The organism is Microbacterium sp. LMX7-1.2 (assembly GCF_040675935.1).
Lineage (GTDB): Bacteria > Actinomycetota > Actinomycetes > Actinomycetales > Microbacteriaceae > Microbacterium.
This window is the reverse complement of the sequence record NZ_JBEGIL010000001.1, coordinates 3,629,539-3,741,593: the sequence shown is the minus strand read 5'-3', so window position 1 is coordinate 3,741,593 and position 112,055 is coordinate 3,629,539. Positions and strand designations below refer to the sequence as shown.

Annotated in this window: 114 protein-coding genes and 2 tRNA genes (2 of these 116 only partly in view); 50 read left to right on the top strand and 66 right to left on the bottom strand. The window is 68.9% G+C overall.

Translation table 11 applies throughout. From position 1 onward, the window contains the following. From MRBLMX7_RS18405 to MRBLMX7_RS18350, 12 genes are all read right to left on the bottom strand, one after another. A protein-coding gene (locus MRBLMX7_RS18405; RefSeq protein ID WP_363370707.1) for a hypothetical protein crosses the window boundary here: on the bottom strand, window positions 1-16 show its start. 371 nt of this gene lie to the left of the window's left edge; only the first 16 of its 387 coding nucleotides appear in the window; it begins with the start codon at window positions 14-16; its stop codon lies off the left edge, out of view. Then, window positions 16-363, bottom strand: coding sequence for a hypothetical protein (locus MRBLMX7_RS18400; protein ID WP_363370706.1), 348 nt, complete (start codon window positions 361-363; stop codon window positions 16-18). Before MRBLMX7_RS18400 ends, MRBLMX7_RS18405 begins: the two co-directional genes overlap by 1 nt. An 84-nt stretch (window positions 364-447) precedes the next feature. Then, the gene (locus tag MRBLMX7_RS18395) at window positions 448-2,043 is read right to left on the bottom strand and encodes a hypothetical protein (RefSeq protein ID WP_363370704.1); all 1,596 of its coding nucleotides are present in this window, start codon (window positions 2,041-2,043) and stop codon (window positions 448-450) included. Between the two features lie 3 nt (window positions 2,044-2,046). Further along, the gene (locus MRBLMX7_RS18390) at window positions 2,047-3,111 is read right to left on the bottom strand and encodes a hypothetical protein (RefSeq protein WP_363370702.1); all 1,065 of its coding nucleotides are present in this window, start codon (window positions 3,109-3,111) and stop codon (window positions 2,047-2,049) included. Window positions 3,112-3,262: 151 nt separating this feature from the next. Then, window positions 3,263-3,496 (bottom strand): hypothetical protein, encoded by a 234-nt coding sequence (locus MRBLMX7_RS18385; protein ID WP_363370700.1) that lies wholly within the window; start codon window positions 3,494-3,496, stop codon window positions 3,263-3,265. A 184-nt stretch (window positions 3,497-3,680) separates the two neighbouring features. Continuing rightward, complete coding sequence (locus MRBLMX7_RS18380; protein WP_363370698.1) at window positions 3,681-5,306, bottom strand: hypothetical protein; 1,626 nt, start codon at window positions 5,304-5,306, stop codon at window positions 3,681-3,683. Between the two features lie 71 nt (window positions 5,307-5,377). Continuing rightward, complete coding sequence (locus tag MRBLMX7_RS18375; RefSeq protein ID WP_363370696.1) at window positions 5,378-5,629, bottom strand: hypothetical protein; 252 nt, start codon at window positions 5,627-5,629, stop codon at window positions 5,378-5,380. Continuing rightward, window positions 5,623-5,919 (bottom strand): HNH endonuclease signature motif containing protein, encoded by a 297-nt coding sequence (locus MRBLMX7_RS18370; RefSeq protein ID WP_363370694.1) that lies wholly within the window; start codon window positions 5,917-5,919, stop codon window positions 5,623-5,625. Before MRBLMX7_RS18370 ends, MRBLMX7_RS18375 begins: the two co-directional genes overlap by 7 nt. 95 nt (window positions 5,920-6,014) lie before the next feature. Further along, window positions 6,015-6,317 carry a hypothetical protein gene (locus MRBLMX7_RS18365; protein WP_363370693.1) on the bottom strand — a complete coding sequence of 101 codons (303 nt, stop codon included), beginning with the start codon at window positions 6,315-6,317 and terminating at the stop codon, window positions 6,015-6,017. Next, window positions 6,314-6,880 carry a helix-turn-helix domain-containing protein gene (locus MRBLMX7_RS18360; protein WP_363370691.1) on the bottom strand — a complete coding sequence of 189 codons (567 nt, stop codon included), beginning with the start codon at window positions 6,878-6,880 and terminating at the stop codon, window positions 6,314-6,316. Before MRBLMX7_RS18360 ends, MRBLMX7_RS18365 begins: the two co-directional genes overlap by 4 nt. Next, the gene (locus MRBLMX7_RS18355; RefSeq protein ID WP_363370689.1) at window positions 6,877-7,089 is read right to left on the bottom strand and encodes a hypothetical protein; all 213 of its coding nucleotides are present in this window, start codon (window positions 7,087-7,089) and stop codon (window positions 6,877-6,879) included. Before MRBLMX7_RS18355 ends, MRBLMX7_RS18360 begins: the two co-directional genes overlap by 4 nt. Continuing rightward, window positions 7,082-7,261, bottom strand: coding sequence for a type IV toxin-antitoxin system AbiEi family antitoxin domain-containing protein (locus MRBLMX7_RS18350; RefSeq protein WP_363370687.1), 180 nt, complete (start codon window positions 7,259-7,261; stop codon window positions 7,082-7,084). The genes MRBLMX7_RS18355 and MRBLMX7_RS18350 overlap by 8 nt, the downstream gene beginning before the upstream one ends. A gap of 84 nt (window positions 7,262-7,345) precedes the next feature. Between MRBLMX7_RS18350 and MRBLMX7_RS18345 the strand changes: the two genes are divergently transcribed. After that, complete coding sequence (locus MRBLMX7_RS18345; RefSeq protein WP_363370993.1) at window positions 7,346-7,633, top strand: helix-turn-helix domain-containing protein; 288 nt, start codon at window positions 7,346-7,348, stop codon at window positions 7,631-7,633. On the opposite strand, the gene MRBLMX7_RS18340 is transcribed toward MRBLMX7_RS18345, so the two are convergent. After that, window positions 7,593-7,665: transfer RNA gene (locus tag MRBLMX7_RS18340), tRNA-Val, on the bottom strand. The genes MRBLMX7_RS18345 and MRBLMX7_RS18340 overlap by 41 nt on opposite strands. 153 nt (window positions 7,666-7,818) lie before the next feature. Here MRBLMX7_RS18340 and aceE point away from each other — a divergent pair. From aceE to MRBLMX7_RS18310, 6 genes are all read left to right on the top strand, one after another. Then, window positions 7,819-10,545, top strand: coding sequence for a pyruvate dehydrogenase (acetyl-transferring), homodimeric type (aceE, locus tag MRBLMX7_RS18335; protein WP_363370685.1), 2,727 nt, complete (start codon window positions 7,819-7,821; stop codon window positions 10,543-10,545). A 31-nt stretch (window positions 10,546-10,576) separates the two neighbouring features. After that, complete coding sequence (locus MRBLMX7_RS18330) at window positions 10,577-11,773, top strand: PucR family transcriptional regulator (RefSeq protein WP_050720775.1); 1,197 nt, start codon at window positions 10,577-10,579, stop codon at window positions 11,771-11,773. Between the two features lie 102 nt (window positions 11,774-11,875). Beyond that, window positions 11,876-12,796 (top strand): ACP S-malonyltransferase, encoded by a 921-nt coding sequence (locus MRBLMX7_RS18325; RefSeq protein WP_363370683.1) that lies wholly within the window; start codon window positions 11,876-11,878, stop codon window positions 12,794-12,796. Further along, window positions 12,793-13,794, top strand: a complete 1,002-nt coding sequence (locus MRBLMX7_RS18320) for a beta-ketoacyl-ACP synthase III (RefSeq protein ID WP_363370681.1) — start codon at window positions 12,793-12,795, stop codon at window positions 13,792-13,794. Before MRBLMX7_RS18325 ends, MRBLMX7_RS18320 begins: the two co-directional genes overlap by 4 nt. 69 nt (window positions 13,795-13,863) lie before the next feature. Further along, window positions 13,864-14,112, top strand: coding sequence for an acyl carrier protein (locus MRBLMX7_RS18315; protein WP_363370679.1), 249 nt, complete (start codon window positions 13,864-13,866; stop codon window positions 14,110-14,112). A 90-nt stretch (window positions 14,113-14,202) separates the two neighbouring features. After that, window positions 14,203-15,441 (top strand): beta-ketoacyl-[acyl-carrier-protein] synthase family protein, encoded by a 1,239-nt coding sequence (locus MRBLMX7_RS18310; RefSeq protein WP_363370677.1) that lies wholly within the window; start codon window positions 14,203-14,205, stop codon window positions 15,439-15,441. Between the two features lie 67 nt (window positions 15,442-15,508). Here MRBLMX7_RS18310 and MRBLMX7_RS18305 read toward each other — a convergent pair whose 3' ends face one another. Next, window positions 15,509-16,174, bottom strand: coding sequence for a YczE/YyaS/YitT family protein (locus MRBLMX7_RS18305; RefSeq protein ID WP_363370675.1), 666 nt, complete (start codon window positions 16,172-16,174; stop codon window positions 15,509-15,511). 95 nt (window positions 16,175-16,269) lie between these two features. On the opposite strand from MRBLMX7_RS18305, the gene MRBLMX7_RS18300 reads away from it, so the two are divergent. After that, on the top strand, window positions 16,270-17,673 hold the full coding sequence (locus MRBLMX7_RS18300; RefSeq protein WP_363370673.1) for a PLP-dependent aminotransferase family protein: 1,404 nt from the start codon (window positions 16,270-16,272) through the stop codon (window positions 17,671-17,673). A 139-nt stretch (window positions 17,674-17,812) separates the two neighbouring features. On the opposite strand, the gene MRBLMX7_RS18295 is transcribed toward MRBLMX7_RS18300, so the two are convergent. Further along, on the bottom strand, window positions 17,813-18,316 hold the full coding sequence (locus tag MRBLMX7_RS18295) for a DUF3145 domain-containing protein (protein WP_050720768.1): 504 nt from the start codon (window positions 18,314-18,316) through the stop codon (window positions 17,813-17,815). Between the two features lie 174 nt (window positions 18,317-18,490). After that, a complete protein-coding gene (locus MRBLMX7_RS18290; RefSeq protein ID WP_050721962.1) occupies window positions 18,491-19,264 on the bottom strand; it encodes a hypothetical protein in 774 nt (257 codons plus the stop codon). 177 nt (window positions 19,265-19,441) lie between these two features. Between MRBLMX7_RS18290 and MRBLMX7_RS18285 the strand changes: the two genes are divergently transcribed. Genes MRBLMX7_RS18285 through MRBLMX7_RS18275 form a run of 3 tightly spaced genes read left to right on the top strand, consistent with a single transcriptional unit; the run spans window position 19,442 to window position 23,036 of the window. Beyond that, window positions 19,442-21,445: a DUF262 domain-containing protein gene (locus MRBLMX7_RS18285; RefSeq protein ID WP_363370671.1), complete on the top strand. Its 2,004-nt coding sequence runs from the start codon at window positions 19,442-19,444 to the stop codon at window positions 21,443-21,445. A 1-nt stretch (window position 21,446) separates the two neighbouring features. Beyond that, window positions 21,447-22,700 carry an alpha/beta fold hydrolase gene (locus MRBLMX7_RS18280; protein ID WP_363370669.1) on the top strand — a complete coding sequence of 418 codons (1,254 nt, stop codon included), beginning with the start codon at window positions 21,447-21,449 and terminating at the stop codon, window positions 22,698-22,700. Between the two features lie 54 nt (window positions 22,701-22,754). After that, entirely contained in the window at window positions 22,755-23,036 is a 282-nt protein-coding gene (locus tag MRBLMX7_RS18275; protein WP_050720765.1) for a hypothetical protein, read from the top strand. Window positions 23,037-23,209: 173 nt separating this feature from the next. Here the strand turns inward: MRBLMX7_RS18275 and MRBLMX7_RS18270 are convergent, their stop codons facing one another. The 3 genes from MRBLMX7_RS18270 to glgA all read right to left on the bottom strand — a co-directional run bounded on the left by MRBLMX7_RS18270 (window position 23,210) and on the right by glgA (window position 25,566). Further along, window positions 23,210-23,467 (bottom strand): type B 50S ribosomal protein L31, encoded by a 258-nt coding sequence (locus tag MRBLMX7_RS18270; protein ID WP_363370666.1) that lies wholly within the window; start codon window positions 23,465-23,467, stop codon window positions 23,210-23,212. Between the two features lie 110 nt (window positions 23,468-23,577). After that, on the bottom strand, window positions 23,578-24,363 hold the full coding sequence (locus MRBLMX7_RS18265; RefSeq protein ID WP_050720764.1) for an ABC transporter ATP-binding protein: 786 nt from the start codon (window positions 24,361-24,363) through the stop codon (window positions 23,578-23,580). An 18-nt stretch (window positions 24,364-24,381) separates the two neighbouring features. After that, window positions 24,382-25,566 (bottom strand): glycogen synthase, encoded by a 1,185-nt coding sequence (gene glgA / locus MRBLMX7_RS18260; RefSeq protein ID WP_363370664.1) that lies wholly within the window; start codon window positions 25,564-25,566, stop codon window positions 24,382-24,384. Window positions 25,567-25,635: 69 nt separating this feature from the next. On the opposite strand from glgA, the gene MRBLMX7_RS18255 reads away from it, so the two are divergent. From MRBLMX7_RS18255 to MRBLMX7_RS18245, 3 genes are all read left to right on the top strand, one after another. Continuing rightward, window positions 25,636-26,877, top strand: coding sequence for a glucose-1-phosphate adenylyltransferase (locus MRBLMX7_RS18255; protein WP_363370662.1), 1,242 nt, complete (start codon window positions 25,636-25,638; stop codon window positions 26,875-26,877). Window positions 26,878-26,941: 64 nt separating this feature from the next. Continuing rightward, window positions 26,942-27,577: a phosphoserine phosphatase SerB gene (gene serB, locus MRBLMX7_RS18250; protein ID WP_363370660.1), complete on the top strand. Its 636-nt coding sequence runs from the start codon at window positions 26,942-26,944 to the stop codon at window positions 27,575-27,577. 32 nt (window positions 27,578-27,609) lie between these two features. Then, a complete protein-coding gene (locus MRBLMX7_RS18245) occupies window positions 27,610-28,308 on the top strand; it encodes an alpha/beta fold hydrolase (RefSeq protein ID WP_363370658.1) in 699 nt (232 codons plus the stop codon). A 55-nt stretch (window positions 28,309-28,363) separates the two neighbouring features. Here the strand turns inward: MRBLMX7_RS18245 and MRBLMX7_RS18240 are convergent, their stop codons facing one another. Next, on the bottom strand, window positions 28,364-29,074 hold the full coding sequence (locus MRBLMX7_RS18240) for a beta-ketoacyl-ACP reductase (RefSeq protein ID WP_363370656.1): 711 nt from the start codon (window positions 29,072-29,074) through the stop codon (window positions 28,364-28,366). A gap of 138 nt (window positions 29,075-29,212) precedes the next feature. Here MRBLMX7_RS18240 and MRBLMX7_RS18235 point away from each other — a divergent pair, with 138 nt between their 5' ends. From MRBLMX7_RS18235 to MRBLMX7_RS18220, 4 genes are all read left to right on the top strand, one after another. Further along, entirely contained in the window at window positions 29,213-29,848 is a 636-nt protein-coding gene (locus MRBLMX7_RS18235) for a DUF4190 domain-containing protein (protein WP_363370654.1), read from the top strand. An 87-nt stretch (window positions 29,849-29,935) separates the two neighbouring features. Further along, window positions 29,936-30,298: a DUF3099 domain-containing protein gene (locus MRBLMX7_RS18230; RefSeq protein WP_363370652.1), complete on the top strand. Its 363-nt coding sequence runs from the start codon at window positions 29,936-29,938 to the stop codon at window positions 30,296-30,298. Further along, window positions 30,295-30,510, top strand: a complete 216-nt coding sequence (locus MRBLMX7_RS18225; RefSeq protein WP_363370650.1) for a hypothetical protein — start codon at window positions 30,295-30,297, stop codon at window positions 30,508-30,510. The genes MRBLMX7_RS18230 and MRBLMX7_RS18225 overlap by 4 nt, the downstream gene beginning before the upstream one ends. Beyond that, window positions 30,507-31,319, top strand: coding sequence for an SURF1 family protein (locus MRBLMX7_RS18220; RefSeq protein WP_363370648.1), 813 nt, complete (start codon window positions 30,507-30,509; stop codon window positions 31,317-31,319). The genes MRBLMX7_RS18225 and MRBLMX7_RS18220 overlap by 4 nt, the downstream gene beginning before the upstream one ends. A 25-nt stretch (window positions 31,320-31,344) precedes the next feature. Here the strand turns inward: MRBLMX7_RS18220 and MRBLMX7_RS18215 are convergent, their stop codons facing one another. From MRBLMX7_RS18215 to MRBLMX7_RS18205, 3 genes are all read right to left on the bottom strand, one after another. Further along, entirely contained in the window at window positions 31,345-31,926 is a 582-nt protein-coding gene (locus tag MRBLMX7_RS18215; RefSeq protein WP_363370646.1) for a pyridoxamine 5'-phosphate oxidase family protein, read from the bottom strand. A gap of 42 nt (window positions 31,927-31,968) precedes the next feature. Then, on the bottom strand, window positions 31,969-33,567 hold the full coding sequence (locus MRBLMX7_RS18210) for an ABC-F family ATP-binding cassette domain-containing protein (protein WP_050720754.1): 1,599 nt from the start codon (window positions 33,565-33,567) through the stop codon (window positions 31,969-31,971). Window positions 33,568-33,642: 75 nt separating this feature from the next. Further along, window positions 33,643-33,984 (bottom strand): CHY zinc finger protein, encoded by a 342-nt coding sequence (locus tag MRBLMX7_RS18205; RefSeq protein ID WP_363370643.1) that lies wholly within the window; start codon window positions 33,982-33,984, stop codon window positions 33,643-33,645. A gap of 69 nt (window positions 33,985-34,053) precedes the next feature. Between MRBLMX7_RS18205 and MRBLMX7_RS18200 the strand changes: the two genes are divergently transcribed. The 4 genes from MRBLMX7_RS18200 (at window position 34,054) to MRBLMX7_RS18185 (ending at window position 38,024) form a co-directional block, all read left to right on the top strand. Next, window positions 34,054-34,674 (top strand): DedA family protein, encoded by a 621-nt coding sequence (locus MRBLMX7_RS18200; protein ID WP_363370641.1) that lies wholly within the window; start codon window positions 34,054-34,056, stop codon window positions 34,672-34,674. A gap of 5 nt (window positions 34,675-34,679) precedes the next feature. Further along, a complete protein-coding gene (locus MRBLMX7_RS18195) occupies window positions 34,680-35,942 on the top strand; it encodes a sensor histidine kinase (protein ID WP_363370639.1) in 1,263 nt (420 codons plus the stop codon). Then, entirely contained in the window at window positions 35,939-36,610 is a 672-nt protein-coding gene (locus MRBLMX7_RS18190) for a response regulator transcription factor (RefSeq protein ID WP_363370637.1), read from the top strand. The genes MRBLMX7_RS18195 and MRBLMX7_RS18190 overlap by 4 nt, the downstream gene beginning before the upstream one ends. Before the next feature lie 97 nt (window positions 36,611-36,707). Continuing rightward, window positions 36,708-38,024 (top strand): acyltransferase family protein, encoded by a 1,317-nt coding sequence (locus MRBLMX7_RS18185; RefSeq protein ID WP_363370636.1) that lies wholly within the window; start codon window positions 36,708-36,710, stop codon window positions 38,022-38,024. Here the strand turns inward: MRBLMX7_RS18185 and MRBLMX7_RS18180 are convergent. From MRBLMX7_RS18180 to MRBLMX7_RS18170, 3 genes are read right to left on the bottom strand one after another with little or no spacing between them, the layout of a single operon-like run. Continuing rightward, entirely contained in the window at window positions 37,971-38,561 is a 591-nt protein-coding gene (locus MRBLMX7_RS18180; RefSeq protein WP_363370634.1) for an energy-coupling factor transporter transmembrane component T family protein, read from the bottom strand. The two genes, MRBLMX7_RS18185 and MRBLMX7_RS18180, sit on opposite strands and share 54 nt — an antisense overlap. Beyond that, on the bottom strand, window positions 38,558-39,250 hold the full coding sequence (locus MRBLMX7_RS18175) for an energy-coupling factor ABC transporter ATP-binding protein (protein WP_363370632.1): 693 nt from the start codon (window positions 39,248-39,250) through the stop codon (window positions 38,558-38,560). The genes MRBLMX7_RS18180 and MRBLMX7_RS18175 overlap by 4 nt, the downstream gene beginning before the upstream one ends. Next, window positions 39,240-39,824 (bottom strand): biotin transporter BioY, encoded by a 585-nt coding sequence (locus MRBLMX7_RS18170; protein ID WP_363370631.1) that lies wholly within the window; start codon window positions 39,822-39,824, stop codon window positions 39,240-39,242. The genes MRBLMX7_RS18175 and MRBLMX7_RS18170 overlap by 11 nt, the downstream gene beginning before the upstream one ends. Window positions 39,825-39,878: 54 nt before the next feature. On the opposite strand from MRBLMX7_RS18170, the gene MRBLMX7_RS18165 reads away from it, so the two are divergent. After that, window positions 39,879-40,451 carry a TetR family transcriptional regulator gene (locus tag MRBLMX7_RS18165; protein WP_363370629.1) on the top strand — a complete coding sequence of 191 codons (573 nt, stop codon included), beginning with the start codon at window positions 39,879-39,881 and terminating at the stop codon, window positions 40,449-40,451. 53 nt (window positions 40,452-40,504) lie between these two features. Here MRBLMX7_RS18165 and MRBLMX7_RS18160 read toward each other — a convergent pair whose 3' ends face one another. Genes MRBLMX7_RS18160 through sufB form a run of 7 tightly spaced genes read right to left on the bottom strand, consistent with a single transcriptional unit; the run spans window position 40,505 to window position 47,081 of the window. Then, entirely contained in the window at window positions 40,505-41,875 is a 1,371-nt protein-coding gene (locus MRBLMX7_RS18160) for an MFS transporter (protein WP_363370627.1), read from the bottom strand. Beyond that, entirely contained in the window at window positions 41,872-43,026 is a 1,155-nt protein-coding gene (locus tag MRBLMX7_RS18155) for a MalY/PatB family protein (RefSeq protein WP_363370625.1), read from the bottom strand. The genes MRBLMX7_RS18160 and MRBLMX7_RS18155 overlap by 4 nt, the downstream gene beginning before the upstream one ends. Window positions 43,027-43,028: 2 nt before the next feature. Next, on the bottom strand, window positions 43,029-43,358 hold the full coding sequence (locus MRBLMX7_RS18150; protein WP_363370624.1) for a metal-sulfur cluster assembly factor: 330 nt from the start codon (window positions 43,356-43,358) through the stop codon (window positions 43,029-43,031). Between the two features lie 9 nt (window positions 43,359-43,367). Continuing rightward, window positions 43,368-44,138 (bottom strand): Fe-S cluster assembly ATPase SufC, encoded by a 771-nt coding sequence (sufC, locus tag MRBLMX7_RS18145; RefSeq protein ID WP_050720743.1) that lies wholly within the window; start codon window positions 44,136-44,138, stop codon window positions 43,368-43,370. Then, complete coding sequence (locus MRBLMX7_RS18140; RefSeq protein WP_050720742.1) at window positions 44,139-44,465, bottom strand: non-heme iron oxygenase ferredoxin subunit; 327 nt, start codon at window positions 44,463-44,465, stop codon at window positions 44,139-44,141. Next, window positions 44,462-45,661: a Fe-S cluster assembly protein SufD gene (gene sufD, locus MRBLMX7_RS18135; protein WP_363370622.1), complete on the bottom strand. Its 1,200-nt coding sequence runs from the start codon at window positions 45,659-45,661 to the stop codon at window positions 44,462-44,464. Before sufD ends, MRBLMX7_RS18140 begins: the two co-directional genes overlap by 4 nt. Before the next feature lies 1 nt (window position 45,662). Further along, window positions 45,663-47,081, bottom strand: coding sequence for a Fe-S cluster assembly protein SufB (gene sufB, locus MRBLMX7_RS18130; protein WP_363370620.1), 1,419 nt, complete (start codon window positions 47,079-47,081; stop codon window positions 45,663-45,665). Window positions 47,082-47,313: 232 nt separating this feature from the next. Between sufB and MRBLMX7_RS18125 the strand changes: the two genes are divergently transcribed. Both MRBLMX7_RS18125 and MRBLMX7_RS18120 read left to right on the top strand, forming a co-directional pair. Continuing rightward, window positions 47,314-48,435, top strand: a complete 1,122-nt coding sequence (locus MRBLMX7_RS18125; protein ID WP_363370618.1) for a COX15/CtaA family protein — start codon at window positions 47,314-47,316, stop codon at window positions 48,433-48,435. A gap of 150 nt (window positions 48,436-48,585) precedes the next feature. Continuing rightward, entirely contained in the window at window positions 48,586-49,050 is a 465-nt protein-coding gene (locus MRBLMX7_RS18120) for a hypothetical protein (RefSeq protein WP_363370616.1), read from the top strand. Here the strand turns inward: MRBLMX7_RS18120 and MRBLMX7_RS18115 are convergent. Further along, window positions 48,996-49,910 carry a heme o synthase gene (locus tag MRBLMX7_RS18115; RefSeq protein WP_414685154.1) on the bottom strand — a complete coding sequence of 305 codons (915 nt, stop codon included), beginning with the start codon at window positions 49,908-49,910 and terminating at the stop codon, window positions 48,996-48,998. The two genes, MRBLMX7_RS18120 and MRBLMX7_RS18115, sit on opposite strands and share 55 nt — an antisense overlap. 150 nt (window positions 49,911-50,060) lie before the next feature. On the opposite strand from MRBLMX7_RS18115, the gene MRBLMX7_RS18110 reads away from it, so the two are divergent. From MRBLMX7_RS18110 to pgl, 8 genes are all read left to right on the top strand, one after another. After that, on the top strand, window positions 50,061-50,597 hold the full coding sequence (locus MRBLMX7_RS18110; protein WP_363370614.1) for a hypothetical protein: 537 nt from the start codon (window positions 50,061-50,063) through the stop codon (window positions 50,595-50,597). A 221-nt stretch (window positions 50,598-50,818) separates the two neighbouring features. Then, window positions 50,819-51,391, top strand: a complete 573-nt coding sequence (locus MRBLMX7_RS18105) for a hypothetical protein (protein ID WP_363370612.1) — start codon at window positions 50,819-50,821, stop codon at window positions 51,389-51,391. A 228-nt stretch (window positions 51,392-51,619) separates the two neighbouring features. Beyond that, entirely contained in the window at window positions 51,620-53,719 is a 2,100-nt protein-coding gene (gene tkt / locus MRBLMX7_RS18100) for a transketolase (protein WP_363370610.1), read from the top strand. A gap of 13 nt (window positions 53,720-53,732) precedes the next feature. Next, on the top strand, window positions 53,733-54,845 hold the full coding sequence (gene tal / locus MRBLMX7_RS18095) for a transaldolase (protein ID WP_363370608.1): 1,113 nt from the start codon (window positions 53,733-53,735) through the stop codon (window positions 54,843-54,845). After that, complete coding sequence (locus MRBLMX7_RS18090) at window positions 54,842-56,449, top strand: glucose-6-phosphate isomerase (protein WP_363370606.1); 1,608 nt, start codon at window positions 54,842-54,844, stop codon at window positions 56,447-56,449. The genes tal and MRBLMX7_RS18090 overlap by 4 nt, the downstream gene beginning before the upstream one ends. A 22-nt stretch (window positions 56,450-56,471) precedes the next feature. Beyond that, the gene (zwf, locus tag MRBLMX7_RS18085; protein WP_050720736.1) at window positions 56,472-58,022 is read left to right on the top strand and encodes a glucose-6-phosphate dehydrogenase; all 1,551 of its coding nucleotides are present in this window, start codon (window positions 56,472-56,474) and stop codon (window positions 58,020-58,022) included. Next, entirely contained in the window at window positions 58,019-58,954 is a 936-nt protein-coding gene (locus tag MRBLMX7_RS18080) for a glucose-6-phosphate dehydrogenase assembly protein OpcA (protein ID WP_050720735.1), read from the top strand. Before zwf ends, MRBLMX7_RS18080 begins: the two co-directional genes overlap by 4 nt. Further along, window positions 58,954-59,739 carry a 6-phosphogluconolactonase gene (pgl, locus tag MRBLMX7_RS18075; protein ID WP_363370603.1) on the top strand — a complete coding sequence of 262 codons (786 nt, stop codon included), beginning with the start codon at window positions 58,954-58,956 and terminating at the stop codon, window positions 59,737-59,739. Before MRBLMX7_RS18080 ends, pgl begins: the two co-directional genes overlap by 1 nt. A 70-nt stretch (window positions 59,740-59,809) precedes the next feature. On the opposite strand, the gene MRBLMX7_RS18070 is transcribed toward pgl, so the two are convergent. Further along, a complete protein-coding gene (locus MRBLMX7_RS18070) occupies window positions 59,810-60,814 on the bottom strand; it encodes a DMT family transporter (protein WP_363370601.1) in 1,005 nt (334 codons plus the stop codon). Between the two features lie 61 nt (window positions 60,815-60,875). Between MRBLMX7_RS18070 and def the strand changes: the two genes are divergently transcribed. Further along, window positions 60,876-61,442, top strand: coding sequence for a peptide deformylase (def, locus tag MRBLMX7_RS18065; RefSeq protein WP_363370599.1), 567 nt, complete (start codon window positions 60,876-60,878; stop codon window positions 61,440-61,442). A 140-nt stretch (window positions 61,443-61,582) separates the two neighbouring features. Further along, window positions 61,583-62,098 carry a hypothetical protein gene (locus MRBLMX7_RS18060; RefSeq protein WP_363370597.1) on the top strand — a complete coding sequence of 172 codons (516 nt, stop codon included), beginning with the start codon at window positions 61,583-61,585 and terminating at the stop codon, window positions 62,096-62,098. A 124-nt stretch (window positions 62,099-62,222) separates the two neighbouring features. Here the strand turns inward: MRBLMX7_RS18060 and MRBLMX7_RS18055 are convergent. The 5 genes from MRBLMX7_RS18055 to dusB all read right to left on the bottom strand — a co-directional run bounded on the left by MRBLMX7_RS18055 (window position 62,223) and on the right by dusB (window position 67,602). Then, window positions 62,223-62,298, bottom strand: a tRNA-Asn gene (locus MRBLMX7_RS18055). Between the two features lie 96 nt (window positions 62,299-62,394). Continuing rightward, complete coding sequence (locus tag MRBLMX7_RS18050) at window positions 62,395-63,168, bottom strand: ATP-binding cassette domain-containing protein (protein WP_363370595.1); 774 nt, start codon at window positions 63,166-63,168, stop codon at window positions 62,395-62,397. A gap of 36 nt (window positions 63,169-63,204) precedes the next feature. After that, window positions 63,205-65,073 (bottom strand): DNA primase, encoded by a 1,869-nt coding sequence (dnaG, locus tag MRBLMX7_RS18045; protein WP_363370593.1) that lies wholly within the window; start codon window positions 65,071-65,073, stop codon window positions 63,205-63,207. After that, the gene (locus tag MRBLMX7_RS18040; RefSeq protein WP_363370591.1) at window positions 65,073-66,458 is read right to left on the bottom strand and encodes a deoxyguanosinetriphosphate triphosphohydrolase; all 1,386 of its coding nucleotides are present in this window, start codon (window positions 66,456-66,458) and stop codon (window positions 65,073-65,075) included. Before MRBLMX7_RS18040 ends, dnaG begins: the two co-directional genes overlap by 1 nt. Beyond that, window positions 66,448-67,602 carry a tRNA dihydrouridine synthase DusB gene (dusB, locus tag MRBLMX7_RS18035; RefSeq protein ID WP_363370589.1) on the bottom strand — a complete coding sequence of 385 codons (1,155 nt, stop codon included), beginning with the start codon at window positions 67,600-67,602 and terminating at the stop codon, window positions 66,448-66,450. The genes MRBLMX7_RS18040 and dusB overlap by 11 nt, the downstream gene beginning before the upstream one ends. A 59-nt stretch (window positions 67,603-67,661) precedes the next feature. Between dusB and MRBLMX7_RS18030 the strand changes: the two genes are divergently transcribed. Continuing rightward, a complete protein-coding gene (locus MRBLMX7_RS18030) occupies window positions 67,662-68,153 on the top strand; it encodes a glutathione peroxidase (protein WP_363370587.1) in 492 nt (163 codons plus the stop codon). Between the two features lie 157 nt (window positions 68,154-68,310). Then, window positions 68,311-69,525, top strand: a complete 1,215-nt coding sequence (locus tag MRBLMX7_RS18025; protein ID WP_363370585.1) for a metallophosphoesterase family protein — start codon at window positions 68,311-68,313, stop codon at window positions 69,523-69,525. Between the two features lie 63 nt (window positions 69,526-69,588). Here MRBLMX7_RS18025 and MRBLMX7_RS18020 read toward each other — a convergent pair whose 3' ends face one another. Then, window positions 69,589-70,281: a DsbA family oxidoreductase gene (locus tag MRBLMX7_RS18020; protein ID WP_363370583.1), complete on the bottom strand. Its 693-nt coding sequence runs from the start codon at window positions 70,279-70,281 to the stop codon at window positions 69,589-69,591. Window positions 70,282-70,335: 54 nt separating this feature from the next. Here MRBLMX7_RS18020 and MRBLMX7_RS18015 point away from each other — a divergent pair, with 54 nt between their 5' ends. Then, window positions 70,336-70,947 (top strand): AAA family ATPase, encoded by a 612-nt coding sequence (locus tag MRBLMX7_RS18015; RefSeq protein ID WP_363370581.1) that lies wholly within the window; start codon window positions 70,336-70,338, stop codon window positions 70,945-70,947. Here the strand turns inward: MRBLMX7_RS18015 and MRBLMX7_RS18010 are convergent. Further along, window positions 70,887-71,690, bottom strand: coding sequence for an isoprenyl transferase (locus MRBLMX7_RS18010; RefSeq protein WP_363370579.1), 804 nt, complete (start codon window positions 71,688-71,690; stop codon window positions 70,887-70,889). The genes MRBLMX7_RS18015 and MRBLMX7_RS18010 overlap by 61 nt on opposite strands. Continuing rightward, window positions 71,687-72,430, bottom strand: coding sequence for a DNA repair protein RecO (gene recO, locus MRBLMX7_RS18005; protein WP_050720722.1), 744 nt, complete (start codon window positions 72,428-72,430; stop codon window positions 71,687-71,689). Before recO ends, MRBLMX7_RS18010 begins: the two co-directional genes overlap by 4 nt. A gap of 34 nt (window positions 72,431-72,464) precedes the next feature. Here recO and MRBLMX7_RS18000 point away from each other — a divergent pair, with 34 nt between their 5' ends. Further along, window positions 72,465-73,160 carry a trimeric intracellular cation channel family protein gene (locus MRBLMX7_RS18000; RefSeq protein WP_363370577.1) on the top strand — a complete coding sequence of 232 codons (696 nt, stop codon included), beginning with the start codon at window positions 72,465-72,467 and terminating at the stop codon, window positions 73,158-73,160. Between the two features lie 191 nt (window positions 73,161-73,351). On the opposite strand, the gene leuA is transcribed toward MRBLMX7_RS18000, so the two are convergent. Further along, on the bottom strand, window positions 73,352-75,106 hold the full coding sequence (gene leuA, locus MRBLMX7_RS17995) for a 2-isopropylmalate synthase (protein ID WP_363370575.1): 1,755 nt from the start codon (window positions 75,104-75,106) through the stop codon (window positions 73,352-73,354). Window positions 75,107-75,301: 195 nt separating this feature from the next. Between leuA and MRBLMX7_RS17990 the strand changes: the two genes are divergently transcribed. After that, a complete protein-coding gene (locus tag MRBLMX7_RS17990; protein WP_363370573.1) occupies window positions 75,302-75,940 on the top strand; it encodes a hypothetical protein in 639 nt (212 codons plus the stop codon). A gap of 40 nt (window positions 75,941-75,980) precedes the next feature. Then, on the top strand, window positions 75,981-76,346 hold the full coding sequence (locus tag MRBLMX7_RS17985; RefSeq protein WP_363370571.1) for a bleomycin resistance protein: 366 nt from the start codon (window positions 75,981-75,983) through the stop codon (window positions 76,344-76,346). Window position 76,347: 1 nt separating this feature from the next. Here MRBLMX7_RS17985 and MRBLMX7_RS17980 read toward each other — a convergent pair whose 3' ends face one another. The 9 genes from MRBLMX7_RS17980 to hrcA all read right to left on the bottom strand — a co-directional run bounded on the left by MRBLMX7_RS17980 (window position 76,348) and on the right by hrcA (window position 84,370). Next, complete coding sequence (locus tag MRBLMX7_RS17980; RefSeq protein WP_363370569.1) at window positions 76,348-77,286, bottom strand: quinone oxidoreductase family protein; 939 nt, start codon at window positions 77,284-77,286, stop codon at window positions 76,348-76,350. Between the two features lie 4 nt (window positions 77,287-77,290). Further along, entirely contained in the window at window positions 77,291-78,187 is an 897-nt protein-coding gene (era, locus tag MRBLMX7_RS17975; RefSeq protein WP_050720716.1) for a GTPase Era, read from the bottom strand. Next, a complete protein-coding gene (locus MRBLMX7_RS17970; protein ID WP_363370566.1) occupies window positions 78,180-79,472 on the bottom strand; it encodes a hemolysin family protein in 1,293 nt (430 codons plus the stop codon). The genes era and MRBLMX7_RS17970 overlap by 8 nt, the downstream gene beginning before the upstream one ends. Continuing rightward, window positions 79,469-79,927, bottom strand: coding sequence for an rRNA maturation RNase YbeY (gene ybeY / locus MRBLMX7_RS17965; protein ID WP_050720714.1), 459 nt, complete (start codon window positions 79,925-79,927; stop codon window positions 79,469-79,471). Before ybeY ends, MRBLMX7_RS17970 begins: the two co-directional genes overlap by 4 nt. A 37-nt stretch (window positions 79,928-79,964) precedes the next feature. After that, the gene (locus MRBLMX7_RS17960) at window positions 79,965-80,990 is read right to left on the bottom strand and encodes a PhoH family protein (RefSeq protein WP_082297447.1); all 1,026 of its coding nucleotides are present in this window, start codon (window positions 80,988-80,990) and stop codon (window positions 79,965-79,967) included. A gap of 61 nt (window positions 80,991-81,051) precedes the next feature. Next, window positions 81,052-81,399, bottom strand: coding sequence for an HIT domain-containing protein (locus tag MRBLMX7_RS17955; protein ID WP_363370565.1), 348 nt, complete (start codon window positions 81,397-81,399; stop codon window positions 81,052-81,054). A 44-nt stretch (window positions 81,400-81,443) separates the two neighbouring features. After that, on the bottom strand, window positions 81,444-82,172 hold the full coding sequence (locus MRBLMX7_RS17950; protein WP_363370563.1) for a 16S rRNA (uracil(1498)-N(3))-methyltransferase: 729 nt from the start codon (window positions 82,170-82,172) through the stop codon (window positions 81,444-81,446). 13 nt (window positions 82,173-82,185) lie between these two features. Continuing rightward, complete coding sequence (gene dnaJ / locus MRBLMX7_RS17945; RefSeq protein ID WP_050720710.1) at window positions 82,186-83,301, bottom strand: molecular chaperone DnaJ; 1,116 nt, start codon at window positions 83,299-83,301, stop codon at window positions 82,186-82,188. A 37-nt stretch (window positions 83,302-83,338) separates the two neighbouring features. Further along, window positions 83,339-84,370 (bottom strand): heat-inducible transcriptional repressor HrcA, encoded by a 1,032-nt coding sequence (hrcA, locus tag MRBLMX7_RS17940; protein ID WP_363370561.1) that lies wholly within the window; start codon window positions 84,368-84,370, stop codon window positions 83,339-83,341. A gap of 122 nt (window positions 84,371-84,492) precedes the next feature. Between hrcA and MRBLMX7_RS17935 the strand changes: the two genes are divergently transcribed. Beyond that, window positions 84,493-85,908 carry a carboxylesterase/lipase family protein gene (locus MRBLMX7_RS17935; RefSeq protein WP_363370559.1) on the top strand — a complete coding sequence of 472 codons (1,416 nt, stop codon included), beginning with the start codon at window positions 84,493-84,495 and terminating at the stop codon, window positions 85,906-85,908. 44 nt (window positions 85,909-85,952) lie between these two features. Here MRBLMX7_RS17935 and hemW read toward each other — a convergent pair whose 3' ends face one another. The 4 genes from hemW to lepA are packed head-to-tail and all read right to left on the bottom strand — an operon-like array spanning window position 85,953 to window position 90,223. Continuing rightward, entirely contained in the window at window positions 85,953-87,170 is a 1,218-nt protein-coding gene (gene hemW / locus MRBLMX7_RS17930) for a radical SAM family heme chaperone HemW (protein ID WP_363370557.1), read from the bottom strand. Window position 87,171: 1 nt separating this feature from the next. Beyond that, window positions 87,172-87,825 carry a DUF1990 family protein gene (locus tag MRBLMX7_RS17925; RefSeq protein ID WP_050721952.1) on the bottom strand — a complete coding sequence of 218 codons (654 nt, stop codon included), beginning with the start codon at window positions 87,823-87,825 and terminating at the stop codon, window positions 87,172-87,174. A gap of 10 nt (window positions 87,826-87,835) precedes the next feature. Beyond that, on the bottom strand, window positions 87,836-88,369 hold the full coding sequence (locus MRBLMX7_RS17920) for a DUF1990 family protein (RefSeq protein WP_363370555.1): 534 nt from the start codon (window positions 88,367-88,369) through the stop codon (window positions 87,836-87,838). Then, on the bottom strand, window positions 88,370-90,223 hold the full coding sequence (lepA, locus tag MRBLMX7_RS17915; protein ID WP_363370553.1) for a translation elongation factor 4: 1,854 nt from the start codon (window positions 90,221-90,223) through the stop codon (window positions 88,370-88,372). Between the two features lie 240 nt (window positions 90,224-90,463). On the opposite strand from lepA, the gene MRBLMX7_RS17910 reads away from it, so the two are divergent. From MRBLMX7_RS17910 to MRBLMX7_RS17895, 4 genes are all read left to right on the top strand, one after another. Next, the gene (locus MRBLMX7_RS17910) at window positions 90,464-91,447 is read left to right on the top strand and encodes an ABC transporter permease (protein WP_363370550.1); all 984 of its coding nucleotides are present in this window, start codon (window positions 90,464-90,466) and stop codon (window positions 91,445-91,447) included. Next, window positions 91,447-92,373, top strand: coding sequence for an ABC transporter permease (locus MRBLMX7_RS17905; protein ID WP_050720705.1), 927 nt, complete (start codon window positions 91,447-91,449; stop codon window positions 92,371-92,373). The genes MRBLMX7_RS17910 and MRBLMX7_RS17905 overlap by 1 nt, the downstream gene beginning before the upstream one ends. Then, window positions 92,370-94,301 carry an ABC transporter ATP-binding protein gene (locus MRBLMX7_RS17900; protein WP_363370548.1) on the top strand — a complete coding sequence of 644 codons (1,932 nt, stop codon included), beginning with the start codon at window positions 92,370-92,372 and terminating at the stop codon, window positions 94,299-94,301. Before MRBLMX7_RS17905 ends, MRBLMX7_RS17900 begins: the two co-directional genes overlap by 4 nt. A gap of 117 nt (window positions 94,302-94,418) precedes the next feature. Beyond that, window positions 94,419-96,131, top strand: coding sequence for an ABC transporter family substrate-binding protein (locus MRBLMX7_RS17895; protein WP_363370546.1), 1,713 nt, complete (start codon window positions 94,419-94,421; stop codon window positions 96,129-96,131). 60 nt (window positions 96,132-96,191) lie between these two features. Here MRBLMX7_RS17895 and MRBLMX7_RS17890 read toward each other — a convergent pair whose 3' ends face one another. Continuing rightward, window positions 96,192-97,496 carry an MFS transporter gene (locus MRBLMX7_RS17890; protein ID WP_363370544.1) on the bottom strand — a complete coding sequence of 435 codons (1,305 nt, stop codon included), beginning with the start codon at window positions 97,494-97,496 and terminating at the stop codon, window positions 96,192-96,194. 229 nt (window positions 97,497-97,725) lie between these two features. Between MRBLMX7_RS17890 and MRBLMX7_RS17885 the strand changes: the two genes are divergently transcribed. Continuing rightward, a complete protein-coding gene (locus MRBLMX7_RS17885) occupies window positions 97,726-98,478 on the top strand; it encodes an alpha/beta fold hydrolase (protein ID WP_363370542.1) in 753 nt (250 codons plus the stop codon). Here MRBLMX7_RS17885 and MRBLMX7_RS17880 read toward each other — a convergent pair. Continuing rightward, window positions 98,450-99,697, bottom strand: coding sequence for an MFS transporter (locus MRBLMX7_RS17880; RefSeq protein ID WP_363370540.1), 1,248 nt, complete (start codon window positions 99,695-99,697; stop codon window positions 98,450-98,452). The genes MRBLMX7_RS17885 and MRBLMX7_RS17880 overlap by 29 nt on opposite strands. A 227-nt stretch (window positions 99,698-99,924) precedes the next feature. Between MRBLMX7_RS17880 and rpsT the strand changes: the two genes are divergently transcribed. Continuing rightward, window positions 99,925-100,185: a 30S ribosomal protein S20 gene (gene rpsT, locus MRBLMX7_RS17875; RefSeq protein ID WP_050720699.1), complete on the top strand. Its 261-nt coding sequence runs from the start codon at window positions 99,925-99,927 to the stop codon at window positions 100,183-100,185. Window positions 100,186-100,282: 97 nt separating this feature from the next. Here rpsT and MRBLMX7_RS17870 read toward each other — a convergent pair whose 3' ends face one another. The 7 genes from MRBLMX7_RS17870 to MRBLMX7_RS17840 form a co-directional block, all read right to left on the bottom strand. After that, complete coding sequence (locus MRBLMX7_RS17870) at window positions 100,283-100,978, bottom strand: histidine phosphatase family protein (protein WP_363370538.1); 696 nt, start codon at window positions 100,976-100,978, stop codon at window positions 100,283-100,285. Then, complete coding sequence (gene holA / locus MRBLMX7_RS17865) at window positions 100,975-102,018, bottom strand: DNA polymerase III subunit delta (RefSeq protein ID WP_363370536.1); 1,044 nt, start codon at window positions 102,016-102,018, stop codon at window positions 100,975-100,977. The genes MRBLMX7_RS17870 and holA overlap by 4 nt, the downstream gene beginning before the upstream one ends. A gap of 52 nt (window positions 102,019-102,070) precedes the next feature. Beyond that, window positions 102,071-103,420: an HNH endonuclease gene (locus MRBLMX7_RS17860; protein ID WP_363370534.1), complete on the bottom strand. Its 1,350-nt coding sequence runs from the start codon at window positions 103,418-103,420 to the stop codon at window positions 102,071-102,073. Between the two features lie 64 nt (window positions 103,421-103,484). Then, window positions 103,485-105,773, bottom strand: a complete 2,289-nt coding sequence (locus MRBLMX7_RS17855) for a ComEC/Rec2 family competence protein (protein ID WP_363370532.1) — start codon at window positions 105,771-105,773, stop codon at window positions 103,485-103,487. Continuing rightward, window positions 105,770-106,381: a ComEA family DNA-binding protein gene (locus MRBLMX7_RS17850; protein ID WP_363370530.1), complete on the bottom strand. Its 612-nt coding sequence runs from the start codon at window positions 106,379-106,381 to the stop codon at window positions 105,770-105,772. Before MRBLMX7_RS17850 ends, MRBLMX7_RS17855 begins: the two co-directional genes overlap by 4 nt. 129 nt (window positions 106,382-106,510) lie before the next feature. Next, entirely contained in the window at window positions 106,511-109,084 is a 2,574-nt protein-coding gene (gene leuS, locus MRBLMX7_RS17845) for a leucine--tRNA ligase (RefSeq protein ID WP_363370528.1), read from the bottom strand. Window positions 109,085-109,117: 33 nt separating this feature from the next. Continuing rightward, window positions 109,118-110,443, bottom strand: a complete 1,326-nt coding sequence (locus MRBLMX7_RS17840) for an anthranilate synthase component I family protein (protein WP_363370526.1) — start codon at window positions 110,441-110,443, stop codon at window positions 109,118-109,120. Window positions 110,444-110,484: 41 nt separating this feature from the next. Between MRBLMX7_RS17840 and MRBLMX7_RS17835 the strand changes: the two genes are divergently transcribed. Together MRBLMX7_RS17835 and MRBLMX7_RS17830 are read left to right on the top strand one after the other, a co-directional pair. Beyond that, the gene (locus MRBLMX7_RS17835; protein WP_050723858.1) at window positions 110,485-111,162 is read left to right on the top strand and encodes a DedA family protein; all 678 of its coding nucleotides are present in this window, start codon (window positions 110,485-110,487) and stop codon (window positions 111,160-111,162) included. 4 nt (window positions 111,163-111,166) lie between these two features. Beyond that, window positions 111,167-112,055 carry the 5' portion of an App1 family protein gene (locus MRBLMX7_RS17830; RefSeq protein WP_050723857.1) on the top strand. Its footprint extends 137 nt past the window's final position, so the window shows 889 of its 1,026 coding nt (coding positions 1-889); the start codon lies at window positions 111,167-111,169; its stop codon lies off the right edge, out of view.

The window sequence follows — 112,055 nt, the reverse complement described above, 5'->3', positions numbered from 1 at the left end:
CCGCGTACCCGGGCATCAGTCGTCCTCGTCGTGGCCGGTGGCGAGGGCGTTGCCGCCGCGGGGCGGGCGCATCATACGGCGGGCTTCGCGGGCGAGCCAGGGTGGGTTGTAGTCGAACCCGTCGCCGCCGATCGATCCGGATTCGTCGGCGATCGCGTCGTTCCACAGCCCTCGGACGAGCGTGAGCTGCGCGAGACGCACCGTGCGGTCGCGGGGGCGCTGCGGGTCGTCCTCTGCCGGTAGCCACGCCTCGCAGGCGTCCTGCGCGGCGTCGAGCATGTCGGCACGGAGGTCCATGTCGATGCCCTCGGCGGTGTCCCACAGGTCGGGGAGTTCGTCGGGGGTGATCCATTCGACGGCCACGGCTCGTCCTTTCGTGTCGGTGGTGGTGGTCAGGTGCGCCCGGCGGGTGGGATGCTGGGGGCTCCGCCGGGCGCACCGGCCCGGTTACGCGCCGCCGCCGGCGGGCGTGAGCGAGACGCGGCGGATGCCGGCCTTGAAGTAGTCGCGGAACTGGACGTAGCCGAACAGTGCCTCGTCCACACCGCCCTTGACCATGTCGAGCGCGTTGACGCGGATCGGCGAGCCCGGCAGCTCGTGAACCGCGGCGGCCTCGCGGGCACCGGTGACGACCTCGCCCTCGGGCACTCCCGTGTGGGGAACGATGCTGAATCCGGACAGGTCGCCGTCCTCGAGGCCGAGACCAAGGTTCAGGTACTCGAGCACGTCGCTCTTCTTGGTGAAGAGCAGCGGGCGGTAGTCGGCCGGGTTGACGAGCGCGTACGACGGTCGTGCGTCGTTCGCGATGATGCCGAGCGCGCCGTCGACGATGCCGACGAGAGCAGGCGGGACGTCGGCGGGCAGATCCTCGACGTTCGAGGTGGTCGCGGCGGCGAGGAGCTGCGCGAGCGCCCACGCGTCAGACTTCTTGGCGTACGAGCCGGCGGCGGCGGTCAGGAAGGAGTTGACGACCTCGGTCTCGCCGAAGTCGATGAACTCGCGGGCGAGGTCCCAGCCGCCTGCGAAGCGCTGGATGCCCCACTCTGCGTTCTCGGTGGTCGGCGTGTTCGAAGGCACGTTGGCCTTGTTGCCTGCCCACTCGGCGACCTCGGGCTCGACGACCCATCGCCACCCGATCGTGCGGAGCGACGTGAGATCGCCGTGCAGGAGGAGGGGGATGATGCGGCGGGCGAACGGGATGCCGGACCAGATCTCACCGATGTAGTCGGGGGCGATCGCGGCGGTTCCGACCTGGTTGGTACCGGAGACCTTGACGTCGTTGAGTGCGGCGAGCAGTGTCTCCGCCTGCTCGGGCTGACGGATCGCGGCGGCGACCGCGGCGGCGAACATCGCGGCGGTGAGCTTCTCGGGCTCGGCGGCGGCGATCTTGCCGGCGAGGAGCGTCTGGGGAACAGTTGCGTTGGGCATTTCTGCCTCTCCTTCTGCCGGTGCTTCCGGCTCGGTGATGACGATGGTTTCGGTGATGGTGGTGGTCTCGCCGTCCACTCGCGTGACGCGGGTGACCTTGCGCTCGTGCTCGACGCCCTGCTCGTCCGTGAACGTCTCGGTCGTCTCCTCCTTGGTCTCGGACGGCTCGTCGTTGACCTCGGTGATCTCCTCGCCCTCGGCGAGAGCGAACAGGCCGGCGGACGCGAACGCGCCCTCCGGGACTGCGGCAGCGCCCGTGAGCCGCGACTGCACGGCCTGAGCGCCGCGGCGGATGATGTCGGCGACCTCGGCGGACAGCTTGCGGAATCCGCCGGTCAGGTAGGCGTCGCCCTCGTCGGTCTCCGCGATCGCGAAATCCGCTTCGACGCCGCGTGCGGTCTTCGTGAGCGCGACCGCGCGGCCGATGGGGTTGAAACGGTCGTGACCGATGTTCAGGGTGATGATGCTCGGATCGCGCGGGAGCGAGATGCTGTCCGCGCTGAACATGATCGACTCGGTGCCGCTCTGGTTGGGGCGCGACAGCTCGCCGAACGGCAGCAGCAGCCCGCGCACGATGCGGGAATCTCCGACCCGCTCGAACAGTCCAACTTCCATGTGTCAGTCCTCCGTAGGGGTGCCGGTCTGTGCCGGCGTGGTGGTGGCGAAGTCGAACCGGACCCGCGTGCCGCGCGGCACAACGTCATCCATCGACAGGCGGTGCTCGAATGGAGAGGTCCAGAACGACAGACGGTCCTCGAGCTCCTGCTTTTCGGTCTCCTGCGTCTCGTACGTGAGCGAGGCCTGCGCCTTCGCCCCGTCGAGAGCGGATGCGTTCAGGTTGAGGAAGTTCGCGAGGTCGATGCGGACCGCGTTGCGAGCCTTGTCGAGCACATCGATCGTGCCGCCGGCCTCGAGACGCAGGTTCATCTTCTGCGGGACGAACATCACCGCGCCGTCAGGGTCGCGCAGCGCCTTCGAGACAGCCCGCACGTACTCGCCGGCTTCCTTCTTACTGACGGTGCCGTCTTCGCGCTCCTCTAGGATCACGGTCGGCGTGGGGTTGCGGACGCGGGACGCCCACGCGCGCTCGAGCGCCTTCGCGGCGCGGATCGTCTCGGTAGCGACGTTCAGTAGTCCCTCGAACGGGCCGGGGAAGTACAGGACGGACTCCGCCGCAACGGGTTGCTTGTCGACGAGGATCTCGCCGGTGGGGTTGACCTCCCACCGGTCGTACGGGACATGCACGGCGTCCTTGATCGGCGCGTAAGCGGAACCCTCGGGCTTCGCGCCGCGCTCGAGCAGCCACAGCGACTCGCCGTAGAAGATCCAGTCATCGAACGTGGCGGCGAGGCGCATCCAGGGCGTGACCGCCGTATCCGTGCGGTACAGCCATGCGTGATTCGTTGTGACGTCCTCAGCGCCGCGGAGCGCTCGCAGGGGCCGATCGGCGAGCTGCACGATGCGGTGGCGAGCTGCGGCGACCGCCGGGACGCTTAGCGCTTCCTTGCGGGTGACCTTCGCGACCTCGAGCCCGTAGATGTCGGACCAGACGAACTTGTTCAGTTCGCCCTCAGACCACGGCGAGACGATGCCTGACGTCGCGGCCATTGCCGACCCCGGGAACGGCAGGAGGTTGCCAGATGCGGCCTTCTCGAGCACTTCGACTTTCCGGGAGAGTTTCACGTGTTTGACTATCCGGAGAGGGTGTTACCTTTCCGGTTCGGGGCGGCGTGTCGGGGTGTCGCGGGCAGCGAAACGGGCGGTGGCTCCCCAGCTCACCGCCCGTCGCCGGCGCATCGTCCCCAGCCGTGCACCTACCCGCTTCCCCTGCGGACTACTCGGTGGTCTTGCTCTTCTGGTCGTGTTCCCACTGCCGGCGTGCCGTGCTTGCCTCGCGCGCATCCATTCCGTGCACGTTCATCAGGTGTCGCTCGGCGGGCTCGAACGACTCGCGGACCGTGAACCCGAACCCGTGCCAGTACTTGCAGGCGTCACAGAACACGTGCACGTAGCGGACGGTCTTGCCGTCGCGGGTGATCTCGCGGCGGATCTTCGCCGCGACGCTCATGCCCTCACCTCGGCATCCGGCCACTGCTCTGCGGCGCAGCGGCGCGCCGTGTCCTCGCTGCGGTGAACGTGTCCGCACCGGAAAGCGAACTCTCCCAGCTCGTCTGCGACGTGTAGCCGCGCGATCACTGTGTGCGCTCCACTGGCTGCGGACGTGTAGTGGTCGAGGGTCACCCAGCGCAGATTCATGCTGCGACGATCCCGGTGCTGTCGTTCGACTTCGTGTCGTAGTGCTGGTCCCAGTTGCGGAGCGCTCGCACGGCGGCGTCGAGGCAGGTGATGTCGTCGCCGCGTTCCATGGGCGTGAACAGCCAGATTCCCTGGTCGTTGCGTGTCTCGCGCTTCGCGGCTCGCTCCACGGCGACGTCGAGGCCGGTCTGTCCGGTGAAGTGGATGAGCGTGCCGCGCTCGAGGTCGCGGAGAAACTGGATGCACCCTGCGGCGGTCTCGCGGTATGTCTGCATCCGGAGCCGCGGCTTGGGGCGGAGCCTCTGCGCCTCGGTCGCGGTGGCCTTGCCCTCGGCGATGTCGTCGAACGCGATCGTGCATCCGGGATACCGCTTCGACAGCTCCTGCATCCTCTTGGGGAGCCAGAGCGTCCCGGTGCGGTGGTCGACTACCTCGATCACGGCGCGCTTCTTGTTGTCGCGGTAGGCGGCGACGATCGCGGAGACGCCGCCGCCGGGCTTGACGGCGATGCCGAACGCGACGCGGCGCGGGAGGGGCGGGCGCTTGCCGCGCTCGGTTCGGGTCCACCACTCTCCGGGCACGGCACGCTCGCCGTACGTCTCGGGCCAGAGCGACAGGTACTCGCGAGCCCACTCGGGGCGTGGGATGCCGTGCCAACGCTCGCGCATCGTCTCGATGGTCGTGAGCGTGCCGACGCCGGGGTGCACGGTCTCGAGCAGGTCCATCGCGGCGTCCACGTCCTCGACGACCGACCACGGGGTGTCCTCGGGGGCAGCGTAGTCGAGACCGCCCATGCCTGGCTTGCCGAGGCGGAGCTGCTCGAGGAACGTCCAAAGCACGCCGGCGCGCTGCTCCCCCGCGGTGCCCGACACGATGATCTTGGAGTCGGGGCGTGTGTCCTGAAGGGGCAGGATGCCGGCGAGCAGCGCGGCGCCGTCCTCAGGCTCGATCTCCTGCGCCTCGTCTATCCACGACACGTCAGCGGCCTTGCCGCGGTAGGCCTTCGCCTCGGGGCGCACGACCTGGAAGCTCGAGCCGTTGTCGAAGTAGACGCCGGCCTTCGTGTTGCCGCGGAGCACGCGGAAGCCGCGACCGTACGTGTCGGGCTCGTCGTGCGGGATCGCGTCCATGCCGAACAGCGCCTCGTGGCGGACCTGCGCGGCGGGCTTGCGCTTCACGCCGCGCAGCCACGGCGGCACGCCCTCGTCGTCGGGCGGGGAGATCCGGTCGAGGCCGTCACGTGCCCACTCGTCGAGCGCCGACACGCCAGCCATGCCGGTCTGCGCCGAGAACGTCACCTTGTAGCGCGGGCGCGACACGCAACGGCCTAGGCACCAGCAGAGGATCGTGGTCGTCTTCGTGCCGCGGCGCGGGATCTCGAGCACGGCGCGCGGGTCGCCGGCGTTGAGCGCGTCGGCGATGAGCAGCTGGTGCGGCTTGAGGGGCTCAAGCTGCGGATCGGCGGTGCGCACGGCCTCGACGGCATCCGCGTCGTCGAGATCGACGAGTACGTAGCCCATGAGCGCAGCTCCCGCGAGGAACTCAGCGCGCAGCTCGTACGAATCGTCGAGGTTCGCGCACCATGTCGGCTCGAGCGCCCGGTCCCTCAGCTTCTCCCACACATGGGGAGAAAAACTTGTGCTGCCCGCTAGCGGAGGTACAGACGAGTTCTCAAAAACCATCGCGCTCGACATCACGCAGCCGCCTTCACTACCTCGTCGAACTGTGCGCGGCGCTCATCGTGCAAGCATCCGCGGCACAGGAGCAGGATCCACGGCACGTTGCCGTTGTTCGCATCGGTGCGGGGCCACGCGACTGCGCGGTAGTACCAGTCACCGGCTTCGATGCCTTCACAGTCGTAGCCGTGCCACTCGCAGCGATGCGGCTTGCGCGCCTTGACAGCCCATCCCTCGTTGCCGTGACGATCCTTCGGCAGCTTCACCATGGTCTGATCCCTTCACGCGCTCCGGCGCTGCTGCGCCTGCGTCCGTTGGTGGTCTTGGCTCCGAGCTTCCCGCCCGCTCTCAAGTTGCAGAGCGCGTGCGCAGCTCCCGTGTTCTGTCGTGTAGTGCGTCCGCCCTTCGATGCTGGGATCAGGTGCGCGACGTGCCACCGTTGTCCCTTCTCGACGGGTCGACCGCACTCGGTGCAGGGCAAGGGCAGACGTGCTTCGATCTCGGGTCGCAGGTGGTACGTGCCCGATGTGTGATTGCTGTCGCGGTGATGCTTGGACACGGCGTCTCCTGTCTCCGATCCAGAGGGTGACGAGCAGCGTCCAGAGCAGGACGCCGGTGATGATCGCGGGCACGGGCTCGATGTTGTCGATCACGTCAGACTCCCCTCGACGGGGGGGTGAGCATGGATGTGAAGAACCGTCGGCAGGCGATGACGTTGTCGAGGATCAGCTTCGATGCGTCGGCATAGGCGGTCGCCTTGGCGAAGTCGGCGCGCCCTGCGAGGAGCTGTCGGGCGATCTCTGCGATGGTGCGTCCGGATCGTGCGCACTGCTGCTGGGCGTCGGTTGAGGTCCACAGCTGCGCCTCGAGCAGGAACGACTCGGCGAGTTCGTAGAGCTGGTTGCTGAGCGCGATGCGGTCGGTGTTCGTGGGTGCGTGGGGGTCGAGGGTGGTCATGCTGTCTCCTGCACTCGAGCTGCGGCGCATCCGCGTTCGCAGTGACGGTCGTCGATGAGGTCGTGTCCACAGGCTCCGCGGCTCGCGCGGTTATCAACGTGAGATTTCTTCTTCGAGGTATTGGGGTGGTTAAGGGATGGTTTGGGTGACGCCTGCGCCACCCCTCCCCCGGCGGAAGCGTCAGGGGGTGACGCCTGCGCCACCCCCTCAGGGGCGTCGATCTCGAGGACGGCGGGGCTGTCCTCCGGCATCCGGTGCTGAGCCGTCCGGTCACAGTCAATGGGGCATCGGAGCAGGAACGAGTAGCGATTCGGGCGCTCGTGGGCGGCGAACCGGTGGTCACCGCCGGCCTGCACGTGACGACGGATCTCGTGCAGCTTCTCGAGCTGATCGATCGCGCGCTGTACGTTGCGCGGGTCGACGCCGGCGTACTTCGCAAGCTGCTTCACAGCGGGCCACGCACCGCCGTCGCCGTCGTGGTTCGCGATGCCGAGGAGCACGAGCTTCGCCGTGCCCTTGGCGCGGGAGTGGTGCAGCGCGATTGCCATTGACTCGACGCTCACGGGAGCCTCGTCACCACTACGTCGTCGAACCGATGAGCCATGTCCAGCGACGTGGTGGGTTCGCCGGTAGTGATGTTCCTCCACCCGACCTCGAGTCGCTCGAGCAGCTCCACGCGTGCCGTTCCGTCGCTGTCGACGTCCGCGCCCGCCATGTGGGTGCCCGCCTTCGTGTCCTCGAGCATCTGCGCGAGCATGAGCTTCTCAAGCATCGGCTGACTCCGTCTCGGCTACCGAGCGATCGAACAAGAACCCTCCACGGATGCCGGGCATCTTGTGTACGGGCTCGAGCGCTCCGGTCTCGACGCGGCGGGCAATCTCGCGGGTCGAGACTCCGAGAGCTGCCGCTACATCGCGGGTAGTCAGGAGTTCAATGTGAGACATATGTCTAACGTACGCACAAGACTAGGCAAATGTCCAGCCTGACACGCTTGCACGACTCTCGACGTTACGTCTAAGGTTGGACGCATGACGATGATGACCGCACCGGGACAGATCCCCGAATGGACGATTGCCGACCGGCTCCGGAAGGCACGCGAGAGCGCCGGCTACGGCCAGGCAGACTTCGCAGCGCGCACGTCCATGGCTCGTGCGACGATCTCGGCCGCAGAGAACGGGCACCGCGTGCCGAGCCGCGCCAACATGCGCCTCTGGGCTCTGGCGACCGGCGTTCCCTTCGAGTGGATCGAGACAGGCAACGTCCCGACCGATCCTGTGGGCCCTGCCGGGATCGAACCGACGACATCCACGGTGTAAACGTGGCGCTCTACCAGCTGAGCTAAAGGCCCTGGTGCGACCAGTCTACAGACGACCCGATGCGCACCCATGTCGTGGAAGAGGGATAGGCTGAGGGCGGCACGCGTTGTGCACAGCCGACAAGGCTGCCCGCGTCGCTTCCCGTTTCCTTGGCATGACCTGCCAGCATGACGAAAGGCTCCCCCGTGACTGTGCACGACCAGGATCCGTACTCCCAGGGCAACCTCGACAGCGATCCGGAAGAGACGGGCGAGTGGCAGCAGTCGCTCGACGAGCTCGTCGAGGCGAAGGGGCATGGCCGCGGACGCGAGATCATGCTGAGCCTGCTCAAGCGCTCCAAGGAGCTGCACCTGAGCGTGCCGATGGTCCCGACCACCGACTACATCAACACGATCGCGGTCGAGAACGAGCCCGAGTTCCCCGGTGACGAGGAGATCGAGCGCCGCTACCGCGCGTGGATCCGCTGGAACGCGGCCGTCACGGTGCACCGCGCACAGCGCCCCGGCATCGGCGTCGGCGGCCACATCTCGACCTATGCGTCCTCGGCGGCGCTGTACGAGGTCGGCTTCAACCACTTCTTCCGCGGTGCCGACAACCCCGGCGGCGCCGACCAGATCTTCATCCAGGGACACGCGTCGCCCGGCATCTACGCCCGGTCGTTCCTCGAGGGCCGTCTGAGCGAGCAGCACCTCGACGGCTTCCGTCAGGAGCAGTCGCAGGCGCCGTTCGGCATCCCGTCGTACCCGCACCCGCGCCAGATGCAGGACTACTGGCAGTTCCCGACCGTGTCGATGGGCCTCGGCCCGATCAACGCGATCTACCAGGCCATGTCGAACAAGTACCTGGAGAACCGCGGCATCAAGGACACGTCGTCCTCGCAGGTGTGGGCCTTCCTCGGCGACGGCGAGATGGACGAGATCGAGAGCCGCGGCCAGCTCCAGGTCGCCGCCAACGAGGGCCTCGACAACCTCAACTTCGTGATCAACTGCAACCTGCAGCGCCTGGACGGCCCCGTCCGCGGAAACGGCAAGATCATCCAGGAGCTGGAGTCGTACTTCCGCGGCGCCGGCTGGAACGTCATCAAGGTCGTCTGGGGCCGCGAGTGGGACGACCTGCTCGCCCGCGACACCGAGGGCGCGCTGCTCAACATCATGAACCAGACGCCGGACGGCGACTACCAGACGTACAAGGCCGAGTCCGGCGCGTACGTCCGCGAGCACTTCTTCGGCAAGGATGAGCGCGCCGCAGCCCTGGTGTCGGACTACACCGACGACCAGGTCTGGCACCTCAAGCGCGGCGGCCACGACTACCGCAAGGTCTACGCGGCCTTCAAGGCGGCGGCCGAGCACAAGGGCCAGCCGACAGTCATCCTGGCGAAGACGGTCAAGGGCTACGGCCTCGGCCCGCACTTCGAGGGTCGCAACGCGACCCACCAGATGAAGAAGATGACGCTGGACAACCTCAAGACGTTCCGCGACACCATGCACATCCCGATCACGGACGCGCAGCTCGAGGAGAACCCGTACCTGCCCCCGTACTACAACCCGGGACCCCAGGACGAGACGATCCAGTACATGCTCGAGCGCCGCCGGGCACTCGGCGGCTTCCTTCCGGAGCGCCGCTCGACGCACGTGGGGCTCTCGCTGCCCGACGATGCCGCGTACGCGCTGCCCAAGAAGGGCTCCGGCACGCAGGAGATCGCCACGACCATGGCGTTCGTCCGTCTCCTGAAGGACCTGCTGCGCACCAAGGACTTCGGCCACCGCATCGTGCCGATCATCCCCGACGAAGCGCGCACGTTCGGCATGGACGCCTACTTCCCGACGGCGAAGATCTACAACCCGAACGGCCAGCACTACACGTCGGTCGATCGCGAGCTGCTCCTGGCCTACAAGGAGAGCCCGCAGGGCCAGATCGTGCACGTTGGCATCAACGAGGCCGGCGCCCTGGCCGCGTTCACCGCGGCGGGCACCTCGTACGCCACGCACGGCGAGCCGCTCATCCCGATCTACATCTTCTACTCGATGTTCGGCTTCCAGCGCACGGGCGACGCCCAGTGGGCCGCCGGCGACCAGATGGCGCGCGGCTTCATCATCGGCGCCACCGCGGGTCGCACCACCCTCACGGGCGAGGGCCTGCAGCACGCCGACGGACACTCGCACCTGCTCGCCTCGACCAACCCGGCGACGATCTCCTACGACCCGGCCTACGGCTACGAGATCGCGCACATCGTGCGCGACGGTCTGGAGCGGATGTACGGGGGCAACCACCCCGACCCGAACGTCATGTACTACATGACGGTCTACAACGAGCCGCTCGTGCAGCCCAAGGAGCCCGAGGACGTGGACGTCGACGGCATCGTGCGCGGCATCCACCGCGTCTCGGTCGGCGAGGGGGACGGCCCCCGCGCCCAGCTCTTCGCGTCGGGCGTCGGCCTGCCGTGGGCGCTGGAGGCGCAGGAGCTCCTGAAGAACGACTGGAACGTCGCGGCGGATGTCTGGTCCGTCACGTCCTGGACCGAGTTGCGCCGTGACGGCCTCGCCGCCGACGAGCACAACTTCCTGCACCCGGAGGAGGAGCCGCGCACGGCCTACCTCACCCAGAAGCTGCAGGGCGCCGAGGGTCCGGTCGTCGCGGTGAGCGATTTCATGCACGCCGTGCAGGACCAGATCCGTCCGTGGGTCCCGAACCGCTACGCCACGCTCGGCGCCGACGACTTCGGCTTCTCCGACACGCGTGCCGCGGCTCGTCGTTACTTCAAGATCGACGGTCCCTCGCTCGTCGTCCGCACTCTGCAGGCACTCGCCGAGGAGGGCACGGTCGACCGCTCGCTGGCCGCACAGGCCATCGAGAAGTACCGCCTCCACGATGTGAACGCGGGCACGAGCGGCAACGCGGGCGGCGAAAGCTGAGCCATCGGTGACAGCATCGTCTGCACGCGGAATGGACAAGGCCGCGACGCTCACCTGGCTGCGCCGGATCTCCGGTGACATCGCCTCGGTGACGATCAAGCGGCTGGAGGACACGCTCCCGTGGTACGCCGACATGCCACCGGCCCGCCGCTCTGCGGTCGGGCTGGTGGCTCAGGCCGGCATCACCTCGTTCATCCAGTGGTACGACGATCCGACGTCGACCCCGTGGATCGCCGCCGACATCTTCGCGGCGGCTCCGCGCGAGCTGCTGCGGAGCGTCAGTCTGCAGCAGACGCTGCAGCTCATCCGCGTCACCGTCGAGGTCACGGAGGAGCGCGTCGCCGGGCGCGGAGAGGATCTCCGTGAGGCGATCCTGCTGTACTCACGCGACCTCGCCTTCGCGGCCGCCGACGTCTACGCCCGTGCCGCCGAAGCCCGAGGCCTATGGGATGCCCGGCTGGAGGCACTGGTCGTCGACTCGATCCTCACGGGCGAGGCCGACGAGGAGCTCCCCAGTCGGATCGCCGCGCTCGGATGGCACGGTCACGGCGAGGTCGCGGTGCTCGTCGGCACGACTCCCCCGCAGTTCGACGTCGATCTCGTGCGCCGCACGGCACGCAAGCTCTCGATCGACGTGCTGATCGGCGTGCAGGGCTCCCGGCTCGTGCTCGTGATCGGCCGCGCCCGCGTTCCGGGCCAGGAGGGCGAGGAGCCCGAGCTGGGCTTCGACGAGATCGCCTCCCGGCTCGAGCCGTCGTTCGGACCCGGCTATGTCGTCCTCGGGCCGGCCGTGGCAGCGCTCGTCGACGCGAGCCAGAGCGCGCGCGCCGCGCTCGCGGGTTTCGCCGTGGCGCGGGCTTGGCGCAGCGCGCCGCGCCCCGTCGATGCCGACGACCTCCTCCCCGAGCGTGCTCTGGCGGGCGATCCGCTTGCCAAGCAGACGCTGATCGAACGCATCTATCGCCCGCTGCAGGCGCACTCGACCGATCTCGTGACGACGCTCTGGAGCTATCTCGACAACGGACGCTCGCTCGAGGCGACCGCGCGCGAGCTGTTCGTGCATCCGAACACGGTCCGCTACCGCCTCAAGCGCGTGAGCGAGGTCATCGGCTGGGATGCCACGGGTCCGCGCGAAGCGCTGATCCTGCAGACCGCGCTCATCCTCGGGTCGATCGGCGCAGCGGATCAGGTCCGCAGGCGTGCGCCTCTGCGTCGCCCCACACGCTGACGTCCGCGACACGCCGAGACTGTACGCCATACACAAGGGATCTTCCGAAACTTGTGATGGATCATCCACCGCTTCCGCCCGATCGTTGGCAGACTTGGGAATGTGATTGTCGTCGTATGCCCAGGACAGGGCTCGCAGACCCCCGGTTTCCTCTCCCCCTGGCTCGAGCTGGACGGTGCGGCTGAGAGTATCGCCGCCTACTCCGAGGCCGCTCAGGTCGACCTCGAGCAGCACGGCACCGTGTCGGATGCCGACACGATCCGCGACACGCGCATCGCGCAGCCGCTGATCGTCGCCGCGTCCCTCGTCGCCGCGACCGCTCTGGAGTCCCGCGCGGGCCGCCGCGCCGACGGCGTCGCCGGACACTCGGTCGGCGAGATCGCCGCGCTCGTGGACAGCGGCGTGATCGATGCCGAGGCCGGCATGCGTCTCGTGGGCATCCGTGGTCGAGCGATGGCGGATGCCGCAGCGCAGACCCCGACCGGTATGAGCGCCGTGCTCGGCGGAGACGAGGAGACTCTCCTCGCCCGTCTCACGGACCTCGGGCTGTCCCCCGCGAACTTCAACGGCGGCGGCCAGATCGTGGTCGCCGGCGAGCTCGCAGGGCTCGATGCCCTCGCGAGCGAGCCGGTCAAGGGCACCCGCGTCATCCCCCTCCAGGTCGCCGGCGCGTTCCACACGTCCTACATGTCGTCGGCTGTCGATGCTCTGCGCGACGCCGTCGCGACGGTGACCCCATCGGACCCCACCATCACGCTGTGGACCAACCGCGACGGCTCCGTCGTCTCCGACGGGGCGACCGCGCTGTCGTACCTCGTCGACCAGGTCTCCTCCCCCGTGCGCTGGGACCTCTGCATGACGTCGTTCGCAGACCAGGGAATCACCGGCCTGATCGAGCTGGCGCCCGCCGGGGCCCTGACCGGGCTCGCCAAGCGCGGCCTGCGCGGCGTGCCGACCGTCGCCGTGAAGACCCCCGAAGACCTCGACGCAGCCGTCGCGCTGCTGAACGGAGAAGCAGCATGACCGCCGCCCTGAACCAGGTCTCGGGTCCCGCCTACACCCGCATCTATTCGTATGGTGCCGCGCGCGGCGAGAACGCCGTGCCGAACGACGACCTCGTGGGGCCGATCGACTCGAGCGACGAGTGGATCCGGCAGCGCACCGGCATCGTCACGCGTGTGCGCGCCGACAAGGGCACCGACGCGATCGACCTCGCAGCCACCGCTGCGACCGAGGCCATCGAGAAGTCCGGCGTGCCCGCGGACCAGGTCGACCTCGTGATCGTGGCCACGATCAGCAACCCCAAGCAGACGCCCTCGGTCTCGGCGATCGTCGCCGATCGTGTCGGTGCGAACCCGGCGGCAGCCTACGACGTGAACGCCGCCTGCGCCGGCTACGCCTACGCGGTCACGCAGGCCGACGCCCTCATCAAGGCCGGTGCCGCGCGCTATGCGCTGGTCATCGGCACCGAGAAGCTCTCCGACATCGTCGACCCGACCGACCGGAGCATCTCCTTCCTGCTCGGCGACGGCGCGGGGGCCGCACTGATCGGCCCCAGCGACGTCCCGGGCATCGCTCCCGCAGTATGGGGCTCCGACGGCTCGAAGGCCGATGCCGTGGGAATGAACAGCACGCTGACCGAGTTCCGCGACGGCGAGGCGCCGTGGCCGACGCTGCGGCAGGAGGGTCAGACGGTCTTCCGCTGGGCCGTGTGGGAGATGGCGAAGGTCGCACGCGAGGCTCTCGACAAGGCGGGCGTCGAGCCCGCCGACATTGCGGCGTTCATCCCGCACCAGGCCAACATGCGCATCATCGACGAGTTCGCCAAGCAGCTCGGCCTGCCGGAGTCGACCGTGATCGCGCGCGACATCGAGACCACGGGGAACACCTCGGCGGCGTCGATCCCGCTCGCGAGCCACCGTCTGATGGCCGAGCACCCCGAGCTCTCCGGCGGCCTGGCCCTGCAGATCGGCTTCGGCGCGGGGCTCGTCTTCGCCGCCCAGGTCGTCGTCCTCCCCTGAGAACGCCCCGACCTTCCCTAGACTGTTCCACGGTTCCGAAATCAACCCCGTAAGAAAAGGAAGACCACAATGGCTTTCACCAAGGATGAGGTCCTCTCCGGCCTCGCAGAGCTGATCACCGACGAGACCGGCATCAACGCCTCCGAGGTCGCCCTCGAGAAGTCGTTCACCGACGACCTCGACATCGACTCGATCTCGATGATGACGATCGTCGTCAACGCCGAGGAGAAGTTCGGCGTCACCATCCCGGACGACGAGGTCAAGAACCTCAAGACGGTCGGCGACGCCGTCGACTTCATCGTCGCAGGCCAGCAGTAGTCCAGCCAGGATGCCACCCCCGCATCCGCGGGGCGTGGCATCCTCTGCCTTGCCCGCCCTCCGCTCGACCCGCCTGACAAGGAACCACACATGACCAAGCGCATCGTCGTCACCGGCATCGGCGCCACGTCCGCCATCGGCGGGACCGCCCCCGAGAACTGGACCAACCTCCTCGCCGGAGTCTCCGGCGCCCGCACCCTCGAGCACGATTGGGTAGAGCAGTATCAGCTCCCCGTGACCTTCGCGGCCGAGGCGATCGTCCGTCCCGAAGAGGTCCTTCCGCGCCACGAGGCCAAGCGCCTCGACCCGTCCTCGCAGTTCGCCCTGATCGCGGCACGGGAGGCCTGGGCGGATGCCGGCTCGCCCGAGGTCGCCCCTGAGCGTCTCGGCGTCGACTTCGCGACCGGCATCGGCGGCCTCTGGACCCTCCTCGACGCGTGGGACACGCTGCGCGAGAAGGGCCCGCGCCGTGTGATGCCCCTCACCGTTCCGATGCTCATGCCGAACGCCGCGGCGGGCAACCTCTCGCTGCAGTTCGAGGCCCGCGCCTACGCCCAGACCGTGGTGAGCGCGTGCGCCTCGAGCACCGAGTCGATCATCCACGCCTACGACCACCTGCAGGAGGGCCTCGCGGACGTCGTGATCGCGGGCGGCACCGAGTCGGCGATCCACCCGATCACGATGGCGTCCTTCGCCTCAGCTCAGGCGCTGTCGCGCCGCAACGACGACCCCGCGTCGGCATCGCGTCCCGGCGCGATCGACCGCGATGGCTTCGTGATGGGCGAGGGCGCGGCTGCGCTGATCCTCGAGACCGAGGAGCACGCGAAGGCGCGCGGCGCGAAGATCTACGGCTACGTGCTGGGCGGCTCCGTCACGGCCGACGCCTACCACATCACCGGCAACGACCCCGAGGGCAACGGAGCGGCGCGCGCCGTGACCCAGGCGCTCGAAGGCGCCGGCATCACGGCCGACCAGGTCACGCACATCAACGCGCACGCCACGTCGACGCCGGTGGGCGACCCGAACGAGTACGTCGCGCTGCGCAAGGTCTTCGGCGACCGCATCGACGAGATCCCCGTCTCGGCGACCAAGGCGTCGACGGGCCACCTGCTCGGCGGCACCGGCGCGCTCGAGGCGATCTTCTCGCTGCTGGCGCTCCGCGACCGCGTCGCGCCGCCGACCATCAACATGACGGAGCCCGACCCTGCAGTGCCCTTCAAGCTCTCGGGCGAGGCCCAGCCGCTCGGCGACGGCCCGCAGATCGCGATCAGCAACTCCTTCGGCTTCGGTGGCCACAACGCCGTCGCCGTGTTCGCGAACGAGCTCTGACCCGCACGAAGAAGGGGCCGCCCCGGGGATGACCCCGGGGCGGCCCCTTTCGTCTCCGGGCGCGGGACTACACCCGCGACGTCCGGGCGAGCTGCTGCGACCGCGCCGCGCGCATCCGGGTGGCCCAGGGCAGGAACACTCCGACCAGCGGGCCGACGCCGAACGCGAAGAGCACCGTGCCCACGCCGACCGGTCCGCCGAGCAGGAAGCCGATCACGAGGACGCTGCCCTCGATCAATGTGCGGACGATCCAGACGCGCCATCCGGTTCGGGCCACGAGACCGGTCATCAGGCCGTCGCGCGGTCCGGGTCCGAAGTCCGCCGCGATGTACAGGCCGGTCGCGAAGGCGAGCAGGACGAGACCGGCGACGAACATCGGCGCACCGATCCACACCGACGGCGGGGCGGGGACGACCGCGAGAGTGAGGTCGGCGCTGGGTCCGATCAGGAGGGCGTTGAGCACGGTGCCGATCCCCACGCGTTGGCGCAGGGGAATCCACAGGAGCAGCACGACGATCGACACCAGCACGGTCACGAGACCGTAGCCCAGACCGAACTGCTCGGACACTCCCAGAGCCAGGACGTCCCACGGGGCGACGCCGATCCCCCCGCGCACCATGAAGCCGAGGGCGACGCCGTACAGGAAGAGGCCGATCACGAGCTGCGCGAGACGCTCGGCGAGATCGCGTCGACTGGTCGCGGTGACCGGGAGGAACGGGGAGCGGAGCTGCATCCCTCCATCGTGGCGCGGAGGCCCCTGTTCCCGTCGAGGCCAGTGAGAAGAAAGTGGCCTGACGATTCCAGTCCACTTTCCGGCATGCTGGATGCATGACCTCCCGACTCGTCGAGCACCTCGGACCGCAGAACGTCGCCGGCGCCACGGCCGTCGAACTCGCCGACCGCATCCGCGCACTGATCCTCGACGGACGGCTGACCGTCGGCGAGCGTCTCCCGAGCGAGCGAGCGCTCGCACTCGAGCTGCACCGCTCGCGCTCGACCACGACCCGGGTGTACGACCTCCTCGACCAGGACGGCTACGTGTCGCGCGTGCACGGCGGCAGCACCAGGGTCGCGCTCCCCCACGCGTCGTCCGCCTCGATCGAGGCGGACGACGAGTCGATGATCGACCTCTCGATCGCCTCCATGGATTCGACGCCCGGACTGTACGACGCGACCGTGAGGTCGCTGCCGCGTCTTGCCGCACTCCGCGGCACGAGCGGATACTCCCTGCGCGGTCTCCCGGAGTTGCGCGAAGCGGTGGCCCGACGCTTCCGCGAGCGCGGCGCCCCCACCGACGCGGATCAGATCGTCATCACCTCGGGAGCGCTCAACGCCCTGAACCTCGTGCTCGCGACGCTGGGTCGTCGCGGGGAGCGCGCCCTGGTGGAGCAGCCCACATTCCCGCACGCGCGTGAGGCGCTGCACCACCATGGATACCGCATGCTCCCCACCCCGGTCGACATCGAGGGCTGGGACGAGCGACACGTGACAGACACCCTCCTGCGCGATCGGCCGCATGTCGCGTACCTGATCCCCGACTTCCACAACCCCACCGGCGCGACGCTCCCCGACTCGTCCCGCGCTCGGATCGCCACCACCGCCCGCAACGTCGGCACCCACGTGATCGTGGACGAGACGACCTCGGAGCTCGACATCGACCGCGGATGGTCTCCCCGTCCGTTCGCGGCGTTCAGCCCGGAGGTCATCACGGTCGGCTCGATGTCGAAGATCGCCTGGGGGGGCCTGCGCATCGGGTGGATCCGAGCCGATCGGGCGCTCGTGGCTCGGCTGCTCGCCGCTCGCCCGACGTTCGAGCTCGGCACAGCGCTGCTGGAGCAGTGCATCGCGATCGAGCTCCTGCAGGACATGCCCGCGCTCACGACTCATGTCGCCTCCCGGCTGCGTCTGGGCCGGGATGCCGTGGCGGCGGGGCTCGGCGGCATCGACGGTGTCGAGATGCCGTCGACGCCCGGCGGGCTGTCCACGTGGCTCGACCTCGGGGCTCCGGTCTCGACCGCCGTCTCGCTTGCGGCGCGTGACCGCGGCCTCGTGCTGCCGCCCGGCCCGCGGTTCGCGACGGGAGGGGTGCTGGAGCGGCGGGTGCGGATCCCCATCACGCTGCCGCCGGAACGGACGGCACTGGCCATGGAACGCCTGCGGCTGGCGTGGGACGACGTCCATGCCGGTGACACGCCCCGCACCGAGGAGATCCCTCACGCCGCGGTCATCTGATCGTCGCGCAGACGAGGACCCCACCCCCTCGCAGGGGCGGGGTCCTCGTCATCTGGAGGGGGATTCGCTTTCTCAGCGTCCGGGACGGATCACCGGCATCCGATACTCGCGCCTCCCCGCTCCACGTCTCCGGAAGTGCTCAACCGACCTTGTGCAGCCACACGACTCGCGCGTCGTCGCTCGCGTGACGGAACGGCTCCAGCTCCTCATCCCATGCCGAGCCGAGGGCGATGTCGAGTTCGCGCTGCAGCTCGACGGCACTGCCGGCCGCGATCTCCATCGCGTAGCGGATGCGGTCCTCGCCGATCACGATGTTGCCCGCAGCATCCGTCTGCGCGTAGTGGATGCCGAGATCCGGCGTGTGCAGCCAGCGACCGCCGTCGCTGCGCGGCGTGGGATCCTCGGTGACCTCGAAGCGGAGGTGCTCCCAGCCCCGGATAGCCGTCGCGAGCGCGGCGCCGGTTCCGACCGGACCATCCCAGTAGAACTCGGCACGGCGGGCGCCGTCGAGCACGGGCTGGTCGCTCCAGTCGAAGCTGACGGCGCGACCGATAGCGCGTCCGACCGCCCATTCCAGGTGCGGGCAGAGCGCGCGAGGTGCAGAGTGGATGAACACCACTCCGCGTGCGTAAGCCGTCGCCATGATCTCTCCGTTTCATCAGGTGCGTCTTCCCCAACGACCTGAACCACGGGATCCGGCGAGATATGCGGTTATGCGCCCATTCTCGCCCAGGGACGAGGAAATCACAAGCGTGTGATTCGGGGACGCGAAGACCCCCGGCCGCAGACGACCGGGGGTCTCCGTGTGAGGGGGCGCTCAGGCCTCGCTCATGGCCTGCTTGACCTGCTGGCCCTTGGCTGCGTAGTACGCGGCACGGGCGGCGTCGCGACGCGCCTGCTCGGCGTAACCGGCCTCGAGCACATCCTGCGGGACCTCGACGTTCGGCACGTCCTGCGTGCCGTTGTACTTCTCGATGTAGGCGTCGAGCTCGGGACCCGAGGTCCACGAGGTGATGAGGCAGTAGCGCGGCTCGGTGCCGACGTGCGTGGCGGCGTGCCACAGACGCTGGGTGTCCACGATGAGCTGGGCGCCGGCCGGCAGAGCGATGCGGTACTCGATGCTCGGGTCGGTGCGGTTCTCACGCAGGACGAAGAAGCTGTCCTTGTCGTCGGTGAGGTTGAAGAAGCCGCGCACCACCCAGCCGGTGCCGTCGGGGTTCAGACGGTTGTTGTCGTCCTGGTGGAGGTTGTAGAGGCACTCGCCATAGGGCGTCGGCTGCAGCTCGATCACGCGGCAACGGCCGACGTTCGCACCGGGCTCCTGCGCGCGACGGGTGAGATTCGGCGCCTTGGCGGTCTGCGAGTCGATCCAGACGCCGTCCTTGTCGGTGCGCGGCGGCTTGTGGTTCCAGAAGCCGTTGCACTCGATCTCGCCCTTCGCGCTCGCGAGCGGAGCGAAGCGCGTGTCGCCCGAGGACTTCCAGTCGTTGTACTCGATGTCGAGCCACTCCTTGGGGTCGAGCTCCTGGTTGTAGCTGTCGAGTACGACGAATCCCTTGTCTTCGAGCGCCTTCGAGGTGATGTATCCCATGATCGAGGTCATGTCCTTTCATCGGGGGCCAGCACGTTTTAACAGGCCCTGATAAGGCAAGCCTAACAGCGGGCGTCGGGAGCGCCGCCGAGGGCCGCCGTGAATAAGCGAATAGACTGAATCGAGCGCCAGGGCGACTCCCCGGCGCGCTGCGGTACGGGAGGACGAGACACCAGTATGAGCACTGCGACCAACGTCGAGGCGACAGCCGTCAACACGATCGATTGGCTCGCAGCAGACTCCACGACCATCGTCGTCCCGGTGTATCAGAGGCAGTACCGGTGGGACATCGGGGGCTGCGAACAGCTCCTCGCCGATGTGCGCGCCGTCGCCCGCGAGGACTCCTCCCACCGCCATTTCATCGGCTCGATCCTGTCCGCCGCGGACGACTCGGATGCCGACACGGACCTCGTCCTGATCGACGGCCAGCAGCGGATCACGACGCTCATGCTGCTCGTCGCCGCCCTCCAGCACGCAGTGCGCGACAGCGACCCCGACCTCGCCGCCGAGCTCTCGCGCGTGCTCGTGCGTCCGGACGATTCCGCCCGCACCAAACTGCGCCCGCACGACGCCTGGGCCGAGCTCTACGAGTCGGTGGTGCTCGAGCGCGGCGATCACGCCGACCGGGAATCGCGCTTCGACGACAACTACGCGTTCTTCCGCAGCCAGGTGCACGCCGAGGAGGCGGCGTCGATCTGGCGCGGCCTGCGCAGGCTCGAGCACGTCTCGATCACGCTCGGCGCCGAGGCCAACGCGCAGCAGATCTTCGAGAGCCTCAACTCCACGGGCGAGCCCCTGCGCGATCACGAGCTCATCCACAACTACATCCTCATGGGGCTGGCGCACTCCGAGCAGCTCGACGTCGAGGCGCGCTTCTGGCTGCCGATCGAACGCCACACGGGTGAGACGATCGGCGCGTTCTGGCGGCACTACCTCGTCATGACGACAGGTCGCGAGGTGGCCGCGAACGGCGAGCACGGCGTGTACAGCGCCTTCCGGCATTCCTTCCCCCGCGTGGACGTCGAGCACCTGCAGGCGGATGCCGAGGTCTGGCGCCATTACGCCGAGATCTACGGCATCCTGCTCGATCCCTCACTCGAGGCCGATCCTGAGATCGCGGCGCAGCTCCGGGGTGTGAACACGTTCGGTCGCGCCGCCTACCCGCTCGTGCTCAGCGTGTACAGCGATCACGCACGGGGCCTGATCGAGCGCGCGGAGCTGCTGCAGACTCTCGAGTGGATCCAGGCGATGTACCTTCGCCGCACTCTCGTCAACCTGCCGAACGAACGTCTCGTCGCCCGCCTGTGCCGCGCGCGCGCGAACGGCCGCGACGCCCTCGCCCGGGCCTTCGCCCGCATCACGCCCTCCGACGAGCGGGTGAGCGCCGTGCTGAAGTACAGCGAGCTCCCCCACCCCGCCTACGTCCTCGGGCGCATCGAGGGCGTCGAGGACACGACCGACTACGACGTGGAGCACATCGTCCCGACGGTGCCGAGCGACAGCTGGTCGGGCGACGGGCAGCGGCCCTGGATCGACTACTCCGACGACGAGCGCAACGCCCATCGCGCCCTCGCTCCGACGCTGGGCAACCTGACGCTGCTCGAGCAGGGTCTCGCGGAGCGCTGGTTCGGCGAGTCCTACGACGTCAAACGGTCGTCCGCCTACGCCCGCAGCTCCGTCGCGGAGACCGCGGTGCTCGCAGAGACCCCGACCTGGGGCACCGCGGCGATCTCGGCGCGGACCATCCGCCTGACTGCCGATCTCCTCCGCATCTGGGCACGGCCGGCGCTGCCCGAGATCGACGACGACGGCCTGACTCCCGTGCTCGACGCGGTGCGCCGCCGCGGCTGGCCCGCCGGCTGGGAGCGCGAGTTCGAGTACGTCGAGTACCGGGGCGAGCGCTGGGAGGTCTACGACGTCAAGCATCTGTTCAACCGGGTGTTCCGGCGCGCGTGGACCGACACGCGCGACGCCGCGGTGACCTACTGCGCCTCCCACGGCGGGCCGATCTACGACGCGACCGCCTGGAAGGGGCAGTGGGACCAGCTCGACGACACGCACCACCTCTACATGGGCTGGGACTCGAACTACATGATGAGCGCCGTGCAGGGTGTCCTCGACGAGGCGGGCATCTCCTCCGAGGTCTTCGTGAAGTACTCCTACATCGGGAATGTGATGTGACATGACAGGCACCACCAGCATCCACCGTCTCCTCGACCTCGCCGTCGAGGAGCACACGCTCACGCTGCCGCTCGTGTGGGACGATCCCGCCGACCCTCGCACGATCGACGTCTTCGCCCGCGTGGTGACCCGCGACGGTGGCGACCATCTTCCCTACCTCGTGTTCCTGCAGGGCGGGCCGGGCCACGAGGCGCCGCGACCGTTCCACGCGTCCACGGCGCCGACGTGGCTCGACGAGGCGCTCGCGCACTACCGGCTCGTGCTGCTCGACCAGCGCGGCACGGGGCTGTCGAGTCCCGTGGGCGATGACGCTCTCGCGCAGGGGTCCGCCGCCGTCGCCGAGCACCTCACGCACCTCCGAGCCGATTCGATCGTGCGCGACTGCGAGGCGTTCCGCGAGCACCTCGGCGCCATCACCTGGAGCGTCCTCGGGCAGTCGTTCGGCGGCTTCACGACGCTCGCCTACCTGTCCACGCACGCCGACTCGCTCGCAGACGTGTACATCACCGGAGGCCTCAGCACGGTCGGACGCCACCCCGACGAGGTCTACGCCCTCTGCTACGACAAAATGCGCTCGGCCTCGGAGCGCTACTACCGCCGCTTCCCCGCGCACCGCGACCGGATGCGCCGGCTCGTCGATCTCGCGGGCTCAGGCGAGATCATCCTCCCCGACGGAGAGGTGGTCTCCCCCTCGCGGCTGAGGTCGGTGGGGTCCGCGCTCGGCACGGACGACGGCTGGCAGACCATGTGGTCGCTGCTGGAGCGCGACCCGTCGTCGAACGCGTTCCGGTACGACCTGCAGCATGCGATGCCGTTCGACGGCCGCAACCCGATGTACTTCGCGTTCCACGAGTCGAGCTACGCCGACGGTCAGGCGACGCGCTGGTCGGCCGAGCGCGTGGAGCCCGACGACTTCCGCGACGATGTGACCCTCTTCACGGGCGAGCACATCCGCCGGGAATGGACCGAGACGGTCCCGGCGTTCCAGCCGTGGCGCGACGTGGCCCTGGAACTCGCAGAGTTCGAATGGCCGCGCGTGTACGACGCCACCGCGATCGCGGCCTCCGGAGCCACGGGCGCTGCCGCGGTGTACGTGAACGACGTCTACGTGCCCTTGGAGTTCTCGCTCGAGACCGCGAGCCTGCTGCCCGGCGTCGACCTGTGGGTGACGAGCGAGCACGAGCACAACGGACTCCGCTCCGGAGGCGTGCTCACGCGCCTCATCGATCTCGCGCACGGTCGCCGCATCCGCTGAACGTCATCCCGTGGGGGGACGCGATCCCTGCGGCCTCCCCGTAGCCTGGGTGTCATGGCCGAGACCGTGGGAATGCTCCTGACGATCGCGATCGTGCTCGTGGTGGTGATCGCGGTCGTCGTCGTGATCGTCGCGGTGTACTCGCGACTGCCGCTCGAGCGCAAGTACGAGGGCCCGGGCGGCGGGCTGGGCGGCTCCTTCGAGGCCGTCTGGATGCCGTCGGCGCACGGTGCCGGCATGGAGCGCGACCGTCAGACGAAGCGCACGGCACCTGCTCCCGTCGCGGGGGATCCGCCGAACGGCATCCGCGGCGACCGCATCACTCTCGATCTCTGACCCCACCCCCAGGCCCGTCTATTTGCGTCATATGGCGCAAACCGTTCGTCTATTCGCGCCGTTCGGCAGAAATAGACGGGCTGGGGACGGGCTGGGGACGGGCGGGGAAAGGGCGGGAGACACGACGAAGGCCCCGGTTCCAAGGAACCGGGGCCTTTCGCTGTGCGGAGTCCTTACTTGGAGGAGCCGCCGAAGCCCTTGAAGCGCTGGTTGAACTTCTCGACACGACCGGCCGAGTCCATGATGCGCTGCTTGCCCGTGTAGAACGGGTGCGAGGCCGAGGAGATCTCGACGTCGATCACCGGGTACTCGATACCGTCCAGCTCGATGGTCTTGTCGCTGGTGACGGTCGAACGGGTGAGGAAGGTCTCGCCCGAACCCAGGTCGCGGAACACGACGGCCTTGTACTCGGGGTGGATGTCAGTCTTCATGGGATTCCTTAGCTACTGCCCTGGATTGTGCCAGGGACGAGGGAAGTCTGCGGTGCGAATGCACCAAGGATCCATTCTATCAGATCGATCCTTGCGGTCCGCGCGAGACGTCAAGACGCGGCGCGAGCGGCGTAGCGGCCGCCCTCGCTCGTGAGCGAGATCGGCATTCCGAAGGTCTCCCCCAGCGCCTCGGCGGTGAGAGTCTCGGCGATCGGACCCGCTGCCACGATGCCGCCGTCGCGGATCAGCAGGACGTGGGTGAACCCGACCGGGATCTCCTCGACGTGGTGCGTGACCATGAGCATCGCCGGCGTGGTAGGCGCCGAGGCGTAGCCGCTGAGCAGCGCCAGGAGCTCCTCGCGCGAGCCCAGGTCGAGCGAGGCGGTCGGCTCGTCGAGCAGCAGCAGCTCAGGGTCGGTCATGACCGCGCGGGCGATCTGCACGCGCTTCTGCTCGCCGTCGCTGAGCGTGCCGAACGTGCGGTCGGCGAGATGCTCGAGCCGCCAGTCGCCGAGCACCCGCAGCGCGCGTCGCTCGTCGATGTCCTCGTAGCTCTCGTTCCACCGGCCGAGCACCGAGTACGCGGCCGTGAGCACGGTGTTCAGCACCGTCTCGTCGCGCGGGATGCGCTTGGCCATGGCCGACGATGCGAAGCCGATGCGCGGACGCACCTCGAACACGTCGGTACGGCCCAGGGTCTCCCCCAGCACCGTGACGGTGCCGGCGGTCGGGTGCATCAGCGTGTCGGCGAGCTGCAGCAGCGTCGTCTTTCCCGCGCCGTTCGGCCCGAGGATGACCCAGCGCTGATCGTCGTCGACCCGCCAGGTCACGTGATCGATGATGTTGCGCCCCTCGCGGCGCACGACGACGTCGGTGAATTCCAGAGCGCTCGACATGCGCTCCAGCCTATCGGCTCAGGCGGTCAGCTCCGCGTACAGCGCGCGCGTGGTGTCGGCGATCGCCGCCCAGCTGAAGTCGTCGCGCGCGCGTTCCCGTCCGGCATCGCCGTACTCCCGCGCCCGGGCCGGATCCGTCGCGACCTCCGTGAGCACCGCCGCGAGGTCCGAGACGAAGCGGTCGGGGTCGACCGGTGTGCCCGTTCCGTCCTGCACCTGCTCGATAGGCACCAGTCGGCCCGTGACGCCGTCGACGACGACCTCGGGGATGCCTCCGGTCGCCGTGCCGACGACGGCTGCGCCGCACGCCATCGCCTCGAGGTTCACGATCCCGAGCGGCTCGTACACAGAAGGGCACACGAACGTCGTCCCAGCGGTGAGGATCGCGGACAGCTCATCGCGCGGCAGCATCCGCTCGATCCACACCACCCCGTCGCGGGTCTGCTGCAGCAGGCGGACGCCCTCCTGCACCTCCGCCATGATCTCGGGGGTGTCGGGCGCGCCCGCGCAGAGGATCAGCTGCACCTCGGGCGGGAGCAGCCGCGCGGCCCGCAGCAGGTACGGCAGCCCCTTCTGCCTGGTGATCCGTCCGACGAACACCACCGACGGCCGCGCCGGATCCATGCCGATGGACCGCAGGAACGCCTCGTCGTGCACGGGCCGCCACTTCTCGACATCGATCCCGTTGTGGATCACCCGCACCCTGGTCGGATCGACGGCCGGGTAGCTGCGCAGGATGTCCGCGCGCATGCCGGCGCTGACCGCGATGACGGCTGCGGCGTTCTCGTAGGCGAGCTTCTCGATGCCGCCCGAGACCGCGTAGCCTCCGCCGAGCTGCTCCGCCTTCCACGGACGAAGGGGCTCGAGGCTGTGAGCGGTGAGCACGTGCGGGATGCCGTGCAGCTGCGAGGCGAGGTGCCCGGCGAAGTTCGCGTACCAGGTGTGGCTGTGCACGAGGTCGGCATCGGAGATCGCCGCGACGATCTCGAGGTCGGTGCCGAGGGTCTGCAGGGCAGGGTTCGCGGAGGCGAGACCCGCGGGCGTGCGGTACGCGAACGTACCCGATTCGTCGCGCTCCGCGCCGAACGCCCGGACCGTCACATCGACCGTCTCGCGAAGCGCCGACACGAGCTCGGCGACGTGCACGCCGGCCCCTCCGTAGATCTCCGGCGGGTATTCCTTCGTGATCATCTCGACGCGCATTCTTAGACGCTAGTGACTCGCTTGTCCAGATGCTAGTTCCGCGAGGGCCGCGGCATCTAAGGTGGGGTCATGTCAGCACCAAAGAAGGTCTTCGGTATCATCCTCGCCGGCGGCGAGGGCAAGCGGCTCATGCCTCTGACCGCTGACCGGGCCAAACCCGCCGTACCGTTCGGCGGGCAGTACCGGTTGATCGACTTCGCGATCTCGAACCTCATAAACTCCGGCCTACGTCAGATCGTGGTGCTCACCCAGTACAAGTCCCACAGCCTCGACCGGCACATCTCGCAGACCTGGCGGATGTCCGCGCTGCTCGACTCCTACGTCGCGTCCGTCCCCGCTCAGCAGCGCCTCGGCAAGCGGTGGTTCTCCGGATCGGCCGACGCGATCCTGCAGAGCATGAACCTGCTGAACGACGAGAAGCCCGACATCGTCGTCGTGATCGGCGCCGACCACGTGTACCGGATGGACTTCCGCCAGATGCTGGAGGCTCACATCGAATCCGGGGCGAAGGCCACGATCGCCGGCATCCGCCAGCCTCTCGCGCTGGCCTCACAGTTCGGCGTGATCGACGCCGACACCGAGTCCGGGCGCATCCGGCAGTTCCTCGAGAAGCCTACGGATGCCGAGGGCCTCTCGGACTCCCCGCATGAGGTGCTCGCCTCGATGGGCAACTACATCTTCGACGCCGATGCGCTGATCGCGGCGGTCGAAGCCGATGGGGAGTCACCGACCTCGGGTCATGACATGGGCGGCGACATCGTCCCGTACTTCGTCGACCGTGGCGAGGCCGGGTACTACGACATGAAGCAGAACGAGGTGCCCGGCTCCTCCCCGCGCGACCGCTCGTACTGGCGGGATGTGGGGACGATCGACTCGTTCTTCGACGCGCACCGCGACCTCATCTCGACCCTGCCGATCTTCAACCTCTACAACATGGAGTGGCCGATCCACTCGCAGGCGGTCAACTCGCCGCCCGCGAAGTTCGTGCGCGATTCGGTCGGCCGCATCGGCAACGCGATCGACTCGATCGTCTCGCTGGGCTCCGTGCTCTCCGGCACCCATCTGGAGCGCAGCGTCGTGGGCCCCTGGACTCTCGCGGGGGGCGGGTCCACGATCACGGATTCCGTGCTGTTCGACCATGTGCAGGTCGGGGCGGGCTCCCGTGTCCATCGCGCGATCCTCGACAAGAACGTCGTGCTCGCCGACGGGGCGACCGTGGGCGTGGATCGCGAACGCGACCTCGCGCGCGGGTTCACCGTGACCGAGTCCGGCATCACGGTCGTCGGCAAGGGCGTGTTCATCGAACGGTGACCGGGCCGGCCCGGCGCGCGTCATGACGTCCGAGCGCGGCGGTCCCGGTCGCTAGGCTCGACGGGTGACCTCCGCGCGCTTCCTCGTCGTCCTCGATGCAGACTCCACCCTGATCCGCAACGAGGTGATCGAGCTGATAGCCGACGAGGCCGGGCGCCGCGCCGAGGTGCAGGCCGCGACCGAGGCGGCGATGCGGGGTGAGGTCGACTTCGCGACGAGCCTGCGCTCCCGGGTCGCCACTCTCGCCGGCGTCCCCCTCGCGGGGTTGGAGCGCGTGCGCGCCCGTGTCGAGCCGACACCGGGCGTGCACGAGCTGACCGCCGCCATCCATGCCCGTGGCGGGGTCGTGGGCGTCGTCTCCGGCGGCTTCCACGAGATCCTCGATCACATCGCCCCAAAACTCGGCGTCGATCGCTGGCGCGCCAACCGCCTGGACGTCGCCGACGGTGCTCTCTCGGGTCGGGTAGACGGCGACATCGTGGATGCCGCGGCCAAGGCGGCCTCACTGCAGGAGTGGGCCGACGAGCTCGGCGTCCCCCGTCGCGCGACGATCGCGATCGGCGACGGCGCGAACGACCTCCTCATGATGGGCGTCGCAGGACTCGGCCTCGCGTTCAACGCCAAGCCCGCTGTGCGCGCCGCTGCCAGTCTCGTGGTCGGGCCGCAGGACCTGTCCGAGGTCATCCCGCTGCTGCCGTAGCGGATGTCGGTGGCCCCGTCTATCGTCGGGCCATGGACATCATCCTCATCCCCGGGCTGTGGCTCGACGCTGACAGCTGGAACGACGTGACCCCCGACCTCGAGCGTACGGGACACACCGTGCACGCGCTCACCATGCCGGGGGTCGGAGCCTCGGCCGCGGACTCCGCCGAGATCGGCATCGCCGATTGGGTGGCCGCGGGTGTCGCCGCGGTGGATGCGATCGGCGGGCAGGTCGCCGTGGTCGGACACAGCGGCGGCGGCAACGTGGCATGGGGCGTCGCCGACGCCCGCCCGGACGCGGTCGCCCGCGTGGTGTTCGTCGATACCGTGCCGCCGCCCTCGGGCGCCGCGATCAGCGAGTTCGAGGTGGTGGATGGCGTGATCCCGTTCCCGGGGTGGGATTTCTTCCCCGCGGAGGACGTCGACGACCTCGACGAGGCGACCAGGGCTCGCACCGTCCCGCTCACTCGCAGCGTCCCGGCGAGGGTGCCGACCGATCCGGTGGTCCTCGACGGCGGCCGCCATCGTGTTCCAGTGACTCTGCTGATGGGCGGCCTTGACCACGAGACGCTGCTGTCGGAGCTCGACCAGTGGGGGTCCTACGGAGACGAATTCCGTGCCATCGCCGACACGGAGGTCGTGCGGATCGGCTCCGGGCACTGGCCGCAGTTCTCGGTCCCGGATCGTCTGGCGGAGCTCATCGACTCCGCGGTCTCTCGACGCTCCTGAGCGGCGGAACAGTCACCCGGGGCTACGTCATCCCGGCAACGAGAAACGTGCGCGGTCAGTGCCCCATGCCGAGGCCGCCGTCGACCGGGATCACGGCCCCGGAGATGTAGCCCGCGTCGTCGCCCGCGAGCCATGTCACGACTCCCGCGACCTCGTCGGCCGTCGCGAAGCGACCGGCGGGGATGTTCGCCTTGTACTGCGCCTGGGTCTCCTCGGGGAGTTCGGCGGTCATGTCGGTCTCGATGAATCCGGGGGCGACGACGTTGGCGGTGATGCCTCGACCGCCGAGTTCTCGCGTGATCGATCGCGCGAAGCCGACCAGGGCGCTCTTGGAAGCGGCGTAGTTCGCCTGACCGGCCGAGCCGTACAGTCCGACGACGCTCGAGATGAGGATGATGCGGCCGAAGCGTGCGCGGAGCATGCCCTTCGATGCGCGCTTGACGACGCGGAAGCTTCCGCCGAGGTTCGTCGCGACCACGCTGTCGAAGTCGTCCTCGCTCATGCGCAGGAGGAGCGTGTCCTTCGTGATTCCCGCATTCGCGACGAGGATCTCGACCGGCCCGAGCTGCTGCTCGACCTCGGTGAAGGCTGCGTCGAGCGACGCGGAGTCGGTCACGTCGGCGCGAACGGTCAGGGTCCCGTCGGGTCCCTCGCCGCTGCGGGCGGTGACGGCCACGCGGTAGCCGTCGCGCACGAAGCGCTCGGCGATGGCCCGGCCGATGCCGCGGTTGCCGCCGGTGACGAGGACGACGCGCTCAGAACTCATTTCCACTCCAGATCTGGCCGCACGGGTCGACGGCCGGGTCGCCATCGATCCTAGTCGTCGGCCAGGGGACGTCACCCGACTCATGTTTGACAGCATGCCGGTCTGACTGGAACGCTGAACGCGACGAAAGGCTTGAGCGTGAGCGACAACAGCATCCCTACCGGTCCCGACGGGCAGCAGCCGACGCCGCCTCCGCCTCCGGCCGCACCGCTGGCTCCGCCGTACCAAGCCACTCCCGCGTACCCACCGGCACCGTCGTACCCGCAGACGGCGTCGTACCCGCAGAATCCGCCGTATCCGGAGAGTCCGACGTACCCGACAGGGTCTCCGACCCAGGCGTATCCGGGCGCGGCGCCCACACCCGCACCGGCATACGGCAGCGCCTCGGCGCAGCCGGTGTACCCGGCAGGTTCGTACGCCCAGCCCGGCGCCTACCAGATCCCGGCATACCCCGCGACGATCTATCCCGCGCAGCGTCCGAACAGCGGCCTCGCGATCACCTCGCTCATCTGCGGCATCGCGGGCGTCGTCCTCGGTGGCCTCTTCTTCTGGTTGATCCTGCCGTTGCTGATCCCCATCGTCGCCGTGATCACCGGACATATGGCCCTTCGACAGACCAAGGCGAACCCCGCGATCGGTGGACGCGGCATGGCCTTCGCCGGCCTCATCATGGGGTACGTCATGGTCGGACTCCTCGTCATCGGGATCGTCATGACCCTCATCAGCTTCCTGCTCGTCGGGGCCTTCACGCTCCCCTTCGTGTTCGCCACCTGAGACCTCGGACACGGCCCGGCGAGCGGCCGCGTCAGCACGCCGGATCGGCATGCCACACGCCGCATTGCGGCGTAGGCTGGACTCATCGTGAAGAGCAAGCGCCTGACACCCGCTGTCACCTCCCTGCCGCAGTCGCCGCAGGCCGAGAGTGACCACCGTGTGCGCCGCTACGCCCTGACGATGACGATCCGCATCGTCTGCTTCGGCCTGATGATGTTCGTGCAGCCGTACGGCTGGTACACCTGGGTCTTCGCGGCCGCCGCCGCCGTGCTGCCGTACATCGCCGTGGTCTTCGCGAATGCGGGCAGCGACAGCACCGAGACGACGGCAGAATCGCCCGTGCAGGAGATCGAGGCTCCTCGGCGTCCGGAGGCCGAGGACGTCCGGACGTCGGAGACCGCGGACCCGTGGATCATCACGATCCATGAGAGCGGTCAGGATCGCGCGTGACAAGCCTCGAATGCTCGCGTGCCGGATGCCGGGACGCGGCCATCTCCCAGGTGGTGTGGCGCAACCCGCGCATCCACGCCGCTGATCGGGAGAAGATCTGGCTCGCGTGCCCCGAGCACGTGTCGTTCCTCCGCGACTACCTCGCCGCACGCGACTTCCCGGTGACGGTCCGCGACCTCCCCGCGGCGGCGACGGACGGAGCTCGCTCATGAGCGCGCGCCTGCGGCGGTGGAGCGTCTACGTGCTCATCGCCGTCGGTTTCGCCGTCGCGTGCGCCTTCCTGTCGCACTGGCAGTTCGAGCGCAACGAGTCACGCGCCGAGCAGATCGCCCTGGTCGAGAGGAACTACGACGCCGAGCCCGTGCCGCTCGCCGATCTCATCGGCGCCGATGGGCGGCTCGACGCCGGCGACGTGTGGCATCCCGTCCTGCTCCAGGGCGAGTACCTCGCCGATGAGCAGCTCCTCGTTCGCAATCGTCCGCACGGCGGCACCAGCGCGTTCGAGGTGCTCGTACCCTTCCGCGACGTCGATGGGCGCGTGTTCATCGTCGACCGCGGGTGGGTCCCGCCGGGCGACGGCGACTCTCCGGATGCCGTGCCCGCGCCGCCCTCTGGCGAGGTCGAGGTCGTCGTGCGTCTGCGGCCCGGTGAACAGCTCCCGGCCTCCGGTCGCGGTGCCCCCGAGGGTCAGGTTCCCACGATCCATCTGCCGTCCATCGCAGACCTGGTGGGCGAGGACATCGTCACCGGCGCCTATGGACAGATCGTGAGCGAGGACCCGGCAGCGGACGCCGCACTCGGCGGCTTCGACTCCCCCACCGACGACCCGGGTCCGCATCTGTCGTATGCGATCCAGTGGATCCTGTTCGCGATCATGGGCTTCATCTTCATCGGCTACATCATCCGCACCGAGGTCGTGAAGCACCGCGAAGAGGTCGAAGGCCGCCCGGCACCCGAGAAGAAGCCGCGACGACGCGATGCGGACGCCGACATCGAGGACGAGCTGCTCGACGCGCGCTGATCGGTTGACTGTCGGGGCTCCCCGCTCAGTCGACGGTGACGGTGTGCGACCAACCGGTCTCGGCCGGCACATAGACGACACGGGTGTGGCGGCGGTCTCGCGATCCCTGCCAGAACTCGATGCGATCGGGAACGATGCGCCAGAGCACCCAGTCCCCGTCGGCGACGCGCGCCTGGGCGGCCCGTGACCGTGCGGCGAGATCGGCAGCGCTCTCATGTGCTGTCGCTTCTTCGACTCGACCGCGTACCCGTACGGCGCGCACCTGCGGTTGCCACCAGAAGTTCAGCGCCGCGGCCGGGGCGGCGGCGAGCTGCGCACCTTTCCGCGACGAACGGGTGCTCGCGATCGCCCATCCGCGCTCGTCGACCCGCTTGAGGATCAGGGTCCGCGCGTCCGGCACGCCCTCGGCATCCACCGTCGCGAGCGTGGCTGTGTGCGGCTCGGGGACCGCCGCGGCATCCGCCGCCTCCATCCACTCGGCGAAGAGGACGGCCGGGTCCTCCGGCAGCGCTTCGAGATCCCACTCGGGCGCGTCACCGGTGAGGGCGTGCCTGCCGCGCAACCCGTCGTTGAGCCTGGCGTCGAGCGTCGAGTCGTCGTGCGTCACGGCTCGAGCCTAGGACACGCATGCACGCGACGACGGAGCCGATCAGGCGAGCTCGATCAGCTCCTGGTACTCCTGGTTCCAGATGTCCTCGACGCCGTCGGGCAGGATGAGCACCCGCTCGGGGTTGAGGGACTGCACGGCACCCGGGTCGTGCGACACCAGCACCACGGCACCCTCGTAGTGCGCGAGTGCACCGAGGATCTCCTCGCGCGAAGCGGGGTCGAGGTTGTTGGTCGGCTCGTCCAGGAGCAGCAGGTTCGCGGAGGACACCACGAGCGTCGCGAGCGACAGTCGTGTCTTCTCGCCACCGGACAGCACGCCGGCCGGCTTGAGGACGTCGTCTCCCGTGAACAGGAACGATCCGAGCACCTTGCGCGCCTCGGTCTCGGTGATGTGCGGGGCGGCCGACACCATGTTCTCGAGCACCGACCGGTTCACGTCGAGATTCTCGTGCTCCTGCGCGTAGTAGCCGACCTTGAGGCCGTGTCCCGGCTCGAGCTGGCCGGTGTCGGGCTTGTCGACTCCGGCGAGCATCCGCAGCAGAGTGGTCTTGCCGGCGCCGTTGAGTCCGAGCACGACGACCTTGGAGCCGCGGTCGATCGCGAGGTCGACGTCCGTGAAGATCTCGAGCGATCCGTAGGACTTCGACAGTCCGGATGCCATGAGCGGCGTCTTGCCGCAGGCGGCGGGCTTCGGGAACCGCAGCTTCGCGACGCGATCCTCCTGGCGCACATCGTCGAGTCCGGCGAGGAGCTTCTCCGCACGGGCGATCATCTGGTGCGCGGCGGCGGCCTTCGAGGCCTTGGCTCCGAAGCGCGCGGCCTGCTGCTGCAGGGTGGTCGCCTTCTTCTCGGCGTTCGCGCGCTCCTTCTTGCGGCGCTCCTCGTCGGCGGCGCGCTGACGCAGGTAGTTCTTCCAGTTCATGTTGTACGCGTCGATGACCTGACGGTTCGCATCGAGGTAGAACACCCGGTTCACGGTCTCGCCGACGAGCTCGACGTCGTGGCTGATCACGATCAGCCCGCCCTTGTAGTTCTTCAGGAACTCACGCAACCACACGACGCTGTCGGCGTCGAGGTGGTTCGTCGGCTCATCGAGGATCATCGTGTCGGCATCCGAGAACAGGATGCGGGCGAGCTCGATGCGGCGGCGCTGGCCTCCCGAGAGCGTCTTGAGCGGCTGGTCGAGGATGCGGTCGGGAAGCGACAGATTGTTCGCGATCGACGCGGCCTCGGCCTCGGCGGCGTATCCGCCCTGGCCCTCGAACTGCTCGGTGAGGCGCGCGTAGCGCTTCATCGCCTTATCGGCGACGGCCGGATCGTCCGACCCCATCGCGACGGTCGCCTCTGCCATTCCGAGCGCCAGGCTGCCGAGTCCGCGGGCGTCGAGGATGCGGGTGCGGGCGAGCATTTCCGGATCGCCGGAGCGCGGGTCCTGCGGGAGGTAGCCCAGTTCGCCCGACCGCGTGACGCTGCCGCCGGAGGGCAGCACATCGCCGGCGAGCACCTTGGTCAGAGTGGTCTTGCCCGCTCCGTTGCGTCCGACGAGTCCGATCTTGTCGCCGTCGTTGACGCGGAACGACACGTTCTCCATGAGGAGGCGTGCGCCCACGCGGATCTCGAGTTCGTGCACGGCGAGCACAGCGGATGTCCGTTCGTCAGAGGGGGAAGCAGGTCGAGCGACCAGCCTCCCAGTATAGATCGCCCAGCTGGGTGCTCAGTCGAAGTACAGCCGGTGGTGCAGACGGCATCCGGGGTTGAAGCCCGCCGCGCACTGCGGGCAGGCGTCCGCGTCGAGGTAGGCGTCGATCCGCAGGCGGGACCCGCAGACCCCGCAGAGCACGGCTTCTTCGTGACGGTCCTCCACAGGCCACTGCGCTGCGGGGTGATCCGCGGTAGTCGCATGGCACTCGTGGCACGGGTACCACTCCCGGCAGCACGCGAAGCGCAGGGCGATCACGTCGAGCGGGCCGTGATAGTGCTCGCAGCGCGTCTCGTCGTCGACCAGGAGACCGAGCACGAGTGTCTCGCCGACCAGCGCGGACCTCTGCGAAGTCACTCTGCGGAGTGATGCGGTCGATACTCCGGGGTGATGCTTCACGACCCTCCCACTTCCTAGCCTTCTCGGGTGGATGTTATCAACGAGCTCATTCTGCAGACCGTCGCGTCGCCGTGGCTGTACCTCGTGCTGTTCGTCGTGACGGTGATCGACGGATTCTTCCCGCCCGTACCCAGCGAGACGGTGCTCGTCGCGGCGGCTGCCGTCGCGGCGTCGACAGGTGCGCTGTGGATGCTGCTCCCGCTGGGTCTCCTCGCGGCGATCGGGGCGGCGATCGGCGACAACATCGCCTTCGCGATCGGCCGTCGCGTCGGCACCACGCGCTGGGCGTGGATGCGGCGGCCGCGGGTCTCCGCCGCATTCGCCCATGCGCACCACGCTCTCGAGCGGCGCAGCGCCGCGCTGATCCTCGGCGCACGGTACATCCCGGTCGGGCGGGTGGCGGTGAACATGTCGGCGGGCGCTCTCGGTTTCGCCTGGCGTCGCTTCGTGCCGCTGAGTCTCGTCGCCGGTACGAGCTGGAGCGCGCTGAGCCTCGCTATCGGCCTCCTCGCCGGCGCCTGGATCACGGATCAGCCGCTGCTCAGCGCGGGCATCGGGATCGCGGTCGCGCTGCTCCTCGGTCTCGTGATCGACCGCATCACGGCAGCACGGCGCCGCCGCGACCCCGTACCGCACCTGGCAGGATGAGTGTCATGGCACGATCACGGCAGCGCACCGAACGGGCGTCCCGGATCGAGGGGCGCACTGTCGCCCTGGTGCTCCTGGGCACCGCGGTGGTCGTGCTCTACTCGTTGTTCGTCCCTCTGCAGACCGTGCTCTTCGACGCTCCGCTGCCGCTGTCCTTCATTCTCGGCGCCGCCGTGTGCGGGGCTCCGCTGCTGGCAGTCAACCGGCCGCGAACCGCGATCGCAGTTTTCGCCGTGGCGGCCGTCGCATCGCCGCTGTTCGTCTCGATCGCAGATGCGGCCGCGTCGCCGTGGCCGTGGTCGGTCCCGGCACTGCTGTCCTTCGTGCTCCTCGTCGCGGTCGTGACGTTCCGCCACGGTGCGCGCCTGGGTGCGTTCCCGCTCGTGATCGGCAGCCTGGCGTCGCTCGCGCTGCCGTTGCTCCGTCAGGACGTGCTCGCGCCCGCCGGCGTCGCCGCGAACGTCACGGCGAACCTCATCGTCACGGCATCCGTCGCTCTCGCGACCTATCTGATCGCCGCGCTGACCGCCGGCCGCCTCCGGGTCTCCGAAGAGCTCACCAAGGAACGAGAGCACTCGGCGCTCGAGGAGTCCCGGCGGGCGCTCGTGGAGGAGCGCACCCGGATCGCCCGCGAGCTGCACGATGTGATCGCGCACAGCATGTCGGTGATCCAGGTGCAGGCGTCGACCGCCCGGTACCGGCTTCCCGAGATCGACCCGACCGCCGCGGAGGAGTTCGACAGCATCGCCGCGACCGCGCGGTCGTCCCTCACCGAGATGCGACGGATGCTCGGGGTGCTGCGCACCGAGGACCAGACGGCCGATCTCTCACCTCAGCAGCGCATCGACGACATCCCCGCGCTCGTCGACACGATCCGGCGCGCGGGTGTCACCGTCGGTCTGGAAATCACCGGGCCGGTCGCCGATGCGCCGTCCGCCGTGCAGATCGCGACCTACCGGATCGCGCAGGAGGCTCTGAGCAACGCGGTACGGCACGCGCACGGCGCCGCCGTCACGGTGAGGGTCCAGGCGGATGCCGCCCGTGTCGGTCTGCGGGTGCGGAATGCCCGTCCCGCCACCGCCGACGAACCCCGCACCGGCGGTCACGGGTTGCGGGGCATGCGCGAGCGCGTCGAGCTGCTCGGCGGGACCTTCACCGCGTCTCCGACCCCCGACGGAGGCTGGGAGGTCTCCGCGACGCTTCCGATCACCGTGCCTGCCGTCGACGCGACCGCCGATACGACAGCGGACACCGAGGAGAACCCGTGACGATATCCGTGCTGATCGCCGACGACCAGGCCATGGTCCGCGCCGGCTTCGCCGCGCTCCTCGACGCCCACGACGGCATCCGGGTGACAGGGCAGGCGGCGACCGGCGCGGAGGCCGTGACCCTCGCGGCACGCCTCGACCCCGACGTGATCCTCATGGACGTGCGGATGCCGGAACTCGACGGCATCGAGGCCACGAGACGCATCCTCGGCCCCGGGTACCCGGCCGCCCACGTCCCCCGGATCCTCATGCTGACCACGTTCGACATCGACGACTACGTGTACGACGCGCTCGAGGCGGGTGCCAGCGGGTTCCTGCTGAAGGATGCCCTGCCGGAGGAGCTCGTGCACGCGGTGCGCGTCGTCGCGGGCGGTGACGCGCTGCTGGCGCCGAGCGTCACGCGACGGATGATCGAGCAGTTCGCGGGACGTCGACCCGCGGCTCCGCGGTCGCAGACCGTGCTGGCCGATCTGACGGAGCGTGAACGGGAGGTTCTCGTGCAGATCGGGCGGGGCCGCTCGAACAGCGAGATCGCCGCGGAGCTGTTCATCGCCGAGCAGACGGTCAAGACGCACGTCGGCAAGGTGCTGTCCAAGCTCGGCCTCCGCGATCGCGTGCACGCTGTGATCCTCGCCTACGACACCGGGCTCGTCGAACCTGCTTCCTGACTCACCCCGCGGTAGGGGGTCGAACAGCCCCGCAGGGTGATCCCTCGGCCGCCACCCGCTCCATACGCTCCTCGGACACCCTGACCGAGGAGGACACATGACCGTCGTCGAGGCACCACCGGCATCCGCATCCCGCGCATCGGCGCCGAGCACCCGCGACACCGCGATCGACCTCCTCCGCGCGCTCTGCGTGCTGGGCGTGGTGCTGCTGCACGCGATCATGGTCGGGGTCACGGTGACGGATGCAGGACCGGTCTTCGAGAACGCGAGCGACGGGACGTGGTGGATCCTCCCGGTGAGCTGGATTCTGCAGGTCATGCCCCTGTTCTTCATCATCGGAGGGTTCGCGGGCATCATCGCCCACCGCCGGGGTCGGGAGCGCGGGCAGACGGATGCGGCCTTCGTGGCCACCCGCATCCACCGTCTGCTGCGGCCCGCCGTGCTCGTGATCGTCGTCGTCGGCGCGCTGCTGGCGGCGCTGCTCCTCGCCGGAGTGCCCGGTCATCTCGTGGCGATCGCCGGGTTCCGCTTCGCGCAGCCGCTCTGGTTCCTCGGGGTGTTCCTGCTGTGCCAGGCGCTGCTGCCTGTGCTCGCCGCCGCGCACCGGCGTTCCCCGGTCGTCGCGCTGAGCATGCTCGCGGGGGCTGCGGCCCTCGTCGACATCATGCGCGCCCATACCGGAGTCGACGCACTGGGCTTCCTCAACCTCGCGTTCGTGTGGCTGACGCTCCAGCAGCTCGGTTTCTTCCTCGCGGACGGCACGATCGACCGCCTGAGCCGCCGCACGCGCGGACTCGGCGCGGGTCTGGCGCTCCTGGTTCTGATCGGCTGCGTCGCGACGGGCGTCTACTCCCCCGACCTCGTCGCGAACATCAACCCTCCCACGGGTGCGCTGCTGCTCGTCGGCGTCGTGCACCTGGCACTCGTGTCGCTGCTCCGCGACCGCATCGCGCGGTTCAGCCGTCGGCCGTTGCCCGCGGCGTTCTCCGACTTCGTCAATCGACGCACCATGACGATCTACCTCTGGCACATGCCGGTTCTGCTCACGATGGCCGGGGGCATGGCGCTGCTGTCGATCGCCGCCGGCGCGGTCCTTCCGGCGCCGAGCAGCGCCGCGTGGTGGGCGGGTCGCCCACTGTGGCTCCTGACAGCCGTCGTGCTGAGCGCCGTGGTCGCCGTGTCCCTGACGCGATTCGAGACCCGGCCTGCACCCGAGGGCACGAGCTCCGGCCGACGGCTCGCCCTCGCGACCGCCCTCGGCATCGCCTCGATCGCGCTTCTGCTGCTGGTGGGCACCACGGTGGTCACCGCCGCGCTGGCGGTGGTCGGACTGGTCGTGGCACTGCGCCTTGCGCGCCGCTCACACGAGCCCGCGCGCGGCGAGGGCGTCTCCGACGTCGTCCGCGTGTCGTAGCGTGCGCACCATGAGCGGCACGACGGCGCGCACGCCGAGACGGGTGCCTCGCGCACGCTGCGCGTCGGCGATGTCGCCGGCGAACCCCGACACCACGGGGATCATCGCGATCGCGAGCGACACGGTCATGGCGGCGGCCTCGGTGTCGTTCCACCGTCGCAGCGGCTGCAGCATCGTCCGCAGCACCGCCAGCAGCTCGCTCATCCGCGTCGTGATCGTGAGCAGACTCGCGAGCAGGATCAACGCGACGACGCGCCCGGTGTTGATCCAGGCGATCTGCGGGGACACGAAGATCCACAGCGCGAGTCCCAGCACCAGGACCAGCCAGCGCAGACGCCACACCTCCGTGCCGAGGACCCGGAGCGGGAGTCCGGCGACGAGGAACAGCAGCCCGACCCCGCAGAGAGCGCCCGCGATGCTCACGGCGTCGTGAGCGAAGGTCGACAGCACGATCGCGATGACCGCGAGGGCGGCGAGCTTGACGCCCGCCGGAAGACGATGCAGCACACTCGCACCGGGCCGGTAGAGCTGGATCACACGCAGGACCTCCGGTAGTGGGCGATCACCGCGTCGGGCTCATCGACCGCGATCACGCGCCCGTCAGCGAAGAGCACGGCTTCATCGCAGCGCGCCGCGAGCTCGAGATCGTGAGTGACGATCACGACCTGAGCATCCTGCGCCAGCAGCAGATCGCCGATCCGTCGTGCGTTGCGCAGGTCGAGCAGCGTGGTCGGCTCATCGGCCACGACGAGCGCCGGCCGGGTCACGAGCACGGATGCGAGGGCGAGCATCTGCTTCTGACCGCCCGAGAGAGCGGATGCCGGGACGTCGGCGTGGTCCTGCAGCCCGTGGGCGGCCAGCGTCTCCTGCACGCGGCGTTCGGTCTCGGCGCGCGAGACGCCCCGGATCGACAGCGCGAGGTCCTCCGCCGGCGTCGGCATGAGGATCTGTGCCTGCGGATCCGTGAACACGAAGCCGACGCGACGGCGCACCTCCCGGATCTCCTTCTGCACGTCGAGGCCGTGCACCGAGACTCGACCGGCGGTCGGGGCGACGAGGCCGTTGAGCAACCGCGCGAAGGTCGACTTGCCCGATCCGTTGGCGCCGACGACCGCGATGCGCGCTGCGTCGAGGCCGATGCTCACCTCGCTCAGGACCGTGCGCCCGTCGCGCTCGACGCTCACCCCCTCGAGCGCGATGTGCCGGGTGCGCGTGTCAGACCGCACGGGCGGGCGCACCGAGTGCGGGCCGTCGACCGAACGCCGGCGGGTACGCGCGCAGGAGTGCGAGGGTGAGCACTGTGGCGGCCGCGGCCTTGAGCAGGTCGCCGGGAAGGAACACGAGGCTGGAGAGTGCCGTCGGCGCGAGATCGACGCCGAGGACGAGTGCCTGCACGGGGATGCCGAAGAGGTAGACGACGAGGATGCCGCCGACCACGGCACCGAGTGCGGTGCGCCACCACGTGATGCGGCCTCCGCGCGCGATGAGACCGATGATGATCGCGCCCGCGATCCATCCGAGGAGGTAGCCGGCCGTGGGGCCCGCGAAGACGCCGAGTCCACCGCGTCCGCCCGCGAGCACGGGGAGCCCGACAGCAGCCAGCACGAGCACGAGCAGCACGGCCAGGGGCGCCTTTCGAGGTCCGAGCACCGTCCCGGCGAGCATGACTCCGAGCGTCTGCGCCGTGAGGGGCACTCCGCCCGGCAGCGGGACGGTCACCGTGCCGAGGACGACGATCAGTGCGGCGAAGACCGCGATGCGGGCGAGGTCGCGCCCGAGGTCGCTGCGATGCGAGGTCATGGTTCCTTCTTCCTGAACAGTGTTCACCTGAACGGTGTTCACTATACTCAGAGTATGAGCCCCGAGCACAACTCGACCAGGCACGACCGTGACAGCGTGGCGCGGATCGCGCTCGCCCTCCTCGACGAGGTCGGTCTGCCAGACCTCTCGATGCGCCGGATCGCCGCGCGCCTCGATGTGCAGCCCAGCGCGCTCTATTGGCATTTCGCGAGCAAACAGGAGCTTCTGGCCGACCTCAGCGACCGCATCACCGCGACCATCGACGTTTCCGGGACCGACGTGCTCACGACCGCGCGAACGATCCGCGACGCGTTGTTCGCCCACCGAGACGGCGCCGAGCTCGTGCTCAGCACCTACGCCCTGCGCCTCGGCTCCTCGCGAGCGCAGACCGCACTCGCCGCCGCCCTCCGCGAATCCGGCGCCGACGACCCCGACGATCGGTCCGCCGCGCTCCTGCAGTTCGTCCTCGGCCACGCGACGCTCGTGCAGCAGCGCATGCATGCCGACAGCCACGGAGCACTGCCCGACGACAGTCCGCACGACGTCACAGCCGGACTCGACCGCGTGTTCGACCTGGGTGTGACCGCGCTCTCCGGCATCCAGCGCTCCCCCGCGCAGCCGCGCTGATCCGTCCCGCGCTGGTCGGCGGCCGACCGCGAGCGACATCAGTCGCGTGGGGCTCAGTCGCGCGCGGGTTCTGCGGCGTGGCCGAGCCGCAGTCCCGGGACAAGCCCCACGAGGACGAGGGCGACGCAGAACGCGAACACGACGGCGAAGGCATCCGCCCCTCCGCCGAGCGTCGCGACGGCGAGTCCCGCGAGGGCGATCACGACCGCGGCTCCCGTGGAGTCCGAGATCGAGAGCGCCGAAGAGTTGAACCCCTGGTTCCCCGCGTTCGAATACGCGAGCGTGAGCACGGTGAGTCGCGGATACAGCAACCCCATGCCCGCTCCCGCGAACGCCCAGCCGACGATCACGAGCACCGGCGACACTGTACCCAGTGCGGCGATCAGCACCGCGAGCATCGCGACGAGCAGGCACGACAGGCTGATGAACGCGATTCGCGTGTTGCCGAGACGATCGCCGTAGCGGCCCTGCATCTGCGAGGCGCCCGCCCACGCGAATGCCGCGAGCATGAGCGCGACGCCCGCCCAGGTCGCGCTGAACCCGTACCGTTCGATCAGCAGGTACGGGATGTACGCCTCAGCGGCGAAGAACGTGCCCGCGGCGATGCCACGCATCAGGACGACACTCGGCAGGCCGCGGCCCGCCCGGAGAGTGCGACGCGGGAGCAACGGCAGCACGGCGACCGCGATCACCGCGATGGCCCCGATCGCCACCGGCCAGCCGATCGCGATCGGCATGTCGGCGCTGAACCCGACGGCCACGGCGAAGACGGCCACCACGACGGCCAGCGCGAGGCGGACGACGAGGGACCGACGGTCCTGCGGTTCGCCGTGTCCCAGGTCGAGAGCACGCAGGCGCACCGCGATGATCGCGAACGCGACGGCCGTGAGCACCGCGACACCGAGGAAGGCCCAGCGCCAGTCGAGGTACTCCGCGACTGCGCCCGCCAGGAACGGGCCGATCATCGACGGGACGATCCACGCGGCGGCGAAAGCCGCGAACACGCGTCCATGCAGGTCCGGAGGGTAGAGACGGGCGACCACGACGTACAGGGCGACCGTCTGTCCGCCGGCGCCGAGACCCTGCACGAGCCGACCGACCAGGAACTGGTGCATCGTGATCGCGAACCCCGACAGCAGAAGGCCGACGATGAACAGCGACACGGCGACGTAGAGAGCAGCTCGGGGGCCACGGGCATCCGACCATGCGCCCGCCGCCACCATGCCGATCACGCTCGTCGCCAGGGTGCCGGCGAACGCCACCGCATACAGCTCACGACCGTCGAGCGCCTCGCTCACGATCGGCATGACCGTGGTGACCGCGAGCGCCTCGATCGCGGCGAGGAAGATCAGCGCGACGGAACCGGCCGTGACCCAGAGTCGTTCCCGGTCCCAGATGGAGGCGGGAACGGAGGATCCGCTCATCGACCGACGAGCGCGGCGATGCGCTCGACGGCCTCGGTGATGATCTCCGGGCTCGTCCCGAAGTTCAGGCGCACATGACCGGCCCCCTCGACTCCGAACGTCGACCCGGCGCTGAGCGCGACCCGTGCGTCCTTGAGGATGCGGCGGGCGGGAGCGTCGCCCCAGCCGAGACCCGAGAGATCGATCCACGCGAGGTAGCCCGCATCCGGGATGCGGTACTTCGCCTGCGGGAGGCGCGAGGCCAGGAGGTCCTCGACGAGGAGCCGGTTGGCGTCGAGCGTGCGCAGCAGCCCGTCGAGCCACGGATCGCTCTCCTCGGAGAACGCCGCGACCGCGGCGAGAAGGCCGAACTGCCCGGTGCGCCACTCCACCTCGACCGGGAGACCGCGCACCACCGCACTGGTCTCGTCGACCGCAGTGACCATGAGCGCGCACTTGAGGCCGGCGAGGTTGAACGCCTTGCTGGCGCTCACCACCGCATAGCCGACGCGGCGCGCCGCGTCTCCCGCATCGAGGAACGGCGTGAAGCCGGTCCCCGGCTGCGCGAGCGGCGCATGGATCTCATCGGAGACGACCGCCGCCCCGAACTCCTCCGCGAGTTCGCCGAGAGCCGTGAGGGCGTCGCGCCGGTGCACCGTGCCCGTGGGATTGTGCGGATTGCAGAGCAGGATCGCGGTGGCGCCGTCGTCGAGCGCTGCGCGGATGCCGTCGAGGTCCATCTCCCACGCGGTACCGCTGTCGCGAAGCGGCACGCGCACGACCTCCGCGCCCGCCTCCGCCACGAGGTCGTAGAACGGCGGATAGATCGGCGGCATAACGACGACGCGCTCCCCCGGCTGCGTGACGCGACGGAGGATCTCGACGATCCCCATGCTCACGTCGGCCGTGGTGCGCACCCGCGTCGGGTCGACGTCCCACCCGAATCGTCGCTGGGCGAAAGTGGCGTACGACGACGCCACCGGGGTCCGCGACGCCACGTACCCCGTGTCGCCCGCGTCCAGCGCGCGCTGCAACGACTTCGTGATCTCCGGCGCGAGCGGGAAGTCAGTCTCGGCGACGAACAGAGGCAGGACGTCGTCCGGGTACTCGCGCCACTTCTCGCTCGTGCGCTCCCGCAGTTCGTCCAGCGGGAGCGCGGTGACCTCGAGCATCCTCAGATCGCGAAGCCGAGCGCGCGCATCATGTCGCGCCCGTCGTCCGTGATCCGCTCCGGGGCCCACGGCGGCATCCATACCCAGTTGATGCGGAACCGGTCGACGACCTTGTCCAGCGCCTGGGCGGTCTGGTCCTCGAGCACGTCCGTGAGCGGGCAGCCGGCGCTGGTGAGCGTCATGTGGATGACGAGAGCATCGTTCTCGTCATCCCACGCGAGATCGTAGATGAGGCCGAGGTCGACGACGTTGATCCCGAGCTCGGGATCCATGACGTCCTTGAGTGCCTCGGTGACCTCGTCGTACTTCGCGTCGGTGAGGGTGGCTGTCATGCGATCAGCCTACGCCTCGACGGGGGCTGCAGGGTCGAGGAAACGGTCGTATCCCTCGTCCTCGAGCCGGTCGGCGAGCTCGGGGCCGCCCTCCTCGACGATCTTGCCCGCGACGACCACGTGCACGAAGTCGGGACGGATGTAGCGGAGGATGCGCGTGTAGTGCGTGATCAGCAGCACGCCGAGGCCCGTGGCCTCCTTGGCGCGGTTGACGCCCTCGGATACGATCTTGAGCGCGTCGACGTCGAGACCGGAGTCGGTCTCGTCGAGCACGGCGAACTTCGGCTGCAGGACCTCCAGCTGGAGGATCTCGTGGCGCTTCTTCTCGCCGCCCGAGAATCCCTCGTTGACGTTGCGCTGCGCGAACTTCGGGTCCATGCGCAGGTTCGCCATCGACGCCTTGACGTCCTTGGTCCACTGACGGATCGAGGGGGCCTCGCCGTCGAGCGCGGTCTTGGCGGTGCGCAGGAAGTTGGTGACCGTCACGCCGGGGATCTCCACCGGGTACTGCATCGCGAGGAACAGACCCGCGCGGGCGCGCTCGTCGACGCTCATCTCGAGGACGTCCTCGCCGTCGAACGTGATCGAGCCGGAGGTCACGGTGTACTTCGGGTGTCCGGCGATCGTGTAGGCGAGCGTGGACTTGCCCGAGCCGTTGGGGCCCATGATCGCGTGGGTCTCACCGGTCTTCATGGTGAGGGTGATTCCGTTGAGGATCGGGGTGGTCCCGGCCTCGGTCTCGACCGTCACGTGCAGGTCGCGGATTTCGAGAACAGACATTCAGACTTCCTTCGTCACAGTCGGGTCGATGAGCACGTCGTCGCCGTCGATCTCGACGACGTAGACCGGAACGGGCTCATAAGCGGGGAGGTTCTGGGGCTTGCCGGTGAGCAGGGAGAACGCCGAGCCGTGGGCCCAGCACTCGACCGTGTCACCCTCGACGAACCCCTCGGAGAGGGAGATGTCGCCGTGCGTGCAGGTGTCGCCGATGGCGTGGATGACGCCCTCGGAGTCCTTGATCACGGTGATCGGCACGCCGTTCGGCTCGACGCGGATCGGCGTGTCGAGCTCGAGCTCGTCGACGCCGCACACGCGCTCGGCGCTCACGCGTCGACCTCTGCCAGCTCGGCTTCGATCGCGGCGAGGAGCTCCTCCTCGAGGGCGGGGATGCCGAGACGCTGCACGATGTCGCTGAGGAAGCCGAGCACGACCAGGCGGCGCGCCTCCTCCTCGGTGATGCCGCGAGCCTGGAGGTAGAAGAGCTGCTCGTCGTCGAAGCGACCGGTCGCGCTCGCGTGGCCGGCGCCGACGATGTCGCCGGTCTCGATCTCGAGGTTCGGGATCGAGTCGGCGCGCGCGCCCTCGGTGAGCACGAGGTTGCGGTTCGCCTCGTAGGAGTCGGTGCCGGTCGCGTCCGGGCCGATCAGCACGTCGCCGATCCACACCGAGTGTGCGCTCTCGCCCTGCAGCGCGCCCTTGTAGAGAACGTCGCCCTTGGTGTGCGCGCCCTTGTGGTGCAGATAGACCTGGCTCTCGAGGTGCTGCCCGGCATCCGCATACGAGAGGCCGTACATGTAGCCCTCGGAGCCTGCGCCGGTGAGCTCGAGGCTCGGGTTCACGCGCACGACACCGCCGCCGAAGCTGATCACGAAGTGCTTGAGCGTGGCGTCGGCGCCGACCGTGGCCTGGTGCGCGGCCGCATGCACGGCGTCATCGTCCCAGCGCTGGAGGCTGATGACGGTGAGCGTCGCGCCGTCGCGGACGACGATCTCGACGTTCTGCGCGTACTGCGCCGAGCCGGAGTGGTCCAGCACGACCGTCGCGCGCGAGTGGGGCTGCGCCTCGATGAGGATCTGCCCGAACGCGCGCTTGTCGGCCCCGGCGCCCGTGATCGGCACGAGGACGGGCTCGTCGAGCTCCGCCTCAGCGGGCACCTGGATGTGCAGGCCGCGGGGACCGTGCTTCCATGCGAGCGCGCTCGGAAGATCCTCGGGGCGGAAGAACTCGCCGTACGCGTCTCCCTCGCCGGGCTGCAGGAGCGCCTCGACGGCGTCGAGGCCGTAGGTCACGGCATCCGCGTCTCCGGGCTCGTCGGTCAGGAGGCCCGAGAGCTTCGCGACCGGCGTGTGCTTCCAGTTGACCTCGCGCCCGGTGGGGGCGCCGAAGTCGGCCGGCTCGAACGAGTGCGGGCGCTCCGAGCGCGTCTGCACCGGCACGAAGCCGGCGTCGGCGACCTGGGCGGCGGGGTCCACGTGCGCGCTGGAGGAGCGCGACGCGGTGGGCGTCGTCGTGGGGGTCGTCATCTCAGCCGACCGATCCTTCCATGCCCATCTCGATGAGCTTGTTCAGTTCCATCGCGTACTCCATCGGCAGCTCGCGCGCGATCGGCTCGATGAAGCCGCGCACGATCATCGCCATCGCCTCGTCCTCGGGCATGCCGCGGGACTGCAGGTAGAAGAGCTGCTCCTCGCTGACCTTCGAGACCGTGGCCTCGTGGCCGAGCTGCACGTCGTCGACGCGGATGTCGATCGCCGGGTAGGTGTCCGACCGCGACTTGGTGTCGACGAGCAGGGCGTCGCAGCGCACGGTGTTCGCCGAGTGGTGGGCGTTTGCGTCGACGCGGACCTCGCCGCGGTAGCCTGTACGGCCGCCGCCGCGGGCGATCGACTTCGAGACGATCGACGACTGCGTGTACGGCGCCATGTGGATCATCTTCGCGCCGGCGTCCTGATGCTGACCGGGACCCGCGAAGGCGACGGAGAGCGTCTCGCCCTTGGCGTGCTCGCCCATCAGGTAGATCGACGGGTACTTCATGGTGACCTTGGAGCCGATGTTGCCGTCGACCCACTCCATGGTCGCGCCCTCGTGCGCGACGGCGCGCTTGGTGACGAGGTTGTAGACGTTGTTCGACCAGTTCTGGATCGTCGTGTAGCGCACGCGGGCGTTCTTCTTCACGATGATCTCGACGACGGCCGAGTGCAGCGAGTCCGACTTGTAGATCGGGGCCGTGCAGCCCTCGATGTAGTGGACGTAGCTGTCCTCGTCGGCGATGATCAACGTCCGCTCGAACTGGCCCATGTTCTCGGTGTTGATGCGGAAGTACGCCTGCAGCGGGATCTCCACGTGCACGCCCTTGGGGACGTACACGAAGGAGCCGCCCGACCAGACGGCGGTGTTCAGCGCGGCGAACTTGTTGTCGCCCGCGGGGATCACGGTGCCGAAGTACTCCTCGAAGAACTCGGGGTGCTCGCGCAGGGCCGTGTCGGTGTCCATGAAGATGACGCCCTGCTCCTCCAGGTCCTCGCGGATCTGGTGGTAGACGACCTCGGACTCGTACTGCGCGGCGACGCCGGCGACCAGGCGCTGGCGCTCGGCCTCGGGGATGCCGAGGCGCTCGTAGGTCTCGCGGATCTCCTCGGGGAGGTCCTCCCACGACTGCGCCTGCTTCTCGGTCGAGCGCACGAAGTACTTGATGTTGTCGAAGTCGATCTCGCTGAGGTCGGCGCCCCAGGTCGGCATCGGCTTGCGACCGAAGAGCTGGTATCCCTTGAGGCGGGTCTTCAGCATCCATTCGGGTTCGGTCTTGAGCGCCGAGATCCCTCGGACGACCTCCTCGGAGATCCCTCGCTGCGCGACGGCGCCTGCGGCGTCCTCATCGTGCCAGCCGAATTCGTACACCCCCAGACCATCGAGCTCCGGGCGGTCGATCAGCACATCCGACATCACACACTCTCCTCACAGGTCCCAAAACGGTTCATCCGCCCCGGCACACCTGATCCCCGTCGAGTCTGCGGGAGCTGGTGCCGTTGGTGGGCCCTCATCACCGGCGCTTCCATCGCGCCTAAACTGTTGTCGATGCCTCAGCGCGGTCAGCGCTCATCGCAACAATCCGATTCTACAGGTTCCGCCTGACGACAGGGCCGCCCGCCGTGTCCGCTGCGGTTCGGAGACACCAATGCCCGAGACCACCATCGCGTCCTCCTCCCCCGCGCTCGCACCGGCGTCCGCACGCGCCGACGTCTGGGGGCGGATGCTGCGGATCTTCGCGTGGCTGTCGTTCGTCACCGAGACGATCATCATCGGCACGGGCGGTGCCGTGCGCCTCACCGGGTCGGGCCTCGGATGCTCGGAGTGGCCGCTGTGCACCCCCGAGTCCCTCGTCCCGATCTACGCCGATCAGGGCGTGCACGGGCTGATCGAATTCGGGAACCGCCTGATGACGGGCGTGGTGGGCGTGATCGCCCTCGCCGTGGTGCTGCTCGTGCTCTACACGCTCGGCGGAGCCCGGACGCTCGTGCGCACGCTCTGGTTCGCGGTCGGCGGGATCGCCGCCGCAGCCGTCGCCTACCTCGCGGTTTCGCAGTTCTTCGAGCACGCGTTCCCCGTCGCGACCGGCGTCCTGCTGCTGGCCGTGATCGCCGCCGCGGTCTTCTCCACGCGCAGGGCGCCGGAGCGCCGCGACCTCTACGCGCTCGCATGGATCGTGCTGATCGGAGTCGTCGCTCAGGCGCTTGTCGGCGGCATCACGGTGCTCACGGGGCTGAACCCGTTCATCGTCGGGTTCCACTACACGTCCTCGCTGCTGCTGGTCTGCGTCACGGCGGCGTTCCTGTCGCGCCTGTACGCCGTGCCCGGTCCGCGCGAGCGCGTGGTGCCGACCTGGTTCATGATCCTCAGCCACGTCACCGGTCTCGCGCTCGCGGTCACGATCGTGTTCGGCGTGCTGACCACGGGATCCGGCCCGCATTCGGGCGACGCCGAGGTGCTGCGTCACGGCTTCGACGCCACCGTTCTGGCTCACGTGCACTCGTGGCCGGGCTACATCCTCGCAGCGCTCGTCCTCGCGATGACCGTCTCGGCCTGGGTGCTCAAGCTCGAGCCGCGGAAGTGGCTGCTCGTGCTCGTGATCGCGATCGTCGTGCAGGTCGGCGTAGGCGTGTGGCAGGCTCGCGAGGGCCTTCCGCCGCTGCTGGTCGGGATCCACATGGTGCTCGCCTCCCTGTCGGCGGCGACGTACACGCTCGTCGTACTACACCTCAAGAAGGCCAGGGCCGCGGTCGACGTCCCGATCCGCTGACTTCGTCCCGATCTGCGAGGCGATGACGGGATCCGATCAGCGGATCGGGTCGCCCACCGCAGATCGGGACAACGGCCGCACGGAGCCCCCACAGGTGACGCATAGGGCGCGCATCAGCCCCTCATCAGTCGCTCCTGCATCGTGGCGGGCATGAACAAGTCACTCACACGCAGCATCGGCTTCTGGCTCCTCCTCGTGCTCTCGCTCGCCACGACTGGAGTGGGCGGCTGGCTCGTCGCCGGCCAGGTCGGCTCGATGACCAGCACGCTGCTCGACAACACCGCGACGGGCGTGGACGTCTATGTGGGTCAGTCGCTGATCGTCGTGGGATCGGTGCTGCTGGGCGCCGGCATCATCGGCATCCTCCTCACCGTCGCACTCACCGCCGTGCAGGCGCTGCTGCCCGCCGCGGCGCCCGTGGTCGTCGAGCCGATCGACTGGACGGCGGAAGAGCCCGCGCCCGCCGAGGGCACGGAGGCACCGGTCACGGCAGAGACGGATGCCGAGAACGTCGAGGCGTCAGCGGACGAGGTCGTCGAGACGACCGACGACGAGGGATCTCAGAACGGCAGCAGCGGATCGACCGCGACCGCGACGAAGATCAGCGTCAAATAGGTGATCGAGGCGTGGAACACCCGCATGGGCCGCGCCTCGTTCCCCCGCACGGCCTGGTTGTACAGGCGGTGCGACTCGTAGATGAACCATCCGCCGAACACGAGGGCGGACACGGTGTAGACGAGGCCCATGTTCGCGATCGGGATCAGCAGCAGCGAGCAGGCGATGGTCGCCCAGGCGTAGAGGATGACCTGGAGGCCGACCTGCGAGGCGTTGCGGGTCACGCCGAGCATGGGCACGTCGACATCGTCGTAGTCGTCCTTGTACTTCATCGACAGCGGCCAATAGTGCGGCGGCGTCCACAGGAAGATCAGGGCGAACAGGATGAAGGCGGGCCAGTCGAGCGAACCGGTCACGGCCGACCACCCGATCAGCACGGGGAAGCATCCGGCGATGCCGCCCCAGATGATGTTCTGCTCGGTGCGCCGCTTGAGGATCATCGTGTAGATCACGACGTAGAAGAAGATCGCGAACGCCGAGAGCGATGCGGCCAGCCAGTTGGTCGTGACCAGAAGCCAGACGGTCGACAGGATCGCGAGCGTCCACGAGAAGACCAGGGCGCCACGCGGGGTGATCTCGCCCGTCACGAGGGGCCGGCTCGACGTGCGGTGCATGTGCGCGTCGATGTCGCGATCGAGGTACATGTTGAACGCCGCGGCGGATCCGGCGCTCATCGCACCGCCGATGACCGTGGCGAGCACGAGCCACATGTTGGGGAGGCCGCCCTGTGCGAGGAACATCACCGGCACGGTCGACACGAGCAGGAGTTCGAGGACGCGCGGCTTGGTGAGGGCGACGTACGCCTTCACGGTACGACCGAAGGTCTTCTTCACAACGGTCTGATCAGACATCGTCGAGATCTCGATCGCCTCCTCCACACACGTCACGACAGCTTTTCCAGTCTACGACACGCGCGAGGGCGGTCCGGGCACGGGTCTGCCCTGCGATTCGGCGTCTCGGCCTGTGGATAACGCGCACGGGGTGCACGCCGATCCGACTACCGTGACCGGATGCTCCTCCGACGCCGCCTCCCCCTCGTGGCTCTCAGCGTGCTCGCTCTCGGAGGGATGCTCGCGGGCTGCGCCCCTGATCCCGCTCCGACGCCGAGCCCGACACCAGCCTTCGCGAGCGACGAGGAGGCGTTCGCGGCCGCGGAAGAGGTGTACCGGGCGTACAACGACGCCCTAAACGACGTTGACTTCTCATCGCCCCGGACATTCGAAGGCGTGTATTCGCTGCTCACGGGCGAGATGAGCGCCTCAACGCGTGAGTCATTTAGCGCCTTTCACGCGGACGGAATCACTGTTACCGGAAGAACCGACTACTTCGACCTCGCTCCTGCGAACATCCGCGATCTTCGGACGAGCGTCACTATCAACGTCTGCGTGGATGTCAGTTCTGTTCACGTCTTCGCAGCGACGGGCGAATCGTTGGTGCCGCCGGACCGCCCAAGTATCCAGCCCATGAGCGTGACGCTCAAAGCCACCGGCGGTGATCTTCGTATCGCAACCCTTGAACCAGCGGCAGAAGTGTCATGCGAGCGATAGCACTGATCGTCGCGACATCGCTGCTCGCCTTCGCCGACGTGACCACATCTCGAGGGTGTGATGCTACGTCACCGTGGACCGGAGGCTGCACGACCGCAACCGACGGGTCCACGCTCACGATCTCGGGCACGAAGCAGCAACCCGGCACGCCACCGCCCGCGGGGAAACCTCGAAGCAAGAGCGACACCACCGCCCCGACCCCGGCCGACCCGCGATCCGAGTTGCAGCGGTGCATCGACGACTGGGAGTTCGCACGCTGCTTCGAGCTCATACCCAATCGGCCGAACGTCCCCTCCGCTCCCCCGTCACTGCCGACGGTCACGATCGCCGACCTCGCCCAGTTCGCGCCGCCTCCGGTCGCCGCGACCGCCGAACCCGGCGATGTCGCGATCGTCGGCATGCCCGCGAACTTCGTGAGCGCCGCATCGACGCAGACCGTGTCGGGCACTCTGTTCGGCGTGGCGATCACGGTGCGCTTCACTCCCGTCGCCTACGACTACACCTACGGCGACGGCACCGCGACGACACGCGACGCGCCCGGGCGCACCTGGGCGGAACTCGGACAAGCGCAGTTCACGACGACACCCACGAGCCACGTTTACCGAGAGCGGGGCACCTACCGAGCCGACGTCGACGTGCGGTATGCGGCGGAGGTCGATCTCGGCACCGGATGGCTTCCGGTGGCCGGAGAACTCCGCACGGACGGGCCCGGCCGCGACATCCGCGTGCTCGAGGCGCGGACGGCACTGGTGGCGCACACCTGCGCGGAGAATCCGGGCGCCCCCGGCTGCTGAGGCATCGCGTTCCACGCCGCATGGGACGCGATTCCACGGCATCCGATTTCGCTCCTCCAAGAGGGAATTACCCGACTCCTCCCACGTTGTAAAGGGAGGAAACGGGGTCGACCCCCGGCGCTATGCTGGGGGGACTCGCGCGCCCAGCGCACATTCACCTTTCTCCGTGACGAAGCGGACCGATGCTGCGGCCAGGGCGCTATCGAACTGTTGAAGAAGGGCTTCACCGTGTCGGAATTGCAGTGGGATGAGATCGATCGGCGCGCGGTGGACACCGCTCGCGTGCTGGCTGCGGACGCCGTGGAGAAGGTCGGCAACGGCCACCCCGGCACCGCGATGAGCCTGGCTCCCGCCGCGTACCTGCTGTACCAGCGCGTGCTCCGTCACGACCCGACCGACGTCGACTGGCTCGGCCGCGACCGCTTCATCCTGTCCGCCGGTCACTCCTCGCTCACGCAGTACGTGCAGCTCTACCTGGGCGGCTTCGGACTGGAGCTCAGCGACCTCGAGGCGCTGCGCACCTGGGGCTCGCTCACGCCGGGCCACCCCGAGTACGGCCACACCAAGGGCGTCGAGATCACGACCGGCCCGCTCGGTCAAGGCCTCGCCTCGGCCGTCGGCTTCGCTTACGCCGCCCGCTACGAGCGCGGGCTGTTCGATCCGGAGGCCGCCGAGGGCACCAGCCCGTTCGACCACTTTGTCTACGTCGTCGCGGGCGACGGCGACCTGCAGGAGGGCGTGACCAGCGAGGCGGGTTCGCTCGCCGGTCACCAGCAGCTCGGCAACCTGATCGCGATCTACGACTCGAACCAGATCTCCATCGAGGACGACACGAACGTCGCGTTCACCGAGGACGTCGCGAAGCGCTACGAGGCCTACGGCTGGCAGGTGCAGACGGTCGACTGGAAGAAGTCCGGCGAGTACGTCGAGGACGTCGCCGAGCTCTACGCCGCGATCGAGGCCGCGAAGGGCGAGACCTCCAAGCCGTCGCTCATCATCCTCAAGACCATCATCGGCTGGCCGTCGCCCGGCAAGCAGAACTCCGGCAAGATCCATGGCTCGGCCCTCGGCGCCGACGAGCTCGCCGCCACGAAGAAGGTCCTCGGCTTCGACCCCGAGAAGAACTTCGTCGTCGCCGACGACGTGATCGAGCACACCCGCGGGCTGGCCACCCGTGCCGCCGAGGAGCGCGCCGCCTGGCAGAAGTCGTTCGACGCCTGGGCCGCCGCGAACCCCGAGCGCAAGGCTCTGCTCGACCGCCTCGAGGCCGGCGACCTGCCCGAGGGCATCGCCTCCGCGCTGCCCGTGTTCGAGAGCGGCAAGGACGTCTCGACCCGCGCCGCCTCCGGTCAGGTCATCAACGCCCTCGCCGCCGAGCTCCCCGAGCTCTGGGGCGGATCGGCCGACCTCGCCGAGTCGAACCTCACGACCATCAAGAACGCCAAGTCGTTCATCCCCGCCGAGTGGTCCACCCACGAGTGGTCGGGCAGCCCCTACGGCCGCGTGCTGCACTTCGGCATCCGCGAGCACGCCATGGGCGCGATCGTCAACGGCATCGTCCTGCACGGCAAGACCCGCGCGTTCGGCGGCACGTTCCTCATCTTCAGCGACTACATGCGCCCGCCGGTGCGTCTCGCCGCCCTGATGAACGTCCCCAGCATCTTCGTCTGGACGCACGACTCCGTCGCCCTCGGCGAGGACGGACCCACGCACCAGCCGATCGAGCAGCTCGCGACGCTCCGCGCGATCCCGAACTTCACGCTCGTGCGCCCGGCCGACGCGAACGAGACCGCCGCCGCATGGCTCGAGATCCTGCGCCGCACCGCGGGCCCCGCCGGCATCGCGCTGACCCGTCAGAACATCCCGGTGTTCGAGCGCGGCGAGGGCGCGGCATCCGGAGACGTGTTCGCTTCGGCAGACAACGTCTCGAAGGGCGCGTACGTGCTCGCCGAGGCTCCGAACGGCACGCCCGACGCGATCATCGTCGCGACGGGCTCCGAGGTGCAGCTCGCGGTCAACGCACGGGCCGAGCTCGCGAAGGAGGGCGTCAACGTCCGCGTCGTCTCCGCTCCCTCGCTCGAGTGGTTCGACGAGCAGGATGCCGAGTACCGCGAGTCCGTGCTGCCGAAGAGCGTCACGGCCCGCGTCTCCGTCGAGGCCGGCTCCGTGCTGAGCTGGCGCGGCATCGTCGGCGACCGCGGCCGCTCGGTCGGCATCGACCACTTCGGCGCCTCCGCCGACTACAAGACCCTGTTCGAGAAGTTCGGGATCACCACCGAGGCCGTCGTCGCGGCCACGCGCGAGACCCTGGCCGAGAACGCCAACTGATCAAGGAGAACTCATGAGCACCCCCACCGCAGACCTCGCCGCCGCCGGCGTCAGCATCTGGCTCGACGACCTGTCGCGCACGCGCATCTCCTCCGGCAACCTGCAGCAGCTGATCGACACCAAGAACGTCGTCGGCGTCACCACGAACCCGACGATCTTCGCGAACGCGATCACGAACAAGAACGACACGTCGTACGACGCGCAGCTCAGCGAGCTGGCCGCGTCGGGCACGAGCGCAGAGGATGCCGTCTTCGCGGCGACCACGCAGGACGTCGCCGACGCGCTCGATGTCTTCCGCCCCGTGTGGGAGGCCACGAACCACGTCGACGGCCGCGTCTCGATCGAGGTCTCCCCCGACCTCGCGCACGACACCGAGGGCACGGTCGCCTCGGCGAAGCAGCTGTGGGAGAAGATCGACCGTCCGAACCTGCTCGTCAAGATCCCCGCGACCAAGGCGGGCCTCCCCGCCATCGCCGAGGCCATCGGCGCCGGCATCAGCGTCAACGTCACGCTGATCTTCAGCCTCGAGCGCTACGCCGAGGTCATCGAGGCGTACCTCTCCGGTCTCGAGACCGCCAAGGCCGCCGGCATCGACCTCTCCACGATCCACTCGGTGGCGTCGTTCTTCGTGTCGCGCGTCGACACCGAGACCGACAAGCGCCTCGACGCCATCGGCAGCGACGAGGCCGCGGCTCTCAAGGGCAAGGCAGGACTCGCGAACGCTCGTCTCGCCTACGAGCTGTTCGAGAAGACGTTCGCCGAGAAGCGCGCGCAGGACCTCCTCTCGGCAGGCGCGAACCTCCAGCGTCCGCTCTGGGCGTCGACCGGCGTCAAGGACCCGAACCTCCCCGACACCCTGTACGTGACCGAGCTCGTCGCCGCAGGCGTCGTCAACACGATGCCCGAGAAGACGCTGGACGCCACGTTCGACCACGGTGAGATCACCGGCGACACCATCACCGGCGGTTACGCCGAGGCCCACAAGGTCTTCGACGAGCTCGCCGCCGTCGGCATCGACCTCACCGACGTCACCCAGGTGCTCGAGGACGAGGGCGTCGCCAAGTTCATCGACTCCTGGCACGATCTGCTCGGTCAGGTGACCGAGGCGCTGGAGGCCCAGCGATGACATTCGCGATCCACGCGTCGGGCCCGGCGCGTGTCGCGATCGACGAGACCGTCCCGGCTCTCGTCCGCGACCTGGTCGCCTCACGCCTCACCGGCGGCGACTCCACCCTGTGGGGTCCCGCCGCGGAGGCCGAGGCGGCGATCAGGCTCGGATGGGTCGACGCGGTCTCCGTGTCGCGTCCGCTCGTCCCCGAGATCGTCGCGCTGCGCGACGAGCTGCGCGCCCAGGGCGTGACGCGGGTCGTGCTCGCCGGTATGGGCGGTTCGTCGCTCGCTCCCGAGGTCATCGCGCAGACCGCCGGAGTGCCGCTCACGATCCTCGACTCCACGGCCCCGGGCCAGGTGCTCTCCGCGCTCGACGACGGCCTGCAGGAGACGGTTCTCGTCGTCTCCTCCAAGTCCGGCTCGACCGTCGAGACCGATTCGCAGCGCCGCACGTTCGAAGCCGCGTTCCGCGACCTCGGGATCGACCCCGTCTCGCGCATCGTCGTCGTCACCGACCCCGGATCGCCGCTGGACGCCTCGGCCCGTGAGGCCGGTTACCGCGTGTTCAACGCCGACCCGAACGTGGGCGGCCGTTACTCGGCGCTCACCGCATTCGGCCTGGTCCCCTCCGGGCTGGCGGGAGTCGACATCGACGAGCTCCTGAACGAGGCCGAGGCGTCGCTGCTCGAGGTCGCGGTCGACTCCGCCGAGAACCCCGCGCTGCGCCTGGCTGCCGCGATCGCTGCGACCTCGCCGAGACGCGACAAGCTCGGTCTGGTCACGGACGGCACCCACATCAAGGGGCTGCCGGACTGGATCGAGCAGCTGATCGCCGAATCGACCGGCAAGGACGCCACCGGCATCCTCCCGGTCGTGCTGCTCCCGGTCTCCCCCGAGCTCGACTCCGTACCCGCCGACCTGCAGATCGTCCGACTGGTCGACGACGCGGACGAGTTCCATATCCGCGAGCGCCACCAGGGCGAGATCCTCGTGAGCGGCACTCTCGGCGCGCAGTTCCTCGTCTGGGAGTACGCCACCGCGATCGCCGGTCACCTGCTCGGCATCGACCCGTTCGACCAGCCGGACGTCGAGTCGGCGAAGGTCGCCGCGCGCGGCCTGCTCGATGCGCGCCCCGAGCCCACCACCCCGGTGTTCGTCGAGAACGGCGTCGAGGTGCGCGTGTCCGATCCCGTGCTGGCCGCATCCGGCACGATCGAGGGAGTGATGGATGCGCTCTGGGCTCGCCTCGCCGACGACGGCTATGTGTCGATCCAGGCGTACGTGAACCGTCTCGACCTCCCGCAGCTCCAGGGCCTCCGCGAACTCGTCGCCGCCGATTCCGGCCGTCCGACGACGTTCGGCTGGGGACCGCGCTTCCTCCACTCGACCGGCCAGTTCCACAAGGGCGGTCCCGCGCAGGGCGTGTACCTCCAGATCCTGGAGCGCACCGACGTGGATCTCGAGATCCCCGAGCGTCCGTTCACGTTCGGACAGCTCATCGAGGCGCAGGCAGCCGGCGACGCCGGTGTCCTCGCCGAGCACGGCCGCCCGGTCGTCACTCTGACGATCACCGACTCGTCGGCCGACGTGCTCGCCCTCTTCGAAGCAGCTCAGAAGTAACAGCCAGGAGAATCACCCGCTGATGTCCGTTCCCATCTCGCGCGCGCACAACCCGCTGCGCGACCCCGACGATCGTCGTCTCAACCGGATCGCAGGGCCCAGCGCCCTCGTGATCTTCGGCGTGACCGGAGACCTCTCCCGCAAGAAGCTCATGCCGGCCGTGTACGACCTGGCCAATCGCGGACTGCTGCCGCCCGGGTTCGCGCTCGTCGGGTTCGCCCGCCGCGACTGGGAGGACCAGGACTTCGCGCAGGTCGTGTACGACGCGGTCAAGCAGCACGCCCGCACGCCGTTCCGCGAGGAGACGTGGGCGCAGCTGCTGCAGGGAATCCGGTTCGTGTCGGGCGAGTTCGACAACCCGGAGTCCTTCCGCAAGCTCCGTGAGACCGTCGAGAAGCTCGACGTCGAGCGCGGCACGATGGGCAATCACGCCTACTACCTGTCGATTCCGCCGAAGGACTTCCCGCTCGTCGCGAAGCAGCTCAAGGACTCGGGTCTCGTCGGCGAGGATGCGGACGACGACGAGCACTGGCGACGTGTGGTCATCGAGAAGCCGTTCGGTCACGACCTGGATTCCGCTCGTGCCCTGAACGCCGCGCTCGAGGTCGCCTTCCCCGCCGACTCGATCTTCCGCATCGACCACTACCTCGGCAAGGAGACGGTGCAGAACATCCTGGCGCTGCGCTTCGCCAACGAGCTGTACGAGCCGATCTGGAACCGCAACTACGTCGACCACGTGCAGATCACGATGGCCGAGGACATCGGAGTCGGCGGTCGTGCCGGATACTACGACGGCATCGGCGCGGCTCGCGACGTCATCCAGAACCACCTGCTGCAGCTCCTCGCCCTCACGGCGATGGAGGAGCCCATCAGCCTCTCGGCCGAGCATCTGCGCGCCGAGAAGGAGAAGGTGCTGGCGGCCGTGCACGTGCCTGACGACCTCTCCCTCGCCACGGCGCGCGGTCAGTACGCCGGCGGATGGCAGGGTGGCGAGCAGGTCACCGGCTTCCTCGACGAGGAGGGCATGGACCCGCAGTCCGCGACCGAGACCTACGCGGCGATCAAGCTCGAGATCGACACCCGCCGCTGGGCCGGTGTGCCGTTCTACCTGCGCACGGGTAAGCGCCTGGGCCGCCGCGTGACCGAGGTCGCCGTCGTGTTCAAGCGCGCTCCCGAGCACCTGTTCGGCCGGTCCAACACCACCGAACTCGGCCAGAACGCGCTCGTGATCCGCGTGCAGCCCGATGAGGGCGTGACCATCCGGTTCGGATCGAAGGTGCCGGGCAACGGCACGAACGTGCGCGACGTCACCATGGACTTCGGTTACGGCCACGCGTTCACCGAGGCGAGCCCCGAGGCGTACGAGCGACTCATCCTCGATGTGCTCCTCGGCGACCCGCCCCTGTTCCCGCGCCACGAGGAGGTCGAGCTCTCCTGGAAGATCCTCGACCCGGTGGAGAAGTTCTGGGCGGCCGAAGGCGGCCCCGTGGATCAGTACGCACCCGGTTCGTGGGGTCCGGCATCCGCCGACGACCTCCTGGCCCGCGACGGACGAGTCTGGAGACGACCGTGATCATCGACCTTCCCGACACGACCGTCAGCCAGGTCGCCAAGCAGCTCGTCAAGGTGCGCGAAGAGGGCGGCGCGGTCGCCCTCGGACGCGTCCTCACGCTCGTGATCTCGGCGCGCAACGGCGTCGCCGAGGCCGCCATCGACGCCGCGAACGACGCTTCGCGCGAGCACCCGATGCGTGTCATCGTGCTCACCACGGGCGACGGCGAAGCCCGCCTCGACGCGCAGATCCGCGTCGGCGGCGACGCCGGAGCGAGCGAGGTCGTGGTGCTGCGCGCCTACGGCGCGGCCGCCAGCAACGAGGAGAGCCTCCTCACCGGTCTGCTGCTCCCCGATGCGCCCGTGGTCGCCTGGTGGCCGGAGGAGGCTCCCACCTCCCCCGCGACCTCGCCGCTCGGACGCATCGCTCAGCGCCGGATCACGGATGCCGCAACGTCGCCCGATGTGCGCGACCGTCTGGCGCTCCTGGGCCGCACACACGCCCCCGGAGACACCGACCTCGCGTGGACGCGTCTGACGCACTGGCGCGAGCAGCTCGCCGCCGTGCTGGACCAGCCGCCGTACGAGGAGGTCACGGGCGTCGAGGTCCGCGGAGCCTCCGCCTCGCCGTCCACGGCACTCCTCGCCGCCTGGCTGCAGATGGCGCTCGACGTGCCGGTGAAGTGGTCGTACGAGAACCCGAAGAACTGGGAGGAGGGCATCAAGTCGGTGCGTCTCACCCGTGCCTCCGGTGACATCCTTCTCGAGCGTCCGGCCCCGGGCGACGCCGTGCTCACGCAGCCCGGTCAGCCCGACCACGACCTGCACCTGCCACGACGCACCCTGCGCGAGTGCCTCGCCGAGGAGCTCCGCCGTCTCGATCCCGACGTCCTGTACGGTCGAGTGATCACCGAGGGCTGGGAGAAGCTGGGTCCGCCCGAGACAGGAGCATGATGTCGTCGCAGTCAGCGTCCGCAGAGAAGCGGGTCGTGATCGAGTCCACTCCCGCCGCCGTCGCCGAGCGGGTCGCGGACCGCTTCCTGACACGGCTCCGTGCACGTACGCGCAACGGCCGTATCGCCCACGTCGCCCTCACCGGCGGCTCGATGGGCGGTGCGGTCCTGCGCGCCACGCTCGAGCATCCGCGTTCGGCGACGATCGACTGGTCCCTCGTGCACTTCTGGTGGGGCGACGAGCGCTTCGTCGCCCGCGACCACGCCGACCGCAACGCCGTCCAGTCCCGTGCGGCGCTCCTGGACCACATCGACGTACCCGCCGAGAACGTGCACGAGGTCGCGGCCGCCGACGAGGGCCTGACCCTCGACGAGGCCGCCGCGGCCTACGAGGCGGAGCTCGCTCGCTACGGCACGGACGAGCATCCGTGGCCCTCCTTCGCCGTGTGCTTCCTCGGTGTCGGACCGGACGGGCACATCGCCTCCCTCTTCCCCGACCGTCCCGAGGTCACCGTGACGGATGCCGCCGCACTCCCCGTGCGGAACTCTCCCAAGCCGCCGCCCGAGCGCGTGACGCTCACGCGTCCGGTGCTGAACGCGTCCAAGCGTGTCTGGCTCGTCCTCACGGGCGCGGACAAGGCGTCGGCTCTCGGCCTCGCGCTTGCGGGTGCGAGCTATGCCAGCGTGCCCGCCGCGGGTGCGAAGGGGCGCAAGCGCACCGTCTTCTTCGTTGATGAGGCGGCCGCGTCCGAGGTGTCGCCGGATCTGATCGACTCGGCCTACTGACGGACGTCGACCGGGCCACGTCGACCGGGCCCGCTCAGGGGCCAGCCGGGGTCAGCCGCGGTCCGGCCGATCAGGACTCGCCGTCGGCGGCAGCCGGACGGTCGGAGGAGTCCGCAGAGTCGCTCCCCCGCACGATCGGAAGCTCCTGGCTCTCGCTGAGCACCTGCGGGTGATAGCGCGCCAGGCCGACGACGCCCCAGACGGCGATGGCTCCCGCGACGCCGAAGATCACGAGCACCCACGGCGGAGCAGCCGCAGCCTCGCCGAGCACGACCATGCCGATGAGCACGGCGATGAGGGGGTCGACCACCGTGAGACCTGCGATCACGAGGTCCGGTGGGCCCGAGCTGTACGCGGTCTGCACGAAGTAGGCGCCGACGGCTCCGGCCGCGATCAGGGCGATCAGGCAGACGAGCGTGATCCACTCGAAGTTGCCGGCCTCGATCCGGCTGATGATGGCCTTGGCGAGCGTGGCTACGAAGCCGTAGAGGATGCCGGCGCCGATCACGTAGAACAGCGCGCGCATGCGGCGTCGTAGAACCAGCCAGCAGGCTCCGAGCACGATGATGACGACCAGCAGGATCGCGAGGATCGTGAAGAGCTCGCTGTCGCCGATCTTCTTCTCGGTCGCGAAGAGCGCGGCGAAGGAGACGAAGAGGAAGATGCCGCCGACGCAGCAGACGATCGCCGTGATCGACTGCCGGGTGGGCGAATGGCCGGAGATGCGCGCGTTGAGCAGCGTCGTGATGACGAGGGCGATCGCTCCGAGCGGCTGCACCACGATCAGCGGAGCCTGGGAGAGCGCGGCGAGCTGGCAGACGATCGCGAGACCGAGCATGAGCGTGCCGATGAGCCAGGACGGACGCGTGAGGAGTGCTTTGAGCTGCCCGCCGCTGAGACCGTTCGTGCCCTGGGCACCGCTCAGTCGCTCGACCTTCTCCACTCCCCGATGCTGGTATTGCGCACCGAGGGACATGAACACGGCACCCGCGAGGGCGAGCGGAATGCCCAGGAGCAGCTTGGGGTTCTGGAAGACACCGACCAGCTGGTCGGTGATGTCTTCAGCCCCAGTCATCCACACCGCAATGCTCACATCACGACCCTACCCGCCGATCCGCGCCGAGTAGGGTTATGGCGTGGCTGTACTTCCGATTCGCATCATGGGCGACCCCGTCCTGCACTCCCCCGCCTCCCCTGTCGAAGAGATCACGGACGAGATCCGCGCGCTCGTGGCGGACATGTTCGAGACCATGGACGCCGCCCCCGGCGTGGGCCTCGCGGCACCTCAGGTCGGGGTTCCTCTGCGGATCTACACCTACGCCTACGTCGACGAGGACGATCAGCCGTGGCGAGGCGTGCTCATCAACCCCGAGCTCTGGATGGTGCCCCTGGAGCCCGGCGCTCCGGATGACGATCTCGAGTCCGAGGGATGTCTCTCGTTCCCGGGAGAGCGCTTCGCGCTGCGTCGCTCGGAGCGCGTGCGAGTGACCGCCACCGACCTCGACGGGAACGCGGTCGAGATCGCCGTGGACGGCTGGCGTGCGCGGATCATGCAGCACGAGTTCGACCACCTCGACGGCATCCTCTACATCGATCGGCTGTCCGATGGCGACTGGAAGACGGTGCAGAAGATCGCGAGGAAGCGCGGGTGGGGACGCCCCGGCGCGAGCTGGATGCCGGGCGTCGACGACCTCGAAGGCTGATTCGTCTCGCCGACGACCGCACGCGGTTCCCAGCGGGAGCACAGTGTCTTCGGAGTTGCATCACAGACTCGGACCCGGCTAGCGTGCTCCGGGGGGATATATCGGTATCCCACACCAAAGACGTTTCTGGGAGGGAAATCATGATGAAGCTGCGCACGCGACGCGCACTGGCGCTCACCGGCACTGCGGTGGCGTTCTCGGTCGCTCTGACCGGCTGTAGCGCACTGAACGGCATCCTCGGCGGGGGTTCCGGCGACGCCGACCGCGACGAGGACACCGGACAGGTCACCGAGAGCGCAAACATCGACATCTTCTCGCTGAAGGTCGGCGACTGCACCATGGACAGCCCCACCGGGCTGCTCGAGGACATCGACGTCGTGCCGTGCTCCGAGCCGCACGACCAGGAGGTCTACTACGAGATCACGATGCCCGACGGCGAGTTCTCGGAGACTGACATCGACACGGCCTCGCAGGAGTGCATCGGCGACGCGTACACGAGCTTCGTCGGCGTCGGCTACCAGGACTCCGCTCTCGACGTGACCACCATCACGCCGACCAAGGACACCTGGGACCAGTACAACGACCGCGTCATCCAGTGCATCATCTTCGACTCGGCCGGTCAGACCACGGGTTCGCTCGCGGGCACCGCGCGCTGATCTCGACGCCGCATACGACGAGGGCCACGCCGACCGGCGTGGCCCTCGTCGTATGCGGCGGCCTCGCGCAATCAGACCCCAGGAAAAGGGAAAACCCCTGACTCTCCAGGAGAATCAGGGGTATTGGCTCCCCGGCTTGGACTCGAACCAAGAACCTGCCGGTTAACAGCCGGCTGCTCTGCCAATTGAGCTACCGAGGAATGTGCTCCGCTGCGCGGGCAACTCGTCAATCCTAGCAAACTCCGGGCCGTGCTCGTGACACGGGCCGCACATCGGGCGTGTCGACCTCACCGCCCTCAATGCTGCGAATCCGCCTCCGCGTTGGGCGCCCACAGAAGGTCCTTGCCGACTCCGCGGGCCACGACATGACCGCCGCGGAGCATCAGGGTCTCGGCGTTCAGCTCGCGGATGAAGTCGGCGTCGTTCGTGACCAGGAGAGCGCCCATCCCCTGCTCCTTGCGTCGACGGGTGATCGCGTCGAACACGACCGGACGCACCTCGAGGTCGAGGTTCGCGAGGATCTCGTCGGCGATAAGCACGCGCGGCTCCAGGATGAACGACCGCGCGATCGAGACCCTCTGCCGCATGCCCGCGCTGAGCTCGTAGGGGAACTTCGCAGCCGTCCCGAGCGGCAGGTGCAGCTCGTCGAGCAGAGTCGCCACTCGGATGGACAGCGCCTTGGTGTTGACACGCTTCTCCCGGATGAGGATCGGCTCGGCGATGACCTCGTTGACCGTCAGCTGCGGAGGAAGGTCCGCTCCCGCTCCCTGCGGCACGAATCCCGTGCGGTAGGTCAGCAGTCGGTGGCGGCGTCCTGGGCGGCGGATGTCGACGCCGCACACCTGAGCGCTGCCTCCGACGACGCGCACCGAGGGGTCCGTCGATCCCGCCAGGGCGGCGACGAGCGTGGACTTACCCGAGCCGGTGGGCCCCGCGACGCAGATCAGCTCCCCGGGCGGAAGGGCGAACGTGACACCGTCGATCGCGCGGGTCGGACCGCTGTGGCCTACCCGATCGATGACCAGGTCGGAGCAGTCGATCGCGTGGGGCGATTCGGGCCGAGAGAACATGAATCCATCCTGCCCTGCGGGTCGCGAGGGATGCCGTTACGACTCGGTGAAGCGCTGGCGTTCCACGTCGATGTCGCGCAGGCGCATCCGCAGAGCGCGCCCCCCGTCGGAGTCCGCCGGCACGCGCTGCACGGCCCCCAGGAGCTCCTGCTTCTCGTGCTCGAGCCCGCGCAGGATCAGTCGACGCGCGAGGTCGGTGGCCGAGACGACCGCACCCTCCTCGTCGCGCGCGGGGAACGGGGTCATGAGCAGCTCACCCGCCAGTGAACGATACGGCTCACGCACTGCATTGACCGCCTCGGTCACCCAGCCCGCCCTGGTGCGGTCGGGAGCCGCGGCGACGGCCTCGCGCACCGCGTCGAGACCCGGCGTGCGGAACGGCGCCCCGAGGGCCCGTGCGACCAGTGACTGGTCCAGGCGGTGGCCGTACTGCATGACGCCCATCAGCGCATCCCGCTCCACGCCGACATCGGGATTGCGGGGAAGGCTCGCAAGCGTCACGGGCGCGAAGCCCGATCCGCCCTGGACCGACTCGATGGAGACGGGTTCGTGTCGGTTGCCCTCGGATCGGGCTGACGACGATCCGCTCCGTGCCGCACGCTCGACCTCACCATGCACCTCGGTGGGGTCCATACCGAGACGACGGGCGAGCACGCGCTCGTACCCCGGGCGCAGCAGACGGTCCCTGATCTCGGCCACGATCGGCGCCGCGGCGCGCAGGGCACCGACCCGCCCCTCCACCGTGGAGAGGTCGAACCCGCCGAGCTTGCGATCGATCGCGAACTCGAACATGGGCTGCTTGGAGTCCATGAGGGAGCGGACCGCGGCATCGCCGCGCTGCAGGCGCAGGTCGCACGGGTCGAGGCCGTCGGGCGCCACGGCCACGAAGGTCTGGGCGTTGAAGCGATCGTCCTCGGTGAAGGCGCGGAGCGCAGCCTTCTGCCCGGCCTCATCGCCGTCGAACGTGAACACAACCTCGCCGGAGCCGCTGTCGTCGCCCATCACCCGCCGCAGCACCTTGATGTGGTCGGTGCCGAAGGCCGTGCCGCACGTCGCGATCGCGGTCGTGAGGCCCGCGAGGTGGCAGGCCATGACGTCGGTGTAGCCCTCCACGACGACGACGCGGCGGGGATCCCCGCGCGAGATGTCGCGCTTGGCGAGGTCGAGTCCGTAGAGGACCTGGGCCTTCTTGTAGATCGGCGTCTCGGGGGTGTTGAGGTACTTGGGGCCCTGGTCGTCGTCGAAGAGCTTGCGGGCGCCGAAGCCGATGGTCTGACCGGAGACGTCGCGGATGGGCCACACCAGGCGTCCGCGGAACCGGTCGTACACGCCGCGCTGGCCCTGCGACACGAGCCCCGCGGTCAGGAGCTCCTCGCGAGTGAAGCCCTGGGCGCTGAGCGCCTTGAGCATCCCGTCCCAGCCGCGCGGCGCGAAGCCCACGCCGAAGTGCGCGGCCGCCCCGGCGTCGAAACCCCGCTCGCCGAGGAAGCGACGCCCCGCCTCGGCATCCGGGGTCAGCAGCTGCCCCCGGAAGAACTCGGCGGCCGCGGTGTTCGCGGCGTAGAGGCGGCTGCGCCCGCTGGTCTCGGGCGCGGCCCCGCCGTCCTCATAGTGCAGGGTGTAGCCGATGCGGCCGGCGAGGCGCTCGACGGCCTCCGTGAAGCTCACGTGGTCCATCTCCCGCAGGAACGAGTAGACGTCTCCTGACTCGCCGCAGCCGAAGCAGTGGTAGTACCCGACCTGCGGTCGCACGTGGAAGCTCGGGCTCTTCTCGTCGTGGAAGGGACAGAGCCCTTTGAGCGAGCCGACACCGGCCGACTTGAGCGCGACGCGCTCCCCCACGATGTCGGCGATGTTGGTGCGGGCCTTCACCTCATCGACGTCGGCCTGACGGATGCGGGGCATCAGCGCGCGCCTTCGATGACCGCGGCCGGAGGCGTGTGCACGCGAGCGCCGGGGCGTGCGTGACGCGGCGTCCAGATGCCCACCTCGGCCGGGTCGATCTCTCCCACGAGTCGGTTGTGCCAGTCGATCGCGCTCTGGTCGGTGAGGCTCGCGATCTGGTCGACGACCACGCGCGCACGCTCGGCATCAGACGTCGCGGCGCGGAAGTCGGCCGAGAACGCCGGTTCGAGCACGTCGGCGCCGGCCGACCACAGCGCGTCCGTCGACCACAGGGCGTCGGCGAGACGGGTGAGCACGCGACGCTGCTCCTTGTAGACGCCCTTGCGCGCCTCGATCGTCACGATCGCCTGGCCCATGATGCCCTTGAGCACCGCGATCTCGGCCTCGACCACGCGCGGCACCACGACGTGCGCGTTGTAGCGCACGAGCACGGGGCCGGCGTAGGCGTCGCGGGTCGCGGAGACCGCGGCGCGGGCGAAGCGGCCGATCAGGTCGCTCGTCAGGTTCTTGAGGTTCGCGAGGTCGCGGCGGGAGCGGTCGAACGAGGTGAGCCACATGGGCTGCGACGACAGGCGGTACAGGGCGTCGGCGAGCTCATCGCGTGTGAAGTCGTAGCCGACCCACTGCTGGATGCGGTCGATCAGCGCCTCGTGCGCGCGGGGGTCGGAGAGCTGTGCGACGTCGACGTAGCCGTTGACGATCGCGTCCTCGAAGTCGTGCACGGAGTAGCCGATGTCGTCGGACAGGTCCATGATCTCGGCCTCGATGCAGCGCAGGCGCTTGGTCGCCCCCTCACGCATCCAGCGGAACACCGCCTCGTCGTCGGGATAGACGCCGAACTTGAGACGACCTCCGGGATCGGGGACGGGGCTGTCGACGGTCCACGGGTACTTGCACGTCGCGTCGAGGCTCGCGCGGGTGAGGTTGAGCCCCACGGAGTACCCGTCGTCGTCGATCGCCTTGGCCTCGAGCCGCGTGAGGATGCGCAGCGACTGCGCGTTGCCCTCGAAACCCCCGATGGGCTCTGCCCACTCGTTGAGCGCCCGCTCCCCGTTATGGCCGAACGGCGGGTGACCGAGGTCGTGACTCAGGCACGCGGTGTCTACGACGTCTGCGGAGACTCCGAGCGCGGTGGCGAGCTCGCGCCCCACCTGCGCGACCTCGAGTGAGTGCGTGAGCCGGTTGCGGGCGAAGTCGGCGGTGCTGGCGGGACTGAGCACCTGCGTCTTGGCGGCCAGCCGGCGCAGCGCCGCGGAGTGGAGGACGCGGGCGCGGTCGCGCGCGAAGTCGTCGCGCTCGGATCGATGTGTCTCCGCGAAGAAGCGCTCCGCGTCGCGCTGGCCGTAGCCGTCCGCCCGCGCAGACGCCCGAGCCTCAGCCACCACTGTTCTCGATCTCCGCACCTCGCATCATCTCGGATGCCGACGCCGCGAGCTCCCGCGACTCCAACCACTTGTCGGGCAGAGCGGGACGCTTGGGTCGCCCGGACCGGCCGCGCTGGCCTTCGGCATCCGCACCCGGGTAGGGAACCGAGTGATCGAGCCGCCGGAGCAGGTCGTCGATCTCCTGGAGGCTGGATGCCGTCGCGAGCCCGGTGCGGATATCGCCACCGACCGGGTAGCCCTTGAAGTACCAGGCGACGTGCTTGCGGACGTCGCGGCATCCGCGGTCCTCGTCCTCGAAGAACTCGACGAGCAGCTCCGCGTGGCGCTTGAACGCGTCGGCGACGAACCCGAGCGTCGCGTCGACGGTCTTGCCCTCGCCGCCGAACGCGTTCGCGAGCTCACCGAACAGCCAGGGACGCCCGAGGCAGCCTCGGCCGACGACCACACCGTCGCAGTCTGTCTGCGCCATCATCCGCACGGCGTCGTCGGCCGACCAGATGTCGCCGTTGCCGAGCACGGGGATGCTGGTGACGGCCTGCTTGAGCTCGCCGATCGCGTTCCAGTCGGCGAAGCCCGAGTAGAACTCGCTCGCGGTGCGGGCGTGCAGTGCGACGGCCGCGGCTCCGGCATCCTCCGCCGCGCGGCCGGCATCGAGGAACGTCAGGTGGTCGGGGTCGATGCCCTTGCGCATCTTGACCGTGAGCGGGATGTCGCCCGCCGCTTTGACGGCCTGCGTCACGATGTCCGCGAACAGCGAGGACTTCCACGGCAGAGCCGCGCCTCCGCCCTTGCGGGTGACCTTGGGCACGGGGCAGCCGAAGTTCAGGTCGATGTGGTCGGCGTGGTCCTCGGCGACGATGATGCGCACGGCATCCGCGATCGTCTTGGGGTCGACGCCGTACAGCTGGATCGAGCGCGGGGTCTCGGACTCGTGATGGCGGATGAGCCGCATGGTGGTCTCGTTGCGTTCGACGAGCGCGCGCGACGTGATCATCTCGCTCACGTAGAGGCCGGCGCCGTACTCGCGGCACAGCCGACGGAACGCCGTGTTCGTGATCCCTGCCATGGGCGCGAGGACGACGGGCACGTCGAGCGCGATCGGGCCGATGCGGAGGGTGGGAACGGGGGCGGTTGCGACAGTCATGACGTGTCCATTCTCCCAGACACGGAGCCTGTGGCGGCGCATCGACCTAAGCTGTGAACATGACCGATCCCGCAGTGCGTTCCATCCCCTTCCTCGACGCCGACGGCAACGAGAAGACGCTCGACGATCTGGGCGATGTGGTGCTCGTCGTGAACGTCGCCTCGAAATGCGGACTCACCCCGCAGTACGAGCAGCTCGAGGAGCTGCAGCGCCTGTACGGCGACCGCGGATTCAGCGTCGTGGGGTTCCCGTGCAACCAGTTCTTCGGTCAGGAGCCCGGGTCGATGGAGCAGATCCTCGACTTCTGCTCCACGACGTACGGCGTGACCTTCCCGATCAACGACAAGGTCAAGGTCAACGGCCGGAACGCCGCCGACCTCTACAAGGCGCTGAAGCAGACCGAGGATGCCGCGGGCAAGGCCGGTCGCGTCGAGTGGAACTTCGAGAAGTTCCTCGTGCTGCCCGACGGCGACGTCATCCGCTTCCGCCCCAAGCAGAAGCCGGACGACCCCGCCATCGTCGGCGCGATCGAGTCCGCGCTGACCCGCTAGAAGTCGCGGCGACCGCCCGGTTCACCTGGGCGTCACCCGCGCATCCCGCCTCTCAGGCGGCGATCGAGTGCCGCGTTCACCTGTCGGTCGGTTCACGGCCATGCATCCTCCGTAGTCTCGCCGCGGCGACAGCCGCTCGACGACAAGGAGACCGACCATGCCCGACACCATGCCGATCAGCCGACGGACCGTCCTGACCGCAGGCGCGCTCGGTGCGCTCAGCACCGCTCTCCCGCTCGGCGCTGCGGCGGCGAACGCTTCTGCGAGCCCCGACGCCTCGTCGTCTGCGCGGCCGACGAAGCCGGGCAAGGTCGGACGGCTGCAGTTCCGCACCGACGGAACCTTCAAGGTCGTGCAGTTCAACGACACGCAGGACGACGAGCTCACCGACCGTCGCACGGTGGAACTCATCGAGAAGGTGCTCGATCAGGAGACGCCGGACTTCGTGGTCATCAACGGCGACGTCATCACCGGGGGCTGCGAGACCCGGCTCGCCGTCAAGCAGGCGATCAACAACGTCGTCTGGCCGATGGAGTCCCGTCAGATCCCGTGGGCCGTCACCTTCGGGAACCACGACGAGGACTCCCTGCCTCAGTCGGGGGTCGACGAGGCGGGGATGCTGGCGATCTACCGCTCGTACGACTACAACATGAACGCCGAGAACACCCGCGGTGTGACCGGCACCAGCAACACGATCGCGACGATCGCCTCCTCCGCGAAGAAGAACAGGGAGGCCTTCGCCCTGTGGCTGATGGACTCCGGCCGCTACGCCCCCGAGGCACTGAACGGCCAGGACTTCGCCGGCTACCCCACCTGGGACTGGGTGCGCATGGATCAGGTCGCCTGGTACCGCCAGCAGTCGCAGGAGCTCGAGAAGCGGCGCGGAGCGAAGGTACCTGGCCTCATGTTCCTGCATATCGCCCTGTGGGAGCACCGGTTCATGTGGTGGGGCGGCGTCGACACTCGCACCGAGGCCGACGCCGCGCGCGGTCGCGCCCGCCACGGGATCGTCGGCGAACGGAATGAGGACGAGTGCCCGGGTCCGTTCAACTCGGGGATGTTCAATGCGATCCTCGAGCGCGGCGACGTGAAGGGCGTCTTCGTCGGACACGATCACGTCAACGACTATGTCGGCGATTACTACGGAGTGAAGCTCGGCTATGCGCCCGGCACGGGGTTCGGCGCGTATGGCCTCGACGGCGCCGAGCGCAACCGCATGCGCGGCGGTCGAGTGTTCGAGCTCACCGAGACGGGCGACGCAGTGTCGATCGCGACGCGGGTCGTGTACGCCCGCGATCTCGGGATCGACCTCACCGCGGACGACCAGCCGATGGAGCCGCTTCCGCTGGCTCCGAAGCAGGAGAGGATCTGACGCTCGGACATGCAGAGGGGCGTCGGGAGCTGAAGTCCCGACGCCCCTCTGCATGAAAAATTCTCAGGCCGAGGCGGTCTCCGGCTCGGCCTCGGGAGCGCCGCGCTTGGCCCACAGGTCGCGCAGGACGTTCTCGAAGGCGGCGGGCGGCTGGGCGCCGCTGATGCCGTACTGGCCGTCGATCACGAAGAACGGGACACCCTGGATGCCGTAGGCCTGAGCCTGCGCCTGATCCTGACGGACGTCCTGCAGGTGACGGGAGGACTCGAGGGCCTCGCGGGCCGCATCGGCATCCAGACCCACCTCGACGGCGAGCTCCACGAGGTCGTCGACCCGACCGACGTGCTTGCCCTCGGTGAAGTAGGCGGACATCAGCCGCTCCTCCATCTCATGCTGCAGGTCGTTCGCCTTCGCGAAGTGCAGGAGCTCGTGCGCCTTGACCGTGTTCGTGTGCTGCAGCAGGTCGAAACGGTACTGCAGGCCGGCATTCTCGGCCACGCCCGTGACGTGCGACAGCATCTGCTCGACCTGCTCGCGCGGCATGCCCTTGTGTCCGGCGAGGAAGTCGACCTCGTCGCCGTCGAAGTCGACGGGGGTGTCGGGCGAGAGCTCGAACGAGTGGAAGGTGATGTTCACCTGAGGGGCGTCATCGTCGTCGGCGACGGCTTCCAGCCCCTTCTCGAGGTTGCGCTTGCCGATGTAGCACCAGGGGCAGGCAATGTCGGACCAGATGTCGATGGAGATGGCGTCAGTCACACTGTCATCCAACCGCATCTCCGACCGGCCTATTCCGGTCGGTAGGATTCTCGGATGCTCTCCGCCGACGATCCACTCCCCCGCGTGCCCGAGCGCGTGCTCGTCGCGGGCGTGACCGGCTCCGGCAAGACGACGCTCTCGCGTCGCATCGCCGCGCTGTGGGGTCTCCGCCACACCGAGATCGACGGACTGTTCCACGGGGAGGGCTGGACACCGCGGCCGACGTTCATCGACGACGTGCGCGCGTTCGCCGCCGAGGACCGCTGGGTCACCGAGTGGCAGTACACGAGCAAGGGCACCGACCTGATCCTCACGCCCCGGGCGCACCTGGTGATCTGGCTCGACTACCCGTACCGGGTGGTGCGCTCGCGCCTGCTGCGGCGGACGCTGAGCCGCAGCATCCTGCGCACGAGGATGTGGAACGGCAACGTCGAGAAGCCGATCTGGAGGATGTTCCGCGGTGACCCCGAGGAGAACATCCTCGCCTGGCAGACGAAGACGCTCCACAAATGGACCGAGCGGATGCCGGAGGCCGAGGCCGAGTTCCCGCACCTGACGATCGTGCGCCTGCGCCATCCCCGCGAGACCGAGCGGTGGCTGCGGGCTCAGGCCGGGGCGTCGGGTGTGTCGATCGCGCCGCCGAACCGCCGGTCGCGAGACAGGTAGATCCCGATCGCCCGCCACAGCTCCTCGCGTGAGAAGTCCGGCCACAGGGTGTCGAGGAACACCATCTCCGCGTAGGCCGACTCCCAGAGCAGGAAGTTCGAGGTGCGCTGCTCCCCGGAGCTGCGCAGGAACAGGTCGACATCGGGCATGTCCGGCACGTAGAGGTGGCGGCGGATCATCTTCTCGGTGATCGCGTTCGGCCTGACCCGTCCCGCGGCCACGTCGGCAGCGATCGAGCGCACCGCGTCGACGATCTCGACCCGCCCGCCGTAGTTCACGCACATCGTGAGCGTCAGCCCGGTGTTCTTCTTCGTCAGCTCCTCGGCGCGCTGCAGCTCGGTGATCACGCTGCCCCACAGGCGCGGCTTCCGGCCGGCCCAGCGGATGCGCACGTTCCACTCGTTGAGCTGATCGCGGCGGCGGTGCAGCACGTCGCGGTTGTAGCCCATGAGGAAGCGGACCTCCTCGGGCGACCGCGCCCAGTTCTCGGTCGAGAACGCGTAGACCGACAGATGCTTCACCCCGGCCTGGATGGCGCCCGCGACGACGTCGAGCAGCACCTCCTCGCCCGCCTTGTGCCCCTCGATGCGGGTGAGCCCCCGGCGGTTCGCCCACCGGCCGTTGCCGTCCATGACGATCGCGACGTGCTCGGGCACGGCGGGGAAGGTCGGCGGGTACACGCCCGTCCAGTCGAGCGGTCGGTAGGCCACGGCATCCTTGTGCGTGTAGGGCTTGGGACTCACCGTGCTCCTTCTCGAGGGTCGTCTTTCACATGCGCGAGCGAGCGGATGCCGCGCTCCAGGTGCCACTGGACGTAGGCGGCGATGAGGCCCGAGGCCGCGGAGGTCTCGGCGACGGATGCGGAGTCGATCACGTCCCACTCCCCCGCCATGAGCGAGCGGAGGAGTTCGAGCGTGCGGTCGGCGATGCGCGGGCTGCCGGCCGGGGCGTCGTTGCGACACACCAGGCCGCCGAGCTGAGCGACGAAAGTCGTGTGCGGCCCCGGAGCTCCGCAGCGGGCGCAGTCGCCGAGCGACGGCGCCCAGCCCGAGAGCGCCATGACGCGCAGGAGGTAGGAGTCGAGGATGCTGCGCGGCGCGTGCTCCCCGCGGGACAGCGCTCGCAGGCCGCCGACCAGGAGAAGGTACTGCTCGGGCGTGGCCTCGGAATCGCTGAGCCGATCGGCCGTCTCGACCATCGCACTCGCCGAGGTGAAGCGGTCGTAGTGCGAGGCGATATCGGCGCCGTACGCCCCGAGCGACTCGGCCTGCTGGACGATGTCGAGCGAGCGACCCTGATACAGCTGCACGTCCGCGACCATGAACGGCTCGAGCCGCGAGCCGAACTTCGACGAGGTCCGTCGCACGCCCTTCGCGACCGCGCGCACCTTGCCGTGACGCCGCGACAGCATCGTGACGATGCGATCGGCCTCACCCAGCTTGTGGGTGCGCAGGATCACCGCTTCGTCTCGATACGTGGGCACCCCTCGATTATCCTCCGTGCGCGACAATGGACGGGTGACCGAACCGCTCTTCATCATTCCGTTCTGGGCGGATCTCCTCGGCGTGGGACTCGGCGGGGTCCAGGGCGCTCTGTTCGCCTCGGGATTCCAGGGACAGCGCCGCCTCGACTGGCTGGGCGTCGCGATCATCGGGATCATGATCGGGATGGGTGGCGGTCTCATCCGCGACATCCTGCTCGGCCAGACCCCGGCGACGCTGCAGAACCAGTGGTATCTCGTCACCGCGACGGGCGCCGCCCTGTTCGGGATGCTGCTCGCCGGGCTCTTCACGCGGCTCAACAAGGTCATCGTCGGGCTCGACGCGATCGTGATCGGAATGTTCGGCGCCTTCGGCACGAGCAAGGCCCTCGCGCTCGGCATTCCCGAGGTGCCGGCCGTGTTCATCGGCGTGTGCGCCGCTGTCGGCGGCAGCGTCCTGCGCGACATGCTCATGGGCCTGCCGACCGCCATCATGCACGTGGGGTCGCTGTATGCGGTGGCCGCGGGCGGGGGCTCGGCCTTCATCGTGATCGCGCACGCCCTCGGGATGTCGATCCCGCTCGCCGCCGTGATCGGGATCGCCGTGACGGCCGTGATCCGGGTGCTCGCCGTGAGCTTCGACGTGTCGCTCCCCGAGCAGCGCCGTCTCTACCGCCGCAAGGTCGCCGCCGAGACCGGCGTCATCCCGATCGTCAAGCCCGGCCTCGACTGAGGAGCAGCGCCAACCGCGCCTCGCCCCAGCGCTCGGCATCGCACTCGTCGATGCCCGCCGCCCCCGTCGACGCCCCTGTTGCGCTACGAGGCCCCTGCTCAGTTGCGTGACTGGGCAGGGGCCTCGTAGCGCAGCGGGGGCGTCAGCGTCTGGCGAGTCGTCGCCGAGCGCAGGCGTTGCCTCGCGCGGCGTCAGACGGCGGCGAGCTCGTGCTGACGCGTGCGGATCGAGCGGTTCACACCCGAGACGATCGCCTTGAGCGAGGCCGTCGAGATGTCGCCGTCGATGCCGACGCCCCACAGGCGCTGGTCGCCGACCTGCAGTTCGACGTACGCCGCGGCCTGCGCGTCGCCGCCGGAGCTGAGGGCGTGCTCGACGTAGTCGTACAGCGTGATGTCGAAGCCCTGCGCGCGCAGCACCTCGATGAACGCGGCGATCGGTCCGTTTCCGTTGCCCGTGACCGACACCTGCTCGTCGTCGTCTCGCAGCGTGACGTCGAGCACCACGTCGCCCGACATGTCGCTGCGGGTCTGCGTCGCCAGTAGCTCGAAACGACCCCACTTGGCGGCCGAGTCGTCGGCGGGCAGGTACTCGTCGTTGAAGACCGACCAGATCTGCTCGCTCGTGACCTCTCCGCCCTCGGCATCCGTCTTCGCCTGCACGACGCCGGAGAACTCGATCTGCAGCTTGCGCGGGAGGTCGATCGCGTGGTCGGCCTTCAGCAGGTAGGCGACCCCGCCCTTGCCCGACTGCGAGTTCACGCGGATGACGGCCTCGTACGAGCGTCCGAGGTCCTTCGGGTCGACGGGCAGGTACGGCACGGCCCATTCGATCTCGTCGACCGTGACGCCCTTGGCCTCGGCCGTGGCCGCCATGGCCTCGAAGCCCTTCTTGATCGCGTCCTGGTGCGAGCCGCTGAACGCGGTGAAGACGAGGTCTCCTGCCCAGGGACTGCGCTCGGGCACCGGCAGCTGGTTGCAGTACTCGACCGTGCGCTTCACCTGGTCGATGTCGCTGAAATCGATCTGCGGGTCGATGCCCTGCGTGAACATGTTGATGCCCAGCGCGACGAGGTCGACGTTTCCCGTGCGCTCGCCGTTGCCGAACAGGCATCCCTCGATGCGGTCGGCGCCCGCCATGTAGCCCAGCTCGGCGGCCGCGATCGCGGTGCCGCGGTCGTTGTGCGGGTGCAGCGACAGGATGACGTTCTCTCGGTGCGCCAGGTGACGGCTCATCCACTCGATCGAGTCGGCGTAGACGTTCGGCGAAGCCATCTCGACCGTGGCCGGCAGATTGATGATGACCTTGCGGTCGGGGGTCGGCTCGAAGACCTCGATGACCTGGTTGCAGATGTCCACCGCGAACTCGAGCTCGGTGCCGGTGTAGCTCTCCGGCGAGTACTCGTAGTACACCTGCGTGTCGGGGATGGTCTTCTCGAACTTCCGGCACAGGCGGGCACCCTCGAGCGCGATGTCGATGATGCCCTGCTTGTCGGTGCGGAAGACGACCTCGCGCTGCAGGACGCTCGTCGAGTTGTACAGGTGCACGATGGCCTGCTTCGCGCCGGCGATCGACTCGTAGGTGCGCTCGATCAGGTGCTCGCGCGCCTGGGTCAGGACCTGGATCGTGACGTCGTCGGGGATCAGGTTCTCCTCGATGAGCTGGCGCACGAAGTCGAAGTCGGTCTGGCTCGCCGAGGGGAACCCGACCTCGATCTCCTTGTAGCCCATGCTGACGAGCAGCTCGAACATGACGCGCTTGCGCTCCGGCGACATGGGGTCGATGAGAGCCTGGTTGCCGTCGCGGAGATCGACCGCGCACCAGCGTGGAGCCTCGGTGATGCGGGCGTCGGGCCAGGTGCGGTCGGGCAGGTGCACCGAGATCTGCTCGTGGAAAGGCCGGTACTTGTGGATCGGCATCGCCGACGGGCGCTGAGTGTTCTTCATGAGGGGCTTCTTCTCTCGTCAGGAATGTGTTCGGGCCAACACGAGCGCCGCGACGAGGAAGGCCCTAGCTTTCAGGACTCGTCGCGGCAGCTAAGAAGAAGCAGACCGCCGAAAGGCATGCGGCCATGCTAGCAGGATGCTCGGAGTGGTTCGACCGGATCTGAGACGATCGCCGGGGCTCCGACACTCTCTGTCATGAGCACCCTGCAGCGTCGCATGTTTCTCGCCGCCGGTCTGATGGCGGGTCTCCTCGTCCTGTCGGCGTGCGCGAACGGACCCGGCTCGTCACCCGCCCCGACGAGCACCTCTGCGCCCACCCTGGGCAAGGTCGATGTGGCTCCGCCCGACGGACGGGTGATCGGCGTGGGCATGGTGATCGACGTCGCGGGCGAGGCGCGGTTGTGCGACGGCGCCATCATGGAGTCGTATCCGCCGCAGTGCGCGGGCCTCCCCCTCGAGGGGTGGACCTGGGACGGCGTGGACGGGTACGAGCGCAGCGGCGAGACGACATGGGGATCCTATGCCGTCTACGGCATGTATGACGGAGAGCATCTCACCGTGACGGATCCGCCGATCAAGCTCGCTCTGTTCGACCCTGTCGCCCCCGAGGATCCGACGGGCGGTGTGGATGGTTCGACGCCGGCAGACGACCTGACCCGCATCCAGGACGAGCTCTCGACGGCACTCGATGATAGGGTCTCCACGATCTTCACAGACCGCGGATACGTCTGGCTTCAGGTCGTCTGGGACGACGGAACACTGCAGGATGCCGTCGACAGCATCTACGGCGACGGCGTCGTGATCGTCACCTCCGCGCTGCGCGAGGTCGACTGAGGCGTACGGAAGCAGAGGGCCGGCTGACTATGCTTCCGGCATGACCGATCACGCGGTGCCGAATCTCCCGTCCCGTGACTTCGAGGTGACGATCGCCTTCTACGGCGGATTCGGGTTCGCGCAGGTATACCGGGACGAGGGGTGGCTGATCCTCCGGCGAGGAGAGCTCGAGCTGGAGTTCTTCGAGTTCCCGACCCTCGTGCCCGAGCAGAGCGACGCCATGTGCAGCGTCCGGGTCGACGACCTCGACGAGCTGTATCGGCAGATCAGTGCGACCGGGGTCGCCGAGAAGACCGTGGGCCGTCCCCGGCTGCACCCCGTGCGCGACCAGCCCTGGGGTCAGCGCGCAGCATTCCTCATCGACCCCGACGGGACGCAGCTGAATCTGATCGAGAACGGCCCATAGTTCAGGGGATCAGCGCGACCTTGCCGCCGGGATGCCCGCCGAGCACGAGGTCGAGCGCCGCGGGCGCCTCTTCCAGCGGGAACGTGCGCGCCATGGGCACCACGAGATCACCGCGTGCGGCCAGATCCACGAGCTCGCCGCGGATGCCGTCGCGGAATCGCGCGCTGTCAGGCATGGATCCGGCGATCGCGAGGATGCCGTCGGCAGACGCGCGTCCGAAGGCGGCGATCGTCACGATACGTCGGCGATCCGCCACGAGGGCAAGCGACGCATCGACCGCTTCATCCGTGCCGACGGCATCCAGAGCAGCCGCGATCGACCCGCCGGCGACCGCCTCGACCCGCTCGACGAGACCCTCGCCGTAGCGTACCGGCACGCCGCCGTACTCGCGCACGACGTCCGCGCGCTCCTCGCTGGCCGTGCCGATCACACGGATGCCGCGCAGCGCCGCCTGCTGCAGCACGCTCACGCCGACCGCGCCGGAGGCGCCGTGCAGCAGGATCGTCTCCCCCTGCTGGGCATGCGTGACCGCGAGCATCTCGGCTGCCGTCGTACCGGCGAGCAGAAGGTTCGCCGCTTCGGCGTGGCTCAGCGCTTCGGGCTTGTGGAACGCCTTCTCCGCGGGAAGCGTCACCGCGGTCGCGTAGCCGCCCTGCACCCGGAACGCGAGGACCTCGTCTCCGATCGCGACGTCGCCGGAGCCGATGCGCGTGTCGGGGCCGACCGCGACGACCTCGCCGGAGATCTCGTAGCCGATCGGGACGGGAAAGCTCACGCCCGGACGAGAGTTCGCGACGTGCTTGGCATCCGCCGGGTTCACCCCCGCGGCCCGGACCCGCACCGTGATCTCGCCGACACCGGGATCCGGCACCTCGACATCGACGAGTCGCCAGGTCTCCGGCGACCCCTCGGTGGGTGCGATCCACTGCCGCGCGCGCATCGGTTCAGAACCCCAGACGCCCGAGCTGCTTGGGGTCGCGCTGCCACTCCTTCGCGACCTTCACGTGGAGTCCGAGGAACACGCGGGTGCCGAGGAGCTCCTCGATGCCCGAACGCGCTCGGGCTCCGACGTCGCGCAGGCGACTGCCCTTGTGTCCGATGATGATCGCCTTCTGACTGTCGCGCTCGACGACGATCGAGGCGTGCACGTCGGTGAGGTCGCTGTCCTCGCGGGGGGCGATGTCGTCGACGACCACGGCGATCGAGTGCGGCAGCTCGTCGCGCACCCCGTGCAGCGCCGCCTCGCGGATCATCTCGGCGATGCGGTCCTCGACCGACTCGTCGGTCTTCACGTCGTCCGGGTACAGCGCTGGCCCCTTCGGCATCAGCGTGAGGATCTCGTCCGTGAGCACCTCGAGCTGATCGCGGGTCAGCGCGGACAGCGGGATCACCGCGGCCCAGTCCTCGCGCAGCGCATCCGCCTCCATGAGGCGCTCCGTGATCTCGTCGCGCGACGCGGCATCCGTCTTGGTCACGATCGCGATCTTCTTCGCTCGGGGGTAGCCGTCGAGCGACGCGGCGATCCGTCGGTCGCCGGGTCCGACCTTCTCGGTCGCGGGCACGCAGAATCCGATCACGTCGACGTCGCCCAGCACCTGCTCCACCAGGTCGTTCAGGCGCTCGCCGAGCAGCGTGCGGGGCTTGTGGATCCCCGGGGTGTCGACGATCACGAGCTGTCCGTCCGGTCGGTTGACGATCCCGCGGATCGCCCGACGCGTCGTCTGGGGCTTCTCGCTCGTGATGGCGATCTTCTCGCCGACCAGAGCGTTCGTGAGGGTGGACTTGCCGACGTTCGGCCGTCCGACGAAAGTCACGAAGCCGCTCCGTGTGTTCTCAGTCATCGTTCCGCTCCCTGTCGTGGTCTGCTGTCTGCTCCGGGGCCGCCCTCTCGACGAACACCGTCGCGATCCCTCGTCCGCGTCCTCGGGACGCTCCTCCCGTGAGAGCGAGGCCGTGGACGGTGGCCGTGGCCCCCGGCTGCGGCACCTGGCCGAGGGTCTTCCCGAGGAGTCCGCCGATCGAATCGACGTCCTCGTCCTCGAGCTCGAGCCCGAACAGGTCCCCCACGTCCTCCAACGACAGTCGCGAGCTGACGCGGAACTTGCCCTCGCCCAGCTCGACGACCTCCGTCGAGACCTGATCGTACTCGTCGGCGATCTCGCCCACGAGCTCCTCGATGAGGTCCTCGAGCGTGACGAGGCCCGAGATCCCGCCGTGCTCGTCGATGACCAGGCACACGTGCACCGCGTCGCGCTTCATCTGCTGCAGCAGCGTCTCGGCGCGCATGGACTCGGGCACGAAGGTCGCCGGCCTCGAGATCGGACGGATGGATGCCGCGCGCCAGGCGTTGTCGTCGCGGTATGCGAACTGCACCAGGTCCTTGAGGTAGAGCACGCCCACGACGTCGTCGGCCTCGTCGTCGACCACCGGCATGCGAGAGACGCCCCGTTGCAGGAACAGCGTCATCGCCTCGTCCGTCGTGGCCGTGGCGTCGACTGTCACCAGCTCGGTGCGCGGCACCATCACCGCGCGCACGAACTGGTCGGTGAAGTCGAAGACCGAGTGGATGAGGTCCCGGTCGTCGGCCTCGATGAGGTCGTTCGACGCGGCCTCGTCGACCATACTGAGCAACTGCTCCTCGGACGTGAACGAGCTGCGGCCCGTGCCGGGGGTGACCTTGTTGCCGAGCAGGACGAGCCCCTGCGCGAGCGGGCCGAGGATGATGCGCAAGCCGCGCACGACGGGCGCGTTGGCCCGGAGGATGCCGTCGGCGTGGTGACGCCCGAAGGACCGCGGACTCGCCCCTACGAGCACGAAGGTGATTCCGGTCATGAGCACCGCGGCCGCGAGCATCGCGAGCCAGTTGTTCTCGATCAGGATCGTGAACGCGACCGTGACGAGCACGGCGGCCGTGACCTCGGCGAGCACGCGGATGAAGGCGACCGCGTTGACGTGCGCGTCGGGGTCGACGGCGATGCGGGCGAGCTGGCGCGCGTTGCGGCCCTCTGCGGACATCTCCTCGATGTCGGAGCGCGAGGTGACGCCGAAAGCGGCGTCGATCGCCGCCATGAGGCCGCCGAAGGCGACCAGCAGGACGGCGCCCGCCAGCAGGAGACCCGCGGTCATCGCCGACGTTCGGCCGCCGCGAAGCCCTGGATGAGCTCCTTCTGCAGGCCGAACATCTCACGCTCCTCGTCGGGCTCGGCGTGGTCGAAGCCGAGGAGATGCAGCAGCCCGTGGGTCGTGAGCAGGATCAGCTCGTCCATCAGGGTGTGCCCTGCGGCCTGTGCCTGCGTCTCGGCCACCTGCGGGCAGAGGACGATGTCGCCGAGCAGTCCCGGTGCCGTGGGCCGGTCCTCCGTGCCGGGGCGGAGCTCGTCCATGGGGAAGCTCAGGACGTCGGTGGGTCCCGGCTCATCCATCCACTGCACGTGCAGAGCCTCCATCGCGCCCTCGTCGACGAGCACGATCGCCACCTCGGCGTCCGGGCTCACATGGAGCTGGGCGAGGTTGAAATCGGTGAGACGCTGCAGAACGGTCTCGTCGACGTCGATGACCGACTCGTTGTTGATCTCGATCATGAGTGGGCTCGTTTCATCAGGACCTGGGGTCGTTTCATCAGGAGAGGCCTCGCTTCGGCATCCGGTCTCGAGGTCCGGGTCGCTGCGCGCCACGGCGCTCGGCGCGGTTGGCGAACTCGGCCGCCTGCTCCCGCTCGTGCCGCTGCGCCGTGCGGCGCTCGTCGTACTCGCTGTAGGCGTCGACGATGCGGCCGACGAGCGAATGGCGCACGACGTCGTCGCTCGTGAGACGGGAGAAGTGGATGTCGTCGATGCCGTCGAGCACGCGCGTGACGAGTCGCAGGCCCGACGCCCCCTGCGGCAGGTCGACCTGCGTGATGTCGCCCGTGACCACCATGCGTGTTCCGAAGCCCAGACGCGTGAGGAACATCTTCATCTGCTCGGGCGTCGTGTTCTGCGCCTCGTCGAGCACGACGAAGGAGTCGTTGAGCGTTCGACCGCGCATGTACGCCAGCGGTGCCACCTCGATCGTGCCGGTGGCCATCAGGCGCGGCACGATCTCGGGGTCCATCATCTCGTTCAGCGCGTCGTACAGCGGTCGCAGGTACGGGTCGATCTTGTCGGTCAACGTGCCGGGGAGGAACCCCAGACGCTCCCCCGCCTCCACGGCGGGCCGCGTGAGGATGATCCGGGTGACCTCCTTGCGCTGCAGCGCCTGGACGGCCTTGGCCATCGCAAGGTAGGTCTTTCCGGTGCCGGCGGGACCGATGCCGAACACGATCGTGTTCTCCTCGATCGCGTCGACGTACTCCTTCTGCCCGAGCGTCTTGGGTCGGATGACCTTGCCGCGGGTCGACAGGATCGCCTCGCCGAGCACCTCGCTCGGGCGCGGTCCGCCGTCGGCGCGCAGCATCCGCGCAGAGCTGGACACGTCGCTCGGAGCGAGGTCGTGCCCGGCCTTCGTCATGGTGAGCAGCTCGTCGACGAGGTTCTTCGCCCGCGCCACGGCATCCGCCGCGCCGCTGAGCGTGATCTCGTTGCCGCGAACGAGCACCTGGACGTCCGGATGCTCCTTCTCGAGCATCCGGAGCAGGCGGTCCTGCGGACCGAGCAGCTGCACCATCGCGACGCCGTCGGCATAGAACCGCTCGGTGACGTCGCCGTCGGTGGGTGTGTTGTCGTGGTCAGAAGCCAACGAGCTTGTTCTCCTCGATGTTGCCGAGCACATGGGCGTGCACGTGGAAGACGGATTGGGCGGCGCTCGCGCCGTTGTTGAAGATCAGGCGGTACTCGCCGTTGGCGTGCTCGGTCGCGAGCTGCTTCGCGGCGGCGACCATCTCGGCCAGGAGACCGGGGTCGCCGGCGGCGAGCTCCGTGACGTCGCGGTACTCCGCGGTCTTGGGGATCACGAGCGCATGCAGCGGCGCCTGCGGATCGATGTCCCGGATCGCGAACACCCGGCCGGTGTCCAGCAGGATCTCACCCGGGATGTCGCCGTCGAGGATGCGCGTGAAGATCGAGGGTTCGGACATGCTGCCAGTCTACCGATCGTCCACCGACCGGGCCGGGAGAGCTGTCACCAGCGCCCCAGCGCGGTCGAGAGCACGGCGACGGCGGCGGGCCCGGCGGTCGAGGTCCGCAGAACGGTGTCGCCCAGCAGGACGCGCTCGGCACCCGCCGCGACGAGCGCCTCGATCTCGGCATCCGCGATCCCGCCCTCCGGGCCGACGACGAGCACGATGTCGCGTCCGTCCGGCACGAGCGCGGACAACCGGTCAGGAGCCGTCGGGTCGAGCAGCAGCACGCGCTGCGTGGCCGCGCGGGCAGCGAGATCCTTGGTGGATGCCGGAGCCGCGACCTCGGGCACCCAGGACCGGTGGGCCTGCTTGGCCGCCTCGCGGACGATGGTCGCCCAGCGCTCCCGCCCCTTGACGGCCTTCGGACCCTCCCAGCGCGACACGCTGCGGCTCGCCTGCCAGGGCACGATCTCATCCACGCCGAGCTCGCACGCGGCCTGCACCGCGAGCTCGTCGCGGTCGCCCTTCGCGAGCGCCTGCACGAGGACGAGCCGCGGACTCGGTGCCGGGTCGACCCGCCTGTCCGACACCCGGACGTCGACGAGCGACGGCGACACCTGCTCCGCCGTCCCGGTCAGCCAGACCCCGGAACCGTCGCCGACGGTGACCGCTTCGCCCACGCGGAGGCGACGCACGACCGCGGCGTGCTTCGCCTCGGCACCGGTCAGCGACACGAGGTCGCCGGCGACGGCGTCCGAGGACGTCTCGACGAGGAAATGCAGGGCCACGGCGTCCTTCGGGTCAGTGCGAGCGGAACCGGTCGCGGAGCTTCGAGAACAGTCCCTGCTGGAACTGGGCGAGCTGCGGAGCCGGCGCCTTGGTCTTCTTCGCGAAGTCCTCGATCAGCGCGCGCTGCGCGGAGTCGATCTTCGTCGGCGTCAGAACCTGCACGCCGACCCGCAGGTCGCCGCGCTGGGTGCCGCGCAGCGGGGTGATCCCCCGACCCTTGATCGTGAGCACGTCGCCGGACTGCACGCCCGCCCGGATCTCGAGGTCGACCTCGCCGTCCAGCCCCTGGATCTTCGTCTCGGTGCCGAGGATCGCGTCGGTCATCGCGACCTCGAGCGTCGCGAGCAGGTCGTCGCCGTCGCGGCTGAACGCGGGATGCGGGTTCACCGTGACCTCGACGTACAGGTCGCCGTTCGGGCCGCCCGCCTTGCCGACCTCGCCCGATCCGGGGAGCTGCAGACGGAGACCCGTCTCGACCCCCGCGGGGATGTCCAGCGACACCGTGCGACGCGATCGCACACGGCCCTGGCCGCCGCACGTGCCGCACGGGTACGGGATGGTCGTGCCGTAGCCCTCGCAGGTGCCGCAGGGCTGCGAGGTGACGACGTTGCCGAGCAGGCTACGCACCTGGCGCTGGACGTGCCCGGAGCCGCCGCAGATGTCGCAGGTGACGGGCGACGTTCCCTCCTGGCAGCACGAGCCGTTGCACGTCTCGCACAGCACGGCCGTGTCGACCTCGATGTCGCGGTGCGCACCGAAGACGACATCCCCGAGATCGAGCGTGACGCGCACGAGAGCATCCTGTCCGCGCTCCCGTCGCGACCGGGGCCTGGCCCCGCGTCCGCCGCCCTGGGCCGCGCCGAAGAACGTCTCGAAGATGTCCCCGAAGCCGCCGAAGCCCTGGAAGTTGCCCGACGCGCCGTCACCGCCGCCCATGTCGTAGCGGCGGCGCGAGTCGTCGTCGCTCAGCACGTCGTAGGCGTGCGTCACGAGCTTGAACTTCTCGGCGGCCTCCTCACCCGGGTTCACATCCGGGTGCAGCTGCCGGGCGAGTCGCCGGTACGCCTTCTTGATCTCGTCGGTGGAGGCGTCGCGGGAGACGCCGAGTACCTCGTAGTGGTCCGCCACAAATGGCCCTTCTGCGTGTGTTCTCTGGGCGTCCGCGTCAGCGGGACGCCTCGTCTTCGTCGAGCATCCGCGACAGGTAGCGGGCCACGGCCCGTGCCGCCGCGAGGTTGCTCGGATAGTCCATGCGCGTCGGCCCCATGACCCCGACGCGTGCCGTGCCGCTGCGCGCGGCGTAGTTGCTCGCGACGATCGACGCCTCGTCGAGACCGAACGACGCGTTCTCGGCGCCGATGCTCGCCGCGAGACCGTGCGCGTCGGTCTCCATCTCGCTCATGAGGCGGATCAGGGTCACCTGCTCCTCGATCGCCTCCAGGAGCGGATGGATGCTGCCGCGGAAGTCGTGCTCGCGACGTGCGAGCGTCGCCGCGCCCGCCATCACCAGGCGCTCCTGCCGGAAGGTGCCGAGCTCCTCCACGATCACGGTCGCGAGCGTGCGCAGCACCGCGTCGTTCGCGTGGTCGTCGCCGTCGAGCAGTGCCCGGACCCGCTCGGCCGCATCGCTCACGGCCCGGCCGGTGAGCAGGGCCGAGAGGCGCGCCCGGAGCAGCCCCATGTCGGCCTCGTCGATGTCGGACGGCAGCTGCGCCATGCGCTGCGACACGCCGCCGGCGTCCGTGACGAGCACGATCAGCAGGCGGTTCGGGGCCAGGGCGACGAGCTCGATGTGGGTGAGCTGCGCGCGGGCGAAAGAGGGGTACTGCGCGAGAGCGACCTGACCCGTGAGCTGCGTGAGCACGCGGACCGTCCGGGCCATGAGGTCGTCGAGATCCGCGGGGTCCGTGAGGAAGGACTCGATCGCCGAGCGCTGCGCCACCGAGAGCGGGCGCAGCTGGGCGAGGTGGTCGACGAACACGCGGTAGCCCTTGTCGGTGGGCACGCGCCCCGAGGAGGTGTGCGGTGCCGCGATCAGCTCCTCGTCCTCGAGCAGCGCCATGTCGTTGCGGATCGTTGCTGCCGAGACCCCGAAGGAGTATCGGTCGACGATGGAGCGGCTGCCGACGGGCTCGTGGGTCTCCACGTAGTCCTGCACGATCGCGCGCAGCACCTGGAGGCCTCGCTCGCTGACCATCGCCTCTCCCCTCGTCTGAACTCGTCGCGCCGGGGCCCCCTTGGTCTGGCACTCACCGGCTTCGAGTGCCAATTCTACTCGCCCTCGGAGCGGATGCGCGGAACGCCTCTACGATGACGAGCATGAGCGATGCCACCGACACCACTCTGTCCAGCGGGATCGTGCGCGGGGAAGTCGTGGACGGCGTCCGCCGCTTTCTCGGCATCCCCTACGCGGCTGCACCCTTCGGCGACCGCCGTTTCCGGGCGCCGCACCCCGCGGAGCACTGGTCCGGTGTGCGGGAGGCGACCGCGTTCGGGCCCACTGCGCCGCAACGCCCGTACGCCGCCGCGATCGGCGAGTTGCTGGGATCGGTCGCGATCCCCGGCGAGGACATCCTCTCCGTGAACGTGTGGGCGCCGATGGACGCCGCAGGCGCGCCGGTCGTCCTCTGGATCCACGGCGGTGCGCTCGAACGCGGCACCGCGGCTCTGTCGCTCTACGACGGTGCCGGTTTCGCCCGTGCGGGGATCGTGTTCGCCTCGATCAACTACCGACTGGGCTCGGAGGGCTTCTCGGTGCTCGACGGAGCACCGCGCAATCTCGGACTGCTCGACGCCGCGGCCGGCCTCGAGTGGGTGCACCGCGAGATCGCCGCGTTCGGCGGCGATCCGTCGCAGATCACCCTGATGGGCGAATCGGCGGGCGGCGCGATCGTCGCCGGTCTGCTCGCGCGGGCGGACTCGCGTGCGTTGGTCGCCCGCGCGATCATCGAGTCGGGGCCGCTGGAAGCGCAGATTCCATCGAAGGCAGGACGCGTCACCGCGCAGCTCGCGAAACGTCTCGGCATCGCCCAGGACCGCGCGTCGTTTCTCGGAGTGAGCCCCGATCGACTGCTCGACGCACGACGGGAACAGGCATCCGGATCCTCTCCGCTCGGGGGCGCACCCGGATTCCAGTTCGCGATCGACGAGGACTCGCTCCCGCGCTCTCCGCACGAGGTGATCCCGGAGATCGACGTACCGCTGCTCATCGGCAGCAACACCGACGAGTATCGGCTGTGGTTCGCCCCGGACGCGCTCGCCGGCATCGGTCGGCTGAAGCTCCTGCTCGCCCGGTCGGCGCTGCGGATCCCGGCGCGAGCCGTCGCGGCCTACCGCAGGGCCTTCCCCGGTGCGTCGACGGGCGAGATCTTCGGCCAGCTCGCGACCGACGTCATGCTGCGTGCGCCGCTGACCCGTGTCGCGCGGGCGCGGCGCGCTCCGACCTACGTGTACGAGTTCGCGTGGCCGAGTCCGATCCGCGATCTCCGCGCGGCCCACGCGCTCGAGCTCGGGTTCGTGTTCGACAGGCTCGACGACCCCGAGACGACACGTCTCGCCGGCACCGAGGCCCCTCAGCGTCTCGCCGACGAGATGCATCGTGCGTGGATCTCGTTCATCACGACGGGTGATCCTGGATGGCCCACCTACGGCCCGGAGCGCACGACCCGGGTGTTCGACGTCGAGAGCTCGACGGGTCCGCAGCGACGCGCCGAGGCTCTCGACCTGCTCCCCTGAGGCCCTGCGAGCGGCGTGAAGGGCAGGTCGGTCAGGAGACGCGCTCAGTCGGTGAGCTCGCGCACGACCGCGTCGGCGAGCAGGCGACCACGGAGCGTGAGCTGCACCCGCCCGCGCATCGCGGCCTCCCCCTCCACGAGTCCGTCGGCGATGAGTCCGGCCACGCGGCTGCGCTTGTCCGCCCGCAGGTCGGATGTCGCGATGCCCTCGCGGATCCGACTCAGCAGCAGAATGCGCTCCAGCATCCGCGATTCCGCGTCGGGACGCTCCGTGCCGGCGGCCGGTGACTCAGATGTGGCGAGTCGCTGCGCGTACGCCGCCGGATGCTTGACGTTCCACCAGCGCAGCCCCGCGACGTGGCTGTGAGCCCCGGGACCGAACCCCCACCAGTCGCTCCCCCGCCAGTACGCGAGGTTGTGCCGTGACCGCTGCTCGAGGGTCTTCGACCAGTTGCTGACCTCGTACCACTCGTACCCGGCGGCCGCGAGTCGCGCGTCCGCCAGCTCGTACATGTCCGCCTGCAGGTCGTCGTCTGGGGTCGGGACCTCGCCGCGACGGATCTGTCTCGCGAGCTTCGTGCCGTCCTCGATGATCAGCGCATAGGCGGAGATGTGGTCGGAGTCCAGCGCGAGCGCGGCGTCGAGAGACGCCTCCCAGTCGGCGAGGGACTCCCCCGGCGCGCCGTAGATCAGGTCGACGCTCACGGCGAGTCCGGCATCCTTAGCCGCGGCCACCGCGGTGCGCACGTTCTCGGGACGGTGCGTGCGGTCGAGCGCGGCGAGGACGTGCGGCACGGCAGACTGCATGCCGATCGACAGACGCGTCACACCCGCGTCGGCGAGCGTGCGCGCGACCTCGGGCGTGACCGTGTCGGGATTCGCCTCGACGGTGACCTCGGCGCCGTCCGCCAGGCCGAACGCCTCGGTCGCCGCGGCCAGCATCCGGGCCAGGTCGCCCGCGGGCAGCAGGGTGGGGGTGCCCCCGCCGAAGAACACCGTATCCATGGGGCGCAACGCCCCGGCATCCGTCAGCACACGGCGAGCCAGATCGATCTCGGTGATCAGCGTCGACGCGTAGTCCTCCTGCTTCGCGCCCCGCAGCTCGTTCGAGGTGTAGGTGTTGAAGTCGCAGTATCCGCAGCGCACGCTGCAGAACGGGACGTGCAGGTACGCCGAGAACGGCACAGCACGATCGATCGTGAGATCGCCGGGGAGCCGTCCGTCGGCCGGAGCCGGATCGCCGAGGGGAAGGGGTCCCGCCATCTCAGACGGGAGTCGCGTACATCGGGGAGATCGCGCGGAGGTAGCGTGCGAACAGCTCCCGCCGCCGACGCTTCACGAGCGCGGGGATCGTGCGGTAGAGCAGAGAGTTCGGGGCGTCGAAGGCGCGCACCGTGAACCACACCTCGTCGTTGTCCTCGCGCCACTCAACGTCGAAGGACTCCTCACCGCGCACGACAGATCCGCCGACCGTTCCCAGCACGAGTCCCACCCGTCTCTTCTCCTCGGTCACCGAGATCACCCGGAGTTCGGCGTCGGCGCTCATGCTGCCGACCCGTCCGCGCACCCGCAGGGTCATCCCGGGGCCGGCGAACGGCGTGCCCTCCGCGTCGAAGCGCTGCTCGACCTCGTTCTTGCTCGGCGCGATCGGGGTGCCCTCCGCGTCGAAGCTCACGCCCGCGTAGGCGGGGCCGGGCGCAGGACGGACGTCCTCGACGGCGAGTCCGGACGCGCGCTGCGCGGTCCACGTGAGCAGTGACTCGCCCGCGGTCTCGAAGCGCTCGGATCCGCTGCCGATGCGCCACGAACTCTCCGCCGGGATGCTGTGCTCCGGCGGGTACTGCATGAGGTCGGGCGCATGGGTCGCACCCACAGCCGCATAGTCAACCGTGTCGTCTCGGAAAGTCCCGCGCCGCATGCCGTCCAGCCTACCCGTGGTCGCCTGGACGATCACCCGGTCGAGGTCCACCAGTCAGCCGACGCGAGTCGCGGAGCCGCACGACCTCCTGGGAGACGACGCGGATGTATCGGGCATGGGTCGTGCGCTGCATCAATCGCAGCGCCGGTGCGAGCAGACGCCAGCCTGGCGTGGCCGGCATCGAGATCGATCTGGCCGTGAAGACGCCGTGGTCGAGCACGAACGACTCCTCGCCGTACAGAGGATGACCGGGCATCGTCTCGTACCCGAACCCATGACCGTCGGCCCAGACCACCCGGACCGGCTCGCGGAACAGCACGCCGAGCACGCGCTTCGACAGCATCCCCTCCTGCCCCGCGGTCGGCGCCCCCTCAGGGGTGCCGAAACCCACTCGGCGCTTGAACTCCCAGGATCGAATCAGTGCGGCGACGTCGTCCTGCGCGTCCGAGGGGACCGGGATCGACCGTTCGTCCACCCGCATCCCCGCCGCCACCCCGACGAGCGGATGCCGTGTCGCGCCCCGCTCGTACCGCGGGAAACGCATCTACTTCTTGTCCTTGCCCTCGACGTCTCCGGAGAGCGCCGCGATGAACGCCTCCTGGGGGACCTCGACGCGACCCACCATCTTCATGCGCTTCTTGCCCTCCTTCTGCTTCTCGAGGAGCTTGCGCTTGCGGGTGATGTCACCGCCGTAGCACTTCGCGAGGACGTCCTTGCGGATCGCGCGGATGGTCTCGCGCGCGATGATCCGCGCGCCGATGGCCGCCTGGATCGGCACCTCGAACTGCTGGCGAGGGATGAGCTTGCGCAGCCGCTCGGCCATCATCGTGCCGTAGGCGTAGGCCTTGTCGCGGTGCACGATCGAGCTGAACGCGTCGACCTTCTCGCCCTGCAGCAGGATGTCGACCTTCACGAGGTCGGCCTCCTGCTGTCCGGCGGGCTCGTAGTCGAGCGAGGCGTAGCCCTGCGTCTTCGACTTCAGCTGGTCGAAGAAGTCGAACACGATCTCACCGAGCGGCATCATGTACCGCAGCTCGACCCGCTCTTCGGAGAAGTACTCCATGCCGAGCAGAGAGCCACGGCGAGACTGGCACAGCTCCATGACCGTGCCGACGTAGTCCTTGGGCAGCAGGATCGCTGTCTTCACCATGGGCTCGGCGACGGAGCCGATGCGGCCGTCGGGGTACTCGCTCGGGTTCGTCACCGTGACGGTCTCGCCCGTGTCGGACGTGAGGACCTCGTAGATCACGCTGGGAGCGGTCGTGATCAGGTCGAGCCCGAACTCGCGCGACAGGCGCTCGGTGATGATCTCCAGGTGCAGCAGGCCGAGGAAGCCGCAGCGGAAGCCGAAGCCGAGAGCCACCGAGGTCTCGGGCTCATACTGCAGCGAGGCGTCGGAGAGCTTGAGCTTGTCGAGCGCCTCGCGCAGCTCGGCGTAGTCGCTGCCGTCGATCGGGTAGATGCCCGAGAAGACCATGGGCTTGGGGTCCGTGTAGCCCGCGAGTGCCTCGGTCGCGGGCTTGCGCGCCGCGGTGACGGTGTCACCGACCTTCGAGAGGCGGACGTCTTTCACGCCGGTGATGAGGTAGCCCACCTCGCCGACACCGAGCCCCTTGGTGGGAATCGGCTCGGGGCTCGACACGCCGACCTCGAGAGCATCGTGATTCGCTCCGGTCGACATCATCTGGATGCGCTCGCGCGGCGACAGGCTGCCGTCGACCATACGGACGTAGGTGACGACACCGCGGTATGCGTCGTACACCGAGTCGAAGATCATGGCACGCGCCGGAGCATCCGCATCGCCGACCGGGGCGGGGATCTCCTGCACGAGCCGATCGAGGAGATCCTCCACACCGACGCCGGTCTTGCCCGAGACGCGCAGGACGTCCTCCGGCTTGCCGCCGATGAGCGAGGCGAGCTCCTTGGCGTACTTGTCGGGGTCGGCCGCCGGGAGGTCGATCTTGTTGAGCACGGGGATGATGTGCAGATCGTTCTCGAGAGCGAGGTAGAGGTTCGCGAGGGTCTGGGCCTCGATGCCCTGCGCTGCATCGACGAGCAAGATCGCGCCCTCGCATGCAGCGAGCGAGCGGGACACCTCGTACGTGAAGTCGACGTGTCCCGGGGTGTCGATCATGTTGAGCGCGAAGGTCTCACCCTCCAGCTCCCACGGCATCCGCACGGCCTGGCTCTTGATGGTGATACCGCGCTCGCGCTCGATGTCCATGCGGTCCAGGTACTGGGCCCTCATGTCGCGATCGGAGACCACGCCGGTGATCTGGAGCATGCGGTCGGCCAGGGTCGACTTGCCGTGGTCGATGTGCGCGATGATGCAGAAGTTGCGGATCTGCGTCGCAGGCGTCGCGGCAGGCTGAAGCGGAGTGAGAGCGCGTGGTGACATGTCCCGACGATTCTACGGTGAGGGGAGGCTAATGCCCGATTCGGCCGATCCGGTGATATTCTCGCGAAGTTGCCCGGGAGCAATCCGTGACACCGGATCCCGTGAGCGATAAGACTCCGTCACAGACCAGGTGCAGGTGTCGTGTCGCGCAGATCGGCAGATGGTGATTGACTGTCTTTCCGGCTCAGCGTTGCGTCGGCAGATCCCGCGCGCGTCTGTAAAAGAGAAAGAATCAACACCTTGATCAAGTATCTCGTGCGCCGCCTGCTGGGGTGGTTGATGATGATCGTCATCGCGACGAACATCACCTACTTCCTCGCCTGGCTGTATCTCGATCCGGAGAACAACTACGTCGGACGGCGGCCTCCGCTCTCCGCCGATCAGATCGACAACCTCCTGCGCCCACGCAACCTCAGCGAGTCCGTGCCACTCATCGAGCGCTGGTGGACCTGGTTCTCGGGCATTCTCTTCCGTTGGGACTGGGGCCTGGGTCCGACCGGTGAGTCCGTCAACGAGCAGGTCGCGTACCGGGTCTGGGTCAGTGCCGAGCTCGTTCTCGGGGCGACCATCATCACGACGGTCCTCGGCATCGCGCTCGGTGTGTACACGGCGTCACGGCAGTACAAGCTCGCCGACCGCATCGGCCAGGGCACGAGCATCATCACGATGAACATCCCGACGGTCGTCGCGGGCTTCGCGCTCGTGCTGCTCGCGATCGGCTTCAACAATGCCGTGGGCACCACGGTGTTCTACGTGACAGGGTCGTCCAGTCCGGGTGTCCAAGGCTTCTTCCCCGTTCTCCTCGACGCGCTTCAGCATCTTGCTCTGCCGACCTTGGGCCTCGTGATCACGGGCTACGCGCAGATCCACTTCCTGCAGCGGTCGCTGCTGCTCGACAACATCAAGGCCGACTACGTGCGCACCGCGCGCGCCAAGGGCCTCACGAAGCAGCAGGCGATCCGCAAGCACGCGCTGCGCACGTCGCTCATCCCCGTCACGACGCAGGTCGCCTTCACGATCCCGGCCGTATTCACGGGCGCGGTCCTGACAGAGACGATCTTCAACTGGAACGGCATGGGTCGGTACTTCATCACGACCCTCAACAACAACGACATTCACGGCGTCGTCGCGGTCGCGGCCTTCGGCGCCCTGATGACCGCGATCGGCGCCATCCTCGCCGATGTCGCCGTCGTCGTCCTCGATCCGAGAGTGCGGGTGAGCTGATGTCCCTGGAAACCATCGGGGTATCCCCCGAGATCGCGGAGAAGCCGGAGAAGCCGAGGAGCCGCAAGCGGACCACGATGCTGTCGCTCTACACGCGACGCTTCATGCGCAACCGCGGCGCCGTCATCGGCATCGTCATCCTGGCCCTTCTGGTGCTGTTCGCCGTGATCGGTCCGCTCATCGCGCCATACAGCCACACCGACCTCGACTTCCTGGCTCTGCGCAAGGGACCGTCGGCGGAACACTGGTTCGGCACGAACGGGTCCGGCAACGACAACTTCGCCCAGGTCGCCGTGGGACTGCAGCGCTCCATGATGATCGCCGCACTCGTCGCAGTGGGGACCACCGTGGTCTCGGCGATCGTCGGAACCACGGCCGCCTACTTCGGCGGGGCCTACGAGCGCATCATGCTCGCGATCATCCACTTCATGATGGTCGTGCCTAACTTCCTGATCCTCGCGATGATCTCCAATGACGCCGGCGGGAACTGGCTCGTGATCTCGCTCGTGATGATCTTCATCGTGGGGTGGTTCTTCCCCGCCCGCATCATCTGGACGCTGTCGCTGTCGATCCGCGAGAGGGAGTATGTGCACGCGGCTCGCTACGCGGGGCTGTCCGGCATGCGCGTCGTGATCCGGCATATGCTGCCGAACATCGGCTCGCTGCTGGTCATCAACTTCACCCTCGGCGTCGTGTCGGCCGTGCTGACCGAGACCGCGCTGTCGTTCCTCGGCTTCGGTGTGAAGCTGCCGGACGTGTCCCTGGGTGCGCTGATCGGCTACGGCTCCAGCACTCTCGTGAGCGCGCCCTGGCTGTTCTACTTCCCCGCTGCGGCGCTCACGCTGCTCACCGTGTCGATGGCGCTCATCGCCGACGGTCTGCGCGACGCTCTCGACCCGACTTCCGCGGCTGGAGGTCGCGCATGAGTACTGTCCTCTCCGTCCGCGACCTCAAGGTCAGCTTCCCGTCCGAGGCCGGTCGAGTGGATGCCGTCCGTGGCGTCTCCTTCGACCTCGAGGCCGGCAAGACGCTCGGCATCGTCGGCGAGTCCGGCTCGGGCAAGTCCGTCACCTCGCTCGCGATCATGGGCCTGCTCGACGAGAACGCGAAGGTCACCGGGTCGATCGTCTACGACGGCCAGGAGCTCATCGGCAAGTCCGACAAGCAGCTCTCGGTCATTCGCGGCAACGGCATGGCGATGGTCTTCCAGGATCCGCTGACCTCCCTCACCCCGGTCTTCACGGTGGGCGACCAGCTCATCGAGGCGCTCACGGTGCACCGGCGGCTGTCGAGCAAGGACGCCTGGGACCGCTCCGTCGAACTCCTGAAGCTCGTCGGCATCCCCGAGCCCGAGCGGCGCATGAAGTCCTTCCCGCACGAGTTCTCCGGGGGCATGCGCCAGCGTGTCGTGATCGCGATCGCGATGGCGAACGACCCCAAGCTGATCATCGCCGACGAGCCCACGACGGCGCTCGACGTGACGATCCAGGCGCAGATCCTCGAGCTGATGGCGACGGCGCAGAAGGAGACCGGCGCCGCCATGATCATGATCACGCACGACATGGGCGTGGTCGCGAAGACCGCCGACGACGTGCTGGTCATGTACGCGGGCAAGCCCGTCGAGCACGCGCCGGTGCGCGAGCTCTTCTACCGGACGCGGATGCCGTACTCGATCGGTCTGCTCGGCGCGATCCCTCGCGTCGACAAGACGGAGAAGGTGCCGCTGATCCCGATCAAGGGCAATCCCCCGCTGCTGATCAACCTCCCGGACGCATGCCCGTTCGCGGCACGGTGCCCGATCGCGATCGACGCGTGCCGACAGGGCGAGCCCGAGCTGCTCCCGATCTCGACCGAGGGTCACGCGAACCACACCGTGGCGTGCATCCGCGCCGAGGACATCGACGACGACGGCACGATCGGCGGCCTACCGGTGTTCCCCGCCCCCGAGGTGCCCGAGAGCAGCCTCACCAAGGTGCCGCGCGAGGAGCGCCCGATCACGCTGCAGGCGATCAACCTCAACAAGACCTTCCCCCTCATGAAGGGTGCGCTGTTCAAGCGCAAGGTCGGGGAAGTGCACGCCGTCAAGGGCATCAGCTTCGACGTGCGGCAGGGCGAGACCCTCGCGATCGTCGGAGAGTCCGGCAGCGGCAAGACGACCACACTGCTGCAGATCATGGATCTCGTGAAGCAGGAGAACGGTGACATCCGCATCGGCGGGACCAGCGTCTCCGAGATCAAGAGCCGCGCCGAGGAGCGCAAGCTCCGTCGTGACCTCCAGATCGTGTTCCAGGACCCCATGGGCGCTCTCGACCCGCGCATGACCGTGTGGGACATCATCGCCGAGCCCATGTTCGCGATCGGAATGAGCCGCGACGACGTGTTCGACCGCGTCGAGGAGCTCATGGGCCTGGTCGGTCTCGACCCGGCGCACAGCGACCGCTTTCCGCAGGCGTTCTCGGGCGGTCAGCGTCAGCGCATCGGCATCGCCCGCGCTCTGTCGACGAACCCGAAGGTCGTCGTGCTCGACGAGCCCGTCTCGGCGCTCGACGTGTCGATCCAGGCCGGCGTCATCAACCTGCTCGACGAGCTCAAGGCGAAGATGGGCCTGTCGTACCTCTTCGTCGCGCACGACCTCGCGGTCGTCCGGCACATCGCCGACCGCGTCGCCGTCATGTACAAGGGCGAATTCGTGGAGCACGGCGACGTGGACCAGGTGTTCGACGCCCCTCAGCATCCGTACACGAAGGCGCTGCTGTCGGCGATCCCGATCCCCGACCCCGACATCGAGCGCACACGCGAGCGGATAATCCTGCCCGTCGAAGGCTTCGATGCGCAGGCCGTCCCTGCCAGTTAACGATGAATCACTTGTGCACAGTCCGGTAACGAATCTGTGCACAAGTGCTTTCGCCCGCGAGGCGCGGAGTTATTCTGCCCTCATCCCAAGTAAGGCCGACAGGCACTAAGGAGTACCATGAAACGGCATCAGAAGCTGATGGGCATTGCTGCTCTCGGCGCCGCCTTCGCACTCGTCATGAGCGGTTGTGCGCCGGCAGGCAACGGTGGCAGCACAGGCGACCAGGGCGAGGCCCAGACCGTCGAAGGCGCGGACTACAACCCGCAGCCGCGCGAGAACCTCGCAGAGGGCGGAGAGCTCCGCATCCCCGTCTCGAACATCGCCGAGCAGCTGAACTACTTCCACAGCGATGGCGACGCGCGCGTCACGCAGATCGGCACGTGGTTCCGCCCGCAGATCCTGCTCATGGATCCGGACGGCACGGTCAAGAAGAACGACGCGTACCTCGACGACTACTCCTTCGGTGTCGAGGACGGCAAGACCGTCCTGCACTTCAAGGTCAACGAGAAGGCCGTCTGGAACGACGGGACGCCGATCGACGTCACCGCGTTCAAGGCCACGTGGGAAGCCAACAACGGCACCAACGAGGAGTACCAGCCGAACGCGACCGACGGCTGGAAGGAGATCGAGTCCGTCGAGGCCGGCGAGAACGACCGCGACGTCATCGTCACCTTCAAGGGCGAGTTCGCCTGGCCCGAGATGGTCTACTCGCAGCTTCTGCACCCGGCCGTCAACACCCCGGAGCTCTTCAACACCGCGTTCCTCGGTGACTGGCACCCGGAGTGGGCAGCCGGCCCCTACACGGTCGAGGACTACGACAAGACCGGTGGCGTCGTCACCCTGGTCCCGAACGAGAAGTGGTGGGGCAACGCTCCGCTCCTCGACAAGGTGACCTTCATCCAGATGGAGCCGACCGCCGCAGTCAACGCTCTGCGCAACGGCGAGGTCGACATGGCCGAGACCGGCAGCGCCGAGCTGCTCGCCCAGGTCGAGGGCCTCGACGGCGTCAAGACCTACAAGGGCCAGGCGACCGCGAACGCGATCTTCACGCTGAACTCGTCGAACCCGGCCCTGTCGGAGCTCGAGGTCCGCAAGGCCGTCTTCGAGGCGATCAGCATCGAGCAGGTCAAGGACATCGTCTTCAACGGCCTGAACTACACCGAGGAGCCCGCCGGGTCCCTCACGCTGTTCTCGTTCCAGCCGAACTACGTGAACGCGCTGGAAGAGGCCGGCCGCAAGGACGGCGACACCGAGGGCGCCAACAAGCTCCTCGACGAGGCCGGCTGGGTTCCCGGTTCCGACGGCATCCGTGAGAAGGACGGCGTGCGCCTGTCGCTCGTCTTCCCGGTGCACTCCGACACGGAGACCGCTCGCGCCCGTTCGCTGGCCGTGCAGGCGCAGCTCAAGGAGGTCGGCGTGGAGGTCACGATCGACACCCGTCCGTCTGCCGACTTCGCCGAGGACTACACCACGCAGAACGGTGACATCTTCTTCCTCAACTTCACGTCGTCCGACCCGTTCGGTGCTGCCTGGTTCTGCCAGCTGTACTGCTCGGACAGCGGCCTGAACCTGTCGGGCACCGGCACGGAGGAGATCGACAAGATGATCCACGAGGAGCTGGAGACCATCTCCGACCCCGTGGAGCAGACCAAGAAGGCCATGGAGATGGAGTCCGAGATCTTCGCGAAGACCTGGGGCATCATCCCGGTCCTCAACGGCCCGGAGATCTGGACCGTCAAGGAAGGCCTCGCCAACCTCACGCCCGAGCCCTACGTGGGTCTCGACCTCTTCGGCATCACGCCGGTGGAGAACGTGGGCTACGAGAAGTAAGCACTCGTCCTGAGTACGGAAGCGGGGTCGGTGGGCAATCACCGGCCCCGCTTTCATATGTCAGGACGGGTCGGATCCGGGGTGGGACTCTTCCAGGGGCACGCAATCGTCGAACTCGCTCGCGCGGGGAACCGAGCCCACCGATCGGGAGCAGATCGCGATCGCTCCGACGCTGAGGAGTATGGCCGCAGCGGTGCCGACCGCAGTCGCATAGCCGAAGTGATCCAGCAGGATGCCGGTGAGGGCTGATGCGGGCGCAGCGAGCACCGCGGTCACGAGCGCGGTCGCGGCGAGCACACGACCACGCAGACGGTTGGGTATCAGGAGGGAGACATAGGCCCCCTGCACGGCGTTGAGCGGGATTATGGGCAGCGACGCGAGCAACCCGATGACGGCGATGGTCCACATGTCCTGTGTGAAGGCCGCAGCTCCCACCGCGATCCCCATGGCCAGGACCGCACAGCGGATGATCCACGCTCCGCTGAGACGCGGCATCACTCCCATCAGCAGCAGCGCGCCGAGCAGCACACCGACTCCCTGGAAGGTCTGGATCAGGCCGATCTGCCAGGCCTCGGTGCCGCGAGTCTGCTGGCTGAGGATGATCGCCGTACCGCTCATCGCCAGCGCGACGTTCACTCCGGCGACGAGCAGGACGAGGGTGCGCGGCTGACCCCGGAGGATCAGCCAGCGGATCCCGTCCGTCCAGCGACGGGTTCCGTCCTGCCCGCGATCCGCGGCGTAGTTCCCCCGGAGCGACATTGCAGTGAAGAACTGCCCGACGCGCGCGACCGCGGACACGACGAAAGGAAGCGCCGGATGCATTCCGAAGAACAACCCGGCCACCGGAGCGGCACCGAGCTGAAGCCCCGCGTCCCGCCCTTCGTTCGCGGCAGTCGCCGAAGGCAGAAGGTCGCCAGGAACGACCTGCGGGAGCATCGCGTCGCTCAAGTTCTCCAGCGCTCCCGCGGCGAGACCTGACAGCACGGCGAGGACGAAGAGCGCGACGACGGTCATCCCGCCCGTGAGGAGGAGCGTCGCGATCAGCGCCCAGACCACCGTCGCGACCGCGCCGGAGAGGAGAAGCAGACGTCGTCTGTCGGCATGGTCGATGAGCACGCCGCCGGGAAGCAGAGCGAGGCAGTGCGCGAAAGCTGAGATCGTCCCCACGATCCCCGCGAGGAGAACGTCGCCCGTCACGTGATATCCCAGCAGTGTGAAGGCGAAGCCGCCCACGAAGGTGCCGATCTGGCTCAGCGAGTCACTGGCGAACCAGGCCCGATACTCGCGAGAGCGCCATAGGCGCCGACGTGAATCGGCGTTCTGCCCGTCGTCCGCGGCCGGGCCCTCAGCTGTCGACTCGGTCACAGATCGTCTCCGTTCGCTCAGCCGCTCGCGCATAACTCGCCGCCGGAGCGGTTGGCCCCTGGTCGCGCTGCGATAGTCATATGCGGCGTTTTCTCGTTCAGATGGGACACGAAATCCGATTCTTCTGGGCACAGCTCGCTGAGACAATGCATCACTCAGCTGAATACCGGTGCTCCGAGATTCCTGCACGTCTCGCCGCTTTCAGCTTCGACACTTCTAGGCTGAAGTCGTGACAGTCCAGGTCGTCCTCGTGCACGGCATCCGCACGTCCGCGACGATGTGGCGGTCTCAAATCGCGTTCCTCGAAGCTGCCGGCATTCCCGTCGTCGCGGTCGACCTCCCCGGTCACGGCACCCGGATGGCGGAGGACTTCACACTGCACGAGGCGCTGCACACGATCGACGCCGCCGTCCGCGACGCCGCCTCGCGGGGACCGGTGCTGCTCGTCGGACACTCGATGGGCGGTCTCCTGACGCTCGCGTATGCGGGCGGTGCGCAGAAGCCCCCGGTCGCCGCGCTGATCGCGGCCTCCTGCACCGCGCTCCCCCACGGCGCCGGTCTCCGCGCCTATCGGACGATCGCCCGCCTGGTCGACCGACTGCCGGACCGCGGACTGTGGCTGACCGAACGCATCCTCGAGGCGACGATCCCGCTCGAGACCCGACCGGACTTCGCCGCCGGAGGCTATGCGCTCGACACGCAGGACATCGCCCTCGCCGCGCTCTCGGCGCTCGACCTCGCGACCGCCGTGGCGCGGATCGAGATCCCCCTGTGGTTCGTGAACGGACAGTACGACCAGCTGCGCATCAACGAGGCTCTGTTCCAGCGGCTCGCGCCGCACGCCGAACTCATCGTCGTACCGCGCACCTCCCACCTCGTCACAGCCATGCGGCCGGACGTCTTCAACGCCGTGCTGCGGCTCGGGATCGCGACGATCCAGGCGGGTGGTGAGGTCAGCGCCGCTGACGCGCCCGCGACGTGAGGACCCCGCCGACCACCGAGAGCACGGCCGCAGCGACGAACACGAGCCAGAACCCGCCGGCGAGGGCGACGAGCCCGGCTCCCAGCACCGGACCGATCAGCTGTCCCAACGCCGCCGTCACCGTGACGACGCCGAGATCTCGGGCATGATCCTTCTCGTCGGGTAGGAGGTCGGCGGCGAACGCGAGCCCCACGGTCGAGAATGCTCCATAGCCGAGGCCCATGAGCGCGGCGGCGATCAGGGTCGCCTCGAACGACGGGATCACAGCGATGACCACTCCGGACGCAGCCTGCACGAGCGTCGCGGCGACCGTGAGCGTGCGACGGTTCCCGGTGCGATCCGACACGATCCCCGTGACGACCGACGCGAGCACGACGAACACCGTGTAGACCACGATCAGCAGGAGCAGATTGTCCTGCGCGGTCGACGAATCCTGGTCGAGCCCGTGCAGGAGGTAGAAGAGGAAGAGCGCGGTGCCGAGCGCGTTGCCGATGTTCGTGACCAGTCGCCCCGACAGCATCCAGGCGAAGTCGCGGTCGCGCAGAGAGGCGAGCGGATGTCGGGAGCGTCGGCGCTCCGGCACGAGTCGGGCTTCCGCGGGCGGGTCGGGCAGCAGCAGGGCGGCGGCCGACCCGACGACGGCGATGACCAGAGCCAGCAGGATGTACCCCTCGCGGATGCCGAGACCGAGGAGCACGACGAGTCCCACACCGAGCACGATCCCGACGGCTTGGCTGGAGCCGACCGCGGCGGATGCGGCGCCGCGCTGCGTCATGGGGAGCTGGTCGGCGATGAGCGCGGTGAACGCGGCGGAGGAGACCGCGACGCCCACCGAAACCCCGAGCCAGGCGATTCCCACTCCCCACGGTCCCTCTGAGAGCCCCGTGACGACCAGGCATGCCGCGGTGAGCAGCACTCCTCCGAGTGCCCAGGGGCGTCGACGCCGCCTGCCTGCACCTGCGCGATCGGACAGTGCGCCGGCGACGGGTCCGGCGATGACGCCGGCGAGCCCGCCGAGCCCGAGCACGAAGCCGGAGGACACGACGCCGCGGATCCAATCGTCCTCGGGCGTGTCGAGCTGGAGCGGAAGCAGCAGTTGCACAGGGGTGAGCTGGACCGTCCAGATGGCGAGCCAGGCAAGGGTGAACACCGTCATCCACCGGGCGCCCACGCGCGGGGAGGCGGTGTCGTGCGCGCTCGTTGCAGGGCGATCGGTCATGGCACTCCTTGACATCGGCGTCGTAAGACCTGCACCGTGCGGGCGACACGGCGGGGTGCGGATAAGGTCGATTGTGCACCCGTCGGTCCCCGTTTAGGGGGAACGGCTCGTCTGCTGGTAGACTCGACTCTTGGCTTGCGTGTGGGTTCTTCCCTCACGACCGCCGTGCGGAAGCCCTCTTCTTCTGCCGGCATTCCGAACAATCCCTGTACAGAAAGCGTCCACACGTGGCAAACATCAAGTCGCAGATCAAGCGCAACAAGACCAACGAGAAGGCTCACGAGCGCAACAAGGCTGTGAAGAGCGAGCTCAAGACGCACGTCCGCGCCGCCCGCACCGCTGTCGCCTCAGGCGACAAGGCCGCTGCCGAGGCCGCGCTGAAGACCGCGTCCCGCAAGCTCGACAAGGCCGTCAGCAAGGGCGTCATCCACCAGAACCAGGCAGCGAACCGCAAGTCGGCCATCGCCAAGCAGGTCGCCGCTCTCTGAGCGCAGATCACACAGGAAGGGCCCGTCTCATCGAGACGGGCCCTTCCTGTTTCTGTCTTCGTTCTCGTGGTACGCGGGCTGCCGTCAGCGCGGCTTCTCAGCCGGCCGGGGTCTCGACCGGGTCGCCGGGTTCGCCGACGGGCTCGGCGGGAACGTCGAGTGCCTCGGGGTCTTCGAGATCGGCCCCTCCCAGCGGGTCCTGGTGCCACGACACGAGCTGCCAGCCGGCGTTCGGGTCGCCGTCGAGCACGGCCATACCGGTGTTGTACAGCCGCCAGTGCGCGGCGTCGTCGAGGTCGATCCTCTGCAGGCGGGCTGCCGCCCACACTCGGATCGCCGCACCGTGGCTGACGACGACGACTGCGCCGTCCTGGTGGTTCGAGGCGATGGCGTCGATCGCGGCGTCGTAGCGTGCGAAGAACTCCGTACCTCTCTCGCCGCCTTCGATCGTGACGTCGACGTCGCCGGTGAGCCATCGGCGCGCCGTGCGGACGTAGCCCTCGACCGCTTCACGATCGCTGTGCATCTCCCAGTCGCCGGCGGAGATCTCCTCCAGCCCTTCGACCACCTGGACGTCGAGGGCGCGATCCTCGGCGAGCGGGGCGGCGGTGAGCTGCGTGCGCACGAGAGGCGAGGCGTAGATCGCGTCGATGCGCTCCCCCTGCAGCGCTGCCGGGATCGCAGCGGCCTGAGCGTGTCCGAGGCCGGTGAGACCGGGTCCGGGGCGCGCCGTGTCGAGCGCACCGATCACGTTACTCGGGGTCTGGCCGTGGCGGATGAGCAGCAGCTTCATGGTTCCCTTCCGAAGGGCTGGCGGGTGGCGATGACCGTGAGCATCCGCTCGAGGGCGAAGATGGGGTCGCGTGCTGCGCCCTTGACCTCGGCATCGGCGCGGGCGGTGGCCTGGATGGCGAGGCCAAGGGAGTACTCGTTCCAGCCTGCGAGGTCGCGGCGCGCGCGGTCGACCTGCCAGTCCTTCATGCCGAGCCGCTGAGCGAGCTGGCGGCTGGGTTCGCGGTTGCCGGCGACGCGCGCCATGGTGCGGAGCTTCATGGCGAAGGCGGCCACCATCGGCACGGGGTCCGCCCCGGAGGCCAGGGCGTGGCGGAGCGCGACGAGGGCTTCTCCGTAGCGCCCAGCGATCGCGGTGTCGGCGACCACGAAGGCGGAGACCTCGACACGGCCGCCGTAGTACTTGGTGATGACTTCTTCGGTCACGTCGCCTTCGACGTCGCCGATCAGCTGCTGGCAGGCAGCGGCGAGCTCGGTGAGGTCGTCAGCGAAGGCGGAGACCAGAGCGCGGAGGGCGGGCGGGGCGATGCGCTTCTTCGCGGCCTTGAACTCTCCGGCGGCGAAATCGACGCGGTCGCCGTCGCGTTTGATCGCCGGGCAGGCGATCTCGATCCCTTCGCCGGTGCCGGACCGCAGAGCGTCGAGCAGCTTCTTGCCGCGGACGCTCGCGCCGGTGTGGCGGAGGATGACGGTCGCTCCCTCTTGAGGGTGCTCGAGGTAGGAGACAGCTTCCTGCAGGAACGCGTCGGAGCATTTCTCGACCCCGGAGACCCGGACGAGGCGGGGCTCGCCGAACAGGGAGGGCGAGGTGAGCGACAGCAGTGTGCCCGGGGCGTAGTCGTCGGCCCGGACGTCGGTCACCTCGAGTGCCGGGTCTTCGGCGCGGAGATAGTCGCGGACTCCCGCGATGGCCCGCTCGGCGCAGACCTCTTCGGGACCGGAGACGAGCACGAGCGGTGCGGGACGAGGGTCGCGCCAGGACACCTGCGGGATCTTGGACGACGCGGCTCCTCCTCGGGACGAAGAACGCGGAGCAGCCATGCTCTCAGCCTACCCGGGGCGTCCGACACGCAGCGCGGCCTCCCGTGCACGTTCAGGCGGCGATGTCGTAGCGGGCGCGTCCTCCGAGGCGTGGGGTGCGGGCGGGGTCGACGGTGGCGGGTGGGATGAGCCACACCCGTGCTCTGGTCCCGGTGCCGTCGATGCGGATGCCCCAGTCGTTGTCGTGTATGCGGTGGTGACACGATTCGCACAGCAGTACCCCGTTGTCGAGGTCTGTCGGTCCGGTGTCGCGGTGCCACCATCGCAGGTGGTGGGCTTTGGTCATCTGGGGTGGGAGCCCGCACATCACGCACCCGCCATCACGCTCCACGAGCGCCAGGCGCTGCGCCCGGGTGAACAGCCGCTTCTCGCGGCCCCAGTCCAGGATCTCGCCCGCCGAGTCGAGCACGACCGGGATCACCCCGCCACTGGCCGCCATCCGCCGGCAGGTGGTGATACTCACGGGCTGGTCGGTGCCGTCGATCGTCGCGACGCCGGTGCCGGTCGTGAGGTCGTCCAGAGACACGCGCACGATCACGGTCGCTCCGCTCGATGGGAGGTGGCCCGCTTCGCACGACACGGCGTGCTCGCAGAGAGCCGTGAGCGCGTCGGCCTGGATCATCGCCACACTGCGGTGATCCGCGTCCGGAGCATCCGGGGCCGGCGCATCCTGACGGGCTTGGAACGTCGCCGCCACGAACGCGTGAATCGCCGCCTTGATCGGCGCCCCCGACGCCACGTCCGTCTGCAAGGTCAGGTGCAACGACCCATCACGCTCGAACATCGTCAACGACCGCCGCCCCCGCGCCTCTTCCTCCCGCGGGGCGACTCCGTCTGGATCCAACCACGCCTCCGCCCGCACGACGAGCTTGCGGACATCGTCCAACGACAGCCCCACCGCCCGGGACACCAACCGCTGCTCCGCCTCCGCGACCCGCTCAAGATCCGCTTTCAGGCGCGCCCGGTCCAACACCGCGACGATCACGCCGGCAGCTGCCGCACTCAGATCCCCCGCCGACAGGGCCTCCTGCACCACCGGATACCGAGACGGCAGCGCCTCGCCGAGCAGGTTCGCCCGCGGAGCCGTCGCCTCCCCCACCGTCACCAACCGCGCGGCATCGCCCTTCGAGCCCCCGGTCGTCGCCGCGATCAACGCCGCCGGCGACCGGAACCCCTGCTCCTTTGCCAGACCGCCCGACCCCAGCTCGGGCCGAGACTCCCGCGCGATCCCCGCCGCGACCTCCGCATGCAGACCATCCAACCGACGCTGCAGCACACCTACGGCATCGTGCGCGGCCAGGAGCTGTGACCGCGAGAGATCGGTGCCGTTCGCGGCATCACCCCACGCACCCTCGAGGCACTGAACGGCCTCCAGAAGGGGGAGAAGATGCGGATTCGACATACCCCCAGTCTAGAACAAACCTTCGAAACTCGAACGGAATGCCAGCACAGAGCAGCGTCCGATATCAGGGCGATGCACGCTCGGTCCAGACCTCCAACTTCCCCTCCCTCACTCCGACGAGCACCCGACCTTGCTGATCGGTACGCAACGCTGCGGTCCCGGCTGCAGCGAGCATGGCCAGCGCATCCGCCCGAGGGTGTCCGTAGTCGTTGTCCGCGCCGACCCCGATGAGACCCACCGCCGCCGTGATTCGGGCGTACAGCTCCGCATCCTGATCGCCACTGCCGTGATGCGAGACCTTGACGACCGGGTACGCACCATCGACCCGCCCCGACCGCAGCAGCACGGCCTGAGGCTCCGCCGACAGGTCTCCGAGGAACAGCGAGCGGGGAACCCCGCCGCTCTCGAACTCGACGACCACGCTGAGGTCGTTTCCCGGCGCGAAGGCGCGCTCGTCCCGCACCGGCCACAGCACTCGCCACTCGGCCTCGCCGAGTGTCCCGCGTACGCCCACCGCGCCCTCCTCGATCTTCGCCCCACCGTCCGCCAACCGCGCGAGGATCTCCTGATCGGCCGACTCTCCCGGCGGCCCATGCAGGACGACGTCGACTCGCCCCTGCACCGCGTCGACCCCGCCCACGTGGTCGAGGTCGAAGTGGGTGAGCACGAGCAGGTCGATACGATCCACGCCCAAGGCTCGCAGGCACGAGGCGAGCGGCGCGGGGTCCGGTCCGGTGTCGATCAATGCGATGCGCTGTGCCGAGCGCACGACCACGGCGTCCCCCTGTCCGATGTCGCACATCGCGATCGCCCACCCGGATGGCGTCGTCATGGTCGACAGCGGCCCCGAGAGCACGAGGTGCGCCGCCCCGAGAGCGAGCATCACGGACAGCACGGACGCCGCGGCCGCACGGACGATCGGAAACCGCCGGAGGCCTCCGGCGAGGACGACCGCGACCGCTGCGCTCACCACAGCGACGACGGCCGCCGTCAGCAGTCCGGGCGGCACGAGCACCTCGGCGAAGGGAAGGCTCGCCGCCATCTCGGCGGTCGTAGCGATCCAGGCCGAGGGGAGCCAGGCGGATGCCGCCAGAAGATCGGCGAGCGGCGGCACGGGTGCGGCGAGACACGCGAGGAGACCGATCACGGTCGCGATCGGGGCCGCGGGCGCTGCGAGCAGGTTGGCGGCCACGCCCACGAGGGACTGCTGCTCGGCGAAGAGAGCGATGATCGGCCCGCAGGCCAACTGCGCCGCGACCGGCACGGCCAGAGCGAGGGCGAGAGGTTGCGGCATCCATCGAGCCAGTCCTCGTGCGAGCAGCGGCGCGAGGAGGATGAGCGAGCCCGAGGCCACGACCGACAGGGCGAAGCCCGGTGTCGCGGCCAGCCACGGGTCCGCGATGAGGATGCCGGTCGCGCTGAGCGCGAGCATCCCCGCACCCGCGCTGGGGCGGCCGAGAAGGATCGTGAGCATCGCGACCCCCGCCATGACGCCCGCACGGATCACGCTCGGCTCGGGCGTGACGAGCACGACGAATCCCCCGAGAGCCAGCGCTGCGAGCACGACTCGGATCCGTCGACCCGCCCCGCACAGCGCGGCGAGCCAGAACACAGCGCCGACGACGATCGCGCAGTTCGCCCCGCTCACCGCGGTGAGGTGGCTGAGACCACTGGTGCGCATCGCATCGTTCAGTTCCGTCGATACGGCGCGGGTATCGCCCACGGCGAGTCCGGGCAGCAGGGCCGACCCCGGGGACGGCAGACGGAGTGAACGCTCCACGAACGCGAGGCGCAGGCCCGCCGCGACCGAGAACACCCCGGAGGCGGGACGCTCGACCGACGCCGCACTCGCGAACACGATCAGCGCCGACCGCTCTCCCGCATCCGTCCCCTCAGCCTCCCCTGTGACGCGCATCGACGCCCCGAGATCGAACCCCTCTCCGGGCTCGATGCCGATCCGCGCCGGCGCGGACGCCGCACGCACCTCTCCCGGCGGGCCGATCCCCGTCAGAGCCACCTCCACCCAGAGCCGACCGTCCTGACCGATCGATGCCGAGGAGGTGATCTCGGCGGTGGCCTCGACGACCCGCCCGCTCCAGGACGCGACATCCTCGCGTCCCGAACCCGCGAGCGCCGCACTGACCGACACCGCGGCGCCGGCCGCGCACACCACGAGCAGGACGCCCCACACCGCGGCGCCCGCGGTCCGGCGCACAAGCACCCATCCGCAAATGCCCGCCCCTACCGCCCCGCCGCCCACGCATCCCCACGACATCCCCGGAGCGAAGACGCAGATCAGCGCGGCCGCCCACGCGCCACCCGCGATCGGCAGCAGCCGCAGGTCCCGTCTCACACGCGGACGCCGTCGCGGATGCCGGCGAGCAGCTTCTCGCCGATCCCGGGCACGCCGAGCAGATCGTCGACCGAGCGAAAGCGGCCGTTCTCCTCCCGCCAGTCGAGGATGCGCTGAGCGAGCGCGGGGCCGATGCGCGGAAGCGTCTCGAGGGCGGCCTGATCGGCTGTGTTGAGGTCGACGAGTCCGTCGTCCGCCGTCGCGGCCCCCTCGGGCGCGCTTCCCGCCGCGCCGACAACCGGCACGACCACCTGCTCGCCGTCGGTCAGGATACGGGCGAGGTTGACGGCCGCGAGGTCGGCGTCGTCGCGGGTGCCTCCCGCCGCTCCGACGGCGTCCACGAGACGGGCATCGGACGTGAGGACGTACAATCCCGGGCTCTCCACCGCCCCGAGAACGTGCACGTAGAGCTCGCCCGACGCATCGACCGTCGCGGCCTCGGTCGACAGCGGTATCGACTGGACGGGCGCCGCCTGGCCTCGCAGAAGCCCGAGACCGACGGCACCTGACAGCACGATCAGCGCCACCACGACCGCGGCGCCGATGCTCAGCCGCAGGCGGCGCGGTGCGTGCGCGGGTTCAGGTGGAGGGACGTTCTCATCCGGCATCCCGCCACGCTAGGAGGGTCTCCGGACGGCAGCCGCGTCAGTCGCACTCGGCGTGCACACGCGGTGCAGAACCCGCGGCTTCGGCCGACTGTGCAGGGGCAGTCGCGCGACCGCCCCTGCACGTCTCGACTACTTGACGACGATGCTGACGATCTTCGGCGCGCGCACGACGACCTTGACGATCTCGCGGTCGCCGATCGATCGGATGACACGCTCATCGGCACGGGCCAGGGCCTCGAGCTCCGCTTCGCCGATGCGCGCCGGCACCTCGAGCTGCGCCCGCACCTTGCCGCCCACCTGCACGACCGCGGTGACGGAATCCTCGACGAGCAGCACCGGGTCGGCCGAACGCCAGGTCACCAGTCCGACCGAGGGCTCGTGACCGAGCACCTCCCACATCTCCTCCGCGGTGTGCGGAGCGATCAGGTCGAGCATGACGGCGACCGTCTCGATGGCCTCACGAACCGCGGGGTCGCCCGTTCCACCGTCCCCGTCGATCGTCTTGCGGGTCACGTTGACGAGCTCCATGAGGCGCGCGACCAGCACGTTGAACTTCGTCTGCTCGACCAGCCCGGGCGCCTCCGCCAGCAGCTTGTGCGTGGCGCGGCGCAGTGCCGCGTCTCCGCCGTCGAAAACCACGTCGACGTCGCTCGTGACCTCGTGCGCGATGCGCAGAGCACGCGACAGGAACTTCTGGGCGCCGGTGGTCGACACGTCCGCCCAGTCCTTATCGTCCTCGACCGGGCCGGCGAACGCCAGCCCCACGCGCAGCGCGTCGGCGCCGTGCGCGTCGAGCTCCTCCTGGAACAGGACGAGGTTGCCCTTGCTCTTCGACATCTTCTGACCGTCGAGCAGGACCATGCCCTGGTTGATCAGGTTGGAGAACGGCTCCGTGAAGTCGATCAGCCCCATGTCGAACAGCACCTTGGTGATGAAGCGCGCGTAGAGCAGGTGCAGGATCGCATGCTCGACGCCGCCGATGTACGAGTCCACCGGCGACCAGCGCGCAGCCTCCGCCGGGTCGAAAGCGACGGTGTCGCTGCTCGGCGACAGGAACCGCAGGAAGTACCACGAGCTGTCGACGAAGGTGTCCATCGTGTCGGGATCGCGCAGCACGGGCTCTCCGGAGCCGGGGTCGACGGTGCGCACCCAGCTCTCGGCTCCGCCCAGAGGAGAGGTGCCCTTGGGCTTGAGGTCGAGGCCTTCGACGCTCGGCAGCCTCACCGGCAGCTTGTCCTCGGTGACGGGGATGATCGATCCGTCCTCGGCGTGCAGCATCGGGATCGGCGTGCCCCAGAACCGCTGGCGGGAGATCAGCCAGTCGCGCAGGCGGTAGTTCTTCGCGGCGCGACCCGTGCCGGACGCCTGCAGCTGCTCGATCGCACGGGCGATCGCGTTGCGCTTCGACAGACCGTTCAACGGGCCCGAGTTGATCATGCGGCCGTCGCCGGTGAGGGCGATGCCGGTTGATGCCGGGTTCTGCTCGTCGAGCACGGCCTCGACGTCGATCGGCACACCGTCCTCATCGACCTCGATCACCGGCATCGCGCCGGTGATGGGAGCCGTCGTGTCGACGACCACCTTGACCGGGAGATCGAAGGCCCGGGCGAAGTCCAGGTCGCGCTGGTCGTGCGCGGGCACGGCCATGACCGCGCCATGACCGTAATCGGCGAGCACGTAGTCGGCAGCCCAGATCGGCAGCTTCTCGCCGTTGACCGGGTTGATCGCGTAGCGCTCCAGGAACACGCCCGTCTTCGGACGGTCAGTCGACTGGCGGTCGATGTCGGTGGTCTTCTGTACATCGGCCAGGTAGGCGGCGAAGCGCTCGCGCACGGCATCCGGAGCGTCGGCCGCGATCTCGGCGGCGAGGTCGCCGTCGGGCGCGACGACGAAGAACGTGGCTCCGTGCAGGGTGTCCGGGCGCGTGGAGAACACCGTGACGGGCTCGTCGCGTCCCTCGATGCGGAAGTCCACGTCGGCGCCGACCGAGCGGCCGATCCAGTTGCGCTGCATCTGCAGCACCTTGTGCGGCCAGCGGCCCTCGAGCTGGTTCAGGTCGTCGAGCAGGCGGTCTGCGTAGTCCGTGATGCGGAAGTACCACTGCGTCAGCTTCTTCTTCACGACCTCGGCGCCGCAGCGGTCGCAGCGCCCGTCGATGACCTGCTCGTTCGCCAGCACGGTCTGGTCGTTGGGGCACCAGTTGACCGGGCTCTTCTTGCGGTAGGCCAGGCCGCGCTCGTACAGCTTGAGGAACAGCCACTGGTTCCAGTGGTAGTACTCGGGGTCGGACGTGTGCAGGACGCGGCTCCAGTCGAAGGAGACGCCGTACTGCTCGAAGCCGACCTTCTGCTGCGCGATGTTCTGGTACGTCCACTCGCGCGGGTCGGCGCCCTGGCGGATCGCCGCGTTCTCGGCGGGCAGGCCGAACGAGTCCCACCCGATGGGGTTCAGGACGTTGTGACCGCGGTGACGCCAGAAGCGCGCCACGATGTCGGAGTACAGGTAGTTCTCCGCGTGCCCCATGTGCAGATCGCCGGAGGGATACGGGAACATCGCGAGCACGTAGCGCCGCGGCCGCTTGTCCTCGTCGCCGCCCGTGAGGAACGTGCCGTTCTCCGCCCAGTACTTCTGCCACTTGGCCTGGATGGCGTGCGGCGAGGAGGTCTCCTCGTCGACGGGAGAGGTGGACAGGTTCTCAGACAACGAACGCACGACCAATCTGGAGGGAAAAGGGGATCAGTTCAGGATATCGGAAGCCCAGGCCACAGGCGTGTCCGCGCCCAGGGCGGCGAGGGGTGCACGGGCCTTGGTGGCGACTTCCGCGACCTCGGATGCCGCGACCGAGCGCCAGGTGATCCCACCCCCGGCTCCGACCACCGCCCGCCCGCGGTCGATGAGGATGCTGCGGATGACCATCGCGAGGTCGAGTTGGCCCTGGTCGCCGATGTACCCGAAGCATCCCGCGTAGACACCTCGAGGACCGCCTTCGAGCTCGTGCAGCCGGGTCATGGCCGAGAGCTTGGGAGCGCCGGTCATGCTGCCGGCGGGGAACGTCGCGGCGAACACCGCTCCGACGTCAGTACCCGGCGACAACTCGCCGCTGACCGTGCTGACCAGCTGGTGCACAGCGGGGTACGTCTCGACCGCCCAGAGCGCCTCGACGCGGATCGACCCGGGCTCGCACACGCGGGAGAGGTCGTTGCGCATCAGATCGACGATCATGACGTTCTCGGCGCGCTCCTTCTCGTCGCTCGCCAGCTCGGACGCGAGCGCGGCATCCTGAGCGGGGTCCACGCCGCGCGGGCGCGTGCCCTTGATGGGGCGCGTGCGGATGATCCCGCCCTCGGCGTGAAGGAACTGCTCGGGGCTGGCGCTGAGCAGCGAGCGGCCGCCGATGCGCACGAAGCCGCCGTGATGAGCGGGCGTGGCAGTGCGGAGTCGCCGGTAGACCGTGACCGCGTCGTGCTCGCCCGGGACCGTGAAGCGCGTCGTGAGGCAGAGCTGGTACGCGATCCCCGCGCGGATCAGCTCGCGACAGCGCTCGATGAGGTCCCGGTACTGCGACGGCGTGTGCCGGGCCTCCGCGGTCATCGCCTCGGGAACGGATGGCGGAGTCCTCGGCGTCCGCGCGTCGACCACGAGAGCTCCCCAGGCAGCGAGGTCGTCCGCGGCCGCGAGCACCCACGCTGCTCCGGTCGCATGCTCCACCGCGAGCAGACGCGTGACCCGCAGCCACGCTCCGCCCGGCGAGTCCGGCGGTTCATGAGTCGTCGACACGGGAGCGCCTGCCGCCCGCGCCCCGCTCTCGTAGTCCTGCCACCCGACCCATCCCCCGCGGAACGGCGGGGTCGTTTCCACGGGCGCATCCGTGCCCGCCGAGTCCAGCCGGGTATCTGCGGGGAACGCCGCGCGCTCCCCCGTGCCCACGTAGCTCCATCCGTCGACGGGTCGTGCTCCGGCATCCAGCCAGAAGACGTCCGGCGCGACCCGTTCGAGGGCGAGGAACACCGCTTCGGGATCGACACCGATCGGGAGGCGGCGGCTGCGGAGACGCTCTGGCACGTTCTCAGCCTAGGCGGCAGGCTCTCCCGTAGTCTCGGAGAGTGGACGACCTCCTGCTGTGGCTGTTCGACGTGATCCAGTCGATCGACCCGGTCACGCGCACGCTCATCGCGGGCGTCGCGGTCATGCTCGAGACCAGCGTCCTGATCGGTCTGATCGTCCCCGGTGACACCGTCGTGATCATCGCGTCCATGGGGGTCGCGAATCCGATCGAGGGCATCGCGATGGTGGTCGCCGTCGTGGTGGGCGCGCTGATCGGCGAGAGCATCGGTTTCTGGCTCGGTCGATGGCTCGGCCCGCGCATCCGCCGCTCCTGGGTGGGTCGCCGCGTCGGCGAGACCAACTGGGTGCGCGCCGAGAACTATCTCGCCAGGCGCGGCGGCATCGCCATCTTCCTGTCGCGCTTCCTTCCGGTGCTCCACTCGCTCGTGCCGCTCACGGTCGGAATGAGCCACTACTCGTATCGCCGCTTCCTCGCCTGGACTGCTCCCGCCTGTCTGCTCTGGGCGACCGCGTACGTGAGCATCACCTCGCTCGCGGCCGGGAGCTTCCGCGAACTCGTCGACCGCGTGCACTACGCCGGCTACATCTTCGTCGGCGTGATCGCGCTCTTCCTACTGCTCGTCTTCCTCGGCAAGAAACTCCTCACGCGACTGGAGTCCCGGCATATCGATGCGCCCGAGGCGGACGCGCAGAGCGGTGCGGACGTGAAAGACTGAAGCAATGGCTTCTGCACCCCTGGCGCCCCGGATCCACTGGTTCGCGCGCCTCGAGCACCGCTTCCACGTGTGGCGGGAAGGCCGCGCGCGCCGTCGCGGACGCGTCGCCACGATCCTCCCCTTCCCCGGATACGGCGGGCCCGGCTGGGTGCGTGTCCTCGGACGCGTCCTGATCGTCCCCCCGCAGCGGAGCACGAAGGACGGCGAGCCCGCGAGCGTGCGCGGTTGGCGGAGCTTCGTCGGCATCCCCGTCAGTTTCGCGAAGGTCACCGTGCAGATCGGGGACTCGGTGCACCACGTGGTCGCCGACCGCGGCGGCGTCGTGGACGCCGTGATCCACACCGACCTCGAATCCGGCTGGCAGACCTTCAGGTTCTCCGTCGAAGGACAGGAACCGGTCGAGGCGACCGCGTTCGTCGTCTCCGAGTCCACCCGCTTCGGCGTGCTGTCCGACGTGGACGACACCGTCATGGTCACGGCGCTCCCCCGCCCGTTCATCGCGGCCTGGAACTCCTTCGTGGTCGACGAGCACGCTCGCCTGCCCGTTCCCGGCATGGCGGTCCTGCTCGATCAGCTCCTGCGCCAGCATCCCGGCGCGCCGATGATCTATCTCTCCACCGGCGCGTGGAACGTGGCCCCCACCCTGCGACGCTTCCTCGGACGGCATCTGTTCCCCGCCGGATCCATGCTGCTCACCGACTGGGGCCCCACGCACGATCGGTGGTTCCGCAGTGGCCGTGAGCACAAGCTCACGAATCTGCGGCGACTGGCCACAGAGTTCCCGCACGTCAAATGGCTGCTGATCGGCGACGACGGCCAGCACGACGAGGCGATCTACTCGGAGTTCATGGAGGAGCATCCGGATTCGGTCGCCGGAGTCGCGATCCGCCGTC

Bases quoted from the DNA above. Each gene is read 5' to 3' on its own strand.
- MRBLMX7_RS18395 (WP_363370704.1), bottom strand. From the start codon at position 2,043: ATGGAAGTTGGACTGTTCGAGCGGGTCGGAGATTCCCGCATCGTGCGC.
- MRBLMX7_RS18385 (WP_363370700.1), bottom strand. From the start codon at position 3,496: ATGAGCGTCGCGGCGAAGATCCGCCGCGAGATCACCCGCGACGGCAAG.
- MRBLMX7_RS18375 (WP_363370696.1), bottom strand. From the start codon at position 5,629: ATGGTGAAGCTGCCGAAGGATCGTCACGGCAACGAGGGATGGGCTGTC.
- MRBLMX7_RS18365 (WP_363370693.1), bottom strand. From the start codon at position 6,317: ATGACCACCCTCGACCCCCACGCACCCACGAACACCGACCGCATCGCG.
- MRBLMX7_RS18355 (WP_363370689.1), bottom strand. From the start codon at position 7,089: ATGCTTGAGAAGCTCATGCTCGCGCAGATGCTCGAGGACACGAAGGCG.
- MRBLMX7_RS18350 (WP_363370687.1), bottom strand. From the start codon at position 7,261: ATGTCTCACATTGAACTCCTGACTACCCGCGATGTAGCGGCAGCTCTC.
- MRBLMX7_RS18345 (WP_363370993.1), top strand. From the start codon at position 7,346: ATGACGATGATGACCGCACCGGGACAGATCCCCGAATGGACGATTGCC.
- MRBLMX7_RS18330 (WP_050720775.1), top strand. From the start codon at position 10,577: ATGGACAAGGCCGCGACGCTCACCTGGCTGCGCCGGATCTCCGGTGAC.
- MRBLMX7_RS18320 (WP_363370681.1), top strand. From the start codon at position 12,793: ATGACCGCCGCCCTGAACCAGGTCTCGGGTCCCGCCTACACCCGCATC.
- MRBLMX7_RS18315 (WP_363370679.1), top strand. From the start codon at position 13,864: ATGGCTTTCACCAAGGATGAGGTCCTCTCCGGCCTCGCAGAGCTGATC.
- MRBLMX7_RS18310 (WP_363370677.1), top strand. From the start codon at position 14,203: ATGACCAAGCGCATCGTCGTCACCGGCATCGGCGCCACGTCCGCCATC.
- MRBLMX7_RS18305 (WP_363370675.1), bottom strand. From the start codon at position 16,174: ATGCAGCTCCGCTCCCCGTTCCTCCCGGTCACCGCGACCAGTCGACGC.
- MRBLMX7_RS18300 (WP_363370673.1), top strand. From the start codon at position 16,270: ATGACCTCCCGACTCGTCGAGCACCTCGGACCGCAGAACGTCGCCGGC.
- MRBLMX7_RS18295 (WP_050720768.1), bottom strand. From the start codon at position 18,316: ATGGCGACGGCTTACGCACGCGGAGTGGTGTTCATCCACTCTGCACCT.
- MRBLMX7_RS18290 (WP_050721962.1), bottom strand. From the start codon at position 19,264: ATGGGATACATCACCTCGAAGGCGCTCGAAGACAAGGGATTCGTCGTA.
- MRBLMX7_RS18285 (WP_363370671.1), top strand. From the start codon at position 19,442: ATGAGCACTGCGACCAACGTCGAGGCGACAGCCGTCAACACGATCGAT.
- MRBLMX7_RS18280 (WP_363370669.1), top strand. From the start codon at position 21,447: ATGACAGGCACCACCAGCATCCACCGTCTCCTCGACCTCGCCGTCGAG.
- MRBLMX7_RS18275 (WP_050720765.1), top strand. From the start codon at position 22,755: ATGGCCGAGACCGTGGGAATGCTCCTGACGATCGCGATCGTGCTCGTG.
- MRBLMX7_RS18270 (WP_363370666.1), bottom strand. From the start codon at position 23,467: ATGAAGACTGACATCCACCCCGAGTACAAGGCCGTCGTGTTCCGCGAC.
- MRBLMX7_RS18265 (WP_050720764.1), bottom strand. From the start codon at position 24,363: ATGTCGAGCGCTCTGGAATTCACCGACGTCGTCGTGCGCCGCGAGGGG.
- glgA (WP_363370664.1), bottom strand. From the start codon at position 25,566: ATGCGCGTCGAGATGATCACGAAGGAATACCCGCCGGAGATCTACGGA.
- MRBLMX7_RS18255 (WP_363370662.1), top strand. From the start codon at position 25,636: ATGTCAGCACCAAAGAAGGTCTTCGGTATCATCCTCGCCGGCGGCGAG.
- MRBLMX7_RS18245 (WP_363370658.1), top strand. From the start codon at position 27,610: ATGGACATCATCCTCATCCCCGGGCTGTGGCTCGACGCTGACAGCTGG.
- MRBLMX7_RS18240 (WP_363370656.1), bottom strand. From the start codon at position 29,074: ATGAGTTCTGAGCGCGTCGTCCTCGTCACCGGCGGCAACCGCGGCATC.
- MRBLMX7_RS18220 (WP_363370648.1), top strand. From the start codon at position 30,507: ATGAGCGCGCGCCTGCGGCGGTGGAGCGTCTACGTGCTCATCGCCGTC.
- MRBLMX7_RS18195 (WP_363370639.1), top strand. From the start codon at position 34,680: ATGGCACGATCACGGCAGCGCACCGAACGGGCGTCCCGGATCGAGGGG.
- MRBLMX7_RS18185 (WP_363370636.1), top strand. From the start codon at position 36,708: ATGACCGTCGTCGAGGCACCACCGGCATCCGCATCCCGCGCATCGGCG.
- MRBLMX7_RS18170 (WP_363370631.1), bottom strand. From the start codon at position 39,824: ATGACCTCGCATCGCAGCGACCTCGGGCGCGACCTCGCCCGCATCGCG.
- MRBLMX7_RS18165 (WP_363370629.1), top strand. From the start codon at position 39,879: ATGAGCCCCGAGCACAACTCGACCAGGCACGACCGTGACAGCGTGGCG.
- MRBLMX7_RS18160 (WP_363370627.1), bottom strand. From the start codon at position 41,875: ATGAGCGGATCCTCCGTTCCCGCCTCCATCTGGGACCGGGAACGACTC.
- MRBLMX7_RS18155 (WP_363370625.1), bottom strand. From the start codon at position 43,026: ATGCTCGAGGTCACCGCGCTCCCGCTGGACGAACTGCGGGAGCGCACG.
- MRBLMX7_RS18150 (WP_363370624.1), bottom strand. From the start codon at position 43,358: ATGACAGCCACCCTCACCGACGCGAAGTACGACGAGGTCACCGAGGCA.
- sufC (WP_050720743.1), bottom strand. From the start codon at position 44,138: ATGTCTGTTCTCGAAATCCGCGACCTGCACGTGACGGTCGAGACCGAG.
- sufD (WP_363370622.1), bottom strand. From the start codon at position 45,661: ATGACGACCCCCACGACGACGCCCACCGCGTCGCGCTCCTCCAGCGCG.
- sufB (WP_363370620.1), bottom strand. From the start codon at position 47,081: ATGTCGGATGTGCTGATCGACCGCCCGGAGCTCGATGGTCTGGGGGTG.
- MRBLMX7_RS18125 (WP_363370618.1), top strand. From the start codon at position 47,314: ATGCCCGAGACCACCATCGCGTCCTCCTCCCCCGCGCTCGCACCGGCG.
- MRBLMX7_RS18120 (WP_363370616.1), top strand. From the start codon at position 48,586: ATGAACAAGTCACTCACACGCAGCATCGGCTTCTGGCTCCTCCTCGTG.
- MRBLMX7_RS18110 (WP_363370614.1), top strand. From the start codon at position 50,061: ATGCTCCTCCGACGCCGCCTCCCCCTCGTGGCTCTCAGCGTGCTCGCT.
- tal (WP_363370608.1), top strand. From the start codon at position 53,733: ATGAGCACCCCCACCGCAGACCTCGCCGCCGCCGGCGTCAGCATCTGG.
- MRBLMX7_RS18090 (WP_363370606.1), top strand. From the start codon at position 54,842: ATGACATTCGCGATCCACGCGTCGGGCCCGGCGCGTGTCGCGATCGAC.
- zwf (WP_050720736.1), top strand. From the start codon at position 56,472: ATGTCCGTTCCCATCTCGCGCGCGCACAACCCGCTGCGCGACCCCGAC.
- pgl (WP_363370603.1), top strand. From the start codon at position 58,954: ATGTCGTCGCAGTCAGCGTCCGCAGAGAAGCGGGTCGTGATCGAGTCC.
- MRBLMX7_RS18070 (WP_363370601.1), bottom strand. From the start codon at position 60,814: ATGACTGGGGCTGAAGACATCACCGACCAGCTGGTCGGTGTCTTCCAG.
- MRBLMX7_RS18060 (WP_363370597.1), top strand. From the start codon at position 61,583: ATGATGAAGCTGCGCACGCGACGCGCACTGGCGCTCACCGGCACTGCG.
- MRBLMX7_RS18050 (WP_363370595.1), bottom strand. From the start codon at position 63,168: ATGTTCTCTCGGCCCGAATCGCCCCACGCGATCGACTGCTCCGACCTG.
- dnaG (WP_363370593.1), bottom strand. From the start codon at position 65,073: ATGCCCCGCATCCGTCAGGCCGACGTCGATGAGGTGAAGGCCCGCACC.
- dusB (WP_363370589.1), bottom strand. From the start codon at position 67,602: ATGACTGTCGCAACCGCCCCCGTTCCCACCCTCCGCATCGGCCCGATC.
- MRBLMX7_RS18030 (WP_363370587.1), top strand. From the start codon at position 67,662: ATGACCGATCCCGCAGTGCGTTCCATCCCCTTCCTCGACGCCGACGGC.
- MRBLMX7_RS18025 (WP_363370585.1), top strand. From the start codon at position 68,311: ATGCCCGACACCATGCCGATCAGCCGACGGACCGTCCTGACCGCAGGC.
- MRBLMX7_RS18015 (WP_363370581.1), top strand. From the start codon at position 70,336: ATGCTCTCCGCCGACGATCCACTCCCCCGCGTGCCCGAGCGCGTGCTC.
- leuA (WP_363370575.1), bottom strand. From the start codon at position 75,106: ATGAAGAACACTCAGCGCCCGTCGGCGATGCCGATCCACAAGTACCGG.
- MRBLMX7_RS17990 (WP_363370573.1), top strand. From the start codon at position 75,302: ATGAGCACCCTGCAGCGTCGCATGTTTCTCGCCGCCGGTCTGATGGCG.
- MRBLMX7_RS17985 (WP_363370571.1), top strand. From the start codon at position 75,981: ATGACCGATCACGCGGTGCCGAATCTCCCGTCCCGTGACTTCGAGGTG.
- MRBLMX7_RS17980 (WP_363370569.1), bottom strand. From the start codon at position 77,286: ATGCGCGCGCGGCAGTGGATCGCACCCACCGAGGGGTCGCCGGAGACC.
- era (WP_050720716.1), bottom strand. From the start codon at position 78,187: ATGACTGAGAACACACGGAGCGGCTTCGTGACTTTCGTCGGACGGCCG.
- MRBLMX7_RS17970 (WP_363370566.1), bottom strand. From the start codon at position 79,472: ATGACCGCGGGTCTCCTGCTGGCGGGCGCCGTCCTGCTGGTCGCCTTC.
- ybeY (WP_050720714.1), bottom strand. From the start codon at position 79,927: ATGATCGAGATCAACAACGAGTCGGTCATCGACGTCGACGAGACCGTT.
- MRBLMX7_RS17960 (WP_082297447.1), bottom strand. From the start codon at position 80,990: ATGGTGCAGCTGCTCGGTCCGCAGGACCGCCTGCTCCGGATGCTCGAG.
- MRBLMX7_RS17955 (WP_363370565.1), bottom strand. From the start codon at position 81,399: ATGTCCGAACCCTCGATCTTCACGCGCATCCTCGACGGCGACATCCCG.
- hrcA (WP_363370561.1), bottom strand. From the start codon at position 84,370: ATGGTCAGCGAGCGAGGCCTCCAGGTGCTGCGCGCGATCGTGCAGGAC.
- MRBLMX7_RS17935 (WP_363370559.1), top strand. From the start codon at position 84,493: ATGAGCGATGCCACCGACACCACTCTGTCCAGCGGGATCGTGCGCGGG.
- hemW (WP_363370557.1), bottom strand. From the start codon at position 87,170: ATGGCGGGACCCCTTCCCCTCGGCGATCCGGCTCCGGCCGACGGACGG.
- MRBLMX7_RS17925 (WP_050721952.1), bottom strand. From the start codon at position 87,825: ATGCGGCGCGGGACTTTCCGAGACGACACGGTTGACTATGCGGCTGTG.
- MRBLMX7_RS17920 (WP_363370555.1), bottom strand. From the start codon at position 88,369: ATGCGTTTCCCGCGGTACGAGCGGGGCGCGACACGGCATCCGCTCGTC.
- lepA (WP_363370553.1), bottom strand. From the start codon at position 90,223: ATGTCACCACGCGCTCTCACTCCGCTTCAGCCTGCCGCGACGCCTGCG.
- MRBLMX7_RS17905 (WP_050720705.1), top strand. From the start codon at position 91,447: ATGTCCCTGGAAACCATCGGGGTATCCCCCGAGATCGCGGAGAAGCCG.
- MRBLMX7_RS17900 (WP_363370548.1), top strand. From the start codon at position 92,370: ATGAGTACTGTCCTCTCCGTCCGCGACCTCAAGGTCAGCTTCCCGTCC.
- MRBLMX7_RS17895 (WP_363370546.1), top strand. From the start codon at position 94,419: ATGAAACGGCATCAGAAGCTGATGGGCATTGCTGCTCTCGGCGCCGCC.
- MRBLMX7_RS17880 (WP_363370540.1), bottom strand. From the start codon at position 99,697: ATGACCGATCGCCCTGCAACGAGCGCGCACGACACCGCCTCCCCGCGC.
- MRBLMX7_RS17870 (WP_363370538.1), bottom strand. From the start codon at position 100,978: ATGAAGCTGCTGCTCATCCGCCACGGCCAGACCCCGAGTAACGTGATC.
- holA (WP_363370536.1), bottom strand. From the start codon at position 102,018: ATGGCTGCTCCGCGTTCTTCGTCCCGAGGAGGAGCCGCGTCGTCCAAG.
- MRBLMX7_RS17860 (WP_363370534.1), bottom strand. From the start codon at position 103,420: ATGTCGAATCCGCATCTTCTCCCCCTTCTGGAGGCCGTTCAGTGCCTC.
- MRBLMX7_RS17850 (WP_363370530.1), bottom strand. From the start codon at position 106,381: ATGCCGGATGAGAACGTCCCTCCACCTGAACCCGCGCACGCACCGCGC.